117 protein-coding genes and 2 tRNA genes (2 of these 119 running past the window's edge) are annotated in these 113,445 nt (G+C 54.5%); 64 read left to right on the top strand and 55 right to left on the bottom strand.

Translation table 11 applies throughout. From position 1 onward, the window contains the following. A protein-coding gene (locus tag METAL_RS13125) for a tetratricopeptide repeat protein (protein WP_425357671.1) crosses the window boundary here: on the top strand, positions 1–1,802 show its 3' portion. It extends 3,235 nt beyond the left edge of the window; 1,802 of the gene's 5,037 nt are visible here — the last part of the coding sequence; its start codon lies beyond the left edge, outside the window; it ends in the stop codon at positions 1,800–1,802. A gap of 415 nt (positions 1,803–2,217) precedes the next feature. On the opposite strand, the gene METAL_RS13120 is transcribed toward METAL_RS13125, so the two are convergent. From METAL_RS13120 to rep, 6 genes are all read right to left on the bottom strand, one after another. Further along, positions 2,218–2,418, bottom strand: a complete 201-nt coding sequence (locus tag METAL_RS13120) for a type II toxin-antitoxin system HicA family toxin (RefSeq protein ID WP_245549531.1) — start codon at positions 2,416–2,418, stop codon at positions 2,218–2,220. A 159-nt stretch (positions 2,419–2,577) separates the two neighbouring features. Continuing rightward, complete coding sequence (locus METAL_RS13115) at positions 2,578–3,534, bottom strand: IS5 family transposase (protein WP_005369238.1); 957 nt, start codon at positions 3,532–3,534, stop codon at positions 2,578–2,580. Between the two features lie 107 nt (positions 3,535–3,641). Next, positions 3,642–3,956, bottom strand: coding sequence for a hypothetical protein (locus METAL_RS13110; protein WP_005373020.1), 315 nt, complete (start codon positions 3,954–3,956; stop codon positions 3,642–3,644). Between the two features lie 99 nt (positions 3,957–4,055). Then, positions 4,056–5,162 (bottom strand): ISAs1 family transposase, encoded by a 1,107-nt coding sequence (locus tag METAL_RS13105; protein ID WP_005373018.1) that lies wholly within the window; start codon positions 5,160–5,162, stop codon positions 4,056–4,058. Positions 5,163–5,601: 439 nt separating this feature from the next. Continuing rightward, a tRNA-Arg gene (locus tag METAL_RS13100) sits at positions 5,602–5,678 on the bottom strand. Positions 5,679–5,713: 35 nt separating this feature from the next. Next, positions 5,714–7,717, bottom strand: coding sequence for a DNA helicase Rep (rep, locus tag METAL_RS13095; protein WP_005373016.1), 2,004 nt, complete (start codon positions 7,715–7,717; stop codon positions 5,714–5,716). 419 nt (positions 7,718–8,136) lie between these two features. Here rep and METAL_RS13090 point away from each other — a divergent pair, with 419 nt between their 5' ends. The 11 genes from METAL_RS13090 to METAL_RS13040 all read left to right on the top strand — a co-directional run bounded on the left by METAL_RS13090 (position 8,137) and on the right by METAL_RS13040 (position 20,967). Then, positions 8,137–8,661, top strand: coding sequence for an ANTAR domain-containing response regulator (locus METAL_RS13090; protein ID WP_245549369.1), 525 nt, complete (start codon positions 8,137–8,139; stop codon positions 8,659–8,661). 24 nt (positions 8,662–8,685) lie between these two features. Continuing rightward, positions 8,686–9,609: a GAF domain-containing protein gene (locus tag METAL_RS13085; protein ID WP_005373013.1), complete on the top strand. Its 924-nt coding sequence runs from the start codon at positions 8,686–8,688 to the stop codon at positions 9,607–9,609. A gap of 380 nt (positions 9,610–9,989) precedes the next feature. Beyond that, positions 9,990–10,802: a formate/nitrite transporter family protein gene (locus METAL_RS13080; protein WP_005373012.1), complete on the top strand. Its 813-nt coding sequence runs from the start codon at positions 9,990–9,992 to the stop codon at positions 10,800–10,802. A gap of 73 nt (positions 10,803–10,875) precedes the next feature. Continuing rightward, complete coding sequence (locus METAL_RS13075) at positions 10,876–12,615, top strand: bifunctional protein-serine/threonine kinase/phosphatase (RefSeq protein ID WP_005373011.1); 1,740 nt, start codon at positions 10,876–10,878, stop codon at positions 12,613–12,615. Positions 12,616–12,633: 18 nt separating this feature from the next. Next, a complete protein-coding gene (locus tag METAL_RS21630; protein ID WP_005373010.1) occupies positions 12,634–12,936 on the top strand; it encodes a hypothetical protein in 303 nt (100 codons plus the stop codon). 187 nt (positions 12,937–13,123) lie between these two features. Continuing rightward, positions 13,124–14,524 (top strand): CmpA/NrtA family ABC transporter substrate-binding protein, encoded by a 1,401-nt coding sequence (locus METAL_RS13065; protein WP_005373009.1) that lies wholly within the window; start codon positions 13,124–13,126, stop codon positions 14,522–14,524. Positions 14,525–14,686: 162 nt separating this feature from the next. Continuing rightward, positions 14,687–15,700, top strand: coding sequence for an ABC transporter permease (locus METAL_RS13060; RefSeq protein ID WP_005373007.1), 1,014 nt, complete (start codon positions 14,687–14,689; stop codon positions 15,698–15,700). 12 nt (positions 15,701–15,712) lie between these two features. After that, positions 15,713–17,512, top strand: coding sequence for an ABC transporter ATP-binding protein (locus METAL_RS13055; protein WP_005373005.1), 1,800 nt, complete (start codon positions 15,713–15,715; stop codon positions 17,510–17,512). Positions 17,513–17,545: 33 nt separating this feature from the next. Then, positions 17,546–18,811, top strand: a complete 1,266-nt coding sequence (locus METAL_RS13050; protein ID WP_005373003.1) for an alginate export family protein — start codon at positions 17,546–17,548, stop codon at positions 18,809–18,811. 131 nt (positions 18,812–18,942) lie between these two features. Continuing rightward, the gene (gene mutM, locus METAL_RS13045; protein ID WP_005373002.1) at positions 18,943–19,758 is read left to right on the top strand and encodes a bifunctional DNA-formamidopyrimidine glycosylase/DNA-(apurinic or apyrimidinic site) lyase; all 816 of its coding nucleotides are present in this window, start codon (positions 18,943–18,945) and stop codon (positions 19,756–19,758) included. A 195-nt stretch (positions 19,759–19,953) separates the two neighbouring features. Next, entirely contained in the window at positions 19,954–20,967 is a 1,014-nt protein-coding gene (locus tag METAL_RS13040) for a L,D-transpeptidase family protein (RefSeq protein ID WP_005373000.1), read from the top strand. 40 nt (positions 20,968–21,007) lie between these two features. Here the strand turns inward: METAL_RS13040 and METAL_RS13035 are convergent, their stop codons facing one another. From METAL_RS13035 to METAL_RS13020, 4 genes are all read right to left on the bottom strand, one after another. Further along, positions 21,008–22,024, bottom strand: a complete 1,017-nt coding sequence (locus METAL_RS13035) for an NAD(P)H-dependent glycerol-3-phosphate dehydrogenase (RefSeq protein WP_005372999.1) — start codon at positions 22,022–22,024, stop codon at positions 21,008–21,010. A gap of 3 nt (positions 22,025–22,027) precedes the next feature. After that, complete coding sequence (gene secB, locus METAL_RS13030) at positions 22,028–22,498, bottom strand: protein-export chaperone SecB (protein WP_005372997.1); 471 nt, start codon at positions 22,496–22,498, stop codon at positions 22,028–22,030. Between the two features lie 161 nt (positions 22,499–22,659). Continuing rightward, the gene (locus tag METAL_RS13025; RefSeq protein ID WP_005372996.1) at positions 22,660–23,109 is read right to left on the bottom strand and encodes a rhodanese-like domain-containing protein; all 450 of its coding nucleotides are present in this window, start codon (positions 23,107–23,109) and stop codon (positions 22,660–22,662) included. A 45-nt stretch (positions 23,110–23,154) separates the two neighbouring features. Next, on the bottom strand, positions 23,155–23,469 hold the full coding sequence (locus tag METAL_RS13020; RefSeq protein ID WP_005372995.1) for an ArsR/SmtB family transcription factor: 315 nt from the start codon (positions 23,467–23,469) through the stop codon (positions 23,155–23,157). 282 nt (positions 23,470–23,751) lie between these two features. On the opposite strand from METAL_RS13020, the gene METAL_RS13015 reads away from it, so the two are divergent. The 3 genes from METAL_RS13015 (at position 23,752) to METAL_RS13005 (ending at position 26,831) form a co-directional block, all read left to right on the top strand. Then, positions 23,752–24,225: a hypothetical protein gene (locus tag METAL_RS13015; RefSeq protein ID WP_213069392.1), complete on the top strand. Its 474-nt coding sequence runs from the start codon at positions 23,752–23,754 to the stop codon at positions 24,223–24,225. A gap of 7 nt (positions 24,226–24,232) precedes the next feature. Then, positions 24,233–25,429, top strand: coding sequence for a murein hydrolase activator EnvC family protein (locus tag METAL_RS13010; protein ID WP_005372994.1), 1,197 nt, complete (start codon positions 24,233–24,235; stop codon positions 25,427–25,429). A gap of 70 nt (positions 25,430–25,499) precedes the next feature. Further along, positions 25,500–26,831, top strand: a complete 1,332-nt coding sequence (locus METAL_RS13005; protein ID WP_005372993.1) for a S41 family peptidase — start codon at positions 25,500–25,502, stop codon at positions 26,829–26,831. A 164-nt stretch (positions 26,832–26,995) separates the two neighbouring features. Here the strand turns inward: METAL_RS13005 and METAL_RS13000 are convergent, their stop codons facing one another. Together METAL_RS13000 and METAL_RS12995 are read right to left on the bottom strand one after the other, a co-directional pair. After that, on the bottom strand, positions 26,996–27,448 hold the full coding sequence (locus METAL_RS13000; RefSeq protein ID WP_005372992.1) for a DUF934 domain-containing protein: 453 nt from the start codon (positions 27,446–27,448) through the stop codon (positions 26,996–26,998). Beyond that, positions 27,435–29,087: a nitrite/sulfite reductase gene (locus tag METAL_RS12995; RefSeq protein WP_040578353.1), complete on the bottom strand. Its 1,653-nt coding sequence runs from the start codon at positions 29,085–29,087 to the stop codon at positions 27,435–27,437. The genes METAL_RS13000 and METAL_RS12995 overlap by 14 nt, the downstream gene beginning before the upstream one ends. A 212-nt stretch (positions 29,088–29,299) precedes the next feature. On the opposite strand from METAL_RS12995, the gene nhaD reads away from it, so the two are divergent. From nhaD to METAL_RS12960, 8 genes are all read left to right on the top strand, one after another. Beyond that, on the top strand, positions 29,300–30,607 hold the full coding sequence (nhaD, locus tag METAL_RS12990) for a sodium:proton antiporter NhaD (RefSeq protein WP_157203512.1): 1,308 nt from the start codon (positions 29,300–29,302) through the stop codon (positions 30,605–30,607). Between the two features lie 59 nt (positions 30,608–30,666). Continuing rightward, positions 30,667–32,019, top strand: a complete 1,353-nt coding sequence (locus tag METAL_RS12985; protein ID WP_005372989.1) for an AmpG family muropeptide MFS transporter — start codon at positions 30,667–30,669, stop codon at positions 32,017–32,019. 90 nt (positions 32,020–32,109) lie between these two features. Then, entirely contained in the window at positions 32,110–32,310 is a 201-nt protein-coding gene (rpmE, locus tag METAL_RS21015) for a 50S ribosomal protein L31 (protein ID WP_005372988.1), read from the top strand. Between the two features lie 959 nt (positions 32,311–33,269). After that, positions 33,270–34,331: a pilus assembly protein PilM gene (locus METAL_RS12980; RefSeq protein ID WP_005372987.1), complete on the top strand. Its 1,062-nt coding sequence runs from the start codon at positions 33,270–33,272 to the stop codon at positions 34,329–34,331. Then, the gene (locus tag METAL_RS12975; protein WP_005372986.1) at positions 34,331–34,894 is read left to right on the top strand and encodes a PilN domain-containing protein; all 564 of its coding nucleotides are present in this window, start codon (positions 34,331–34,333) and stop codon (positions 34,892–34,894) included. Before METAL_RS12980 ends, METAL_RS12975 begins: the two co-directional genes overlap by 1 nt. Then, positions 34,891–35,523, top strand: a complete 633-nt coding sequence (locus METAL_RS12970; protein WP_005372985.1) for a type IV pilus inner membrane component PilO — start codon at positions 34,891–34,893, stop codon at positions 35,521–35,523. Before METAL_RS12975 ends, METAL_RS12970 begins: the two co-directional genes overlap by 4 nt. Positions 35,524–35,564: 41 nt before the next feature. Beyond that, positions 35,565–36,080 carry a pilus assembly protein PilP gene (locus METAL_RS12965; protein WP_005372984.1) on the top strand — a complete coding sequence of 172 codons (516 nt, stop codon included), beginning with the start codon at positions 35,565–35,567 and terminating at the stop codon, positions 36,078–36,080. Positions 36,081–36,124: 44 nt separating this feature from the next. Beyond that, positions 36,125–36,454 carry an AMIN domain-containing protein gene (locus METAL_RS12960; RefSeq protein WP_245549368.1) on the top strand — a complete coding sequence of 110 codons (330 nt, stop codon included), beginning with the start codon at positions 36,125–36,127 and terminating at the stop codon, positions 36,452–36,454. Between the two features lie 140 nt (positions 36,455–36,594). On the opposite strand, the gene METAL_RS12955 is transcribed toward METAL_RS12960, so the two are convergent. Next, a complete protein-coding gene (locus tag METAL_RS12955; RefSeq protein ID WP_005369238.1) occupies positions 36,595–37,551 on the bottom strand; it encodes an IS5 family transposase in 957 nt (318 codons plus the stop codon). Between the two features lie 151 nt (positions 37,552–37,702). Here METAL_RS12955 and METAL_RS12950 point away from each other — a divergent pair, with 151 nt between their 5' ends. From METAL_RS12950 to rsfS, 10 genes are all read left to right on the top strand, one after another. Beyond that, the gene (locus METAL_RS12950; protein WP_245549367.1) at positions 37,703–39,601 is read left to right on the top strand and encodes a type IV pilus secretin PilQ; all 1,899 of its coding nucleotides are present in this window, start codon (positions 37,703–37,705) and stop codon (positions 39,599–39,601) included. 175 nt (positions 39,602–39,776) lie between these two features. After that, entirely contained in the window at positions 39,777–40,307 is a 531-nt protein-coding gene (aroK, locus tag METAL_RS12945; RefSeq protein WP_005372983.1) for a shikimate kinase AroK, read from the top strand. Then, complete coding sequence (gene aroB / locus METAL_RS12940; RefSeq protein ID WP_005372982.1) at positions 40,304–41,386, top strand: 3-dehydroquinate synthase; 1,083 nt, start codon at positions 40,304–40,306, stop codon at positions 41,384–41,386. Before aroK ends, aroB begins: the two co-directional genes overlap by 4 nt. Continuing rightward, positions 41,373–42,821, top strand: a complete 1,449-nt coding sequence (locus tag METAL_RS12935; protein ID WP_005372975.1) for an SPOR domain-containing protein — start codon at positions 41,373–41,375, stop codon at positions 42,819–42,821. The genes aroB and METAL_RS12935 overlap by 14 nt, the downstream gene beginning before the upstream one ends. Continuing rightward, the gene (gene hemE, locus METAL_RS12930) at positions 42,818–43,885 is read left to right on the top strand and encodes a uroporphyrinogen decarboxylase (RefSeq protein ID WP_005372974.1); all 1,068 of its coding nucleotides are present in this window, start codon (positions 42,818–42,820) and stop codon (positions 43,883–43,885) included. Before METAL_RS12935 ends, hemE begins: the two co-directional genes overlap by 4 nt. A gap of 30 nt (positions 43,886–43,915) precedes the next feature. Next, a complete protein-coding gene (locus tag METAL_RS12925) occupies positions 43,916–44,371 on the top strand; it encodes a DUF411 domain-containing protein (protein ID WP_005372969.1) in 456 nt (151 codons plus the stop codon). Between the two features lie 2 nt (positions 44,372–44,373). Further along, complete coding sequence (gene glk / locus METAL_RS12920) at positions 44,374–45,369, top strand: glucokinase (RefSeq protein ID WP_005372967.1); 996 nt, start codon at positions 44,374–44,376, stop codon at positions 45,367–45,369. A gap of 109 nt (positions 45,370–45,478) precedes the next feature. Continuing rightward, positions 45,479–46,717: a glutamate-5-semialdehyde dehydrogenase gene (locus METAL_RS12915; RefSeq protein WP_157203511.1), complete on the top strand. Its 1,239-nt coding sequence runs from the start codon at positions 45,479–45,481 to the stop codon at positions 46,715–46,717. Further along, positions 46,718–47,341, top strand: coding sequence for a nicotinate-nucleotide adenylyltransferase (gene nadD / locus METAL_RS12910; protein ID WP_005372964.1), 624 nt, complete (start codon positions 46,718–46,720; stop codon positions 47,339–47,341). Between the two features lie 29 nt (positions 47,342–47,370). Beyond that, entirely contained in the window at positions 47,371–47,721 is a 351-nt protein-coding gene (gene rsfS, locus METAL_RS12905) for a ribosome silencing factor (protein WP_005372962.1), read from the top strand. A gap of 50 nt (positions 47,722–47,771) precedes the next feature. On the opposite strand, the gene METAL_RS12900 is transcribed toward rsfS, so the two are convergent. Both METAL_RS12900 and METAL_RS12895 read right to left on the bottom strand, forming a co-directional pair. Beyond that, on the bottom strand, positions 47,772–48,281 hold the full coding sequence (locus tag METAL_RS12900; RefSeq protein WP_245549366.1) for an exosortase system-associated protein, TIGR04073 family: 510 nt from the start codon (positions 48,279–48,281) through the stop codon (positions 47,772–47,774). Between the two features lie 144 nt (positions 48,282–48,425). Then, the gene (locus tag METAL_RS12895; RefSeq protein ID WP_005372958.1) at positions 48,426–50,708 is read right to left on the bottom strand and encodes a Tex family protein; all 2,283 of its coding nucleotides are present in this window, start codon (positions 50,706–50,708) and stop codon (positions 48,426–48,428) included. Between the two features lie 333 nt (positions 50,709–51,041). Here METAL_RS12895 and METAL_RS12890 point away from each other — a divergent pair, with 333 nt between their 5' ends. From METAL_RS12890 to METAL_RS21620, 3 genes are all read left to right on the top strand, one after another. Continuing rightward, on the top strand, positions 51,042–54,125 hold the full coding sequence (locus tag METAL_RS12890) for a transglycosylase domain-containing protein (RefSeq protein WP_005372956.1): 3,084 nt from the start codon (positions 51,042–51,044) through the stop codon (positions 54,123–54,125). A gap of 83 nt (positions 54,126–54,208) precedes the next feature. Beyond that, positions 54,209–54,550, top strand: a complete 342-nt coding sequence (locus METAL_RS21625) for an alpha/beta fold hydrolase (RefSeq protein WP_245549365.1) — start codon at positions 54,209–54,211, stop codon at positions 54,548–54,550. Next, the gene (locus tag METAL_RS21620) at positions 54,547–54,990 is read left to right on the top strand and encodes an alpha/beta hydrolase (RefSeq protein WP_245549364.1); all 444 of its coding nucleotides are present in this window, start codon (positions 54,547–54,549) and stop codon (positions 54,988–54,990) included. Before METAL_RS21625 ends, METAL_RS21620 begins: the two co-directional genes overlap by 4 nt. Here METAL_RS21620 and METAL_RS12880 read toward each other — a convergent pair. Both METAL_RS12880 and METAL_RS12875 read right to left on the bottom strand, forming a co-directional pair. Continuing rightward, on the bottom strand, positions 54,984–56,042 hold the full coding sequence (locus METAL_RS12880; protein WP_005372952.1) for an NAD(P)-dependent alcohol dehydrogenase: 1,059 nt from the start codon (positions 56,040–56,042) through the stop codon (positions 54,984–54,986). The genes METAL_RS21620 and METAL_RS12880 overlap by 7 nt on opposite strands. 262 nt (positions 56,043–56,304) lie before the next feature. Beyond that, complete coding sequence (locus METAL_RS12875; protein WP_005372951.1) at positions 56,305–56,718, bottom strand: Dabb family protein; 414 nt, start codon at positions 56,716–56,718, stop codon at positions 56,305–56,307. Between the two features lie 150 nt (positions 56,719–56,868). On the opposite strand from METAL_RS12875, the gene METAL_RS12870 reads away from it, so the two are divergent. The 3 genes from METAL_RS12870 to METAL_RS21010 all read left to right on the top strand — a co-directional run bounded on the left by METAL_RS12870 (position 56,869) and on the right by METAL_RS21010 (position 59,167). Then, positions 56,869–58,332 carry a bifunctional ADP-dependent NAD(P)H-hydrate dehydratase/NAD(P)H-hydrate epimerase gene (locus tag METAL_RS12870; protein ID WP_005372943.1) on the top strand — a complete coding sequence of 488 codons (1,464 nt, stop codon included), beginning with the start codon at positions 56,869–56,871 and terminating at the stop codon, positions 58,330–58,332. Further along, on the top strand, positions 58,332–58,778 hold the full coding sequence (gene tsaE / locus METAL_RS12865; RefSeq protein ID WP_005372942.1) for a tRNA (adenosine(37)-N6)-threonylcarbamoyltransferase complex ATPase subunit type 1 TsaE: 447 nt from the start codon (positions 58,332–58,334) through the stop codon (positions 58,776–58,778). The genes METAL_RS12870 and tsaE overlap by 1 nt, the downstream gene beginning before the upstream one ends. 149 nt (positions 58,779–58,927) lie before the next feature. Beyond that, positions 58,928–59,167 (top strand): DUF6316 family protein, encoded by a 240-nt coding sequence (locus METAL_RS21010; protein WP_213069389.1) that lies wholly within the window; start codon positions 58,928–58,930, stop codon positions 59,165–59,167. 106 nt (positions 59,168–59,273) lie between these two features. Here the strand turns inward: METAL_RS21010 and METAL_RS12860 are convergent, their stop codons facing one another. From METAL_RS12860 to METAL_RS22175, 3 genes are all read right to left on the bottom strand, one after another. After that, complete coding sequence (locus METAL_RS12860) at positions 59,274–59,474, bottom strand: EAL domain-containing protein (protein ID WP_031429406.1); 201 nt, start codon at positions 59,472–59,474, stop codon at positions 59,274–59,276. Positions 59,475–59,513: 39 nt separating this feature from the next. After that, the gene (locus tag METAL_RS12855; RefSeq protein WP_245549530.1) at positions 59,514–59,687 is read right to left on the bottom strand and encodes a hypothetical protein; all 174 of its coding nucleotides are present in this window, start codon (positions 59,685–59,687) and stop codon (positions 59,514–59,516) included. Positions 59,688–59,801: 114 nt separating this feature from the next. Continuing rightward, a complete protein-coding gene (locus tag METAL_RS22175; RefSeq protein ID WP_425357670.1) occupies positions 59,802–59,936 on the bottom strand; it encodes a hypothetical protein in 135 nt (44 codons plus the stop codon). A gap of 1,217 nt (positions 59,937–61,153) precedes the next feature. On the opposite strand from METAL_RS22175, the gene METAL_RS12850 reads away from it, so the two are divergent. After that, entirely contained in the window at positions 61,154–62,731 is a 1,578-nt protein-coding gene (locus METAL_RS12850) for a GGDEF domain-containing protein (protein WP_005372940.1), read from the top strand. 296 nt (positions 62,732–63,027) lie between these two features. Further along, a complete protein-coding gene (locus tag METAL_RS21000; RefSeq protein WP_213069388.1) occupies positions 63,028–63,192 on the top strand; it encodes a hypothetical protein in 165 nt (54 codons plus the stop codon). Between the two features lie 9 nt (positions 63,193–63,201). Here METAL_RS21000 and METAL_RS12845 read toward each other — a convergent pair whose 3' ends face one another. Continuing rightward, complete coding sequence (locus METAL_RS12845; RefSeq protein ID WP_157203331.1) at positions 63,202–63,387, bottom strand: hypothetical protein; 186 nt, start codon at positions 63,385–63,387, stop codon at positions 63,202–63,204. A 35-nt stretch (positions 63,388–63,422) separates the two neighbouring features. Between METAL_RS12845 and METAL_RS12840 the strand changes: the two genes are divergently transcribed. The 4 genes from METAL_RS12840 (at position 63,423) to truD (ending at position 68,370) form a co-directional block, all read left to right on the top strand. Next, positions 63,423–63,653, top strand: a complete 231-nt coding sequence (locus METAL_RS12840; RefSeq protein ID WP_031429399.1) for a hypothetical protein — start codon at positions 63,423–63,425, stop codon at positions 63,651–63,653. A 491-nt stretch (positions 63,654–64,144) separates the two neighbouring features. Next, entirely contained in the window at positions 64,145–64,777 is a 633-nt protein-coding gene (locus METAL_RS12835) for a response regulator (RefSeq protein WP_005372938.1), read from the top strand. A 96-nt stretch (positions 64,778–64,873) separates the two neighbouring features. Beyond that, positions 64,874–67,183 carry a TonB-dependent receptor gene (locus METAL_RS12830; protein ID WP_005372937.1) on the top strand — a complete coding sequence of 770 codons (2,310 nt, stop codon included), beginning with the start codon at positions 64,874–64,876 and terminating at the stop codon, positions 67,181–67,183. 161 nt (positions 67,184–67,344) lie between these two features. Continuing rightward, positions 67,345–68,370: a tRNA pseudouridine(13) synthase TruD gene (truD, locus tag METAL_RS12825; RefSeq protein WP_005372936.1), complete on the top strand. Its 1,026-nt coding sequence runs from the start codon at positions 67,345–67,347 to the stop codon at positions 68,368–68,370. 206 nt (positions 68,371–68,576) lie between these two features. Here the strand turns inward: truD and METAL_RS12820 are convergent, their stop codons facing one another. Then, positions 68,577–69,146, bottom strand: coding sequence for a Smr/MutS family protein (locus tag METAL_RS12820; protein ID WP_005372935.1), 570 nt, complete (start codon positions 69,144–69,146; stop codon positions 68,577–68,579). Positions 69,147–69,222: 76 nt separating this feature from the next. On the opposite strand from METAL_RS12820, the gene surE reads away from it, so the two are divergent. Next, positions 69,223–69,981, top strand: a complete 759-nt coding sequence (gene surE, locus METAL_RS12815; protein ID WP_005372934.1) for a 5'/3'-nucleotidase SurE — start codon at positions 69,223–69,225, stop codon at positions 69,979–69,981. After that, on the top strand, positions 69,978–70,637 hold the full coding sequence (locus METAL_RS12810) for a protein-L-isoaspartate(D-aspartate) O-methyltransferase (RefSeq protein ID WP_005372930.1): 660 nt from the start codon (positions 69,978–69,980) through the stop codon (positions 70,635–70,637). The genes surE and METAL_RS12810 overlap by 4 nt, the downstream gene beginning before the upstream one ends. Before the next feature lie 38 nt (positions 70,638–70,675). Here the strand turns inward: METAL_RS12810 and METAL_RS12805 are convergent, their stop codons facing one another. Together METAL_RS12805 and METAL_RS12800 are read right to left on the bottom strand one after the other, a co-directional pair. Then, on the bottom strand, positions 70,676–71,020 hold the full coding sequence (locus METAL_RS12805; protein ID WP_425357657.1) for a YnfA family protein: 345 nt from the start codon (positions 71,018–71,020) through the stop codon (positions 70,676–70,678). A gap of 29 nt (positions 71,021–71,049) precedes the next feature. After that, complete coding sequence (locus METAL_RS12800) at positions 71,050–72,300, bottom strand: HlyC/CorC family transporter (RefSeq protein WP_005372927.1); 1,251 nt, start codon at positions 72,298–72,300, stop codon at positions 71,050–71,052. A 107-nt stretch (positions 72,301–72,407) separates the two neighbouring features. On the opposite strand from METAL_RS12800, the gene METAL_RS22170 reads away from it, so the two are divergent. The 6 genes from METAL_RS22170 to METAL_RS12765 all read left to right on the top strand — a co-directional run bounded on the left by METAL_RS22170 (position 72,408) and on the right by METAL_RS12765 (position 80,035). Continuing rightward, positions 72,408–73,174, top strand: a protein-coding gene (locus METAL_RS22170) for an IS5 family transposase (protein ID WP_157203341.1) whose coding sequence is annotated in 2 segments (ribosomal slippage) — positions 72,408–72,783 and positions 72,783–73,174 — 768 coding nt in all. Because the reading frame shifts where the segments join, the coding sequence is not laid out codon by codon here. A 167-nt stretch (positions 73,175–73,341) separates the two neighbouring features. Beyond that, on the top strand, positions 73,342–73,980 hold the full coding sequence (gene adk / locus METAL_RS12785) for an adenylate kinase (RefSeq protein ID WP_005372926.1): 639 nt from the start codon (positions 73,342–73,344) through the stop codon (positions 73,978–73,980). 57 nt (positions 73,981–74,037) lie between these two features. Beyond that, positions 74,038–75,459 (top strand): 3-isopropylmalate dehydratase large subunit, encoded by a 1,422-nt coding sequence (gene leuC, locus METAL_RS12780; protein WP_005372925.1) that lies wholly within the window; start codon positions 74,038–74,040, stop codon positions 75,457–75,459. Next, a complete protein-coding gene (leuD, locus tag METAL_RS12775) occupies positions 75,456–76,091 on the top strand; it encodes a 3-isopropylmalate dehydratase small subunit (protein WP_005372923.1) in 636 nt (211 codons plus the stop codon). Before leuC ends, leuD begins: the two co-directional genes overlap by 4 nt. Before the next feature lie 100 nt (positions 76,092–76,191). Then, on the top strand, positions 76,192–77,214 hold the full coding sequence (locus METAL_RS12770; protein WP_005372921.1) for an aspartate-semialdehyde dehydrogenase: 1,023 nt from the start codon (positions 76,192–76,194) through the stop codon (positions 77,212–77,214). 55 nt (positions 77,215–77,269) lie between these two features. Continuing rightward, positions 77,270–80,035, top strand: a complete 2,766-nt coding sequence (locus METAL_RS12765; protein ID WP_005372919.1) for a motility hub landmark protein FimV — start codon at positions 77,270–77,272, stop codon at positions 80,033–80,035. Between the two features lie 168 nt (positions 80,036–80,203). Here the strand turns inward: METAL_RS12765 and rnd are convergent, their stop codons facing one another. Genes rnd through METAL_RS12745 form a run of 4 tightly spaced genes read right to left on the bottom strand, consistent with a single transcriptional unit; the run spans position 80,204 to position 86,351 of the window. Then, complete coding sequence (gene rnd, locus METAL_RS12760) at positions 80,204–81,367, bottom strand: ribonuclease D (RefSeq protein WP_005372917.1); 1,164 nt, start codon at positions 81,365–81,367, stop codon at positions 80,204–80,206. A gap of 60 nt (positions 81,368–81,427) precedes the next feature. Then, positions 81,428–82,054 (bottom strand): DbpA RNA binding domain-containing protein, encoded by a 627-nt coding sequence (locus tag METAL_RS12755; protein WP_157203509.1) that lies wholly within the window; start codon positions 82,052–82,054, stop codon positions 81,428–81,430. Positions 82,055–82,101: 47 nt separating this feature from the next. After that, positions 82,102–83,388 carry a peptidylprolyl isomerase gene (locus METAL_RS12750; RefSeq protein ID WP_005372915.1) on the bottom strand — a complete coding sequence of 429 codons (1,287 nt, stop codon included), beginning with the start codon at positions 83,386–83,388 and terminating at the stop codon, positions 82,102–82,104. Positions 83,389–83,399: 11 nt separating this feature from the next. After that, a complete protein-coding gene (locus tag METAL_RS12745) occupies positions 83,400–86,351 on the bottom strand; it encodes an LPS-assembly protein LptD (RefSeq protein ID WP_031431959.1) in 2,952 nt (983 codons plus the stop codon). Between the two features lie 107 nt (positions 86,352–86,458). Between METAL_RS12745 and METAL_RS12740 the strand changes: the two genes are divergently transcribed. From METAL_RS12740 to METAL_RS12730, 3 genes are read left to right on the top strand one after another with little or no spacing between them, the layout of a single operon-like run. Next, positions 86,459–87,451, top strand: coding sequence for an aminoglycoside phosphotransferase family protein (locus METAL_RS12740; RefSeq protein ID WP_005372913.1), 993 nt, complete (start codon positions 86,459–86,461; stop codon positions 87,449–87,451). Then, a complete protein-coding gene (gene murU, locus METAL_RS12735; protein ID WP_005372912.1) occupies positions 87,448–88,128 on the top strand; it encodes an N-acetylmuramate alpha-1-phosphate uridylyltransferase MurU in 681 nt (226 codons plus the stop codon). Before METAL_RS12740 ends, murU begins: the two co-directional genes overlap by 4 nt. After that, a complete protein-coding gene (locus METAL_RS12730; RefSeq protein ID WP_005372911.1) occupies positions 88,125–88,334 on the top strand; it encodes a dodecin in 210 nt (69 codons plus the stop codon). Before murU ends, METAL_RS12730 begins: the two co-directional genes overlap by 4 nt. A gap of 67 nt (positions 88,335–88,401) precedes the next feature. On the opposite strand, the gene METAL_RS12725 is transcribed toward METAL_RS12730, so the two are convergent. Next, positions 88,402–89,451 carry a hypothetical protein gene (locus METAL_RS12725; RefSeq protein WP_005372910.1) on the bottom strand — a complete coding sequence of 350 codons (1,050 nt, stop codon included), beginning with the start codon at positions 89,449–89,451 and terminating at the stop codon, positions 88,402–88,404. 181 nt (positions 89,452–89,632) lie between these two features. Further along, positions 89,633–90,943 (bottom strand): 30S ribosomal protein S12 methylthiotransferase RimO, encoded by a 1,311-nt coding sequence (gene rimO / locus METAL_RS12720; protein WP_005372909.1) that lies wholly within the window; start codon positions 90,941–90,943, stop codon positions 89,633–89,635. A 241-nt stretch (positions 90,944–91,184) separates the two neighbouring features. Here rimO and METAL_RS12715 point away from each other — a divergent pair, with 241 nt between their 5' ends. After that, a complete protein-coding gene (locus tag METAL_RS12715; RefSeq protein ID WP_031431958.1) occupies positions 91,185–91,664 on the top strand; it encodes an SRPBCC family protein in 480 nt (159 codons plus the stop codon). Between the two features lie 114 nt (positions 91,665–91,778). Next, positions 91,779–91,855, top strand: a tRNA-Met gene (locus tag METAL_RS12710). A 386-nt stretch (positions 91,856–92,241) separates the two neighbouring features. Here METAL_RS12710 and METAL_RS12705 read toward each other — a convergent pair. The 9 genes from METAL_RS12705 to METAL_RS22165 form a co-directional block, all read right to left on the bottom strand. Further along, entirely contained in the window at positions 92,242–92,460 is a 219-nt protein-coding gene (locus tag METAL_RS12705; protein ID WP_031431957.1) for a hypothetical protein, read from the bottom strand. 1,330 nt (positions 92,461–93,790) lie between these two features. After that, the gene (locus METAL_RS12700; RefSeq protein WP_005372904.1) at positions 93,791–94,567 is read right to left on the bottom strand and encodes a hypothetical protein; all 777 of its coding nucleotides are present in this window, start codon (positions 94,565–94,567) and stop codon (positions 93,791–93,793) included. Between the two features lie 503 nt (positions 94,568–95,070). Next, positions 95,071–95,469: a hypothetical protein gene (locus METAL_RS12695; protein WP_005372902.1), complete on the bottom strand. Its 399-nt coding sequence runs from the start codon at positions 95,467–95,469 to the stop codon at positions 95,071–95,073. 151 nt (positions 95,470–95,620) lie between these two features. After that, positions 95,621–96,553, bottom strand: a complete 933-nt coding sequence (locus METAL_RS12690; protein WP_005372900.1) for an SDR family NAD(P)-dependent oxidoreductase — start codon at positions 96,551–96,553, stop codon at positions 95,621–95,623. A gap of 160 nt (positions 96,554–96,713) precedes the next feature. Beyond that, complete coding sequence (locus tag METAL_RS20990; protein WP_213069385.1) at positions 96,714–97,157, bottom strand: hypothetical protein; 444 nt, start codon at positions 97,155–97,157, stop codon at positions 96,714–96,716. A 167-nt stretch (positions 97,158–97,324) separates the two neighbouring features. Further along, positions 97,325–97,657 (bottom strand): hypothetical protein, encoded by a 333-nt coding sequence (locus tag METAL_RS20985; RefSeq protein WP_157203508.1) that lies wholly within the window; start codon positions 97,655–97,657, stop codon positions 97,325–97,327. Between the two features lie 117 nt (positions 97,658–97,774). After that, positions 97,775–98,329 (bottom strand): HEPN domain-containing protein, encoded by a 555-nt coding sequence (locus METAL_RS12685; protein ID WP_005372896.1) that lies wholly within the window; start codon positions 98,327–98,329, stop codon positions 97,775–97,777. A 564-nt stretch (positions 98,330–98,893) separates the two neighbouring features. Further along, entirely contained in the window at positions 98,894–99,226 is a 333-nt protein-coding gene (locus METAL_RS12680) for a BrnA antitoxin family protein (RefSeq protein WP_005372895.1), read from the bottom strand. Next, positions 99,189–99,461: a BrnT family toxin gene (locus tag METAL_RS22165; protein WP_005372894.1), complete on the bottom strand. Its 273-nt coding sequence runs from the start codon at positions 99,459–99,461 to the stop codon at positions 99,189–99,191. Before METAL_RS22165 ends, METAL_RS12680 begins: the two co-directional genes overlap by 38 nt. On the opposite strand from METAL_RS22165, the gene METAL_RS21615 reads away from it, so the two are divergent. Continuing rightward, positions 99,414–100,220: a Rha family transcriptional regulator gene (locus METAL_RS21615; RefSeq protein ID WP_084675407.1), complete on the top strand. Its 807-nt coding sequence runs from the start codon at positions 99,414–99,416 to the stop codon at positions 100,218–100,220. The genes METAL_RS22165 and METAL_RS21615 overlap by 48 nt on opposite strands. Positions 100,221–100,555: 335 nt before the next feature. On the opposite strand, the gene METAL_RS20015 is transcribed toward METAL_RS21615, so the two are convergent. From METAL_RS20015 to METAL_RS12620, 13 genes are all read right to left on the bottom strand, one after another. Then, on the bottom strand, positions 100,556–101,017 hold the full coding sequence (locus METAL_RS20015) for a hypothetical protein (RefSeq protein WP_005372893.1): 462 nt from the start codon (positions 101,015–101,017) through the stop codon (positions 100,556–100,558). A 90-nt stretch (positions 101,018–101,107) separates the two neighbouring features. Continuing rightward, positions 101,108–101,467, bottom strand: a complete 360-nt coding sequence (locus METAL_RS22160; RefSeq protein ID WP_005372892.1) for a cupin domain-containing protein — start codon at positions 101,465–101,467, stop codon at positions 101,108–101,110. Positions 101,468–101,533: 66 nt separating this feature from the next. Continuing rightward, the gene (tnpC, locus tag METAL_RS12655; protein WP_005371083.1) at positions 101,534–103,126 is read right to left on the bottom strand and encodes an IS66 family transposase; all 1,593 of its coding nucleotides are present in this window, start codon (positions 103,124–103,126) and stop codon (positions 101,534–101,536) included. A gap of 74 nt (positions 103,127–103,200) precedes the next feature. Beyond that, complete coding sequence (gene tnpB / locus METAL_RS12650) at positions 103,201–103,551, bottom strand: IS66 family insertion sequence element accessory protein TnpB (RefSeq protein ID WP_005371080.1); 351 nt, start codon at positions 103,549–103,551, stop codon at positions 103,201–103,203. Then, complete coding sequence (tnpA, locus tag METAL_RS20980) at positions 103,539–103,832, bottom strand: IS66 family insertion sequence element accessory protein TnpA (protein WP_005371078.1); 294 nt, start codon at positions 103,830–103,832, stop codon at positions 103,539–103,541. The genes tnpB (METAL_RS12650) and tnpA (METAL_RS20980) overlap by 13 nt, the downstream gene beginning before the upstream one ends. A 122-nt stretch (positions 103,833–103,954) precedes the next feature. Further along, complete coding sequence (locus METAL_RS12645; RefSeq protein ID WP_005372891.1) at positions 103,955–104,521, bottom strand: histidine phosphatase family protein; 567 nt, start codon at positions 104,519–104,521, stop codon at positions 103,955–103,957. Positions 104,522–104,603: 82 nt separating this feature from the next. Next, positions 104,604–104,993, bottom strand: a complete 390-nt coding sequence (locus METAL_RS22155; protein ID WP_005372890.1) for a VOC family protein — start codon at positions 104,991–104,993, stop codon at positions 104,604–104,606. Continuing rightward, positions 104,993–105,196, bottom strand: a complete 204-nt coding sequence (locus tag METAL_RS12635; RefSeq protein WP_005372889.1) for a tautomerase family protein — start codon at positions 105,194–105,196, stop codon at positions 104,993–104,995. Before METAL_RS12635 ends, METAL_RS22155 begins: the two co-directional genes overlap by 1 nt. A 213-nt stretch (positions 105,197–105,409) precedes the next feature. Beyond that, positions 105,410–105,877 (bottom strand): hypothetical protein, encoded by a 468-nt coding sequence (locus METAL_RS20975; RefSeq protein WP_213069386.1) that lies wholly within the window; start codon positions 105,875–105,877, stop codon positions 105,410–105,412. Between the two features lie 132 nt (positions 105,878–106,009). Next, positions 106,010–106,429: a GFA family protein gene (locus METAL_RS20970; protein ID WP_005372888.1), complete on the bottom strand. Its 420-nt coding sequence runs from the start codon at positions 106,427–106,429 to the stop codon at positions 106,010–106,012. Positions 106,430–106,544: 115 nt separating this feature from the next. Further along, positions 106,545–107,189 (bottom strand): FMN-binding negative transcriptional regulator, encoded by a 645-nt coding sequence (locus METAL_RS12630; protein WP_005372887.1) that lies wholly within the window; start codon positions 107,187–107,189, stop codon positions 106,545–106,547. A gap of 185 nt (positions 107,190–107,374) precedes the next feature. Continuing rightward, positions 107,375–108,121 (bottom strand): SAM-dependent methyltransferase, encoded by a 747-nt coding sequence (locus tag METAL_RS12625; protein WP_005372886.1) that lies wholly within the window; start codon positions 108,119–108,121, stop codon positions 107,375–107,377. A gap of 163 nt (positions 108,122–108,284) precedes the next feature. Continuing rightward, entirely contained in the window at positions 108,285–108,707 is a 423-nt protein-coding gene (locus METAL_RS12620) for an MAPEG family protein (RefSeq protein ID WP_005372885.1), read from the bottom strand. 468 nt (positions 108,708–109,175) lie between these two features. Between METAL_RS12620 and METAL_RS12615 the strand changes: the two genes are divergently transcribed. Next, positions 109,176–109,400 carry a hypothetical protein gene (locus METAL_RS12615; RefSeq protein WP_005372884.1) on the top strand — a complete coding sequence of 75 codons (225 nt, stop codon included), beginning with the start codon at positions 109,176–109,178 and terminating at the stop codon, positions 109,398–109,400. Beyond that, positions 109,390–110,112: a hypothetical protein gene (locus METAL_RS12610; RefSeq protein ID WP_005372883.1), complete on the top strand. Its 723-nt coding sequence runs from the start codon at positions 109,390–109,392 to the stop codon at positions 110,110–110,112. Before METAL_RS12615 ends, METAL_RS12610 begins: the two co-directional genes overlap by 11 nt. A gap of 15 nt (positions 110,113–110,127) precedes the next feature. Here the strand turns inward: METAL_RS12610 and METAL_RS20965 are convergent, their stop codons facing one another. From METAL_RS20965 to METAL_RS12605, 3 genes are all read right to left on the bottom strand, one after another. Further along, positions 110,128–110,571, bottom strand: coding sequence for a hypothetical protein (locus METAL_RS20965; RefSeq protein WP_213069385.1), 444 nt, complete (start codon positions 110,569–110,571; stop codon positions 110,128–110,130). 141 nt (positions 110,572–110,712) lie between these two features. After that, entirely contained in the window at positions 110,713–111,702 is a 990-nt protein-coding gene (locus METAL_RS20960) for a hypothetical protein (RefSeq protein WP_005372882.1), read from the bottom strand. Positions 111,703–111,781: 79 nt separating this feature from the next. Continuing rightward, a complete protein-coding gene (locus tag METAL_RS12605) occupies positions 111,782–112,270 on the bottom strand; it encodes a hypothetical protein (RefSeq protein ID WP_213069384.1) in 489 nt (162 codons plus the stop codon). Between the two features lie 148 nt (positions 112,271–112,418). On the opposite strand from METAL_RS12605, the gene tnpA (METAL_RS20955) reads away from it, so the two are divergent. The 3 genes from tnpA (METAL_RS20955) to tnpC (METAL_RS12595) all read left to right on the top strand — a co-directional run. Next, entirely contained in the window at positions 112,419–112,712 is a 294-nt protein-coding gene (gene tnpA, locus METAL_RS20955; RefSeq protein WP_005371078.1) for an IS66 family insertion sequence element accessory protein TnpA, read from the top strand. Further along, a complete protein-coding gene (gene tnpB / locus METAL_RS12600; RefSeq protein ID WP_005371080.1) occupies positions 112,700–113,050 on the top strand; it encodes an IS66 family insertion sequence element accessory protein TnpB in 351 nt (116 codons plus the stop codon). Before tnpA (METAL_RS20955) ends, tnpB (METAL_RS12600) begins: the two co-directional genes overlap by 13 nt. A 74-nt stretch (positions 113,051–113,124) precedes the next feature. Next, positions 113,125–113,445, top strand: partial view of an IS66 family transposase gene (tnpC, locus tag METAL_RS12595; RefSeq protein WP_005371083.1) — the 5' end (the start) only. It continues 1,272 nt past the right edge of the window; 321 of the gene's 1,593 nt are visible here — the first part of the coding sequence; its start codon is at positions 113,125–113,127; its stop codon lies off the right edge, out of view.

Here is a 113,445-nt window from a genome sequence, read left to right as displayed (position 1 = left end):
CAGATAAACAGTTATTCATAACACGGAAAGGAAGAAAGATTGCTTTAGAGTTTAAACCCAGAAGTGGAGTAGGCGATGCAATTCTCGTATCGAGCCAAACTATAAACGGTACAGATGTCAGAGTAAGCATGCTGGGGCCATTTGAACGTTTGGAACATCCTGAACAGATCCATCGTATTGAATGGTTAGAAGATATGGTTAGGGCGGAGCTTTTGGATAAAGAGCTTGCTGAGCATTATCGCCCAATGCTGAGCAGTGACGAATTCAGCACCACTGCCGCTGCCTTACGTCAACGTTGCGAACGGTGCAGCAGCTTTTTCTTCACTTTTGCCGGGTTAGTGCTCGAAATATCGGAACTTCCCGAGCACGATTGGGCTTGGATTTTGCCTATTTATAGCGAAATATTCGAATTCGAGTCTTCAATTGATCTCTCAAATGCTTCCAATATGGTTGAGTGGTTGTTTGGAACTTGCAGCGATATTTATGTAAGGAAGAAACATTTTGCCACTTTTGCTGCTTTGCCGTTTGGTCCTCCTTGGAATTTGGTTACAGTAATCGAACAGGCTTTATCTGAAAGCAGAATTTCGGTTGATAGTTTAATTCCGATAATTGGAGAGCTTGCCGATTCGAGTTCCAATCCTATTACTCTTCAAAACCTTCTGGCCGCCTGCCTTCAATTATTTAGTTCAGAGGCTTTGGTTATAGCGGAATCCTTAACCAAAACTTTGCTGGCATTGGAGCCCAATCCTAAAAAGAATGTGGAGTTCGATCTCTATATACAGCTTTTACATCTCGCATGGAATCATTTCCAGAACGAAGAAGAATTTAAGAAATACGATTATGAGCAACGCATGGTATGGTCATATGTCTATACTGATCGCATGATGGATAGCCTTAACAGGGAAAAATTGCAGAATCCTAATTATTTGGCTAGTGCTTCGAAAAATCTGGAAGTTATATTGGCAGCCATGCAAACCCGAAGAAATCCGTTTGAAAGTAATCTCGACGATACTGAAGATGCCACTTTACCATCGGCGGCTTCATGGTGGAGAACGGTAATCGGAGGAACATTAAGTATACTGGAGAGAAATACTGATGCCTTACAAGGTTTTCAACAAGCTGTTTTGGATTTAATACAACCATTGTTAGAAGCTTGCTTTAAGTTTGATCACGCCAAACTTCGGGGGCTCGAATTTCTTGAATTTGCCGATTACCTGAATAACTCGAAAAACAGTCCCATTAATAGCCAAGGCTGGACAATTGCGAAGAAGCTACAGACGCAGCTGAATCATGAACAACTTCTTTCTGCATCGCTTCCTATACAATTCTGGCTATCTATTGCCAAAGAGCTTGACGTCAATGTATTAGGAGGGTACTTCATGATTTTGGCACGCTTTCCCGTGCCAGAGGAATTGGTTGAATCATTAATCAATTTACTTAATGTTCTGATTGATGAAAACATACTCAATGAAAAAAATAAAAATTTATTTTTTGGAATAGCTGAAGTGCTTGGCCGATTAGGAGATGAAGAAGCTTTAAAATTGCGTGAGCGTCTTATGGATATTTCGATAAAGGGGCTTACTGATGACTCTACGCTTTGGTCGATAGTAGTGGAACTGGTAATCAAACTTAAACGTAACGAAAGCTATGAACAAAAAATCAATGCTTTTATTGCTATGGCAAAACGAATAGTTGAAATATTGCCAGAAGAAGCTTATGAGTGCGGTAGTTTTTATGGGTTTCTTCGGAATATTGAAGCTTATTTGCCCCCAAAGGTTTGGCCGGAACTATGGGCTTTATAGTCAAATCGCAAGAAGAAATAGAAGGCTATTATTTTGTACTGTTGTTGAAACAAAAATAGGTTACGCAAAGTACACTACCAACCAAAGCTAATGTTGGAAGTAGCTCATAAGAATAGAAAAGGCTTCTTGAAGAGGAGGCACTAGAGACTGGCGCACCCGAAAAGATTCGAACCTCTCACCTCAGCCTCCGGAGCGTGTCCAGGGGAGTTTTTCAACTTTTTCAAACACGCTGAAACCCCTTTGACTCAATAGTTTAATCAACTTGAAAGTGGCTCAACGTGTTTAAAAGCGTCCGGTTTTGTTTGGCGTGGCGTATTATTTGGTGTATTTTTTCAGACCTCAGCCTCTGACGGCTGTTTGTTTTTTCGGGCCGGTTTATGATCACCAGGCATAAAAAAGCCGGGTTGCCCCGGCTTCAAAGCTGCTGAAAAATACGGTAGAAATCTTTCTTTTTCAAGCCGGCTTGTTCAGCCATGCTTTTGATCAATGTTTGCGAAAAAGGGGCTTTCGGGCAATCCACGGTGACTTTATACAGCCTGCCGTTTTCCATCTTGACCCATTGCTCATGCGAGGTGCCTTTTGAAGGCCGGGCGACAAATCCGAGATAAGCGAGAATTTTCTTAAGGAAGCTCTGAATAAGTGGTTTTTATAAGCGACACCGTGCGACATCCGTGGCACCTCGCCGAAAATGGGCAAATCCTTCCCGGCAGCGCCCGCTATCGGGGTGATTTCACTCAGTGTTCTCGGTTTTCCAGGGCGAAGGACAAAGGTCTCCCTAGGTCGGCTGCAGCGCCTGCCGAACGTGATAAAGATTGCCCAGGGCAAACAGCAAGTAGAGTTGTTGGGCATTCTTGAACAGCCCCCGGTAACGCACTTTGGTATAGCCGAACTGGCGCTTGACGATCCGGAACGGATGTTCGACCATGGCGCGTAACGGCGCCAGCATGTGGTTGTGAAGGGCTTGCTCTACCGGCAACTCCTCACCCTTCCCCCGCTTGAACGGAAAGGCCCAAACCGGCTCACCTTCCAGGCGATCCGCCGCCAGATTCCGGTCCTTGCGGGTATAGGCCCGATCGCCCAGCACGACCCGTTCCTCGCCGTGCAGCAACGCCTCCGTCATGACCCCATCCGCCACCTTGGCGGTGGTCATCTCCACAGTATGCACTAACCCCGACTCGGCATCGACCCCAATGTGCGCCTTCATCCCAAAGTGGTAATTGTTCCCTTTCTTGGTCGAACTCATCTCGGCATCCCGTTTGCGCGCCCGGTTCTTGGTGGACGGCGGGGCAGCGATTAATGTCGCATCGACGATCGTGCCTTGCCGTAGCAACAGGCCTTTTTCGGCCAACAGCGCCGCCGTTTCATCAAATAGGGTTTGTGCCAACTGATGGCGTTCCAGCAGATGCCGGAACTTGAGGATCGTGGTTTCATCCGGCAGGGCGTCCTCGCCCGCATCGAGCCCGGCAAACTCGCGCAGCAGCGGCATGTCGTGCAATACTTCCTCCATCGCCGGATCGGAATAGCCGAACCACTGCTGCATCAGGTGAATGCGCAACATCGTCGCCAAGGGAAAGGGGCGGCGGCCTCGGCCCGCTGTCGGGTAGTGCGGCGCTATCCGGCTCGTCCACAAACTCCAAGGCACTACCTGCTCCATCTCTTGGAGAAATTGCTGCCGCCGAGTCTGTTTCGGTTTCTTCACAAACAGTGGGGCACTGAGTCCGAGTTGCTTCATGGCGGGCACCTATCGAAAATGGCAAGCTGCGGATATTTTATCCCAGGCGTAGGACTTATTCAGAGTTTCCTTAACGTCCTTGCACGTCAGCGGGGGATAATCGCCGCTCATGCCGGGCGTAAAGGCATCGTTTCATCAAAAATGCGCTGATGGGTATGGCACAGGGCGATTTTCAGCCGAATAAAATGAAATCTTAGCCAGGCGGACAGCGGGGCGCTTCTCGACAGTAATTGCGCGGCATACGCTTTGTCTTCGCCTGCCAGCGCATCATAGACATAATCGTTTATCATCGCTTCCAGCTTGGTTTTGACTTCTTCGAATGAGTCGCCTTGAGCGGCCAAATTGAAGTTGATGCATACAGCAACCCAGCAATTTTCTTCTTGCTCGGCATAGCATTTCAAAATCAGTTGTTTGGGGTCCATGGCTTGCTCGCGGTTTTAGTAATTTATTACTAGACCAGTATACCAGACCGGTATATAAAGACCGCGCAAAAAAGCCGGGTTGTCCCCAGGGCAATCGCGCTATGTCCGTTTTTTTCCGAAGATCAGTTCGGCACGGTAACGGTCGCTCAAACAAGCCCGTAGCTTTCGTCGGCGTAGGCTGTCTTTACTGGGTCCGTTGTTATTCAACAGATTCAACGCCGCGCGCCGGATTAACGCCAAGTTTTCCGGCGAATGATCTTTTCGGGCCCGGTTGTCGTCTTCCCTGAACTGCACATCCAATACCCAATGCTGCTGGTTTTCAATGGCCCAATGCTGGCGTACACTCTCGGCAAACCGTTCCAGATCGATGAATGAACACAGATAATACCGGGTTTCGACGGACGTTTTATCGCCGATAATGCGTGTCGATTCCACCCGGCCGACAGCGGCTAAGCCTTTCCATTCCGACTTCTGTTCGAGCCAGTCGATCTGTGCGCTTAAATGGCAGCGGCGAATTTCAATGCGCCCATGGTCTTTATCCACGGTTTCATGCATAGGCAGGTGTCCGGCCATCGCTTCGGTATCGAGCCAAAGCCTGACGTCGCCGCACAAATCCTTGTGATTGTCCTTCAGTGCCAGCAGGTAATCAGCTTGGGCATCAATAATCGTTTGGGCGATGCGCTTCTGACAGCCCATCGCGTCAATCGAGACCAGCGCACCGGTCATGTCCAGCATCGATAACAGATCGGGAATCGCCGTAATCTCGTTGGTTTTCTCGCCGACCGCCTGTTGCGTCAACACCCAGCGCGCTTTGGCCGCATACGCACTCAGCAAATGTACGGCCTTGTCGCCGACGCGACTGCCGCGCAACGTCTTGCCGTCCAAACAGATTTGTTCGCCCGACAGACTCGGCAACGCCGTATGAACCCAGCTTAAAAAGGCTTCCTGAAAGGCATTAGGATCAATCCTCCCCAACACATCGCTTAAGGTGTCGTGCGATGGAATACCGTTCGGTAACTCCAGAAACTCACGCAGCCACGCCTCTTTCTCTTCGGCGAATGCTTCCATGCCCACCCAGTCTTCTATGCCACTCAGCACGGCGCATAACACGATCATTAAAATATCGCTCAGCTTGTGCAACTTGTTTTTCGTCTCGCGGCGTGGATCTTTGAGGTCCTCGAAATACGGCATTGGATTGGGTGGCATCCTTGTTTTCTCTGCAAAGGGCTTATTTTATACGCTTGCTCATGTCAATAGGGAGATAGCGCGATTGCCCTGGGGTTGTCCCGGCTTTGATGGATTGGCGATCGATTCTTACATCTTCCCGTGTTCGGCGAACGAATGTACTGCGTTCTTGCCAATAATGAAGTGATCCAGCACGATAGTATGGGTGAGGTACGAAGCCCATCCTATGGGGCTGCCAAACCTACGCCCCTCTTTCACCGCCACCAGCCAAACCCTGGGCCAAATTCACTTCTTTTCGCCCACGCGATTTTTGCGAAAAGTTGATCTTGAAAAGGGAGGGTATGAGAGAAACGCCGGTTCGAATTGGCGATAAGAAGATAAAGAAGGGAAGGGGAACAGCCACTTTACAGCCATTCAATAATTTTTGCGCTGTAAGTTTTTTGATAGATAAGAAGATTTTTGGCGCGCCCGAGAGGATTCGAACCTCTGACCTCAGCCTCCGGAGGGCTGCGCTCTATCCAGCTGAGCTACGGGCGCTTTGAGCCGACTATTATAACCAAATTCTAAAATAATTACGACAACATTGTTTTCAGATGGGCGAGGCTGGCCCGGCCGCGCTCTTTGACCGTTTCGGGATCGAGCTGTTTTTTGTTGGCCCATTCGAGGTCGTCTGGGGGCAGCTCGCTCAGAAAACGGCTCGGTTCGCATTCCTCGACTTCGCCGTAGCGCTTGCGGTGCGTGCAATAGCTAAAGGTTAGCGTGCGCTGGGCGCGGGTGATGCCGACGTAGGCGAGGCGGCGTTCTTCCTCGATGTTGTCGGTGTCGATGCTGTTCTGGTGCGGCAGCAGGTTTTCTTCCATGCCGATCAGGAACACGTGCGGAAATTCGAGGCCCTTTGCCGCGTGCAAAGTCATCAGGCTGACCTGGTCACCGGCTTCTTCTTCGCGGTTGCGTTCGAGCATGTCCATCAACATGATCTTCGAGACGATGTCGGACAGCTTGGCGTTGCCCGATTCTTCCTTTTCGGCCATGCGCTTGAGCCAGTCGAGCAGTTCGTAGACGTTCTTCAGCTTGCGCTCGGCGGCGTCGCGGCTGCCGGTGTTTTCCTGCAGCCATTGCTTGTAGCCGATCTGGTCGATCATCTGTTCGAGCACCGCGAACTGGTCGCCGCGTTCGGCCCGGTCGGCGGTATCGACGATCCAGTCGCGGAAGCGTTCGAGGCGGTGGACGGCGTTGTCCTGAAGCTTCTGCTTCAGGCCGAATTCGCCGCTGGCCGCGAACAGGCTGATGTGACGCTCGTTCGCGTAGGCGCCGAGTTTTTCGAGCGTAGCGGGGCCGATTTCACGGCGTGGGGTGTTGATGATGCGCAGGTAGGCCGCGTCATCGTCCGGGTTCACCAGCAGGCGCAGGTAGGCCAGGATGTCCTTGATTTCGGTATAGGCGAAGAACGAGGTGCTGCCGCTGATGAAGTAGGGCACGTTGTTTTCGCGCAGGCACCGCTCGAACAACCGCGACTGGTGGTTGCCGCGGTACAGGATCGCATAGTCGCCGTACGAGCCGCCGGTCTTGAAGCGGTGGTGCACGATTTCGGAGACGACCTGCTGCGCTTCGGTGATCTCGTCCTTGTGGCTCAGTACGCGCAGCGGGTCGCCGTAGCCGAGCTGGCTCCACAGCCGTTTTTCGAATACGTGCGGATTGTTCGCGATCAGCCGGTTCGCGACTTTCAGGATGCGGCCGGTCGAGCGGTAGTTCTGTTCGAGTTTGATTACCTGCAGGCGCGGATAGTCCTTCTGCAATTGCGCCAGGTTTTCCGGCTGCGCGCCGCGCCAGGCGTAGATCGACTGATCGTCGTCGCCGACCACGGTGAAGCGGCCGAGATTGCCGGCGAGCTGGCGGACCAGTTCGTACTGGGTCGAGTTGGTGTCCTGGTATTCGTCGACCAGCAGGTAGCGGATCTTGTTCTGCCATTTCTCGCGGATCGCCGGATGCTGCTGGAACAGCAGCACCGGGATTAGGATCAGGTCGTCGAAATCGGCCGCGTTATAGGCTTTCAGGCTCTGGATGTAGTCCGCGTAGAGCAGGGCGGCGTGATGCTGTTCCTGGGTAGCGCGCGAAAGCGCCTGTTCGGGCGTCACGAACGCGTTTTTCCATTGGCCGATCTGCCAGGCATAGCGCTCGTACTGGTCCGGATCGAAGCTAAGGGAACTGTGCGCGATCAGGTTGCGCAGCAGGGTCTGTTTGTCCTGTTCGTCGAACAGCGTCAGGCCGGGCTTGTAGCCGAGGGTTTTGGCTTCGGCGCGCAGGATGTCGAGCCCGAGCGAATGGAAGGTCGAGACGCGCAGGCCGCGCAATTGATTGTCGTCGAGCAGGCGGGATACGCGATTTTTCATTTCGCGCGCGGCCTTGTTCGTAAAGGTGACCGCCGCGATATGGCGCGCGGGCGTGCCTTGTTTGACCAAGTAGGCGATCTTTTCGGTAATCACGCGGGTCTTGCCGCTGCCGGCGCCGGCCAGCACCAGCAGGGGGCGGTCGATGGCCTTGACGGCGGCTTGTTGCTCTGGGTTTAGCTTGTTCATGGATCGGTTGGTTGGTGGCATTTCCGTCCGCTCGCAAAGCCGGCAGCCTGCCGATGGGCGGGACGCCATTGTAGAGGTTCGGGCGCTCGGAAAAAAGTCCGGAAAGTAAAAAATCCGCCTTCACCTGCGGAACGGGGGCAGGCGGGCGAGGATCGGGAATTTAGTGGCGCTGAATAGGCTGAAAACGTTCTTTTTAGGTGAAACAATGCCATTACTGTGAGAATTCGCGTAATTGTAGGGTGGATGCGCTGCCGCTTATCCACCCTACGCATAGCTTCGCGGGCGAATTTTCTTATCATTCTTGAATGGCGTCGTTGGCGCGAATATTGCTGGCCTATTTTCTAAACTCTTCTTTAAGTTGCGCGTTCACCGCCATGCCGAATTTCTTGATAGTCGAATGCGGAGTCGATAATACTCCCTTGGAAAGTGCCCTGCTTGAGGGCGGCTCCGAAACGGTCTCGATTCAATATGGGCCGTCGTTCATTGCGCAGGTCAAGGAAATAAGGCCGGACGCGGTCATTTTCAATCTTGAATCGCCTTCCGAGGCGCTGCTGGCCGACCTGCTCGCGCTGAGCCGGCAGGCGCCGCTGCCGGTGATTATGTTTGCGGCCGACGGCAGCAATGCGACGATCCATAAAGCGATTCAGTCCGAGATCACGTCTTATGAGGTGAATGGTCTGGATGGGAATCGACTTCCCGGCATCATCCAAGTGGCCCTGGTCCGGTTCAAGCATCAACAGACGCTCAAACAGGCGCTGCAGGAAGCGAAAATCCAGCTCGAAGACAGGAAGCAGATCGACCGCGCCAAGGCGATTTTGATCAATACGCGAAACTTTACCGAGAACGAAGCCTACCACACCCTCCGAAAACTGGCGATGGACCGGAATATCACGCTGGGCCAGATGGCCCGGAACGTGATTGCGATGGCGGAATTGCTGAAATAGAACGCTGATTTTTATCGACCCGCCATGAAAACGTTTATCAAAGTGATCGAAATCTGGATTCCCGACAAAGAACGGACGCAGTTGGAGTTCGGCTCGGGGTTGTACGGCAGCCTGACCGATTTCAAGCGCATCAGCGAAAAGCAGCGTTTCGCTTACGACGAAGGGCTGCCGGGCAAAGCCTGGGCCGCGGGTCATCCGATCATGCTGAGCCGGTTTGAAGATTCCTATTTCAAGCGCACCGCCGCGGCGCAAAAAGCGGGTTTGACCTGCGGCATCGCCATGCCGATTTTCTCCGGCGATTTTTTGTTGGCTATCGTGGTGTTTCTCTGCGGGGACGATCGGGAGCAGGCCGGAGCGATCGAGGTTTGGTGCAACGACCCGGCTGTTCTGGAAACCCTTCAGTTGCTGGACGGTTATTATGGCTCCTTAGGGCAATTCGAAGCTGTATCCCGACAAATCCGGCTTGCCAAGGGGCAGGGCATACCGGGCATGGCCTGGCAGGCGGGGATGCCGGTTCTGGCCGAGGATATCGGCCTGGCGGCCGGGTTTCCCCGCGCGGAGGAAGCGCAAAAATCGGGCGTTGCCACCGGTCTGGGCATTCCGTTCATCCACGGCGAGGAGCAGGTTTATGCGATCACTTTTCTTTCGGCGAACGCGACGCCGATCGCCAAGCGCATCCAGATATGGGTTCCGGACCACGAGCGCGAACAGTTGGTCTGCCGGCAAAGCTACAGCAAAAACAGCAACAATCTGGCGGAAATCTTCGAAACGTTGACGGTCGACAAGGGCGCAGGCGCCTTGGGCCGGGTCTGGCTGACCGGCATGCCGTCGATCAGCGGCAATCAGGAAGACGCTTATAATGTCGAACTGGACGATCTCAGCAGCATGCTTGCGATTCCGGTGATCGAGCAAGGGCGGCTGAAGGCGATCGTGACGTTTCTGTTTTGAAGTTTTCCTGCCAGGGATATTCCGCGAGCCGAAAACCTTCGTTCTCATGCTTAGGCATAGGAACGGTTAGGCATGAATCCTCGACTTTCGCCGTCCGACAGCCGCTCGATTCGCCGAGCACGGCGCGCATTGGCGCCGGACCGGCTGGCCTTTTTCCCTCTTATCCGCTGCGGATTATTCAATCCGCCCCGCACCATTCGAACACTCGGCCTGCACTATATTGGTTCGGTTGCCAGCGCAATTATCTGAATTTGGCGATTAATTCCCGCCTCCCTCCGCTGTGGTGCGGTTTTTGCTTCGCGTTGGAACGCATGTTCCTGCATGCCTAAACCGGTTCTCGATTGAACTGCTCATAATCACTTTCGGATGTAGAGAAAATTATGTCTTATTTAGTCCCTTCGGAGTTTGTCGCAAAAATGGTGGATGCGGGTGAATCCAAAATTTTCATGTCGACTCGGGATACGGTCATACGAGCTTATATGGCCGGCGCCATCCTTGCATTGGCCGCCGTGTTCGCGGTTTCGATGACCGTCCAGACAGGCTCCGGGCTCATCGGCGCCCTGTTGTTTCCCGTCGGGTTTTCGATGCTGTATCTGTTGGGCTTCGATCTGTTGACCGGCGTTTTCGTATTGACGCCGCTGGCGCTGATCGATAAACGGCCGGGCGTCACGATCGGCGGCGTGTTAAGGAATTGGGGCCTGGTTTTTGTCGGCAATTTCATGGGAGCGTTTACGGTGGCGGTGATGATGTCGATCGTGTTCACGTTCGGATTTTCGACCGAACCCAATGAAGTGGGGCAAAAAATTGCCGGCATCGGCGAGGCGCGCACGCTCGGTTACGCGAAATACGGCGCGGCCGGCATGCTGACGCTGTTCATCCGAGGCATGCTGTGCAACTGGATGGTCTCGACCGGCGTAGTCGGGGCGATGATTTCCACGACGGTCAGCGGCAAGGTGATCGCGATGTGGATGCCGGTCATGCTGTTCTTTGCGATGACTTTCGAGCATTCCATCGTCAATATGTTCCTGTTTCCCTCCGGCCTGATCATGGGCGGAAAATTTTCGATCATGGATTATTTCATCTGGAATGAAATTCCGACCGTGCTCGGCAACCTGGTCGGCGGGCTGGCCTTTACCGGCCTGACTTTATATTCCACGCATATAAAAACGGCGCCCAAGCGTTCCATTGTCTGATTTGAGCACCACCTTAAAGCTTCGGCCGGTTTTCCCGGCCGAAGCACTTTCTTTATCCCTAAAAATATACTGAATGCCCGGTCAATTAAAAGTCGCCATAGGGCAATATTCCGACAAGGGCCGCAAGGCAATCAATCAGGATTTTCACGGCTCCCATATTCCGAAAGAACCTCAATTGCATTTTAAAGGAATTGCCGTTGCGCTGGCCGACGGGATCAGCAGCAGCGACGTGAGCCATATCGCCAGCGAAGCGGCCGTGACGGGATTCCTGGAGGATTATTATTGCACTTCGGAAGCCTGGTCCGTCCGAAAATCCGCGCAGCGGGTCCTGCAGGCGGCCAATTCGTGGCTGCATGCCCAGACCCGGCAAAGTCCGTACCGCTACGATAAGGACAGAGGATACGTCTGCACCTTGAGCGCGATGGTGATCAAGTCGACCACCGCGCATATTTTTCATGTGGGCGATTCGCGCATCTATCGATTGCGCGGCCATGCGTTGGAACAATTGACCCACGATCATCGGTATTGGGTTTCGCAGGACGAAAGTTATCTGGGCCGCGCGCTGGGAATCAATCCGCAGATCGAGATCGACTATCGCGCCCTGCAGGTCGAAGCCGGCGACGCTTTTTTATTTGCGACGGACGGCGTTTACGAATATGCCGGCCCCGGCTTCGTCGTCGATGCGTTCAAAACGCATGCAAACGATCCGGATGCGGCGGCGAAAGCGATCGTGGAGGAAGCTTACCGGCAAGGCAGTCCGGATAATCTGACCGCCTTGGTCGTCCGGGTCGAAGATCTGCCCGGCCAGGATGCCGACGCGCTTTACCGGCAGCTGACCGAGCTGCCTTTTCCTCCGCCGTTGGATGCCCGCATGGTTTTCGACGGCTACAAAATCGTCAGGGAAATCCACGCCAGCAGCCGCAGCCATGTTTATCTGGCGGTGGATAACGAAACCGGCGCGTCCGTCATACTGAAAACGCCGTCGATCGATCTTCGCGGCGACCCCGCTTACCTGGAAAGGTTTCTGACCGAAGAGTGGATCGCGCGGCGCATCAACAGCGCCTACGTGTTGAAACCCTGCGTCCGGACGCGGCAGCGCAACTCTCTCTATCTCGCGACCGAATTCGTCGACGGCAAGACATTGACGCAGTGGATGATCGACAACCCGAAACCGGACATGGAATCCGTGCGCGGCATCGTCGAACAGATCGCCAAAGGCCTGCGCGCTTTTCACCGGCTGGAAATGCTGCATCAGGATCTGCGGCCGGACAATATCATGGTCGACACGACCGGCACGGTCAGGATCATCGATTTCGGCTCGACGAAAGTGGCCGGTCTGATGGAGATCGCCACGCCGATTCAGCGCAACGAACTGCTCGGAACCGCGCAATATACCGCGCCGGAATATTTTCTGGGCGAAAGCGGGACGACCCGCTCGGACATTTTTTCGCTGGGCGTAATCACCTATCAGCTGTTGTCGGGGAAACTGCCTTACGGAACCGAAGTTTCCAGGGCCAGAACCCGCGCCGCGCAAAAGAAGTTAAGCTATCGCTCGGTGCTGGACGACGATCGCGAGATTCCGGCCTGGATCGACGATGTGCTCAGGAAAGCGGTGCATCCGAATCCGTATCGGCGCTACGAGGAGTTATCCGAATTTATCTACGATCTTCGCCACCCGAACCGGGCGTTTCTGAATAAAACCCGGCCGCCGCTGATCGAACGTCATCCGGTGGCTTTTTGGAAAAGCGTTGCTTTGATTCTGGCCATTACGGTTGTCGCCTTGTTGTTCAAGTTAACTTGTTGTTCAAGTTAAAAAGCGAGGACTCTAAAAATGAAAACCGTACCCCCACAAACACCGTCGTCAGGCAAAGCCGAATCGCTGCTGACCAAAGAGCAAATGACCGGCCCGATCATTACGGCGAAAGTGAAAAAACAGCTGACCTGGACCGAGATTGCGGAACAGGTCGGGGTCGATGAAGTCTGGCTGGCTTCGGCCTGCCTGGGCATGAGCGGCCTTAACTTGGTGCAATGCGGCAGGTTTTCTGCACGTTCATTGGGCAATCTCTCCGGTCCCGTGCGCCGGTTCATCCCTGCGAATGACTTGTTCAAGTATATGAAAAATAATAAAAAGTAAAGAAAAGAGGAGTCTTTTCGGTATTGGCATAAATAATGCCTTTATCCAAGTGAAGACTCTAACGGTGGGGTCAAAATTTTGTGCTTAAAGAAGAGCGATCTGATGGCGTCAACTTGCGGCATCGGCATTGCCGATGCTCCGACGGGAAGACGCTTTATGCCTTAAATTTTACCCCAAGACGAATTTTATGAAACAAGGAAAATTTACCTCGGCTCCATTGTCGGTTGCTCTTTCCAGGGCAGCGGCGGCGGCCGCATTACTATTCAGCACGTCGGCCGTTGCGGTAACGGAAAGCCTGGAGCAGGACTCTCTCAAGTTCGGCTTCATCAAACTGACCGATATGGCGCCGCTCGCGGTCGCGTTCGAAAAAGGCTTTTTCGAGGACGAGGGTTTGTCCGTGCAGTTGGAAGCGCAAGCCAACTGGAAAGTGCTGCTGGACCGCGTGATTAGCGGCGAGCTGGACGGCGCGCACATGTTGGCCGGCCAACCTCTGGGCGCAACGGTCGGTTTCGGTACGCATGCCGACGTGATCACCGCGTTCAGCATGGATTTGAACGGCAATGCGATCACGGTTTCGAACGAAATCTGGAAAAAAATGAAACCGAACATTCCGGAGAAAGGCGGAAAGCCCGCCCATCCGGTCAAGGCCGATGCGTTGAAGCCGGTGGTCGACGAATTTAAAAAAGCGGGCAAGCCGTTCAATATGGCGATGGTTTTCCCCGTTTCGACCCATAATTACGAGTTGCGTTACTGGCTGGCGGCCGGCGGTATCAAACCCGGTTATTATTCGCCTCCTCAGGATACTTCCGGCCAGATCGATGCCGACGCGCTGCTGTCGGTAACGCCGCCACCGCAAATGCCGGCAACGCTGGATGCGGGAACGATCGTCGGCTACTGCGTCGGCGAGCCGTGGAACCAGCAGGCGGTATTCAAGGGCATCGGCGTGCCGGTGATCAGCGATTACGAAATCTGGAAAAACAATCCGGAAAAAGTGTTCGGGGTGACCAAGGAATGGGCGGATAAGCATCCGAATACGCATCTGGCGGTCATCAAGGCGTTGATTCGCGCGGCGATATGGCTCGATGAAGAGAATAACAAGAATCGGAAGGAAGCGGTCGAAATGCTGTCGCAAAGCCAGTATGTCGGCGCCGATTTCGATGTGATCGCGAACAGCATGACCGGTACGTTCGAGTACGAAAAAGGCGATAAACGGCCTTTGCCCGACTTCAATGTGTTTTTCCGCTACCACGCCACTTATCCCTATTACAGCGATGCGATCTGGTATCTGACCCAAATGCGCCGCTGGGGACAAATCAACGAAGAAAAATCGGACGCCTGGTTCCTCGAAACGGCGAAAAAGGTTTACCGTCCCGATATCTATATGGCGGCAGCCAAGGCGTTGATCGCCGAAGGCAAAGCCAGGGCAGCGGATTTCCCGGGCGATGGCGAGACCGGCATCAAGCCGCCCAGCGCCGACTTTATCGACGGGATTACGTTCGATGCGGCTAAGCCGAACGAATACCTGACCAAATTCCCCATTGGTCTAAAAGGCAAGCAGAAGGTCGCCGGCGGCAAGATCGTCGAGTAATGGCCGGAAAGCTTGAAATTAAGGGTTCACCCTTCTTGTTCTAGATGTGCCTCTGATGTGTACAACGGATGTCGAGTGAGTGCAGGGACGCACATTTTTTTCGGCACGATTCCCTCAAGACACCATTTTTCGGGACCCCCCGGTAACGGGTGCGGGCAGAGTATGAATAACAAATTGATCAAATTTTTGAATATTACCGGTTTGACTTGGTTTATTCCGATGGTGAAAATCGCCTCGGGAGAAAATCCCGCGCAGCAACTCCGCCAGTTGTGGCTGATGATGGGTGTGCCGTTCATCGCCTTCCTGCTGTTTTTGGGACTATGGAGCTTTTCCGCAGCGCGCGTGAATACCAGTCTCGGTGCGATTCCGGGACCCGTTGCGGTCTGGCAGGAGGCCGGCGGGCTGATGGACGAGCATCATGCGCAGCGCGAGAAAGAACGCCAGTATTACCAACGCCAGGAAGCCCGGATCGAGCAGGCGCTGGCCGAGCATCCCGACCAGCCGCCTCCGAAAGCGCGTCCTTATAACGGCAAAGGCACTTATCTGGATCAGATCGGCACCAGTCTGGCGACCGTCTTCACCGGCTTCTTGCTGGCGACGCTGGTCGCGGTGCCGGTCGGTTTACTGTGCGGCATGAGCCCGACCATCAATACGGCGATCAATCCGCTGATCCAGATCTTCAAGCCGGTGTCGCCTTTAGCCTGGCTGCCGATCGTGACCCTAGTCGTTAGTGCGGTCTACGTCACTACCGACGATTCCTGGTTCGAAAAATCGTTTCTGACTTCCGCGATTACCGTAACCCTGTGTTCGCTGTGGCCGACGCTGATCAATACGGCGGTCGGCGTTTCCTCGATCGACAAGGATTTGGTCAATGTCGGCAAGGTGCTTCGCTTGAACTGGAGCACGCAGATCAAGAAGATCATCCTGCCTTCCGCGGTGCCCTACATTTTTACCGGCATGCGGCTGTCGTTGGGGGTGGGCTGGATGGTGCTGATCGCGGCCGAAATGCTGGCGCAGAATCCGGGGCTCGGTAAGTTCGTCTGGGACGAGTTTCAGAACGGCAGTTCCAACTCGCTGGGCCGGATCATGGTGGCGGTGTTTACGATCGGGATCATCGGTTTCATTCTCGACCGGATCATGCAGTCGCTGCAAAAAGTCTTTTCTTTCGGACGCTAAGGGGAGGCCGGCATGATTTCAGCCCAATTAAAGTCGAACAATGCCGACGTTTCGGATCGCCCGAAGGACAATGTGGTAGAGCTTCCTGCGAAAACCAGGGCTTCCGAACCGAAGGGTTCCAAAGAGGCAGCCGCCAAAACGCTGCTTGAATTGAAGGATGTCTGCAAGTCCTACGGCGAAGGGACGCAGAAGACTTCGATATTGAAGGACATCAATCTGACGATACGGGAGGGCGAATTCATCGCGATCGTCGGTTTTTCCGGCAGCGGCAAAACGACGCTGGTGTCGATCATCGCCGGCCTGTGCGGCGTCGACGGCGGCGACGTGTTGAAGCAGGGCCAGCCGATCACCGAACCCGGGCCGGACCGCGGCGTGGTGTTTCAAAACTATTCTTTGATGCCGTGGTTGACCGTTTATGAAAACGTCGCCTTGGCGGTCGATCAGATTTTTAGGGATTGGACGCCTGCCCAGCGCCAGGCGCACACCGAGAAATATGTACGGATGGTGAACCTTGGCGCCGCGATGGACAAAATGCCGGCCGAACTTTCGGGCGGCATGCGCCAGCGGGTCAATGTCGCACGGGCGCTGGCCGCGAATCCGGACATCCTGCTGCTTGATGAGCCCCTTAGCGCGCTCGATGCGCTGACCCGCGGCAATCTGCAGGACGAAATCCTGCAGATCTGGGAGCAGGACAAGAAAACGGTGGTCCTGATCACCAATGATGTCGATGAGGCGATCTATATGGCTGACCGGGTCATTCCGCTGAATCCGGGACCGGATGCCACGTTCGGCCCCGCGTTCAAGATCGACATCGAACGGCCGCGCGACCGGACCGCGCTGAACCATAACGAAGCATTCAAGCGCCTGCGCGCCGACATCACCCGTTATCTGATGCAGGTCGGCCTTGAAAAAAACCGGCAGGACAATGCGGACCGCGTGGTGTTGCCGAATGTCCGCCCGAACACCGGCAACGACTGGAAAACGGACACGTCGGCTCTGAAACCTTCGCAGGACGATCTGGGCCGGCCGCGCTATCTGGAGTTCTCGCAAGTCTCGAAAATCTACCCCACGCCGGACGGCAACAGCACCGTCAAGGTGGTCGACGGCTTCGACATGAAGCTGAAGAAAGGCGAATTTATTTCGATCATCGGCCACTCCGGCTGCGGCAAATCGACCGTGCTGTCGATGACCGCCGGCCTGAACGAGATTTCGGAAGGCGGCATCGTGCTGGATAACCGGGAGATCGATAGCGCCGGTCCCGACCGCGGGGTGGTGTTTCAGGCACCCAGCCTGTTTCCCTGGCTGACGGCATTCGAGAACGTGACTTTGGGCGTCGATAAAGTCTATCCGCATGCGACCCAGGCGGAGCGCGACGATATCGTCGAATACTACCTGACGCGCGTGGGCCTTGGCGATTCGCTGCATAAAAAAGCCGCCGACATGTCGAACGGCATGCGCCAGCGGGTCGGCATCGCCAGGGCGTTTGCGCTGTCGCCCAAATTGCTGCTGCTGGACGAGCCTTTCGGGATGCTGGACTCTTTAACGCGCTGGGAATTGCAGGAAGTGTTGATGGAGGTGTGGGAGCGGACGCATGTGACCGCGATTATTGTGACGCACGATGTCGACGAGGCAATCTTGCTGGCCGACCGGGTCGTGATGATGACCAACGGTCCGCACGCCAAAATCGGCAAGATTCAGGACATCGATCTGCCGAGGCCGCGCAGCCGCAAGGCGCTCCTGGCGCATCCCGATTACTACCGATACCGGGAAAGCCTGCTGACCTTCCTCGCCGAATGTGATCACACTCACTAACGCCACGCCAATCACAGAATTTAAGGAATCGCCATGACACATTACACCTCCAAGTTTACCTTTCTGTCGCTATCCTTGCTGAGCAGTGCGGCGATGGCCGACGTGACGCAGGAAATCGAGGATGCGCTGAATTTTTACCATTACGGCAACAACGGAGCGATCAAAGCCGACATCAATTACCGGTGGGAGAACGTCGATCAGGACAAGGGCACGGCCAAAACCGCGAATGCAAATACTGCCCGGTTCCGGTTGGGCGCCCAATCGCCTAAGTTTTACGGCTTTCAGGGCTATGCCGAATTCGAGGGGCTTTGGGCAATGCAGGAGGACTACAACAGCACCCGGAACAAAAACACGACCTATTCCACGATCGCCGATCCCGAGAAAACCGAGCTGAACCAGTTATGGATCAGTTATTCGGGCATTCCGGATACGATTATCAAAGGCGGCCGGCAGCGCATCAAACTGGACGACGACCGCTATATCGGCAACGTCGGCTGGCGGCAACTCGAAACTACCTACGATGCGATCCTGCTGACGCACGCCAACCAGCAGATTTTCGGACTGACGATCAACGCCGGTTATATCGGCAACGTGCAGACCTTTACTTCGACAACGGAAAATATCGAAGCGCCGATCCTCAACATCAACTACAAGGTCGGCGATTACGGCAACCTGGTGGCTTACGGTTACTGGCTGGACTACCAGGATGTGAATCCGGGGCCGGCGGCGGGCAGAAACCTGTTCCTGGAAAAATCCAATCAGACCTACGGTATCCGTTTCAACGGTTCGTCGCCGAAACTCTTCGATACGATCAATCTGCTTTATACGGCCGAATGGGCCGACCAGAAGGATTACGGCCACGGCACGACCAAGTACGAAGCCGACCGTTTCAATTTCATGGGCGGCGTCAAGGCTTTCAACGTCAGCGTGATGGGGGCCTGGGAGCAGTTGAACGGCTACGGGGTCAACAAAACCTTCGATACGCCGCTCGGCACGAACCATGCATTTCAAGGCTGGGCCGATCTGTTCCTGACCACGCCGGCGAACGGGATCCGCGATCTGTTCGGCACGGTGATGGTCGAATTTCCGCGCTACCAAACCACCGTAACCGGCGTCTATCATGATTTCAGCGACGACACCGGGCAAATGGCTTACGGTAAGGAATGGGATTTCCAAGTCGTCAAGAAATTCGGCAAGCATTATTCGGTGCTGGCCAAATACGCCAACTTTAACGCGGATACCGGTTTTGCGGCGACCGATACGCAAAAAATCTGGTTTCAAGCGAACGTCAGTTTCTAAAACTTAAAAATCGGCGGCATCCGGCCGGCCCTTCCGCGGAAGGGTCGGCCGCCGAAAGGGCAGGCATCGATTTTATGTTACACTGGGCCGTTTCAGTAACATGTAATCCAACCGATTCTTCCGAAGAACTGATGCCCGAACTCCCCGAAGTCGAAACCACCCGCCGCGGCATTGCGCCAGCCATTCAAGGCCGTTTTATCCGGCAAGTCATCGTGCGGCAGCCGAGGCTGCGCTGGCCCGTGCCCGAGTCGCTCTCCGAAACGGTAACGGGGCAAATCATCCAATCGGTTGAACGGCGCGCCAAATATCTTCTCCTGCGCACGGAGCGGGGGACTTTGATCATGCATCTCGGCATGTCGGGCAGTTTGAGAGTTCTGACGGAGGGACAGCCTCACGGCAAGCACGATCATGTCGATTTGATTTTTAGTGACCGGACGTTACTCCGGTTCAACGACCCCCGCCGTTTCGGCGCCGTATTGTGGACCGCCGGGCCGGTTGCCGATCATCCGTTGTTGAAAGACTTGGGCCCGGAGCCGTTGACGGGCGATTTCGACGGAGCGCACCTCCATGCGTTGGCGCAAAACCGCAAGATTCCCGTCAAGTCCTTCATTATGGACAGCCATATCGTGGTCGGCGTCGGCAATATTTACGCGAACGAAGCGCTGTTCAGGGCCGGCATTCTACCGACTCGGCACGCCGGCAAGATTTCGCTCGCGCGCTACCGGCGTCTTGCCGAGTGCATAACTCTCGTGTTAGAAAATGCGATCCAGCAAGGCGGTACGACCCTGCGCGATTTTGTGAATGAGGCCGGCAGGCCCGGTTATTTCAAGCAGCAGCTTCAGGTTTACGGCCGCGCGGGTCTGTCTTGTCCGCTGTGCGGCGAGTCTTTGACCGAAATTCGCGTGTCGGGACGCTCGACCGTTTTCTGCAAACAGTGCCAGCGATAGTTTGAACCGTACGGCTCCGGCTGTCTGACAGTTTTCATCAATGTGATACAATACCATCGAATTGTGAACCTTCTCTCGGGATTTCCCTGCTAAAATCTGATAGCCTAGGATATCCTGAACTATTTATTTTTCTGTAAGCTCTCATTTTTTAAGTCATAAAATCCGCGAATTTTTTACTATCCCCGAATCAAAGTGATGAAAATCCGAACGCTTGATATTGTATTGCCTCTCTGCTTGCTGACGGCCGGTCCGGCGTTCGCAACCACTTATGACCTACCGCCCAATGGCGATTCGGTCGTCATGGAGTACGCCCAGTCGACCGCCTTTACCAAGGCGGAAGAAGACGAAACGCTATTGGACGTGGCGCGGCAGTATCGACTGGGGCAAACGGAAATCGTGCGCCTGAACCAGAAAGTCGATCGCTGGCATGTCAAAAAAGGCGAACCGGTGCGCCTGGCCAACCGGCGTATTCTGCCGGATACGCCGCATGAGGGCATTACGCTGAACCTGTCCGAATACCGGATGTATTATTACCCGCCCGGAGGAAAGCAGGTGATGTCGTTCGCGCACGGCATCGGCCGGCAGGACTGGAAGACGCCGCTCGGAAAAACGAAAGTCATCAAAAAAGTGAAGGATCCCAGCTGGCATCCGCCCGAGTCGATCCGGCGCGAGCATGCGGCAATGGGAGACCCGCTGCCTGAAGTCGTGCCGCCCGGGCCGCACAATCCTCTGGGGGCTTATGCGCTGTATTTGAATCTGCCCGGCGACTATCGGATTCACGGCACCGATATCGACAAGATTTACGGAATCGGGATGCAGATTACGCACGGCTGCGTCCGGATGTATCCGGAAGACATCGAGGCGTTATACCAGCATGCGCCGGTCGGCACGTCCGTCTATATCGTGAAGCAGCCGATCAAGGTCGGCTGGCTCGACAATACCCTCTATATCGAGGCTCATCCCGATCTGGAAGGCGAGGAGATGAGCCAGGACGAACGCTATGCGCTCGCGCTCGATCTGATCCGGAAGGCAACGCACGAGGAAATGCCGGATTTCGATCAGAAAATATTGAATCAGGTTTTGCACGACCTCGACGGTGAGCCGGCCGCAATCTATGAAAGGCTGCCGTCGCTGGAGCGGGAACAGCCCCAAGGAATCACCCGAGAGGCCAGCGGCGCTGCTTCCCCCGGTTACTACAGAGGGTCTTGACTCTCCGAAGCGCCGGCTGTTACGCCGGCCGGCGCTTCAATCATTCCTGGAGCACACCCGACTCGCACTTGAGTTCCCGTGAGAGCAGGTTTTGTACTGCAGCGGCCGGGGACAAGTTTTCATACAGCACTTTAAACACCTGCTCGGTAATCGGCATTTCGATCGAATGTTTTCGGGCAAGTAGGTAAGTTTCTTTCGCCGCGAACACGCCTTCGATTTCCTGGCCGATCTCCCGGACCGCAGCTTCCAAGGCTTGGCCCCGTCCGAGCGCGATGCCCAGGCGGCGGTTCCTGGACTGGTTGTCGGTACAGGTCAGCACCAGATCGCCAAGTCCCGCAAGTCCCATGAAGGTTTCCTGGTGGCCGCGAAGGCGAAGGCCGAGCCGGATAATCTCGGTCAAGCCCCGGGTAATCAGTGCCGCCCGGGTATTCGCGCCGAAGCCCAGTCCGTCCGCGATGCCGGCCGCGATTGCCATCACGTTCTTCACCGCGCCTCCGACTTCGACGCCGATGATGTCGGTGCTGGTATAAGTCCGGAAACGACTGCTGTGGAAAAATTGCGCCAGCCGGCTCGAAAATTCGATCTGCGGCGAGGCGACCGTAATCGCGGTCGGTAATTCGGCCGCGACTTCCTGCGCAAAGGTCGGTCCGGACAGTGCCGCAACCGGCGTCCGCTCGGAAAACAGGGAGATCACCAGTTCGTGCAGCAACGAGCCGTCATCCGGATTGAAGCCTTTGGTGGCCCAGGCGATTTGGAGCGTGTCCGGCGCAAACGATTTCAATCGCTCCAGCGTCGTTTTAAAAGCGTGGCTCGGCACCGCGATCAACAGCAGATCGGTAAAGCGGCAGACTTCCCGAAGGTCGGCGGTCACTGCCAAGTTTGCCGGAAAAGCGGCGCCGGGCAAGTAGTGCTTGTTTTCTCGGTCGGCCGAAAGCGCCCCGATATGATCCGGATGATGCCCCCAGAGCAGGACGTCGCAGCCGGTTCGCGCCGCCTGGATCGCCAACGCGGTTCCCCAGGAGCCGGCGCCCAGGATGCCGATTCTTCTTGGGGTCATCGCTCAGTTCAGGTTTTCCTTCGCAGGTGCTTGATTTTGTGCGTTTTGCAAATGTTGGGCGTACAATGCATCGAAATTCACCGGCGCCAGTAACAGTTGCGGAAAGCCGCCTTTGGCGACCAGGTCGGACACCGCTTCGCGGGCATAAGGAAATAGAATGTTCGGACAGAAACTGCCGACCATCGGCCCGAGTTCCTGGTCGGCGAAGCCTGCCATCGTAAAGATGCCAGCTTGGTTCACTTCGACAAGATAAGCCGTGGAGCTCGCGACTTTGACCGTGATCGTTACGGTCAGCACGATCTCGTACAGGTTTTTATCGATCGTTTCGGCGCGGGTGCTCAGGTTGAAATCGACAACCGGCTCCCACTTTTCCATGAAGATTTTCGGCGAGTTCGGCGTTTCGAAAGAGAGGTCTTTGGTATAGATTTTTTGAATTGCGAATTGTTTTTCGACGTTTTGTTGTTCTTCTGCCATGATAGCCTTTCAGTTAAAGAGTGAATGTTTTCGGATCATCCGTCATTCGAATGACCGCAAGGTTACAAAAAAACCCATTTAAAAAAGCGGGTTACAGGTCATGCCTGTAATCCGCTTTTTTATGGGGTTGGGTAAGCCGATCGACGGCCGGGGCGGTAAGGTCAGGCGTTCGCTTTTTGCTTGCGGCGGCTGGCGACCGGCAGTTTGTAGTCTTCCGTCCAGGCATCCATCCCGCCGGTAATCACGAATATCTGTTCGAAGCCGGCTTTGGCCAATTTCTTGGCGGCGGTCAGGGAACGGGTGCCGTTCTGGCAAACGACCAGCAGCGGGGCTTTTTTGTCGCTGGCAAGTTTGGGCAGTTGCTCGTCCAGCTTGCTGAGCGGCGCATTGATTGCGTTTTCGATATGGCTGTCCGAGAAATCGGGCGCCTCGCGCACGTCGAGGATTTCGATGCCGCCTTCGTTCATCTTCGCAACGGCGAGCATCGGCGTGATGTGATTGAATTTTTTGAATGCCACATCAAAAAATTCCTGAATCAATAAATAAGTGACGACCGCCAGCGCGAGCGAATAAACGTAGTGGTTGAAAATGAATTCGAAAAGACGTTGCATGGATTGGTTGGTTGAAACGGATGAAGATTAAGGAATTAAATCACATCAAAGCCGCGAACAAAAGACATCGCGCATCATATTGATCAACTGCAGCATTCGGTTGTCGTCGATGTAGTAATAGACCCGGTTCGCTTCTTTTTTGGATCCCAGAATGTTTTTTTCGCGGAGGATGGCGAGATGTTGGGAAATGTTGCTTTGCGAGGTGCCCACCTGTTCGACGATGTCCTGCACACTGACCGAATTGGTGCCCAAAACGCACAATATCTTTAGCCGTAAAGGATGCGACATCGCCTTGATACACCGCGCGGCCCGGTTGATGTCGTTGTCATCGTATATCGTGGGTTTATTGAGGGTGTCCATAAATTCGACCTTCAGAACGGTTTTTTGTTATTGTTTTTAGAAATAAAGCAGCCGCAATGAATTATTTTTACACAAGAATTGCCGCGTGTATTAATATAGTGGGCAGTAAGTAGCCCTGTCTTGCGTATACCTACGTACGAAAGCCTAGTAAACGGCACTATGATACATTAGTTTTATCTCTAGGGGGTAGGAGAATTGAAACAATAATTCATGGGTGAAGAGTAAGGGTTCGAAGGCGGCGCGGCTGTTGATTTTGTGTTTGTGACTGGAGAAATTGTAAAGATGTCGGACCGGCCAAAGCCCTCAGTTTTGTTGATTCTCGATGGAGGCGGGTACGCGCCGGAGAAAGAATGCAATGCTATCGTGGAGCAGACCGAATACCGTGAAGCGTTCGAGCACTCGGTTGCATACCTGCCGGCTCATATTGAGAACGGATTGGGCAAAGTGTTGTCCAACTTCAATATGAAACAGCCCAGTCTGGGCGAGACCGAAAAATATGCCCATGTCACTTACTTCCTGAACGGCGGCAAGATGCGGCTAATCGCCGATCACGGCAACATCCATCCGACATATGATGAAGAAACCGGGCGGCCCCGTGCTGTCCATATGAGGAATCAGGTGCCTCAGGCGCCTGTTTGCGGCGAAGAACCGCGAATGGCGGGTCGCACATCCTGCCCGGCACTGACCATGCCGGATGTTTTAAGGATTCCGCCGTTCGCCGGAAGGACGGACGGATCGCTGCTGGCCGCCCATTAAGCGAGCTATGCGGACAAGGATCGTAACCTGCATCGTGCTGGGGTTGCTGGCGCGGGAATGCGGTGCCGAAGAGATCATGCTTGAGAACGACCTGGGCGTGGTCCAGTCCGGTATCGCGTCGGTCAAGAAAAAAATACGGGAAATGCTGCTCAGGAAGGAGGCGATAACCGATCAGCTGGCCGATATCGAGCAACGCTATGGCGAAAGCGCGGCCGCATTGAAAAGGCTTCAGGATCAGATCGCGCAGAATCGCCGCCAGATGAAGCTGATCCATCAGGACATTGCGCTGCAGAAAGATGAGATTGCGTTGCATCACAAAGCGCTGGCGGCGCAGTTGCGCGCCGATTTTGTGATGGGGCGGTCCGGGAAATTGAAGCTGATCCTGAACCACCAGGATCTCGCGAAGGCGAGCAGAATGGTGGTTTATCACGATTATTTGCGCAGGCAGCGCCTGAAGAAACTGGCTGTCGTGCAAAAGTCGGTTTCCGGGCTTGCCGAGCTGGAAAGCCGGCAGCGGGAGGAAGCGTTGCAGATGGAACACGATGTGGAGCAACACCGTATTAAACAAAGCGCGCTTGAACTGTTGCGGAATGAGAGGAGCAAATTGCTCACCGAGGTCGAGCAGGATTATCTGTCCGGCGAGCAACAGCTGGCGAGGTTGAAAGAAAGCGAAGACGAGTTGAAGACGCTGATCGTCGAACAAGTCAAGTGGCAAAGTCAGGCCGTGGAGGCTCAGGAGCCGCAAACTGCGGCAGCTAACGGGCAGATGCAGAACCCGGACGAGTCTGCGTCCGGCGCAGTCCGGAAGCCGGCCGGAGTTCCTGTCGATTTCGAGCGGCTCAAGGGGCATTTGCCTTGGCCGATTTCGGGGCAGTCGGTTGCCGAAGGAATGCAGAGCCTTTGGGACGGCATCCTGATCGCTGCCACGGAAGGGGCGGAGGTTCGTGCGGTGACCCGAGGCAAGGTTGTCTATTCGCAGTGGCTGACGGGTTATGGTCTGCTGATGATCCTCGATCACGGCAACGGCTTCATGACGCTTTACGGTTTCAATCAGAGTCTCTATAAGCGGGTCGATGACTGGGTTGAGGCGGGAGAGGTGATTGCCGGCGCGGGCCAAAGCGGTGGGCGCTCGCAGTCGGGTTTGTATTTTGGCATCCGCAAGAACGGCAAGCCGGTTGATCCGTTGGCATGGTATCCGGGTTAGCGATGCAGAATCGGTTGGCCATCATGGAATAACATAGTTTAGGAATCGAGTATTTGGGGTAGCAAGAGGCATGCAGAAAAACAAGACATTTTTTATTTTGTCCCTGGGGGTCATGTTGGGCGTGTTCATCAGCATCGGCGGCAGTGTTCTTGCCGAGCTGAACAAGCCAGCCGCGGAAAGCGAGTCGGAGGCTCTGCCCTTCGAGGAACTCAGGACGTTCACCGAAATTTTCGGGCGCATCAAGCGCGATTACGTAGAGCCCGTATCGGACAAAAAGCTCCTGGAAGATGCGGTGCGCGGTATGTTGAGCGGCCTGGACCCGCATTCCGCCTATCTGGTGCCCGAAGAATATCAGGAGTTGAAAGAAGGCACTACCGGCCAGTTTGGCGGTTTGGGCATCGAAGTCACGATGGAGAACGGTTTTATCAAGGTTGTTTCGCCGATCGACGATACGCCGGCGCAACGGGCCGGTCTGAAAACCGGGGATCTGATCATCCGGCTGGACGACAAGCCGGTCAAGGGGATGAGCCTGGTCGAGGCCGTCAAGACGATGCGCGGCGAACCGGGCAGCAAAATCGATCTGACGGTAGTTCGGGAAGGCGAAGAAGCCCCCCTGAAGTTCACCTTGACCCGCGACGTTATCAAAGTCAAAAGCGTGAAGAGCAAATTGCTCGAGAAGGGTTACGGCTATGTGCGGATCAGCAGCTTTCAATCCGGCACCGGCGAAAGCCTGCTGGAAAGCCTGGCGCAGTTGAAAAAAGAAAATGCGGGAGCGATGAAGGGCCTGGTGCTCGATCTTCGGAACAATCCCGGCGGCGTACTGAATGCCGCGGTCGAAGTCAGCGATGCATTTTTGAAAAGCGGTTTGATTGTTTACACAAAAGGCCGGATCGAAAATTCGGAAATGCGTTTCACCGCGGCGGGAGACGATTTATTGAACGGTGCGCCGATGGTGGTGTTGATCAATGCCGGCTCCGCATCGGCTTCCGAAATTGTTGCCGGAGCCCTGCAGGATCAGAAGCGCGCGATAATCATGGGCGAAAAATCGTTCGGCAAAGGTTCCGTGCAGACGATTTTGCCGACCAGCAGCGGCGCGGCGGTCAAATTGACGACGGCGCGTTACTATACCCCTTCGGGCAGATCGATCCAGGCGGAAGGCATCGAACCTGATATTGCGCTCGCTTCGGTCAAGCTGGCGTCGCTCGAAAAGCCGGAGTTTGTGCCGGTCAAGGAAGCCGATTTGTCGCACCATCTGGAAAACGGCAAGAAAAAAGGGGAAAAAACCGAAACGCCTAAAACACCGGATGAGAAGGCGAAGGCGGAAGAATCACTGGAAATCAACGATTATCCGATATTCGAGGCGTTATCTTTATTGAAAGGTTTGGCGATCATGAAGCATTGACTCCGGCCGAATCGCAGTGCTCCGCGGTAGGCATTTTGTAATACCGTGGGGCGGCAGGGATCAGCGGAATTACTTTGATCGCTTCATCACGGATTTTCAGTCACACATAAAAAAGCCTTGTCCTGGCGATGCCGGACAAGGCTTTTTGTTTTGGTGCCGATGGATTAATGGATCGAAGGCTGGTATTTGACCGAAAAATCGTTCAGATTCGCAAGAATGGTATTCAGGTGCTCCGTTTTTGCGGGTTGAAACGCATTCACGCCAACGCGGGATAGATAAAAAGTCTGGTCCGTCAAATAGTGACCGGCCGCCCGGATTTCGCCTTGGTAATGGTAGCGGCCCCGCAGCAGCCAGGCCTGCGAAAATAGGCGTCCGTCCGCGAACTCGGCAAAGTCAAGTTCGATCAGATCAATATGCTTCAGATCGCCGGCAAGGTCCGAAACGCTGTCGCTCGCCCGGATGCGCACGCCAACTTTGCCCGGACGGGCGAGCAGGGCTTCCCGGTCGTTTTTCCATCTCGCCAGCGAGACGGAGATGTCGCCGCCGGCCAACGGGGCATCGTCGGCAAGCGGCGTAAAAGTGTCGTCGATAATGACTTTGTCTTTAATGATCTGCATAGACTCGTTCTTTGAAAGGGGTGATGCCAACACGTTTTACCATGTCCAAAAATGATTCTTCTTGCTGCCGCTGGTTGACATACACCTCCAGGATCGTGGTGATCGCTTGGGTGACTTCGTCGCGGGCCACCGCAGGCCCCAAGCGTTCGCCGATGGCGGCTTCGTTCTCGGAAGAACCGCCGAGGGTGATCTGATACCATTCGGCGCCTTTCTTGTCGACGCCGAGGATGCCGATGTGGCCGACGCTTTGATGCGCGCAGCCGTTCATGCAGCCCGACATGTTGATCTTGACGTCGCCGATGTCGTGTACGTAGTCCATGTCTTCGAGCGCTTCGTTGATCTCTTTGGCGACCCCGATCGATCCGGCATTCGCCAGCGAGCAGAAATCCAGGCCGGGGCAGCAGATGATGTCGGTCACCGTGCCGATATTCGGTGTGGCCAAGTTGAGTTCGCTCAATGTCTGCCACAGAGCGAACAGGTTGGTCTGTCTGACGTCGGCCAGAATCAAATTTTGCCGGTGTGTACTGCGGATTTCGCCGAAGCTGTAGCGGTCGGCCAGATCGGCGACCGCATCTAGTTGTGTATCGGTCATGTCGCCGGGCGGCGAATCCGGGGCTTTCAGCGAAATGAACGCGGCGCGGTAACCCGGCACGCGGTGCTCGGCGGTATTGTATCGGTACCAGGTGGCGAATGCAGGATGGGCCGCTAAATGCGCAGACAGGCTTTCATCCTGCGCCGCTTCCGTATCATAAGCCGGAGGTGTGAAATGTGCTTTGATCGCCGCTATCCGTTCATCGCCAAGTTCCATGCCGTCCCTGATTTGCAGCCATTCTGCTTCGACCATCCCGGTAAATTTTTCCAAACCGGTTTCTTTGGCCAGGATCTTGATGCGCGCTTTGTATTTGTTATCCCGGCGTCCGAACAAGTTGTAAATCCGCAAAATCGCTTCCAGGTACGAAAGCAGGTGTTTCTTTTCCAGGAACGGGCGGATTACCTGGCCGATGATCGGCGTACGACCGAGGCCGCCGCCGACCAGGATTCGGAAACCGGTTTCTCCGGCCTCGTTCTTGACCAGATGGACGCCGATGTCGTGCAATTGCGTGGCGGCGCGGTCGTGGCGGGCGCCGCTGACCGCGATCTTGAACTTGCGCGGCAGATAATCGAATTCGGGATGCAGCGTGGTCCATTGGCGAATGATTTCGCAGTATGGGCGCGGGTCTTCGATTTCGTCGACCGCGACCCCGGCCAAATGGTCGGAGGTGGTGTTGCGCATGCAGTTGCCGCTGGTCTGGATCGAATGCATCTGTACGCTGGCCAGTTCGTCGAGGATGTCGGGCACGCGTTCGAGTTCCGGCCAGTTGAATTGGACGTTTTGCCGGGTCGTAAAGTGACAGTAGCCTTTGTCGTATTCGCGGGCGATATGCGCCAGCTTGCGCAACTGCCTGGAGTTCAGCAGGCCATAGGGTACGGCGATCCGGAGCATCGGGGCATGGGTCTGGATATACAGACCGTTGCGCAACCGCAAGGCCCGGAATTGATCCTCGCTCAGTTCGCCTTTCAGGAAATCCTCGGTCTGCCGCCGGTACTGCGCGGCTCTTTCTTCGACAAGGGTTTGGTCTTGTTCGTTGTACTGATACATAGATGGTTTATCGTTGCTCGTTAAGCGCATAATAGCAACCGCTAATCATATACGCTGCGTCATAAAATGACAAAAGTTATTCCGAAGTGATAGTATATCCGGTTGAAGACCGCTTTAATCATTTAATTTTTCGATATAAAAATCATCAATAGGGGGAGTTTGTGAGGTTTCTTTTTGTTTTGTTGATGACGCTGCTGGTGCCGGAGTTCGCAATGGCCGGCGGTATTGAAAGTCTTGGGCTGACCGGGACCGAGCGCGGGATCTATTGCGTACTGATCTTTATGATCGCGTACGGCTTTGTGATGGCGGAAGAATTTACGCATCTGCGTAAATCGAAACCGGTGATTTTGGCGGCTGCGATCATTTGGTCGCATGCGGCCATCCTGGCTTCGCAGGCCGGTATTTCGGTCGAGGCGATGCATGAAGCGTTCGAATACAACTTGAAAGAATATGCCGAGTTGATGTTGTTCCTGCTGGTCGCGATGACTTATATCAACGCGATGGCCGAGCGCAACGTGTTCGAAGCGCTGCGTTCCTGGCTGGTCAGACGGCAGTTCGGTTACCGCAAGCTGTTCCTGATCACCGGCGTTATCACTTTCTTCCTGTCTTCGGTGGCCGATAATTTGACCGCGGCGCTGCTGGTGGGGGCCGTAGTCATGGCAGTCGGTGCGGACAATCCCAAATTCGTCAGCATCGGATTCGTCAATCTGGTTGTCGCCGCTAATGCGGGCGGCGCCTTCTGTCCGTTCGGCGATATTACCACGCTGATGGTCTGGCAGGCCGGCTACGCCGAGTTCTTCGACTTCTTCAAATTGTTCATTCCGTCGGCGGTCAACTACGGCGTTCCCGCCGCAGTGATGTATTTTGCGGTACCGGACGAGCAGCCCAATGCTTCCGAAGAGGAAGCGGTGGTACTGAAACCGGGCGCGATCCAGATCTGCGTAATGTTTTTGTTGACCATTGCGACCGCGGTCAGCTTCAAGCAGATTTTGCATCTGCCGCCGTTCATGGGCATGATGGCCGGCCTGTCGATTCTGATGCTTTACGGTTACCATCTGAAAACCAAATATACTGTGGAAGGCGACGAGGCATTCGATATCTTCAACAAAGTGCGCCATGCCGAATGGGATACGCTGCTGTTTTTCTTCGGCGTCGTGTTTGCGGTAGGCGGCCTGGGCTATATCGGTTACCTGGAGCTGCTGTCGGGCGCCATGTATGACGGTCTGGGTCAAACGACCGCAAATATTCTGGTCGGTTTGATTTCGGCTGTTGTCGACAACATTCCGGTGATGTTCGCGGTGTTGAATATGAATCTGGATATGAGCCTCTATCAATGGCTGCTGGTTACCCTGACAGCCGGCGTCGGCGGTTCGCTGCTGTCGGTCGGTTCTGCGGCGGGCGTCGCGCTGATGGGCCAGTCCAATCATAAATACACGTTCTTCAGTCATCTGAAATGGACGCCGGCGATTGCTGCCGGTTATGTCGGCAGTATCGTCATGCATTATCTGTTGAATGCCTAGTTACTTTCTGTTTCCGCGCCGCGTTTTCCGTGCGGCGCGCCTGTTTCAGGTAAAGCCCGATGGCTGCCGATAAAAGCTGGAAAACGGCTTTCGCGATCTATTTGCAACCGCGCGTTGTCAGTATGGTCTTTCTCGGTTTTTCCGCGGGTTTGCCTTTCCTGCTGGTGTTTTCCACCTTATCGGCCTGGCTTCGGGATGAAGGAATCGAGCGCACCGTCATCGGTTTCTTCAGTTGGGTCGGCGTGATCTATTCGATCAAGGTTTTTTGGGCGCCGGTGATCGACCGGTTGCCGATACCTCTGCTGACCCGCCTTCTGGGCAAGCGGCGGAGCTGGATGCTGCTTGCGCAAATAGGGATCGCTCTAGGGCTGTCCGGAATGGCGAGTCTGGATTCTCATACGCAATTGCGGCTCTGTGCGCTGCTTGCGGTGGGCGTGGCGTTTTGTTCGGCGACCCAGGATGTGGTGATCGATGCGTTCCGGATCGAAACGGCCGATGCGCGTTACCAGGGTGCGATGGCGGCGGCTTATGTGCTGGGTTACCGTATCGCTCTGCTGATGGCCGGGGCGGGCGCGTTTTATATCGCCGAGTATTCGAGCTGGAATTCGGCCTATTCGGTGATGGCGGCCACCATGTCGGTCGGAATATTCACGACGCTGACGTTGCGCGAACCCGAGCATCGGCGGGTCGAGTCGGCGCGCAAGGTCGAAAGCCGGCTGGAATCCGCGTTGGGCGTTTCCGGGCGCGCTTCTTTTGGGCAAAGAATGGCTGCCGGTTTCACCGATGCGGTATTGAGTCCTTTCGTCGAGTTTTTCAGCCGCAACGGCCGAACCGGACTCATCATTCTGTTGCTGGTCGCGGTTTATAAGATGAGCGACATCACGATGGGCGTGATGGCCAATCCGTTCTATCTCGATCTGGGTTTCAGCAAAAAAGACATTGCCGAAATCAGCAAGGTTTTCGGTTTTTTCATGACGATCGCAGGCGCCGCCTTGGGCGGCGCGTTAGTGGTCAGGTACGGCGTCATGAGGCCGTTGCTGCTGGGCTCCGTGATGGTGGTGGCGACCAATTTGCTGTTTGCGGTGCTGGCGTTGAGCGAGCCCAGCAAACTTCTGCTGGCGGCGGTGATCAGCGCGGATAATTTGAGCGGCGGGCTCGCCACTTCGGTTTTTATCGCCTATCTTTCCGGTTTGACCAGCACCGCTTATACTGCCACCCAATACGCCTTGTTCAGTTCCCTGATGACGCTGCCTGCGCAGTTCTTGGGCGGGTTTGCCGGGCTGGTCGTCGACCATTACGGCTATTACATCTTTTTCATTTACGCTTCCGCGGTAGGATTGCCGGCGATCTCGCTGGTTTTACTCCTGATCGGCCGTGAGCGGCGCGCCAAGATGCTTGCGCAAAGGCCGTAAAGCAAAATCTGGTTGATAAAACAGAATGGAAGCCTTATCATAGGAGGCTTTTTAAACGGTATGTGGCCCTCACGGGTAATGTGAAGCGTTATGAAACCAGAAATTCATCCAAATTATAAACAAATTACAGTGACTTGCGGCTGCGGCAATACTTTTGTAACAGGGTCGGTTCTTTCCAAAGACCTGTTGATCGAAGTGTGTTCCTCATGCCATCCCTTCTACACCGGCAAGCAACGCGTCGTCGATACAGCAGGCCGAGTCGACAAGTTCCGTAGAAAATACGGCAAATAAGTTCGGGCGGGCGGTTTGTGCAATTGACGCAATAAAGAAATTGCCGGGGTCTCTGAACTCCGCTCGGCGCCTATTTGGCCGAGCCGCCATCGCTCTCTTCGCAGGTTGATCCCGGCCTGCTGCATTTTAGCCGGCCGTATCCGCAGAAAAAACCGTCGCCAAGCGCGGATAAGGTTTCTTCCGGCCCGTTCCGGAAACATCTTCTCTTTCTCTCCCATTTTTTTTCGTCAAATGGCGCGGGCGTGCGTGCGGGGACGCTCAGGCGTTCTCGGCCGGGCGGCGTAAGTCTTCCTGAAGTTCGATCAAGACTCTGCCGTTCGATATGCTCGAAAAGTCCGATCCAAGAAACTCTTCCTTACTCCCAATCTGCCAGGGACCGGACGAATGCTCTCGCTACAGGCCTATTTACCTTAAAGCCGCTATCGAAGTCGATACGGGTTTTTCCACGCGATCCGATTGAGGCTGCGGTACTCGGTGGCCTGTTCTTGATTTTCCATCATTCAGGCTTTGGCCGGTTCAGCTGTAGCTGCGAAAATACGGTATCAGGAGTTGAAGTATGGATGATAGCTACAGCAGCCGTACGGTTTTCCAGATTGAACATCATCGTGCGCTCCCCCGCTCCCGATCTATCGAAGGCTTCGATTCGTCCCCTGTCGCTCGTTTTTTCGGAAGAATAAAAATTCGCTTAAACTATTATTCTGTTTTATTAAGTATGTGATGCATCTGCCAGAAAAATAAGCTAATCTACATAAAAATATCAGCATTTCCGGAGCTGTGAAGCGTTCGGTCCAGGTGCGCGATAAATTGTATTTTCCCCGGCCAATTTAAAAATCGCTACTATACTTCGTTAGGCCGCTTCAGGTTGAGGGCTGGTCATTTCCTCACGGTTGTTAGTATCTGTAAATACAGGCACTTCGAGATATGAATGGTGTTAATGTTCAAATTTTTTGGGATCTATCATGAGCTTGTTCGATCAGAAGCAGAATGCGGTTCTTGGCATTGATATCAGTACGGCATCGATCAAATTGCTGGAACTGAGCAAGTCCGGATCGCGCTATCGGGTTGAGAGTTATGCTGTGACCCCTTTGCCCAAAGATGCAGTAATCGATAAGAATATTACGAACGTCGATATTATTTCCGGTGCGGTCAAAGCCGCACTCAAACAGTCCGGCACCAAGCTGAGGCAGGCGGCCGTAGCGGTCTCGGGTTCTTCGGTGATGACCAAAATCATTACGATGCCGGCCTCTCTGTCCGATGAGGAAATGGAAGAGCAGATCCTGATGGAAGCCGACCAGTATGTTCCGTACTCGCTGGATGAGGTCAATTTCGATTTTGAAATACAAAGGATTAACGAACATAACCCGGAAATGGTGGATGTTTTGCTGGTGGCCTCGAGGAAAGAGAATGTCAATGATCGGGCTACGGCTTTGCAGAAGGCGGGAGTGAAAGCGAAGATCGTCGATGTTGAAGCGTTCGCGATGGAAAATGCGTTTATTTTACTTGCCGATCAGTTTGAGGATTCGGTAAAAGGTAAAACGGTCGCGATTGCCGATATCGGCGCCTCGGTCGTGGCGCTGAACGTCCTCCATGACGGGCGTACGGTTTACACCCGCGAACAAGGTTTTGGCGGCAAGCAGTTGACCGAAGAAATTCAACGCCGTTACGGGCTTTCTTATGAAGAAGCAGGAGTGGCGAAAAGGCAGGGAGGATTGCCCGACAATTATATTGTCGATGTGTTGGAGCCTTTCAAAAAGGCGATGGTACAGCAAATCGCGAGGTCCCTGCAGTTTTTCGTCTCATCCAGCGCCAATCGCGGCATCGATAGCCTCATTCTGGCCGGAGGGTGTGCTTCGATCGCCGGCGTGGACAAATTAGTGGAGCAAAGCCTGGGCGTGCCGGCGTATATTGCCAATCCGTTTGTGAATATGTCGTTATCGAATCGAGTCAGGCCGCAAGGTTTGAGTAACGATGCCCCGGCGATGATGATCGCTTGTGGTTTGGCTTTGAGGAGTTTTGACTGATGGCGAAAATTAATTTACTCCCGTGGCGCGAGGAACTGCGCAAGCAAAAACTAAAAGATTTTATTGCGGCGATAGGCGCGTCGGTGTTGCTGACCATCGGTCTGCTGGTGGCCGTGCATATTTACATCGAAGGGCTGAAAGAATATCAGAGCCAGCGGAACCGGCTTCTGGAGACGGAGATCCGGCTTTTGGATGTGCAAATCGCGAAGATTCGCGACATCGAGGAAACCAAGAAAAAATTGTTGGCCAAGATCAATGTGATCCAGAAGCTGCAGGAAAGCAGGCCCGAGGTTGTGCATCTTTTTGATGAAATCCCCAAAGTTACTCCGGACGGCATCTATCTGACCCAGTTGACGCAAGCCGGTTCTGCGCTGACTTTCGAGGGCAAAACCCAATCCAATGCCCGTGTCTCGGCGTTCATGCGGGCGATCGAAGCCTCCAAATGGATGAATTCTCCCAAAGTCGTTGTGATCCAGTCTCCGGATAAAAAAGAAGAGGAGCATGAGAGCGATTTTACGATGATCGCTAACCAGGGCGCCAAAAGTGCGGAGAAACCGTTATGAACCTTTCCGAAATCAATTGGGACTTCGAAGCCTCGGGAACTTGGCCACCGCCTATCAAAGCCGGCTTTATTCTGATCTTGTGCCTTTTGGTCATGGGCGGCGGCTATTATTACGATACGATGGATCAACTGGATCAGCTTGATAGTCTGGAGTTAAAGGAAAACGAGCTGAAGGCAACCTTTGCGAGCAAACAGAAGAAAGCGGTCAATCTTCCCGAATATGTGAAACAGCTGGAGCAAATCCAGGACGCTCTCGGAGAAATGATCAAGCAAATGCCTACCGAGGAAGAAGTTGCCAGCCTGCTGGTCGATATTTCGCAGACCGGCTTGGCGAGCGGCCTGGAGTTTCGTTTGTTCAAGCCTGCCCCGCCGGTCAGGAAAGAGTTTTATTCCGAATTGCCGATCGATATTCAAGTCGTCGGCCATTACGATGAACTGGGGTTGTTCGTCAGCGGTCTGGCCTCGCTGCCAAGAATCGTGACAGTCCATAATGTGGCGATTTTACCTATGGAGAAATCCAGCGCGCAATTAATGGTCATGGATGCGGTCATCAAAACTTATAAGGAAGACACCGATACACAGTCCGCCGACACTACCGACAAGAAGAAACGAAAGGGGGCTAAAAAATGAAATCCCATAGGCTACCTTTATTGGCGCACAGGCGTGCGTGGATGCCTGTCTGCTGCTTGTTCGGCGCCGCATTGCTTTCGGGTTGTGCCAGCGAAGATTTATCCGATTTGCAAGCCTTTATCGCGGCCGAAAAAGCCAAGCCGAAAGGCTCGATCGAGCCGCTGCCGGAAATCAAAGTGGTAGAGCCCTTTATTTTCAATCCCGAGGGCCTTCGCGATCCGTTTATCCCGCTGGAACAAGCGGTCGGGCAGGCAGATGCGGTGGCGGTAGCCGGTTCCGGCATCAGGCCCGACCTGTCGCGTCCTAAGGAGGAATTGGAGGCCTTTTCGCTCGACAGTTTGAGAATGGTCGGCACGGTTAGCATGAAGGTCGGCTTATGGGGACTGATCAAGGCCGGCGATAGCACGGTTTATCGCGTCAGAGTCGGGAATCATATGGGCAAGAATTACGGAAAAATCATTCGTATTCTCGGCGATAGAATAGAAGTGATGGAATTGATTTCCGATAAGCCGGGAGTATGGCGCGAACAGCAAGCCTCATTGGCTTTGACAGAATGATTTTCGAGGACAAAAAGATGATTAATCAACAAAATGGCCTTTTGATGAGAATAATAAGGACCTTTGGTGCCGGCCTGGTTTTATTTATCGCGCAGAACGTACCCATAAAAGCCGCCGAACTGGCAATTACTCGGGTGGACGTAGCGACGCAGGCAAGAGACAAACTGCAGATCCAGTTGGAAATGAACGGCCCGGCAGTCGCCCCGAGAGTATTCAAAACCGATAATCCTGCCCGGATTGCGCTGGATTTTTCGGGCGTCAAGAACGGTCTGCCGAAAAAAACCTATCCGATCAACCAGGGTGTGGTCAACAGCCTGTATGTCGCGGAAGCGGCCGACCGGGTGCGTGTCGTGCTGAATTTAAGGAAGCTCTGAATAAGTGGTTTTTATAAGCGACACCGTGCGACATCCGTGGCACCTCGCCGAAAATGGGCAAATCCTTCCCGGCAGCGCCCGCTATCGGGGTGATTTCACTCAGTGTTCTCGGTTTTCCAGGGCGAAGGACAAAGGTCTCCCTAGGTCGGCTGCAGCGCCTGCCGAACGTGATAAAGATTGCCCAGGGCAAACAGCAAGTAGAGTTGTTGGGCATTCTTGAACAGCCCCCGGTAACGCACTTTGGTATAGCCGAACTGGCGCTTGACGATCCGGAACGGATGTTCGACCATGGCGCGTAACGGCGCCAGCATGTGGTTGTGAAGGGCTTGCTCTACCGGCAACTCCTCACCCTTCCCCCGCTTGAACGGAAAGGCCCAAACCGGCTCACCTTCCAGGCGATCCGCCGCCAGATTCCGGTCCTTGCGGGTATAGGCCCGATCGCCCAGCACGACCCGTTCCTCGCCGTGCAGCAACGCCTCCGTCATGACCCCATCCGCCACCTTGGCGGTGGTCATCTCCACAGTATGCACTAACCCCGACTCGGCATCGACCCCAATGTGCGCCTTCATCCCAAAGTGGTAATTGTTCCCTTTCTTGGTCGAACTCATCTCGGCATCCCGTTTGCGCGCCCGGTTCTTGGTGGACGGCGGGGCAGCGATTAATGTCGCATCGACGATCGTGCCTTGCCGTAGCAACAGGCCTTTTTCGGCCAACAGCGCCGCCGTTTCATCAAATAGGGTTTGTGCCAACTGATGGCGTTCCAGCAGATGCCGGAACTTGAGGATCGTGGTTTCATCCGGCAGGGCGTCCTCGCCCGCATCGAGCCCGGCAAACTCGCGCAGCAGCGGCATGTCGTGCAATACTTCCTCCATCGCCGGATCGGAATAGCCGAACCACTGCTGCATCAGGTGAATGCGCAACATCGTCGCCAAGGGAAAGGGGCGGCGGCCTCGGCCCGCTGTCGGGTAGTGCGGCGCTATCCGGCTCGTCCACAAACTCCAAGGCACTACCTGCTCCATCTCTTGGAGAAATTGCTGCCGCCGAGTCTGTTTCGGTTTCTTCACAAACAGTGGGGCACTGAGTCCGAGTTGCTTCATGGCGGGCACCTATCGAAAATGGCAAGCTGCGGATATTTTATCCCAGGCGTAGGACTTATTCAGAGTTTCCTTAACGGAATCCGCTCCATTCGATACCAAAACGGACGGGCGGAGAGTCTTGCTGACGCTGACCAATGCAAAATCCGTTCCCGTGGCATCTTCCGTGAGTCCGCTGCCGGCTACGCCAAGCGCTGCCATTACCAGCCAATTGATTCCCCAGCAGTCGATTACCGGCTTCGATTTCAAACGGGGGGATAAGGGCGAAGGGCGAATTCTGGTTTCGTTGGCGAATCCCAATACGGTGGTGAACACGCGGGAAGAAAGCGGTAATGTGGTGATAAGTTTCATGAATACGCAGTTGCCGGGCCGTTTGAGTAAGCGTATGGATGTGTCCGAGTTTGCGACGCCGGTCAAGTATATCGATGCCGCTTCGACGGCCAAGGAAACGACGGTCACCGTGGTGCCGCAAAGTCCGTTATACGATTATTCGTTATTTCAGTCCGAAGGCTTGTTGACAGTCGAGTTTCGCCCGTTGACGCCTGCCGAAAAAGAGGCGATCCAGAGCCAGCGCGACAAATACACCGGCGATAGATTGTCGCTGAATTTTCAGGATATCGATATCCGCAGTGTGATCGCGGTATTGTCCGAATTTACCGGCCAGAATGTGGTGGCTGGCGACGATGTGACGGGGACGGTAACGGTAAAACTGGACGATGTCCCGTGGGATGAAGCGCTGGACTTCATCATGATGACCAAAGGATTGGAAAAATACGAAACCGGTAACGTGACGCTGGTCGCTCCGGTCGGCAAAATCAAGGATTACAAGGAAAAACAGCGAGAGAAAGAGGTCGTCATCGAGCAGCTCGATCCGTTGGTGACCGAGTATCTGAAGATCAACTATGCCAAGGCGGAAAATTTCAAAAATCTGCTCTATGGAGAAGATAGCGGAGGGAATACGGTGTGCGGACTTGCAAAAGGCTCGAATACCATCTCGAAAGCTTTGACGAGTGCCTCGGCCGCTTCCAGTGTCGCTAGCCAGGCTCAGAATCAGAAAACACAACAGCAAATGGCGAGCAGAGGCGGCATGTCTCCGGGACCGGGAATGACGTCGGAAGGGGGTTATGGACAAAACCCAAGCGAGAAACTGAATATGTTGACGGAACGCGGCACCGTCATGGTCGATTCGCGAACCAATACGCTGATCGTCAGAGAAACGGCCAAGCGGCTGGATGAAATTAAAAAACTGATCCGTAAGCTGGATATTCCGGTCAGACAGGTGATGATCGAGTCCCGGGTGGTGATCGCGTCTAGCGTATTTGCCCGCGAGTTGGGCGTCAGATTCGGCGTGGCCAAAATGGCGCAGGTCGGTTCGGGCAAAAATTTTGCGCTCGGCGGGGCCGGAACCCATGCTTACAGTAATGCACAACCCGATGCAGACGGTAACATCGGGGAAATACAGGATACGATTGTCGATCTCGCAACGGAATCCAATCCTTACGGCGCTTTGGGCATGACCCTGGCGAGGGGGGCCGATTATGTGCTGAATCTCGAATTATCGGCATTGCAGGATCAAAACAAGGCGCAGATTCTGTCCAATCCGCGGGTTATGACCACGGACCGCTGTCAGGCAACGATTACTTCGGGCCAGTCGATCCCTTACGAAACCCAAAGCGGCAATGGCGGCACCAACGTACAATTCATCGACGCCTTGCTTTCGCTCGACGTTACGCCTCAGATTACGCCGAGCGGCAGTATCAATATGGATCTGGTCATTACGCGCGACGAACCGACGACCGAATTGGTTTTGGGCCGCCCGAAAATAGATATCAATTCCGTTAAAACCAACGTGCTGGTAAACGATGGGGAAACGATCGTTTTAGGCGGCATCTATAGAGGCGAGACGGCCAACGAATTGAATAAGGTGCCTTTTTTCGCGGATTTGCCCGGCATCGGCTTTTTGTTCAAGAGAACTGTCAATTCGGAGGATAAACGCGAACTTCTGGTGTTTGTCACGCCAAAAATCGTCAAGGATATATTGGCCAATAATTAGCGGCTTTCAGAATCAGGTAGAAAAGGGGCGTGAAGTCCCCTTTTTTATTTTCAGGCCGTTTTCCTTGAAGATCAGGCTTGCGAACAAATTTTGTTCCGACAATTGATCTTGTTTAAAAGAAACAGGCATAATGGCGTATTTTTAACCGGTAGAACGGGCACCGCAGCGATACGCCATGCGATCTGAAAATATCTATTTAATCGGCCTGATGGGCGCGGGCAAAACCACGATCGGACGGCAATTGGCAAAAACGCTGAAATTGCCTTTCTACGACAGCGACAAGGCGATCGAGGAAGCGACCGGCGTCAATATTCCGACCATTTTCGAATTCGAAGGCGAGGCGGGGTTTCGGGACCGCGAGCAGAAAATGATCAGGCATCTTACCCAGATGCACGGGATTGTCCTGGCAACCGGCGGCGGCGCCATTCTGCGCGAAGAAAACCGGCATTTGCTTAAAGAAAACGGTTTCGTCGTTTATCTGAAATGTTCGGTTGGCCGGATACTCGAACGGACCCGTAAAGACACGCAGCGCCCTCTGTTGAGAACCGATAATCCCCGTGCCCGTCTGGAAAGCCTTTATGCCGAACGCGAACCCCTTTACCTTGCCTGCGCTGACTTTAAAGTCGATACCGGTGTGATGCAAAGCAGGGCCGTCGTCAATCGCATTCTAGAGCACTACAGAAAACTCAATTCCAATTCAGAATGATACATCTCCATGTCGAACTGGGTAACCGGAGTTATCCTATTTATATCGGCTCGCAGCTTTTGAGCCGGCCGGACTTGTATGCGGCGCACATCAAGTCCAAACAAGTCCTGATCGTGACCAATGAAACGGTGGCGCCGCTTTATCTCGATCGGGTAAGGCAAAACTTAACCTCTTATCAGGTTGAAACGGTGGTTTTGCCTGACGGCGAGCAGTATAAAACGCTGGAAATGTTGAACCGCGTTTTCGATGCTCTGCTGTCAGCCAGATTCAGTCGCAACGCAACCTTGATCGCGCTCGGCGGCGGCGTGATCGGCGACATGGGCGGCTTCGCCGCAGCCTGTTATCAACGCGGGATCGCATTTCTGCAAATTCCGACTACCTTATTGGCGCAGGTCGATTCTTCGGTCGGCGGCAAAACCGGGGTGAACCACCCGCTCGGTAAAAATATGATCGGCGCGTTTTATCAGCCGCAATGCGTATTGGCGGATACCGACGCGCTGGATACGCTGGATGACCGTCAACTGGCGGCGGGTCTTGCCGAGGTGATCAAATACGGGCTGATCCGGGATGCCGATTTTTTTGTCTGGCTTGAGCACAATATCGAGGCGCTTTGCGCGCGCGATAAAAATACATTGGCCTATGCGATCGAGCGTTCGTGCCGGAACAAGGCCGAGATTGTCGCCGAGGACGAAACTGAAAGCGGCGTCAGGGCCACGTTGAATTTGGGGCATACGTTCGGCCATGCGATCGAAACCGGTACGGGGTACGGCGCCTATCTGCACGGCGAGGCGGTGGCGATCGGCATTTGTCAGGCGGCCGATCTGTCGATGCGCAAAGGCTGGCTGACCGGGCAGGACGTGCAAAGGATCGCCGCTTTGCTTCTCCGCGCGGGTTTGCCCGTGATTCCTCCTGCCGGACTCGATGCCGAACGCTTTCTTGAACTGATGGCGGTCGATAAAAAGAATCTGGACGGTCGAATCCGCCTGATCCTGCTGGAGAAAATCGGCAGAACCACGCTGCCGGTTTATGTGGACCGTACCCTGCTGGAATCGACATTGAACGGCTATGGTCGAAATTGATAGTGAGACCTATCAAGTCAAATCAATGCGGGGAGACGATCGGGCGGCTCCTCCCCGCTTTCTGATTACACAGGGGAGGAGTCAAAATCTCGAATTGCTTCGGCATTTGATTGCGAATACCCGGCAGGCCGTCGTGCTGTGCGGGCCGGAAGGCGTCGGCAAAACCGGCTTGCTGGAGGTTTTGCAGCAGCGTCTGCAGGATGAATTGCGCTGGTGCTCGGTGAAAGGGCATGGCGGCCTGACTTTCGAGGAGATTCAAGAACGCACAGGGCCTTTGCTAAGGCATCAGCGGGCCGAATCGGCAATCAAAAAGGACTCGCCGGCTTTTTCCAGCGCTGCCGTTCTGGCTGTCGATGATGCCGGCGACATCTCGCCGGGCCTGGTCGGCCGATTGATCCAATATGCCGAAACGCATCCGGAGTTGCGTTTGCTTTTCGTTCTGACGCACGATCAGTGGCATATCAAGCATTATACCGATCCTGCGATCGAGAACTGCTATCTGGTGGAAGCCAAGCCTTTTCTTCAAAAGGAATGCCGTGATTTCATCCAGCACATTGCCTCACTCACGAACTCGCTACGGATCGGAAAAGAAGGGGCGGACGATATCACCGAGGCGGTTTACCGGGACTCGCACGGCATTCCAGCCAGAATGCTCACCCATTTTCCGGAACTGAACAAGCCCAAAGAAAGCATGGATCCTTTGACCGTTCTGGTTATTGCCGTCGTGTGCCTGGTGTCGCTCGCGCTTTCTACCCAATGGTTCACGGCCTCAAGACCAATCGGCGAAAAGAAGGGGGCCACGGCTCAAACTGGCGGGCGAGCGGCGCATTTCGATTTCGAACGGCCTGTTGTCAGTCTGCCCGTCGGCAATTTACTGAAATATGCTGCAAGTTCCGATTCGGCAGAGCCTCGGAAAATCGATCCGCCCGCGAATGATCGAAAAGCCGGCCAGATTGCCGGAGATTCCGGGCCGGAACCGACGGCGGCTTTTGAGGCGGATGGTCCTTCGGGAACAGCGAAACGGCAGGACGTCCTCTCCGAAAATGCGCAGGACGCGATTCCGGAGCCGGCTGTTCGTGTGCCTGTCGGGGATGGCGGCGTCTGGCTGGCTGCGCAGCCCGAGAACGACTATTCGCTGCAGCTGACGGTGTTATCGAAAGCCTCCTCCATGCGGGCTACCGTCGCCCGCCATGCCGGATTGCAGCCGGACTTGCGCATTGTGCGCTTTTTATCGAAAGGAAAAGAAAAATTCGTGCTGCTGTACGGCCGTTTTGCGGATGCCGAATCGGCAAAAAATGCCAAAAGCGCGTTGCCGGCCGAGTTCAGAGCCGCCATCGCCCGGAAATTCGGCGCGATTCGGAAAGATTTTCCATCCGCCAAACCCTCAACTCAGCGGGTGCGACAATCCATTAATCCAGGAATGCATAGCGAATGACAGAACTAAAGAACGATAGCTTTCTCAGAGCCTTGTTAAGGCAGCCCGTCGAACGGACGCCGGTGTGGATGATGCGCCAGGCGGGCCGGTATTTGCCCGAATACCGCAAGGTCAGGGAAGAGGCGGGCAGTTTCATCAAATTATGCACGAATCCCGAGCTGGCCTGCGAAGTGACGCTGCAGCCGCTTCGGCGTTTTGCGTTCGATGCGGCGATTCTGTTTTCGGACATTCTCACGGTGCCCGATGCGATGGGACTGGGGTTGAGTTTTTCCGAAGGGGAGGGACCGCAGTTCGCCAGACCGGTCGCTTCGGCCGCCGATATTCATCGGCTCGGCATTCCGGACCCGGAAACCGACCTGCGCTATGTGATGGACGCGGTACGCCTGATCCGGCGCGAATTGAACGGACGCGTGCCGTTGATCGGTTTCTCCGGCAGCCCTTGGACATTGGCAACCTATATGGTCGAAGGGGGCGGCAGCAAGACATTCCGCAAAGTCAAAGCCTTGATGTACGATGAGCCGGCCTTGATGCATCGGCTGCTCGAAAAACTGGCGGAGGCGGTTGCCGCCTATCTGAATGCGCAGATTGCCGCCGGTGCGCAGGCGGTGATGGTGTTCGATACCTGGGGCGGCATGCTGACGACCGAAGATTATCAGGCGTTTTCGCTTCATTACGCGAGCCGCGTGGCCGAATTATTGAAAACCGATGCAGAAGGCCGGAAGGTTCCGAAGATTCTGTTCACCAAAGGCGGCGGGCTCTGGCTCGAAGCGATGACCGAAGCGGGCTTCGATGCGCTCGGACTGGACTGGCAGACCGATATCGGCCGCGCGCGCGCGTGCGTCGGCGACAAAGTGGCCCTGCAGGGCAATATGGATCCGGTTGCGCTGTACGCCAAGCCGGAGGTGATTACCGAAAAAGTCAGAACGATCCTGGAACAATACGGTTCCGGGCCGGGTCATGTATTCAATCTCGGCCACGGGATTCTGCCGGACATCGATCCGGAGCATGTCGGAGCGATGGTCGATGCGGTGCATCGTTTCAGCCCGGCTTATCATCAGTCATAAAATCCGATTTCACACCAGTGAGGTGATTACATGAGAGCAATTCAGATCGTTTTGGGGATTTTTATCGCGGCGTTTTCGTTTGCCGCCGCCTATGCGGAAGATAAACCGGTCGAGGTGACCGTTTACCGCAGTCCGACCTGCGGCTGTTGCGGAAAATGGATCGACCATTTGAAGCAAAACCACTTCAGCGTCAAAGACAACATTACCGACGACATGGAGGCGATCAAGGCCCGCTACGGAGTACCGAAGGAGATGGCCTCGTGTCATACCGCCATTGTCGACGGTTATGTGGTCGAAGGGCACGTACCGGCCGCCGATATCATGAAATTGCTGAAAACCAAACCCAAGTTGACCGGCCTTGCCGTTCCGGGGATGGTCACCGGCAGTCCGGGCATGGAGATGGGCGGGCGCGTCGATCCCTATGACGTCGTGAGTTTCGACAAGGAAAAACATTTCGAAGTCTTCAACCACTATTCCGGCAAATAACCATGATACTGGCTGGCGATGTCGGCGGTACCAAGACGATTCTGGCGCTTTTCGAGTCGGAAGGAAAAGGCTGGCGCTGCGTCAAAAAAATACGCTATGCGAGCCTGGATCATTCCACTTTTACCGGCCTGTTGCAGCATTTTTTAGCGGATTGCGACGGACGGACGATCGGTTCGGCGTGCCTGGGCGTGGCCGGCCCGATCGTCGATGGCGACTGTGTAGCGACCAATCTGCCCTGGGTTCTGCTCCGGCGTGAAATCGGCGCCCTGGCCGGGACGCCGAACGTACGGCTGTTGAACGATCTCGAAGCGACCGCCTGGGGCATCCTGGACTTGCCGGCAGCGGATTTCGTGACGCTAAATGCGGGCGGCGATGCGCCGCCGCACGGCAATCGTGCGGTGCTTGCGGCGGGCACGGGGCTCGGCGAAGCGATCATCGCCTGGAACGGAGAAGCCTATCAGGTACTGGCCAGCGAAGGCGGACATACCGATTTTGCGCCCGGAAGCGAGCAGGAAATCGCCTTGCTGCGGTATCTGTGGGAAAACTATCCCGGCCATGTCAGCTATGAAAGATTGCTGTCCGGCGAAGGGCTGGTCAATATCTACCAGTTCTTGAAGAAAACCGGTCATGCTCCGGTTCAATCCGGGTTCGAGGAGCGGATGACCGAATCCGATCCTGCGGCCGTGATCGGCGAAGCCGGCGTGGCCGGCACCGATCAACTGAGCGCCGCAGCCTTGTCGCTGTTCTGCCGGATTTACGGCGCCGAGGCGGGCAATCTGGCGCTCAAGTGCCTGCCCTATGCGGGCATTTATCTTGCCGGCGGAATTGCGCCCAAGATCCTGCCGCTGTTGACCCGCGGCGATTTCATGGAAGGCTATCTGGAAAAAGGCCGTTACCGTACCGCCTTGAAGCAGATTCCGGTCAAAGTCTGCATCAACCAGGAAATCGGCCTGTTAGGCGCATTGAGTTTCGCCGCTCGGGCGTCTGTAGGCTCCTGAGCATACTCTTCCCATTTTTAATATTGTTGCCCGGATCGGGGAACCGAATATAATGGCCGGTTTATTCGGAAAAAATCAGTAGGCATCGGTTTTGAATATCAAAGAATACATGCAGAGCCTTGGGATCAAGGCCAGGCAAGCCGGAATGGAAATCAGCCGCGCCGAGACGGGCCGGAAGAATCTGGCGTTATCGAAAATCGCCGAGGCGCTCGGCAGCCGCCGCGATCTGTTGACTGCGGAAAACGCCAAGGATCTCGACGCCGGCCGGGCGAACGGCCTGGACGCCGCGTCGCTGGATCGGCTGACGCTGTCGCCGAAGGCAATTCAGACGATGATCGACGGTTTACGGCAGGTGGCGGCATTGCCGGATCCGGTCGGTGAAATCACCGGCCTGAACTACCGCCCTAGCGGCATTCAGGTCGGGCAGATGCGCGTGCCGCTCGGGGTAATCGGAATCATTTACGAGTCGCGCCCGAACGTGACCGTCGATGCGGCCGCCTTGTGCCTGAAAGCGGGCAATGCCTGTATCCTGCGCGGCGGTTCGGAGTCGATTCATTCGAACCGCGCGATTGCTGGCTGCATCGCCGAAGGGTTGGAGGCGGCCGGCTTGCCGCGCGAAGCGGTTCAGGTCGTGGAAACGACGGACCGCGAAGCGGTCGGCGAGCTGATTACGATGGACTGTTATGTCGATGTGATCGTGCCGCGCGGCGGCAAAAGCCTGATCGAACGGATTTCAAACCAGGCGACGATCCCGGTGATCAAGCATCTGGACGGAATTTGCCATGTCTATATCGACGATTCGGCCGATATCGACAAGGCGGTCAGGATTTCGGTCAATGCGAAAACCCACCGTTACGGCGTCTGCAACGCGATGGAAACGCTGTTGGTTGCGGAAGCGATTGCAGGCCGGGTCTTGCCTGTGCTGGCCGAGCAGTACCGGGAAAAAGGCGTGGAATTGCGCGGCTGCCCGAAAACAGGTTCGCTGGTTCCGTTCGCTCGACGTGCGACCGAAGAGGACTGGGGCGCCGAATACCTGGCACCGATCCTGTCGATCAAGGTCGTGGCCGGCATCGACGAGGCGATTGCCCATATCAACCGCTACGGCTCCCAGCATACCGACGCGATCGTCACCGAAAATTACACCTTGGCGCGGCAGTTTTTGCGCGAAGTCGATTCGAGTTCGGTAATGGTGAACGCCTCGACCCGTTTTGCGGACGGTTTCGAGTACGGCCTGGGCGCCGAAATCGGGATCAGCACCGACAAGCTACATGCGCGAGGGCCGGTTGGTCTGGCGGGTTTGACGACTCTGAAATTCATCGTGCTTGGCGACGGCCATATCCGTCAATAAATGATCGGCATTTTCGGAGGCACCTTCGATCCGGTGCACTACGGCCATTTGCGCGCCGTTATCGAGGTCGGCGAAATCTTCGGCCTGGAACAAGTGCGATTGATTCCGAACAAGACGCCGCCGCACCGGCTCGAACCTTCCGCTTCCGCGTCGATGCGGCTTGAAATGCTGCAACTTGCAGCCTGTACATTGTCCAATGTGGTGATCGATACCCGCGAACTGGACAGGGAAGGGCCGTCCTACATGGTCGATACGCTAAGCTCGCTGCGGGGCGATTTTCCGGAGCGGCCGCTCCTGCTGTTTGTCGGGAGCGATGCCTTCAACGGGCTGACGACCTGGCACCGTTGGCGCGAATTGTTCGACCATGCGCATATCGTCGTAATGACCCGGCCCGGTAGCTCGGCGCGACCGGAGAACGATTTTTGGGACGTCCTGCAGGTCTTCGAAGCCGGGGACTTGGCCCGGTACAAAGCCGGCAAGCTGTTTTTTCAGCCGATCACCCAACTGGACATCTCGGCCAGCGCGATACGGAAAATGATCGCCGAAAAACGCGACCCCCGTTTTTTATTGCCCGATGCCGTATTAGACTATATTCATAGTCATCATCTTTATCAAAACGCCTGATCCCCGGATCGGCGAATTTAGGAAAACGAATGCAAGCAGAAGAAATATTGAATGTCGTCCGGACCGTGCTGGACGATAAGAAAGGCAAATACATCACTACGCTCGACGTCCGCGGCAAGACCAGCTTTACCGATTACATGGTGCTGGTAACCGGGACTTCCGACCGTCATTTGAAGGCGTTGTGCGATTATGTGGTCGAAAAACTCGCGGAGTCCGGCGTCAAGCCGCTCGGTATCGAGGGCGATTTGGGTTCGGACTGGGTTCTGCTCGATCTGGGCGATGTGATCGTGCATGCGATGACCGCGCAGTCGCGCGAGTTTTACCAGCTCGAAAAACTCTGGTCGGTGGATCAGCCCAAAGAAGCCGGGAAGGCGGTTTAAGGTTTCCGCTCCCTGACTGCATAGATGCAGGCAGGGAGGAAAGCGGCGCGTTATTTCATCATCTCTTTGTTGAAAATCGCATCGATCTTGCGGTTGGTGTCGGCCGGATATTGAACCGGGGGCACGGATTCGGGAGCCGGCGCGGTGGCCGGAACAGGCGGGGCGGCCTGTGGAACGGGCGGAAGCGTGGTGTCCTGCGTTCTTCTTGGCGGTTCGTGCAGCCGCATCACGTCGCCGTAATTGGTATCGACATCGAAATCCTCCCAGATATACAGCGGATAGATCATCGGTTTGGTGGCGAGCGGCAGAGTGATCAAATCCGCGATGCCGACGCCCATCCGTCCGGCGGTATGAATCATCCCTTTCGCCAGGCCACCGGTAAAACCGTAGATGATATTGCTTTGGTTGGTGGTGTTGATCACGTTCTTGGGCATTTCGAGCCAACCGGTCGCCAGGTTCGCGAAACTGCTCACCGCCTTCTCGCCGATGCGTTCGCCGTAACTCTGCGGCTTGGTCGGGATTTTGGGCGAAGGCGCATCGATATCCCACGCCTGAGCCATCGGATCCGCCTTCGTAGGAGGCGCGTAGCCGATTGCTAGGCAAACGACTGACAGGGATGCAAAAGAACGTAAAAAAGTCATCATATCTGGTCCTGCTGCTAGGTATTAATCGATATCCAGCAAGTATAGCAGAGCATTTTTTCTTTACTTCTTTAATGCGTTCGCCAGCGCATTCGCCATGGCGCCCCGTATCGGCGGCGCGGGCGGAGCGGATTTTCCCTGAGATTTGCGGGTGGCGGTTTCGCGTTTCGGCGTACGGCTGACTTCCGCATCCGACTTCATCGACAGAGCGATCCGTTGGCGTTCCACATCCACTTCGACCACCTTGACTTCGACGATGTCGCCGGCCTTTACGACTTCGCGCGGATCCTTGACGAAATTGTCCGCGAGATGAGAAATGTGCACCAAACCGTCCTGATGCACGCCGATATCGACAAAAGCGCCGAAATTGGCGACGTTGGTTACCACGCCGTTCAAGCGCATGCCGGGTTCGAGATCGGTGATCTTTTCGACCCCGGCCTTGAACTGCACGCTTTTGAATTCGGGACGCGGATCGCGTCCGGGTTTTTCGAGTTCGCGCACAATGTCGGTCACGGTCGGCACGCCGAACCGGTCGTCGGTGTAGCGAGCCGGGTCGAGACGTCTTAGAATTTGCGACTGGCCGATCAGATCGCGGATCGATTTGCCTGTGTCCTTAATGATCGCTTCGACGACCGGATAGGCTTCCGGGTGCACCGCGGAGGCATCGAGCGGGTTGTCGCCGTTCGTGATGCGCAGGAAGCCGGCCGCCTGCTCGTAGGCCTTCTCGCCGAGGCGGGGCACTTTTTTCAACTGCGCGCGGTTCGCGAACGGCCCGTGCTCGTCCCGGTAGGCGACGATGTTTTCGCTGACGCTTTGCGACAGGCCGGAAACCTGCTTCAGCAGCGGGGCGGAGGCGGTGTTCACGTCGACGCCGACCGCGTTCACGCAGTCCTCGACGACCGCATCCAGGCCGCGCGCCAGCTGTACCTGGTTCACGTCGTGCTGGTATTGGCCGACGCCGATCGATTTCGGCTCGATCTTGACCAGTTCGGCCAGCGGGTCCTGCAAGCGCCGCGCGATCGAAACCGCGCCGCGCAGGGAAACGTCGAGGCCGGGGAATTCTTTCGCGGCCAGCTCGGAGGCCGAGTAAACCGACGCCCCCGCTTCGGAGACGACGATCTTGCTGAATCTCAGTTCCGGGTGCTGTTTCTGCAGGTCGGCGACCAACTGGTCGGTTTCGCGCGAGCCGGTGCCGTTGCCGATGCTGACCAGTTGCACCTGATGTTTTGCGACCAATCGGGCGAGGGTCGCGATCGATTCATGCCAGGCATTCCGCGGCGGGTGAGGGTAGATCGTGTCGGTGGCGAGCAGTTTGCCGGTCGCGTCGACGACCGCGACCTTGACGCCGGTGCGGATGCCGGGGTCCAGGCCCATCGTGGCTTTATGGCCGGCCGGCGCGGCCAGCAGCAGATCGCGCAGGTTGCTCGAAAATACCCGGATCGCCTCCTGTTCGGCGGCTTCCCGGACCCGCATTTTCAAGTCCAGGTCGATGCGGGTGAACAGTTTGATTTTCCAGGCGAGACGTGCCGTTTCGGCCAGCCAGGCATCGGCCGGTTTGTCGGTGCCGGTTACGCCGAGCCGCCGGGCGGTAAACTGCGCGCAGAGATCGTGTTCCTGCTGTTCCTCCTGGGCCGGCTTCAGGGTCAGCGTCAGCAAATCCTCGTTGCGTCCGCGCAACAACGCCAACGCCCGATGCGAGGGGGTTTTGTTGATCGCCTCCTGATAATCGAAGTAATCGCGGAATTTGCTCGCCTCCCGCTCTTTGCCGGGCGTCACGGTCGCATGCAGGATGCCTTTTCCCCAGGTTCGCTCGCGCAGTTCGGCCAGCAGCTCGGCATCTTCCGACAGGCGTTCCATGAGGATCTGGCGGGCGCCTTCCAGCGCGGCGGCATGGTCCGCAACGCCTTTTTCGGGATCGATGAAGCCGGCGGCAAATTGTTCGGGGATCAGGCTGCGATCGGCCAAGAGGGCATCGGCTAGCGGTTCGAGCCCCGCTTCGCGCGCAATTTGGGCTTTCGTGCGGCGGCGGGGCTTGTAGGGCAGGTACAAGTCTTCGAGCAGGGTTTTGGTATCAGCTTCGTTGATGGCCAGTTCCAGTTCCGGCGTCAGTTTGTCCTGGCCGCGAATGCTGTCGAGAATCGTCGCGCGCCGGTCGTTCAGTTCGCGCAAATAGAATAAACGCTCTTCGAGGGTTCGAAGCTGCGTGTCGTCGAGGCCGCCGGTGGCTTCCTTGCGGTAGCGGGCGATGAACGGCACGGTCGCGCCCTCATCGAGCAGGGCCACGGCGGCATTGACTTGGCGGATATTGACGGCGAGTTCTTCGGCGATGCGTTGATTAACGTCCATTTCGAATGCTGTTTGGTTGAAAGCGGCAGATTTTATCAGTAAGCGCGGGCCAGCGGTTGAGGAAATTTTTCTGAAACCGCATTTGGGGCTTCGGGCTCTCGGATAGCGTAAGTGTTGTTCATTTGCAACAGCCAGGCGTTCCTAATTCGGCATTGAGATTTTAATTTGCTATAATTCCGTCGTAAACAGAGCGAGCAGCCAGCCGCGTTAGGAAGACCGAAACATTCCGAACCTATAGCTCCGCTGCTTGTCCAATTTGCAAAAATGCAGGAAGCCTTGGATGGTTGTCGAACATTACGACGCTTCAGATCAATAATAACCAGAGGTGACATCGTGCCTTGGGCGCGACCGGCGATGCAGAACAAAAGACGAATTTTACCCAAAATAGTGCTGTTAGGCCTATTGGCAGGTTTGCTGATAGTCGGTATTGCCGTCGTTAAATTTGTACGCGAAGAAGTCGAAACTTCGCGGTATCAGGCGCACTATCTCTCCAATATCGGCAAGCGGATCAGCTTCAAACTTGAAAAAGGCCCGAGCGCGTCGATACGGTATCCCGAATACGGACCTTACGATCAGCGCATGGGCTATACCTTATTGCCCGAAGCGGTCGAGCGGATGACCCAGGCCGGTTTTTCGGTATCCGCCCAGGCGGTTTCCTCGCCGATGCTGACTCAATTGATCGACGATGGCTTCTTTGCGATCTATCACGAAAAGACCCAGGCCGGCCTCAAGATCTACGATCAGACCCACCAGCTGATATTCGGTAATACTTACCCCAATCACGGCTATCCCAATTTCGAGTCGATACCGCCGCTGGTACTTTATACGTTGCTGTTCATCGAAAACCGCGAGTTGCTGAATGAAGCGAAGGTGACTTTGAATCCGGCCGTCGAATGGGACCGCCTGGGTTATGCCAGCCTGCAGATGGTCGCCAACAAGCTGGGCGTAAACAAGAATGTGCCCGGTGGCAGCACCTTGGCGACCCAGATCGAAAAATACCGGCATTCCCCCAATGGTTACACCAATTCCGTCATCGACAAATTCCGTCAGATGGGCTCGGCCTCGATCCGCGCCTATCTGTGGGGGGCCGATACCCGCGAGATGCGCCGCCAGATCGCGCTGGCCTACCTCAATTCGATGCCGCTGTCGGCCGCGCCGAAAGTCGGCGAAGTGCATGGACTGGGCGATGGTCTGGCGGCTTGGTTCGGCGCCGATTTCGACGAGGTGAACAACCTGCTGCGTGCGGCCATGCAAAATTCCGGGGAAAGCGTTACCGACCGGCAGGCGGTCGCTTTCCGCCAGGTGCTTTGCATTCTTCTGTCGCAAAGACGGCCTTCCTATTTTCTGGGGACGGGATTTAACGCCCTGCAGACGCTGGCGAACAGCTATCTTCGGCTGATGGCCGATGCCGGCATGATTTCCGCGGCGCTGCGCGACCGGGCCTTGAAGGCCGAGACGCTCAAGCCGCTGCCGGCGGATTCGCTGCCTACGCAATTCGTACCGGAAAAAAAGACGCAAGCCGTATTGCGTACCCGGCTGGCGCAAGCGTTGAATGTCAAAACGATTTACGACCTCGATCGGCTGGATTTAACCGCCAGAACCACGATCGATTACAATACCCAGCAAGCGGTGGCGACCGCCCTGCGCAAGCTCGGCAATCCCGAAGAAGCGCGCGCGGCCGGCGCTTTCGGCGAGCGGCGGCTGAATGGAAACGTCGATCTGTCACGCGTCGTCTACAGTTTGATGTTGTTCGAAAAAACGCCGAAAGGCAACTTTTTGCGGGTGCAGACCGATAACCTGGACCAGCCGCTCGACATCAACGAGGGAATTCGCCTGGATTTGGGCTCTACTTCCAAACTGCGCACGATGGTGCTTTACCTGCAGTTGGTCGCGGAGCTTTATCGGCAGTACCACGGCCAGCCGGTAGAAGAACTGAATAAAGTGGCGCTGCATCCCCGGGATTATCTGAGCGCCTGGGTCATTACCCAATTGAAGGGGCAGCCCGGAATCGACCTGCAGACGCTATTGGATCAGGCGCTGGATCGTAAATATTCGGCCAGTTCGGGAGAATATTTCTTTACCGGCGGCGGGCTTCATCACTTCAATAATTTCCAGAAGAGCGACGACTATCAGATCATGTCGGTGCGGAATGCGCTCCGTGATTCGGTCAATTTGGTGTTCATTCGCCTGATGCGCGACATCGTTTACCATTATCAATACAGGCCCGATGGCGTGGCTCGCTGGCTCGACGATCCGGAAAGCCCGAAGCGCCAGGAATATCTCGAACGGTTCGCCGACCGGGAAGCACAGGTTTACCTTGGCCGTTTTTTCGCCAAGATGCAGGGAAAAAGCGAAGCCGAACGTCTCGGCATGCTCGCCAAGCGGGTATGGCTGAAGTCCTCGCGGCTGACGATGCTGTATCGGGCGATTTATCCCGATCATGACGTGGAGCAGCTGAACAGATTCTTGCGCAACTATCTTCCGAAACAGATCCTGGACAAGGAAGACATCTACGCCCTTTACGATAAATATTCGGCGGATAAATTCGATCTGCAGGATCAGGGCTACATTACCAAGATTCATCCGCTCGAATTATGGCTGGCCGGTTATTTGGCCGAACACCCGCAGGCTACCCGCGAGGAAGTGATTGCGGCCAGCGCCAAGCAGCGCCTGGAAGTCTACCGCTGGCTGTTGAAGAGCAAAAGGAAGAAAGCCGGGCAGCAGCACCGCATCATGAGCATGCTCGAAGCGGAGGCCTTCCAGAAAATTCATGCCGCCTGGAAGCAGGTCGGTTATCCGTTCGGCAGGCTGACCCCGTCCTATGCGACCTCGATCGGCGCCTCGGGCGATCGGCCGGCGGCGCTGGCCGAGCTGGTCGGCGTCATCTTGAACGACGGGGTCAGAATGCCCACTGTCCGCTTCGAAAATCTGCACTTCGCGGAAGGAACGCCTTACGAGACGGTTTTGGATAAATCGCCGAACGGAGGAAAGCGCGTATTCCCGGCCGAGGTGGCCCGGGCGGCCAGAAGCGCAATGATCGGGGTCGTCGAAGGCGGCACGGCCGCTCGCCTGAAAGGGGTCTATACGGACAATCAGGGCCGGGTGATCCCGATAGGCGGAAAAACCGGAACAGGCGACCACCGTAAGGAAATGTTCAATGCCCGCGGCCAAATGATCGGCTCGCAATTCATCAGCCGTGCGGCTGTGTTTACCTTTTTCATGGGCGACCGGTTTTTCGGCGTGATAACCGCCTATGTCGCAGGCAAAGACGCCGGAAACTATCAGTTCACCAGCTCGCTGCCGGTGCAGATCGTCCGCTTTTTGAAGCCGACGTTGACGCCTTTGTTGAATCGGCCGGTGGACGGCGGCGGAAACGCTCTCCCCGAGCCGAAAATGGCGATGGTTGCGGGGCAATAAATTGTGCGGCGGGCCGGGCGGACTGCAAGTCAGGAAGTCTGTCCGCAATTCCCGACGGTGGCCCTATGAACCGTTCCCGCCTTATGTCCTTGTTGCTGATCTATTTGCTGATCCTGATGATGGCGTTTCTGTTGCAGCGCAAGATGATGTACTTCCCGTCCCGCTTTACCGAGGTGCAGCAGGACCAATTAATGAAGGAACTGAACCTGCGATCCTGGCCATCGGTGGGCGAAAGGCGGGCGATCACCTGCCGGATTCCGGTCGAAAATCCGAAGGGTACGGTGCTGGTTTTTCACGGCAATGCCGGCGCGGCGCTGCACCGGGCATATTATATCGAGGCCCTGCAGCGTTTGGGTTATCGGGTTCTGTCGCCGAATATCCGGGATACGGCGCACGGGAGGGCGCGCCTTCCGAAGCGGCATTGATCGAAGACGGCATTGCGACGGCGAAACAGATCCTGCAAGCGTACAAGGAGCCTTTGTTCCTGTGCGGCGAGTCGCTCGGCAGCGGGGTTGCGGCGGGGATAGCCGCATCGCGCCAAGTGCCGATTCGGGGATTGTTGCTGATTACGCCGTTCGATACGATGGCGAATGTTGCGCAGCGTCACTATTGGTTTTTGCTCGCGCGTTGGCTGGTCAGGGATAAATTCGACAATGTCGCGAGATTGCGCGATTTCAACGGCCCCATTGCAGTAGTCCTGGCCGGGCGTGACGAAGTGATTCCGAACCGGAACACGCTCGCCTTGTTCGAGGCGCTGCCCGCGAAGAAAAAACTCTGGCGTTTCGAAAATGCCGGCCACAACAGCCTGCCCTTCGAACCCTGGCGCCCTTGGTGGCAGGACGCGATGCAGTTTATCGCTCAGTGACCGGGCAATTGCCTTAAACTCGCCATGTCGATCACGAAACGGTAGCGCACGTCGCTTTTTAGCGTGCGCTCATATGCCTCGTTGATGTTCTGTATCGGAATCATCTCCACATCGGCCGTAACGCCATGCTCTCCGCAAAAATCCAGCATTTCCTGCGTTTCGCGAATCCCGCCGATCATGGAGCCGGCCAGGCGCCGGCGCCCCGTGACCAGCGGCCAGGCGGCCAATGGGGTAGGGTCGGGCAGGCCGACCAGCACCATGGTGCCGTCGAGGCCGAGCAGGTTCAAGTAAGCATTGTAGTCATGCGTTGCCGAGACCGTATCGAGAATGAAACTGAAACGGCCGGCGTTCCGGGTAAAGGCTTCCGCCTCGCTCGTTACGATGAAATCGTCCGCGCCGAGTTTGAGCGCATCGTCGCGTTTGCCCGGCGAATGGCTCAAAACGGTCACATGTGCGCCGAATGCCTTGCCGAGCTTGACTCCCATATGCCCGAGGCCGCCGAGTCCGACGATGGCGATCTTGTCGCCGGGACGAACACCGAAACGGCGCAGCGGCGAATAGGTGGTAATGCCCGCGCAGAGCAGCGGTGCGGCGCGTTCCGGCGGAATGCCTTCGGGGATGCCGACGACATACGCTTCGTCGATGGTGATTTGCGTCGAATAACCGCCGTAGGTCGGCGTTTGGCCGTCCTGTTCCCGCGAATTGTAAGTAAAGCTCGCGCCGCGCCGGCAATACTGCTCTTCGCCTGCTTCGCAGGCTTCGCATTGCCTGCACGAATCGACAAAACAGCCGATGCCGACCGTATCGCCGATCTTCCAGCGGCTGACCTCACTGCCGGTTTGCGCCACGACCCCGATAATCTCATGACCCGGCACCATCGGAAAAATCGCTCCTCCCCACTCGTCGCGCGCCTGGTGAATGTCGGAATGGCAGACGCCGCAGTACAGAATATCGATCAATACGTCATGCGCGCCGGGTTCTCGGCGATCGATCGTGAACGGAGCCAGGGGGGATGTAGGAGTGGCGGCGGCGTAGGCGGGTGTTTTGATCATGGCAATTTCCTATCAATGGTTTATGCGGATTCTAAAATTCGACAGGTGCAGGGATCGGATATATCCCAGGTTGGGGAAAGTGCGTTTTCTTTATCGCATAGAAGGTGCGCACAGGAACGCCAAAGGCTTCTCGGCAATTTTCGGGATTGGGTTGAGCAAAGTGTAGGGTACGCTGTGCGTACCTTTTGGAGTGCTTCCGGCAAATCGGACACCTGAAAAGGTACGCACAGCGTACCCTACACACGGAATTCAAAACCCGCCGTCAATCCGCGAAATCGTAGACCTTGTAATGGCTGACCAACGGTTTCAAGACTTCCTGAATCACCGTCTGGTGTTCCGGATGCTTCGAATAATTTTCCAGCGCTTCCTTGCTTTCGAACGTGGCGGAAACCGCGACGTCGAAACTGTCGTCGACCGATGGGCTCGGATGTTCGCGCTTGATGCCTGCGACAGGCCCGATGTCGTAACTCACTACGCCCGGCAGTTTCGACAGCCGCTTACTGCCCTCGATATATTTCCGCCGTGCTTCCGGATCGCCATGCTGTTTCAGCCAGATGATCACGAGATGATGCACCTTGCCGTCGATGTCGGTCGACGGCCGCTCGGCATGCGCGGCATTGCCGAGGCCGAGGGCGGCTAAAAGAATGACCAGGCGTTTGAAATGGACTGTTTTCATGAACTAACCTCCTGTAATTAATAAAGAGTGTGAAGGGTTGCAAGTGTACCAGAAATTATACGGTTCTATTGGAATCAGTCGGGGTGAGATTGCCAATAAAACCGGCTATGATAATAACCCGTAAAAGTGATCTTGAGGATATTCGACGGGATGCAAAAATTGCCAGAAATACTGTACCGCGCCGCCCAAGTCAGAGAACTTGACCGGATCGCAATCGAAGAATTCAACATTCCCGGCTGCGCGCTGATGCGCAGGGCAGGCGGAGCCGTATTCGAATGCCTGACCGGAAAATGGCCAACAGTGCGGTCGCTGGCGGTATTTTGCGGCAGCGGCAATAATGCGGGAGACGGTTATGTGGCCGCGCGTCTGGCAAGAGAAGCCGGATTGGACGCACTGGCGGTTTGTGTCGGTGATCCCGAAAAGCTGAAAGGCGATGCGCTGACGGCTTATCGGGATTATGTTCAGGCGGGAGGTTCGGTAAAGACATTTGAAACGGAGCATGCGATCGAGGCCGATCTCGTGGTCGATGCGTTGCTCGGCACGGGCCTGGACCGGTCGGTAACCGGGCTTTACGCGGAGGCGATTGCGGCAATCAACCGGTCCGGTTTGCCTGTCGTGGCGGTCGATATTCCTTCCGGCCTGAATGCGGATACCGGCAATCCGCTGGGCTGCGCCGTGAAGGCAGACTGCACGGCGACTTTTATTGGACTGAAACAGGGCCTCTTTACCGGCCAGGCGGCCGAATACGCGGGTGAGATTGTTTATGACGGGCTGGCGGTGCCGGACGCTGTTTTTGATCGAGTAAACCCCGACGTTTTCCTCGTCGGCCAAAAACCGCTGATGCCGCGCCACCGCTGCGCGCACAAAGGCAATATGGGGCATGTGCTGGTTGTCGGCGGCGACCTGGGTTTTTCGGGCGCGGCGCGGATGGCCGGCGAGGCGGCGTTGCGGGTCGGCGCCGGCCTGGTCAGCATCGCGACGCGGAGCGAGCATGCCGGCTTGATGAATTTGAACCGGCCGGAGCTGATGTGCCGCGGCGTCGAAAGCGAGGCGGATTTGCTCCCATTGCTGGATAAGGCCAATGTCGTGGCGCTGGGGCCGGGGCTAGGGCAGAAAGAGTGGGGCAGAACCCTGTTCGGCGCCGTGCTGCGGTCCGAAAAACCGATGGTAGTCGATGCGGACGGCTTGAATCTGTTGGCTTCCGCTCCGATGGGCAAATCCTGTTGGATATTGACCCCGCATCCCGGCGAAGCCGGGCGCTTGCTGCATAGTTCCGCGCAATCCGTCGAGCGGGACAGGTTCTCTGCGGTGTCGGCGATCCGGGCGGCTTATGGCGGCATCGCGGTATTGAAAGGCGCGGGCACCCTGATTGCGAGCGACTCGCGGATCGCGGTGTCGACGACCGGCAATCCGGGTATGGCCTCGGGCGGAATGGGGGATGTACTGTCCGGCGTGATCGCGGGATTGATCGCGCAGGGCCTTGATGTGCAGGAAGCGGCGGAGCAAGGCGTGTTCCTGCACGGACGCGCCGCCGATCTGGCGGCCGCGAGAGACGGCGAACGCGGCTTATTGGCGACCGATTTATTGCCTTTTTTGAAACAGTTGGTGAATTGATGCAGCGTTATTTGCAATCGGCGGAAGCCACCGAACAGTTCGGCGCGGCGTTATGGCGCCTGTTGCCGCCGAAATGCCTGGTGTTTCTGCACGGCGACCTGGGGGCGGGAAAGACGACGCTGGTGCGCGGCTTTCTGCAGGCGGCGGGTCATGCCGGCGCGGTAAAGAGCCCGACTTACACGCTGGTCGAAGAGTACCGGATCGGCGATCGGAAAATCTATCATTTCGATTTATACCGCCTGGCCGATCCGGAGGAACTGGAATGGATCGGGATTCGCGATTACCTGGACGAGGAATCCGTCTGCATCGTCGAGTGGCCCGAGATGGGAGAGGGTATGCTGCCTGCGGCAGATGTATCGATCCGTTTGAGTGTGCAGGATGCGGACAGGTTAATCGATATGGAAGTTTTTTCGGACGAGTTAAAGCTTCTTTGTACCCGTCTATAATGCCGGACCGCCCTATCAAATCAACAATGCGATTGGCAGAGAGGCTTTTTAGTCCGCAACGGCGATCAAATCCGTAAAAGTTCGGATGCTTCTACTGGGTTTTGCTATTATTAAGCCGATATCGTCTTTATTTAGGCAATGGGATCAACGTGTTTCGAGCAGAAAGAATTTACAGCCAGAGTAATCCTAAAACGGGAACGACGGAATGGTTTTTTTCCGCGCGGGAAGGCAATTTCGGACCTTTTGACAGTAAAGAAAGAGCGACCAAAGAGCTTCGAGCCTTTGTTGGTCTTTGTATCAAAAACGGCGACGACGGCGGACGCGGCAAAAAGTCTACGAAATTAAGTCTTGAGCCGGTGCGCGACTTTGTTTTCAAGCGACGGGAGTAAAAAAGAATTTATCGTGGCGGTTCGTTTTGTCAATACGTTTTTTCGTTTCGGCGATTGCCTAATTGCCACAGGAATAATTCAGCGGGTAACAGTCTTCGACGCCATCTTATCCGATAGTCAATAAGTTCTTCATCAGCAGTTCTTCAAAATCTTTCGAGGAAAGCGGTTTTGAGTAGAGGTAGTCCTGTACAAAATCGCATTCCGCCGCAACGAGCAGGTCGCGTTGCTCTTTGGTTTCCACTCCCTCTGCTATGACTTTTAACCCCAGTTTATGGGCCATTACAATGATGGCTTCCGAAATGGCCATTTCCGACGAGCCGTTTCGAAGATTTCTGATAACGGAGATCTACGATGGGTTGATAGAACAGCAAAACTGCTTTTTGTCCAGCGCACGCCGCAGGTCGGATGGCAGCTTAAGCCTTGCCTGCGCCTTTTCCTGCATTTCGTTGGTAAAGTAACTGAAGCGATTGCGTCCCCCATTCTTGGGGACATACATGGCTTGATCGGCGTTTTTGAGCACTTCGTCCGAAGTTTTCGCATCGTTGGGGTACAACGTTATGCCGATGCTTCCCTAATCTCATCAACAACTACAATCTTCGTATTATACCTGATAAGGAGTCGCCTTGTGACGACACTATGTAGGAAGCATCGATAATGATGCGTTCGAACAGTTCTTCAAAACCGCCTGAATATAGGGCTGGTTCAGCCTGTAAAGCTCCTCGCCGAGGACTTCGCGAATATGCTTGCCCCGCAATTGTTCCGGAGGAATCCCAAACCCTTCCTGGTAGGCCTGATTGCCGAATGTATTGGTCAGATCGCGGTTTCAGTACCCAATGATGGCCGGCATGTGATTAAGCACCGATTGAAGAATCATTTGTCCCTCTAAAAGTGGCGATGTGCATCCCGATCGGGGCATTTTCCGGGACTTACTGAATAACGATCGAGCTTTGCTTCCGCTAAATTTCGCAAGTATTAATTTCCAGACGATAACCGATACCACTATGTCGTTCAGAGTAAAAATACTTAAACCTATCCAGTCCAGCGAATCATTGACAAATTGTTGTTCATCAAGCTAACGCCATAAAATGACGAACAGGCCGGACAGCAGGGCGGCTAAAAGCCCTCTCCGCAATCCGCTGATTAAAACTGCGGGAAAAAAAGTAACATAAGTAAGGCGTGTAACCCCAGGTCACTTGACAGTTTCGTACGCAAAAATGCAGAGAATGCCACTAACAGGAATGAAATGACGAGCGACGAAACCCCAGGAAACTTAATTTGATTCTTTAACACTAACCGCACGCTTACAGGGGTTTCTTTAAATACCAAGGGGAAAAACATTCATTTATCGGACAACTTATCGATATGAAACACGTTGAAAACCGTCAAATTAAAATTCATGCGGTTAAGGAAGCTCCAACAAAAAATAAACCGGGATTCTCTCATTCAATAACGGCAAAAAATAATTATCGAATGAACAGGATGCTGTGTTTTCCGGAAGCGTCGCTCCGGTTCTGTGTTGGAAGGGCTTTATCCTCGAACTGAATTGCCAACCGGGGCCGTCAATCACAGGGAGCTAAACCGCTGCTATAATATAATTCTAAGTATACGCATTTTTCTTACAATGCGTAGGGTTTTGATGTGCGATAATTGGCTTGTTACAGACGATTTTTGCGGTTCCAAAGAATTGGAGAACAATCAAGCGGCTATTCTTTATGTTGGTCTTTTATAACCCATAAAACAATTGTTCACCCCGAATCTGTAAAAGATTTACGGTGAGCCTGGCAGTCAAGACGCTGATGCGGTTCTGATTGCCGAAAAAATTTCAGCAGCTGTGTTATCTGGCGTTACCAATAAGGGTTTAAAAAACTTTTCGTCAGCTCTAGTTCAAGCAGGCTTGAATCAGCGGAGTTATTGAAAAATGAAATGTTAATACGGATTTCGAATCGGGTACGGTAGGCATTTTATCAACGGCAGAAAGAGGACTAAATGAAGTTCTTCACAAGATCGGCAGACAAAAATAGTGACGTCGGAACGGATAAATGGAAAAACAAATATCTGGATCTGCTGGATGCGCATGAACGACTGGAAAAAGCTTATAAAGAAGAACATGAAACACTAATCAAAATTATCATTCGCCTTTCCATTGTGAGTTCCGAAGTTGACGCCCAACTCGAACCCTACCTGCAGCGTATCCGCGATCATTTAAAGAACGGCATAGACAATCGTCAACTTAAGGAGGATCTTGAAAGCCTTACAAAAATTATCTATCAGCTTAAAGATTTGTCCTCGAAAGGATCGATAAAGGCTGCTGATACGAACCTTTTGTTCGAGTTTTTATTGCAGCGTTATACCTCGAGCAGGCAGCAAAAAGAATTAACTCAACTGAAAGAAAGCGGTCAGCCTTTAGCGGAGCCTCGGCGATTATTTGCGGCTATTGCCAGGATTATCGAGAGCGATCCAGTGGATGCAGGAATTTCCCGGCAACACGGTGAAAATGAGTCTTCAGTTCGGCATTCTATCGATACTTCTTTTGTCAGTGCGCAATTACTGAAACTCCTGGAAAAAATAAAGGTTCCGGAAGCATTCGAACAAAAGGTGCAAAACGTAAAACAACAATTAAACGCTGGGGCAACATCTCATTCGCTCGAATCGATACTGGATAGCATTATTTCGCTTTTGATCGAAATCAATACCGACAATCAACCGAAGAAAGAGGAGATCGATAAATTCCTGGCGCAAATAACCGAACAACTTGCGGCGCTGAGTTCGGCTATTACCGATTCTAATAAGACATTCAAGAATGTGGGTTTAAATAGAAGCAAATTCGACCAGTCGGTTTCCGAGCAAATGAGCGATCTGCAATACCGATCACTGCAGGCGACTCAGCTGGAGTCTTTACAAAAAGCCATTTCTTCCCATATCGATAAAATTACCCGGGAAATTCAGGAAAATAAAAAAAAGGAAGCGATCGAACTCGAAAAGTTTCAACTTCACATGGAAAGGCTGAATCAAAAAATCCAAGCGATGGAAATGGAAACCGGTGAACTCAAATCCAAGCTAGTCGTTGCTAATTCACGAGCGTTTAGCGATGCTTTAACAGGGCTGCCGAATCGTTTAGCTTATGACAATCGTTTAAAGTACGAAATAGCCCATTGGCAACGTTATCACACGCCGCTGTGTCTGCTGATATGGGATATCGATTTTTTCAAAAAAATCAATGACAATTTCGGGCATCAATTAGGGGATGCCGTGTTGAAGCATGTGGGCCGGCTGTTTTCGGAAAATATCCGTAAAACGGATTTTGTGGCCCGGCTTGGAGGAGAAGAATTTGTCGTGTTGATGCCGAATACCAGGCAACTCTCGGCTTTTCAAAAGGCAGAAAATTTACGCGATATTATCGAAAAACATCAGCTGAATCTAAACGGTACGGTCCATTGCATTACCGTTTCTTGCGGAATTGCCCAGTTGATGAAAGGCGATACTTATGAACTGATTTTTGAGCGGGCTGATCGGGCCTTGTATCAAGCGAAAAAACGCGGGCGAAACCGTTGCTGTATGGGCTAGAGCATTTTCATATCGCGTGTAGGGAAGTCCTCACCTTCTGAAAGGTGCCATGCCGTTAAGTCCAGGCAGGGATTGCCGAGATCCAGATGACAGGGAGGTATGAAAGCCAACCCTCCTGGGTTTCTGGATTCGGCAACCGCTCCATGCGTTGCTACCGATGCCAGCGCTTCTTCAGGGTCCAGTTGTTTTAGAAGGACAACTCGCATTTCCTTCCTTGGCTATCGGGGGGAAATCCTTAAATTCTATATATTTGTTGTTAAGTGCTTATCGGTTAAAGTTTTATTTGGGGGCTTGGCTTGGGCTTGGCGGCGGCGTTTGCGGCCGGGGCGGAAAGCGGTTGGGTGACGGTGGCGAAATACAACGGCGCCATCCAGTGCGAGAGCGCAGGCATCGGCCTCAGGGCCATGAAAATGGAACTGGCGCAGGCGAAAACCCCGGTCGGACAGACGCTGCGGTACTGACGGACAGTTTTACACGGCGGTCTGCGGCGCCGAAACCGGCCGCCCGAATTCGTACGACATCCTGGCCAAAAACCTGAGCGATACGGCCGGCCGGGGCTTCCAGTCTCTCGACGGGTGGCCGGATGCGCAGGAAGCACCGTACGAGCGCGAGGTGCCGTTCGAAGGCAAGGCGGCCGAAATCCATATTGGCGGCATCGGGCCCGCCATGGACGAAGGGGGCTTTCCGCAGGGTGAGAAAAACGATCGGTAAGGCGGTTGCTGACGATGTGATTTTCCTGTTCGTCGTCTTCGGCTACGCCATCGAGGGCGGGTTTTCGGTTTGTGTGGAAGAAAGCGATTTCGCTCCACCCAACGCCTTCCGGGATTTCATCAGGAAACTGCGCACGATCCAGGCCGATCCGAATACCACGGCTTATTCGGTCACGGCGGTCGAAAATTGCACGGCGGATTTGCCCGAGTAATTGCTTTGCCGACTAGAGCATTTTTGCTTTGGGTATATGGCCTTCGTAAGGAAAGCACGTCATTCAGGGATTACCGGACGACTGCCCCGTAGGGTACGCCGTGCGTACCCTCCATGTCGAAAGGTACGCACAGCGTACCCTACGGGGCTGGACTTAACGGCTGGGCACCTTTCAGAAGGTGAGGACCGCTCTGCACGCGATATGAAAATGCGCTAGCCGGCGGCGGCTTGCTTGCCGCCGGCTCTCTTTCCATCCTGGGTGGATGGCTTATTGACGAATCCGCTTGGCGCATCTTCCAGAATTGCGAATATCCCGGATTTCCGTTGCAGAGTCGTCCGCTTTCCTTGCGCTCCTTTGACAGCAGGCGTTTGCCGTGTCATTAATTATCGTTATTTACGGATACGCGCATCGAGAACGGCGATATGGGCTCTGCTTGCGGCGGCCGGCGTGCTGTTTTTGCGGGTATTCAACATGTTTGGAATATAAGGGTGATGAAAATCAGAGTCTTGCTGGTCGATGACCATGCGGTGGTGCGCGCCGGTTTTCGGCTGCTCTTGGCGTCGGTCGAGGCGATCGAAGTCGTGGCCGAAGCGTCGCGTTGCGAGGAAGCCTGCAAACTGTACGACGACTTTCGGCCGGATGTCGTGGTGATGGATTTATCGATGCCGGGGATCGGGGGGCTGGAAGGCATCCGCCGGATTACCGCGCGCGATCCCGAAGCGAAGATTCTGGTGTTCAGCATCCATGACGAGAAAGTCTATGTCGAGCGGGCGCTCGCGGCGGGCGCGAAAGGCTATATTACGAAGAGCAGCGCGCCGGAAATGCTGATTACGGCCGTGCAGGCCATTGCCGGCGGCGAAGATTATATCGAAGCCGGATTGAAAGCCTCGGATGCGTTCCGGGCCGGACAGCCGGATTATCAGGCATTGCTGGCGGCGCTTTCACCGAAGGAGTTCGACGTGTTCCGCCTGCTCGCCAAGGGACTGACCACGCACGAAGCGGCCGACGAGCTGTGCCTGGGCGTCAAGACCGTGGCGAATTACAGCACGCAGATCAAAGCCAAGCTGAAAGTCAATACGGTTGCCGAACTGGCGCGGCTGGCGATCGATTTGAAAATCCTCTGAATCAAGGGTTCGGGAAATTTTCCTTTTTGTGGCTGACGGATGGTAGCGGAAAAATGATTTGGCTAAGATGGCCGGCATTTTATCCAGGGAAGAAACATGAACCGACTCGTCTCTATCTCCTTATGTTATCTGGCCGTGTTGTCGTCTGTACTGGCCGAGGAGGAACAGTCACAAGATCTCGACGTGGTCGAAGTGATCGATGTGGCGCCGCTGTCCGGCAGCGGCATCGACGCCAAGAAAGTAGCGGCGAACATCCAGACCGCAAATGCCGAACAGATGGAAAAGGCCCAAAGCATTTCCCTGGCCGAGTACATGAACCGTCACCTCGGCAGCGTGCATGTGAACGAGGCGCAAAATAATCCCCTGCAGCCCGATATTTATTACCGCGGCTTCGTCGCTTCGCCATTGCTGGGGTTGCCGCAGGGCCTGTCGACCTACGTGAACGGGGTCCGCTTCAACGAACCGTTCGGCGATACGGTCAACTGGGACCTGATTCCGCGCGGCGCGATCGACACAATGGACCTGTATCCGGGCTCCAATCCGCTGTATGGATTGAACAGCCTGGGCGGGGCGATTTCGCTGAAAACCAAGACCGGTTTTACCGCGCCGAAACACCAGTTCGAGGCGTACGGCGGTTCCTGGGACCGGCATTCGGAAGAGTTGACCAGCGGCTGGAACAACGGCACCTTCGGCTATTTCATCGACCTGCACCATTTCGACGAACAGGGCTGGCGCAATTTTTCGCCGACCGAGGCCAATCAGGTTTTCGGTACGCTGAGCTGGCGTAATGACCGGGCCAATCTCGATTTGACCCTGGGCGCGAACGACAACGACATGCGCGGCAACGGCGCGGTGCCGGTTCAACTGCAGCAGATCGACCGGAACGCGGTGTTCACCCATCCCGACCAGACCATTACCCGGATGTTTTTCTCCGAACTGGCCGGCAGCTATGCTTTGACCGACAAGATCGAGCTGAGCGCCAACGCCTATTACCGGCAGAACCGGATCCGAACCTTCAACGGCGATGACAGCGACTTTGACGAATGCGCGTTCGATGATGCGTTTTTGTGCAACGGGGACGGCCAAATCGCCCAAGATGTTTTGGGCAATCAAATTGCGGCCAGCGATAGTGTAGAGGGTGCGACTCAGAATACCAGCGAGACCTACAACCGTAGTCGCGGCGGCACTCTGCAGGCGATGTTCGACCACGATTGGTTCGGGCATAAAAACAATCTGCTCGTAGGCGGCAGCTACGATTACGCGGACGTGCACTTCGGTTCGGATACCGAGCTGGCGCAACTGACGCCCGATCGGGGCACGATCGGCAGCGGCATATTGGTGGAAGAAGCCAGGGTGCGCCTGAATACGGTCACCGAAACCTACGGCTTTTATCTGAGCGACAGTTTTTCGATCACCGACAAACTGACCGCGACGCTGGCGGGCCGCTATAACCATGTCAGCATCACGATGAAGAATCAATACATCGGCGCGGATGGCGAGGACAAGCTGAGCGGCAAGCATAGCTACGAGCGTTTCAATCCGTCCGCCGGCCTGACTTATCAGATTTTCGATCATCTGGGCGTGTACGGCAGCTACGGTGAATCGTCCCGGGTGCCGACGCCAATGGAGCTCAGCTGCGCCGATCCGAACGATCCGTGCCGCTTGCCGAATGCGTTCGTGTCCGATCCGCCGCTCGACCAAGTGGTCGCGAAGACGTGGGAAGGCGGTTTCCGCGGCGATTTCAACAAGCTGATCGGCAAGGGAGATACCCAATGGAACCTCGGCTATTTCAATACGACGAATCATGACGACATCATTTTCCATCGCAGCGGCGGCAGCATCAGCCAGGGGTTTTTCAGCAATGTGGGGCAGACCCGCCGCTACGGCGTCGAAGCGGGCGTGAATTCGTTTATTCCGGCTTTGTTTAGCTCGATCGATGACTGGAGTTTTGCGGCGAACTATACCTACCTGAATGCGCGTTACCTGGACAGCTTCATCATTCAGAATCCGCTGAACAACGACGTGGCGGCGCAGGTCCGGCGCGGCGACAAGATACCGGGCATACCGGAGCATATTTTCAAAGCATCGGTCGGCGTCGAGCTCTGGCGGCGCCTGTCGCTAGCCATCGACGGCCTGTACAGCAGCGACCAGTTTTTCCGTGGCGACGAGGCCAATCTGACAGGCCAACTGCAGGGCTACTGGCTATTCAACGCACGGGCCGAATACAAGTTCAACAAGCACTTCGCGTTGTTCGGCAAGCTCGACAACATTTTCGACAACCACTACAACTCGTTCGGGACTTTCGGGCAGGCGGACGAAGTGCTGGGCGATGCGTTCAACAATCCCCGCTTCGTATCGCCGGGCGCGCCCAGGGCAGGGTGGGTCGGTGTGCGGATCACTTTTTAAAGTGACAAAAATAACGCAGCATTCTTTGGGGAATGCTGCGTAAAGTCATTCATCCTAGCGCAAGCTTACCGGAAAGACCGGAGAACCTGCCGGATAGACCGTTTCGGATCGGCTACCTTTGTATACTTGGCGGAATGCGTGGTAAATTACGCCGATTTGAAATGTCTCCTTTTATCCTTCCTGCTTGGCCTTTTGCATACGGCGGCCCTTCGGGCTGGGGCACCATCCGTGCTTTTCCCGAAGACTTCATCGTCCAAGAAGTGCTGGCGTTCGAGCCGTCCGGAACGGGCGAGCATGCTTTCCTGCAGATTCGCAAGATCGGCGAGAATACCGACTATGTGGCACGGCAACTGGCCCGTTTTGCGGATGTCAGGCAGCGCGACATCGGCTTTGCGGGGCTCAAGGACCGCCACGCGGTCACCACCCAATGGTTCAGCGTCTGGCTGCCGGGCAAAGCCGATCCGGACTGGGCCGCGTTCGCCTCGGCTTCGATTGAAGTGCTGCAGGCGACCCGCCATGCACGCAAATTGCAGCGCGGCGCTTTATCCTGCAACCGTTTCGGTTTGACCGTCAGGGAGTGGCGGGGCGATCGGGATAAAGCCGAAGCGCAGCTGGATGCGCTCCAGGTTTCGGGTATCCCCAACTATTTCGGCGAGCAGCGTTTCGGACATCGGGGGCGCAATGTCGAACAGGCGCTGGCCCTGTTCCAGGGGAAGAAGGCCGGCCGCGAGCAGCGCAGCCTTTATTTGTCGGCGGCGCGTTCGTTCCTGTTCAATCAGGTGCTGGCGGGCCGCGTCGAGCAACGGACCTGGAATCGCCCGCTGCCGGGCGAAATCTGCATGCTGGACAAGTCGCACAGCCGTTTCAAAGCCGATACCCTGGATCAGGCGATAGCGGGACGCGTCGAGGCGGGAGAAATTCATCCGACCGGCGTCCTTTGGGGGCGAGGCGACAGCGGGGTCACGGAGGCGGTAGCGGCGCTCGAAGCCGAAGTGATCGGGCGCTTTCCCGAACTGGCGGAGGGGCTCCAGGACAGCGGCGTCGAAATCGAACGGCGGGCGCTGCGGGTCAACGTGCCGGATTTGGCATGGGAGTTCTTGGATGACCGGCTGCAGTTACGCTTTTCGCTGCCCGCCGGCAGTTATGCGACGGCGCTGCTGCGCGAGGTGATCGATTGGAATGATTGAGCCGTTGCATCGGTAAGCCGTTCTTCCTTTTATATTTTCTCACCTCTGTTTACATGGTTTTACGACGGGAGCGTAGCGGTGGGAAATTCCGTAGGGTACGCTGTGCGTACCATTTCACCCCCGATGGTACGCACAGCGTACCCTACAATGGAATATAGAATGTTTGGTGCGCTTCACTGCGTTCAGCACACCCTACGGGATCTCTCTTAAAATAGCAGCTCGTCTCTTTTGGCGAATTTTTCGGACAACCTGAGCAGGACCAGCACTGCGCCCGCTCCGCCATCCCGTGGTTTCGCCGAACAGAAGGCCAGCACATCCCGGTGCTGGCGCAGCCAGAGATTCAGGCTGTTTTTCAGAACCGGCAGATTGTCGGGCGAACGGTAGCCCTTGCCGTGAATGATCAGTACGCAACGGCAGCCATCGATCACCGCGCGTTGCAGGAATATCAAGAGCTGACGCTTCGCTTCCTCGCTGGTCAGGCCGTGCAGGTCGATTTCGGCGTCCAGCCCGAACTGGCCCTTGCGCATTTTGGCGGGCACGCTTTTCTGTACTCCCGGCGCAAGATAGCTGAGCCGGTCTTCGATGCTGACCGGATCCAGGTCGTAATCCTGTTGTTCGGCAAGGCGGCTTTCGGCTTCGGCGGGTCGATGTTTCGGGTACGGCTTCGGTTTTTCGCCGCTATCCAGCCGTACTTTGTCGTCCTTGATCGCACGCACCTGGCCGATGGCGAGATGGAACAGTCCGCTGTCTTCGGAATCGGGGATTTTTTTTGTCACGAAAGCTGATTTTATGGGGCATTGTTGCTAATATCTCGAGATTTTATAGTGGATTCCGCTTTTGGGCTAACCATAAATGCATATTTTGTTGAGTAACGACGACGGTTATCTGGCCGAAGGACTCGTCGCGCTGGCCGGCGCCTTGCGTCCCTATGCCGATATCTCGGTCGTGGCGCCCGATCGCAATCGCAGCGCGGCCAGCAATTCGCTGACCCTGGAAATGCCGCTCCGCGCGCACGTGGCCGACAACGGCTTCATCAAGGTCGACGGCACGCCGACCGATTGCGTGCACTTGGCCATCACGGGGCTCCTGGAGCCGGAACCGGACATGGTGTTCGCGGGAATCAACCACGGCGCGAATCTGGGCGACGATGTCCTGTATTCGGGCACGGTCGCCGCAGCCACCGAAGGGCGCTTTCTGGGCTTGCCGGCGGTGGCGATTTCGCTGGCCTGCAACGAAGAGCCGCAGCATTTCGAAACGGCGGCCGAGGTGGCGGTGGTGCTGTTGAAGCGCCTCGTCGACAGGCCGTTGCCGCGCGATACTCTGCTGAACGTGAACGTGCCGGACGTCGCGCCCGAAGATATTCAGGGCTACCGGGCGACCCGGCTGGGCCAGCGCCACAAGTCGGAACCGGTCATTAAACAGCGGGATCCGCGCGGACGGTCGATTTATTGGATAGGCCCGCCCGGCGCGGAGCAGGACGCGGGGCCGGGGACCGATTTTCACGCCGTCAGCATGGGATTTGTCTCGATCACGCCGCTGCAATTGGATTTGACTTGGTACGATAGAATCAATATGGTCAGAAACTGGCTTTCCGGGGAGGTTTGCGCATGAATTCCACCTTGCTAGGCATCGGCATGACTTCGCGGCGGACCCGTGAACGGATGGCCAAGCGCCTGCTCGAACAGGGCATCCGCAACAATAAAGTGCTGGATGTGATGAGCCGGACGCCGCGGCATATTTTTGTGGACGAAGCGTTGTCGAGCCGAGCTTATGAGGATACGGCGCTGCCGATCGGTTTCAACCAGACCATTTCGCAGCCTTATACCGTCGCCAAGATGACCGAATTGCTGCTCGAATTCGGGCGTCCCGGCAAGGTGCTGGAAATCGGGACCGGCTGCGGCTACCAGACCGCGATTCTGGCGCAGCTGGTCGATCATGTGTACACGGTCGAACGGATTCTGCCGCTGCATAAGAAGGCCAAGGACCACTTATGGAGCCTGAGGCTGAAAAATATCAGCTATCTGCACAGCGACGGCGGCTGGGGCTGGCCGGAGCACGCGCCGTATGACGGGATTCTGGTGGCGGCGGCGCCTTCCGAAATTCCCGAAATGCTGCTCGAACAAATGGCGGTCGGCGGCGTGATGATCATCCCGATCGGGCGCGGCGACAGACAGGAACTGCAGCGGGTGTTCAGGACCGAGAACGGCTATGAGATTGAAGAACTGGAACCGGTGACCTTCGTGCCGTTTCTGGCCGGCCGGGAGTGAAACCGGTTTTGCGCTTCGTCGTGGCGCCGCTTTATTTGTTACCCATGTTTTGGCGCAAACAGGATGACTGCCATGCCGCATAAGGCTATCAATGAACCAGTCAGGTCCCACACCGAAGGTTTGATTCCATCGACCACCCATAACCACATGACCGCGACAAAAATATAGATGCCGCCGTAGGCGGCATATACCCGGCCGGCCGCAGTCGGGTGCAACGACAGCAGCCAGGCAAACAGGGCGAGGCTGATCGCTGCCGGAACCAGCAACCACGGCGACTTGTTTTCCTTGAGCCAGAGATAAGGCAAATAGCAACCCAGGATCTCGGACAGGGCGGTGACAAAAAACAGGGCGACAGTCTTGATCTCAAACATATCGATGCTCAAACCGGTTTGGGTAAGGATGCGGTCGCTTTTTACCGTTCGATTAAGAATTTGACCAGCTTGACCGCGTTCTGGTCGCTTTGAATGATTTCCAGCGGATAGCCGTGCAATTTGATGCTGGTACCTTCTTCGGGGATTGTTTCCATGAATTCGATGATTAGGCCGTTCAACGTTTTAGGGCCTTCGGTCGGCAGTTCCCATTGCATCAGCCGGTTCAGTTCCCGGATCGTGATGCCGGCATCGACCAGATAGCTGCCGTCGGCCTGTTTCTTGACGGTCATTTCGTCGGTGACCAGTTCGCCGACGATTTCCTGCAGCAAGTCGTCGAGGGTTACAAGCCCCTGCACGTCGCCGTACTCGTCGACCACCAGGCCGATTCGTAGCTTTTCCATCTTAAAGTGCTGAATCTGGTTGTGGATCGGCGTGCTGTCCGGAATGAAGGCCGGTTTGATCAACGCATTCATCAGCATCTGTTTGTCGAAATTCTCCTGATTGATTTTTACCAGCACATTGCGCAGGTGTAAGAATCCGACGACCCGGTCGATGCTTTTCTTATATACCGGCAAGCGCGTATGCGGGCTGTTCCTGATCTGGTTGACGATGTCTTCGATCGGCAGCTCCAGGTCGATTCCGTAGATTTCGTTGCGCGGCGTCATGATGTCTTCGACCGTCGCCGATTCGAGATCGAGAATGCCCAGCAGCATTTTCTGGTAGCGCGAGGGAATCAGGCTTTCCGCTTCGGTGACGATGCTGCGCAGTTCTTCCTTGTTCAGGGTTTCGTGGCTGTTCTTGCTGACCTGGACGCCGACCATCCGAAGCAGCAGGTTCGCGGTCAGGTTGATGCTCAATACCAGCGGGTAAGCGGCTTTCAGGAGCGGGACGTAGATCCAGGCGGCCGGAAACGCCAGCGCTTCGGGCTTTACCGCGGCCAGGGTTTTCGGCGTCACTTCGGAAAAGATCAACACCACGATCGTCAGCAGAATCGCCGCAATCGTAATGACCGATTCGTCTTCGCCATAGAGCCGGATCGCAATCACCGTGGCGATCGAGGAGGCGGCGATATTCACGAAGACATTCCCGAGCAGGATCAGGCTGATCAAACGGTCGGGGCGCTGCAGCAGTCGGTGGGCCTTGGTGGCGCCTTTATGCTTCAATTTGACCAGATGCTTCAGCCGATACCGGTTCAGCATCATCAATGCGGTCTCGGAGCCGGAAAAAAATGAGGATAAGACGAGCATCAGGGCCAGCAAGGCCCAAAGTAAACCGAGAGGTAAGTCGTTCAAGTAAGAGAATCTCTTTTATTTGGGAAGTGATTAGATAGTGTCGTCACAAGATAAGTCTTTGTCAGGTATAATACGGAGATTGTCGTTGCTGATGAGATTAAAGAGCCATGTCCCAACCTGCCCACCGCCGCCATGACATTTCCGATACGGTTTGGAGCTTACTGGAACCCCATCTGCCCGGCCGTGCCGGGGCCTGGGGCGGAAAAGCGCGAGACAACCGCTTGTTTATCAATGCGGTCTTCTGGATTTTGCGTACCGGTGCGCCATGGCGCGACCTGCCACCTGACTATGGCGATTGGAAGAACACCCATCGCCGGTTTTGCCGTTGGCGAGATCACGGCGTCTGGGAAGCCCTGTTGGAACAGTTGGTCACCGAACCCGACTATGAATGGTTGATGATTGATGCCAGCCACATCAAAGTCCATCCGCATGCGACCGGCGCGCAAGGCGGCAATCAGGGCATGGCGGTCACAAAAGGGGGCTCAACAGTAAGATACATCTGGCCGTGGATGCGCATGGTATGCCGGTCAGAATCCTTATTACAGCAGGTACCACAGCAGATTGTTCGCAGGCTTCAGCCTTGATCGAAGGCGTGGATGCTCAGTACTTATTGGCGGACAAAGGCTACGATAGCGATGCTATCGTAGCCCAAGCCGAAGCAAATCAGATGACGGTGGTCATTCCGCCACGCCGCAATCGAAAACAACCCCGCGACTACGATCGCGACCTGTACAAACTGCGGCATTTAGTAGAAAACGCGTTCTTGCACCTCAAGCGCTGGCGAGGTATTGCCACACGCTATGCCAAGAACACCGCATCGTTCCTGGCCGCTGTGCAGATCCGGTGCATCGCCCTGTGGACAGCTATCTTATGACGACACTATCTAGTCTCTACGAATTGAGAAATTTTTGTCAAGACATCCTTCAAATAAAGCCGACAAATTTTACAACAGTTTAAAACTGAACTGTTATAGAATATGCGGTCAAGCTTCTTAATTTGAAAGCATTTTTTAACGACGCAAAAAAGATCGGGAGTTATTTCATGCGCATTATTCTTTTAGGGAGTCCGGGGTCCGGCAAGGGAACTCAGGCTCAATTCATCACTCAAAAATACGGCATTCCCCAGATTTCGACGGGCGATATGCTGCGTGCCGCGGTCAGAGCGGGAACGCCTTTGGGGATTGAAGCCAAAAAAGTGATGGATGCGGGCGGCTTGGTGTCGGACGACATCATCCTGGGACTGATCAAGGAGCGCATCGCCCAGGATGACTGCAACACGGGTTTCCTGCTGGACGGGTTTCCGCGCACGATCGCACAGGCCGAAGGTTTGAAGGCAATGGGCATCGACGTTACCCATGTTGTCGAAATCGCCGTCGACGACGAGGAAATCGTCAAGCGGATGGCCGGCCGGCGCGTGCATCCTGCCTCGGGACGCAGCTACCATGTGATTTTCAATCCGCCGAAAGTCGATCATGTCGATGACGTGACCGGCGAGCCGCTGATCCAGCGCGACGACGATAAGGAAGAGACGGTCCGCAAGCGTCTCCAGGTTTATCACGAACAGACCAAGCCGCTGGTCGGGTATTATTCCGCCGAGGGTCAAACCGCCAAATTCACCACGATTGCCGGCATCGGCGATGTCGGAGAAATTACCGCCAAACTGTTTGCCGTCCTCGATTGAAGTTCATCGTTATTATTCATTCCGCCGTACCCATCGGCCCAACTACACACAAGAGCTATGCCGGGTAAAACTTTATATGACAAATTATGGGAAGATCATGTCGTCCATACCGAGGAAGACGGGTCTTCATTGATTTATATCGACCGCCAGCTGGTGCATGAAGTCACCTCGCCGCAGGCTTTCGAAGGCCTGCGCCTGACCGGCCGCAAGCCGTGGCGCACCGACCGAAACCTGGCGGTCGCCGATCACAACGTGCCGACCACCGACCGCGACAAGGGCATTGCCGATCCGGTTTCCCGTTTGCAGGTCGAAACCCTCGAAAAGAACTGCGCCGAATTCGGTATCACCGAGTTCGACATGGCCGACATACGCCAGGGTATCGTGCACGTGATCGGTCCGGAGCAGGGCGCGACCTTGCCGGGCATGACCATCGTCTGCGGCGATTCGCATACTTCCACGCACGGCGCGTCCGGCGCGTTGGCGTTCGGGATCGGCACGTCCGAGGTCGAGCACGTGATGGCGACCCAGTGCCTGGTGCAGAAAAAAGCCAAAAACATGCTGATCCGAGTCAACGGCAAGACCGGACCGGGCGTGACCGCGAAAGACATCGTGCTGGCGATCATCGGCAAGATCGGCACCGCCGGCGGCAACGGCTATACGCTCGAATTCGCCGGCGAGGCGATTCGCGCCTTGTCGATGGAAGGCCGCATGACTGTCTGCAACATGGCGATCGAGGCCGGCGCACGCGCGGGCCTGATCGGCGTCGACGAGGTGACGATCGATTATTACCGCGACCGTCCTTATGCGCCGAAAGGCAACGACTGGTACATGGCGGAACGGTTGTGGCAGAACCTGCATTCGGATCCCGATGCGAAATTCGACAAGGTCGTCGACCTCGACGCCGCCTCGATCCGGCCGCAGGTGACTTGGGGCACTTCCCCGGAGCTGGTGGTTTCGGTCGACGACAAAGTGCCGAATCCCGAGCTCGAAGCGGATGCGGTCAAGAAGCAAAGCATGATCCAGGCGCTGAAGTACATGGATCTGGAGCCGGGACAGGCGATTACCGACATCAAGCTCGACAAGATTTTCATAGGTTCGTGCACCAATTCCCGGATCGAGGACTTGCGTGCGGCGGCCGCGGTGGCGAAAGGTAAAAAAGTGGCATCGAGCATCAAGCTGGCGATGGTCGTTCCGGGCTCCGGCCTGGTCAAACAACAGGCCGAAGCGGAGGGCCTGGACAAGGTTTTCACCGAGGCCGGTTTCGAATGGCGCGATCCGGGCTGTTCGATGTGTCTGGCGATGAATGCGGACCGGCTGGAGCCGGGTGAACGCTGCGCGTCGACTTCGAACCGCAATTTCGAAGGCCGCCAGGGTTACGGCGGCCGTACCCATCTGGTCAGTCCTGAGATGGCGGCTGCTGCTGCGATCGAGGGCCATTTTGTCGATGTGAGCACTTGGGAAAAAGAGGCACGCCAATGAGAGCATTTACACAAATAACAGGATTGGTTGCGCCGATCGACCGGGCGAATATCGATACCGATGCGATCATCCCGAAACAATTCCTGAAATCGATCCGCCGTTCCGGCTTCGGTCCTTACCTGTTCGACGAATGGCGTTATCTCGACCGCGGCGAACCGGATATGGACTGCTCGACGCGGCCGTTGAACGAGCATTTCATTCTGAACCGGTCGGAATACCAAGGCGCGGAAATCCTTTTGACCCGCGAAAATTTCGGCTGCGGCTCGTCGCGCGAGCATGCGCCGTGGGCGCTGGAAGATTTCGGCTTCCGTGCGATCATCGCGCCCAGTTTTGCGGACATTTTTTACAATAACTGCTTCAAGAACGGTCTACTGCCGATCGCGCTGCCGGCCGCCGAAGTGGACAGCCTGTTCCAGGAACTGGTTCCCGGCTATCGCCTGACGATCGACCTGGCCGCGCAAACGATCACCACGCCGGCCGGACGGGCGATTCGCTTCGATGTCGACGAGACGCGCAAATACCGTTTGCTGAACGGGCTCGACGATATCGCGTTGTCGCTGCAGCATGCGGACAAGATCCGGGAATATGAGGCCAAACGCGCCAAGCGCGCGCCGTGGCTGTTCACGAACTGATCCGGAAGTTCTTTCCTGCGGCGGATGGGGCGGGGCTTTATCCGCCGCCGTTTGTTTTTCAGAATGAGCCGTGCTTCGGCTGTTTTCCAAGGGTTGTTCAATGTCAAAAGTTTATAACGTGGCAGTGGTTGGCGCGACCGGTGCGGTCGGCGAAGCGATGCTGTCGATTCTCGAAGAGCGCAATTTTCCGGTCGGCGAGGTGTATGCGCTGGCCAGCAGCAAATCCGTCGGCAAGCGGATTCCGTTCAAGGGCGGTACGTTGAAAGTCGAGGATCTGGCGACGTTCGATTTTTCGAAGGCGCAGATCGGCCTGTTTTCGGCCGGCGGCTCGGTCTCCGCCGAATATGCACCCAAAGCCGCGGCGGCCGGCTGCATTGTCGTCGACAATACTTCGCATTTCCGCTATGAAGACGATATTCCGCTGGTGGTCCCGGAAGTGAATCCGGACAAGATCGCCGACTATAAAAACCGCGGGATTATCGCGAATCCGAATTGTTCCACAATTCAAATGTTAGTCGCTTTGAAGCCGATTTACGATGCGGCCGGTATCGATCGGATCAATGTCTGTACTTATCAGGCCGTATCCGGCACAGGTAAAAAGGGCATCGACGAGGTGGCGACCCAGACTGCAAGACTGTTGAACGGCCAACCGATCGAAAGCAAAGTTTATCCGAAACAGATCGCCTTCAATGTATTGCCGCAGATCGACGTATTTCTGGACAACGGCTATACCAAAGAAGAAATGAAGATGGTTTGGGAAACCCAGAAAATCCTCGGCGACGCTTCCGTCAAGGTCAATGCGACCGCGGTCCGGGTGCCGGTTTTTTACGGGCATTCCGAAGCGGTCCATATCGAGACCCGGCAAAAGATCAGCATCGAAAGAGTTAGAGATTTACTCGAACATGCGCCTGGCGTAAAGGTGGTGGATGAACGAAAGAACGGCGGCTGGCCGACTGCAGTGACCGAGTCTTCGGGTCATGATGAAGTCTTTGTCGGCCGGATTCGCGAAGATATCTCCCATCCGCTGGGGCTTGACTTGTGGGTGGTGGGCGACAACGTCCGTAAGGGCGCGGCTTTGAACAGCGTCCAAATCGCCGAGGTGCTGGTAAAAAATTACATCTAGTCTAAGCTTTAACAGAGTGTTTCAACTGTTCGCGGCGTAGACCGAGGTAAGCATTGTGAAAGAGAGTAACGTCAGCAATTTGACCAGGACTTTAGCGGTATTGTCGTTATTGGCCCCGGCCAGCGCCTATCCTCTGGGCATAGGGGAAATAAAATTGCATTCGGCCCTCAATCAAAATCTGGATGCCGAGATTTCCTTGATGCTGTCGGCGGGCGAGCGGATTTCCGATGTCAAGGTCAGCCTTGCGCCTCCCGACAAATTCGACGAACGCGGCGTACCTTGGTCTTATTTCCTCTCGAACATCAGTTTTGAACCGGCAGTCCGGCCCGACGGCTCGGCGGTGATCAAGGTCAGATCACGCGAAGCGTTGAAAGAACCGATTCTGGACTTACTGTTGCAGGTTACCTGGCCGAAAGGAACTTCTTATCGCCAGTTCTCGCTGATGGTCGACCCGCCGGCCGCCTATGTGCAGCCTGTCGTTCCCGTTACGCGGGTTCCCGAAACGATCACGAGCGGCGCGCCCATCAGTCCCGCTCCAACCACCGCCGCAGCGCCTTCCTACGTTACGGAACCGCGTTCCGTGGTTCCGGATTCCGCCGCGATGGCGCCGGACCCGGTGCGCCAGGCGCCTAAAGACGACATCGTCAAAGGCGTCTACGGACCGACCCGGCAGAACGATACGCTGTGGGCCATTGCCGAGAAAGCGGGCAGGCCGTACAAGGTTTCGGTCGAGCAAATGATGGTCGCGATCTACCAGGCCAATCCGAAGGCATTCTATAAAGACAACGTGAATGCCTTGCTGGCGAAGGTCAAGCTTAAAATTCCGGAGCGCGAAGCGGTTGTCAAGTTGTCTCACCAGGAAGCGCTGGCCGAATACAATCGCCAGCGGGAGGCCTGGAAGAACCGGTCGCAACCCGCGTCCTCCGAGGTGGCGGAAGCGGTTCAGGAAAAGGAAGCGCCTGCCGAAAAACCGATCGATAACCAGTTGACTTTGGCGGCGCCTGCCGAAGCGACCGTTGCGGAGAAAGCGGTCATTACTCCGGGCCAGGAGCAGAATGCGGCCAAGTCCGAAGCGGATAAGGCAGCGGCGGGAACTGCCAGCGACAAGGCAAACGAGGAAATGCAGGAAAGAATGGTCGCGCTGGAACAGCAGCTGGCAAAAATGCAGGCCATATTAGCGATCAAGGAACAGCAGTTAGCCGCGTTGCAGGACCAGGTACAAAAGGCCGCTAAAGCCTCGGCCGCGCCAGCCCAGCCGTTGCCGGCAGAACAGGCGGCAGCACCCGCAGTACCCGTCCAGCCAGCCCAACCGGCGCCGCCGGTAACAGCCGCTGCGCAGCCGAACCTCGCCGACGAACAGCCGGTGAAGCCGACAACGCCGGCGATGGCTCAGGAACAGCCGCCGCATCCACCGGAACCCGCTGCCGTTAAAAAGCCGGTTTCCCGTCCCGCTCCGGCGCCTGAACCGGTGGAAGAGCCTCTGCCGTTGGATCTGATAGGGATTGGCGCTGGCGCTATTACGGCGCTGCTGGGACTTTTCTGGTGGCGGCGCCGTAAAATGGCAAGCGAAGCCTCGCTCAACACCGAAAGCATGTTCTCGCCTTCGATCATTTATAAAGCACCTGAGAGCGACTCCACTTTTTCTGTGCCGGCATTGAATGAGAGTACCGCCTACGATGTCGATCCGGTCGGCGAGAGTTCTTTTCTGAGCGAATTCACACCGAGCGATTTCGATGCTTTCGATAGCGATCAAGGCGAGATCGATCCTATTTCCGAGGCCGACGTTTATCTGGCCTATGGGCGTTATCAACAGGCCGAAGAGCTGATGCGCAATGCGGTTACGAACTATCCCGATCGCGATGAATGCAAACTGAAGTTGCTGGAAATTTATTACGCTGCTGAAAATAAGCCGGGTTTCGAAGCGTTTGCAAAAGAACTATCCGCGGCCGGTAAGGATCGGGACAGTGTTTTCTGGGGAAAAGCGGCCGAAATGGGGCGTGAAATTTGCCCTGATTCGGCCTTGTTTGCTTTGCAGTCGGCTCCGGCCGCCTCCAATGCAGGCGCTTCCGTTGCCGGTCAGACGGAGGCGGTCAGCCTTGCCAAGCAGGAGGTGCCTGGGCAAGACGATTTCGACATGCCGTTCGACGCTGATTTCGAACCGGCAGCGTTCGATACCTCTGCATTCGATGCGTCCTTTACGAAAAATAGCGAATCGCCGCAAGCTTCCGCTTCTGTTGTCGACCGGGATTTTGCGGATTTCGACCTCGAAGATTTTTCCTTCGGCGAAACGGCGGAGCAGGATGAACCGCGGAATAATGAAAGCATCGACTTCGATCTGGATAAACTGCCTGATCTTGCAGGCGAGCCGGAGGTTCAGGAAAACCGAGCCGATTCGGCGGATCTGCAATTCTCTCCGGGGGCTGACGAAGCGTTTGATTTCGAGCCTCTCGATTTCGATAGGGGATTCAGCGCCGCCGAAAAAAATAAGCAAGACGATGAAATACTCACTGTCGACGACCAGTTCAGTCTGGCGAAAGAAGCCGACGATGACAGGCCGGAAATCGCCTTGGGCGACGATTTCAATTTCGATTTCGATTTCTCTACGCTCGGGGATGACGAGGCGGGAGATGATCTGATTGAAATAACCGGCGTAGCCGATCTGACCGATATGGACGAACTGGAAACCAAACTGGATCTGGCCAGAGCCTACCGTGATATGGGAGACAATGAGTCGGCCCGGGATATTGTGTCGGAAGTGTTGGAAAAAGGCAGCGCCGAACAAAAAAAATTGGCGCAAGTCCTGCTTAATGAGTTGATGTAAACGTCTGTTATTCGTACCATCCCTGAAAAAAGAGGGGTTGGCTCTTTCCGGGATAAGCCGCCGGTCCTTCATTTTCCCGGAATGCCGATGGTGCTGCGGTTTTTAGAACGTGTACCGCGAGCTGTCCTTCGACATTTTGTGGTGCCCGGCCTTCGTGATGCGAAGCGCTTATCTGGCGATAATTTCCAATTTATCCTCTTTAATCCCCAGCAGCAGTTCGCCTCTCAATATGCCGAGCAGTTCCTTGCCGGCCATGCCGTAGCGCCATCCGTGCAGCAGTTGGCACTCGCCTTCGTCATTGTTGAAAAGCAAGGATTCCAAATCTTTCCGGGTGGCGAGAATATTCGGATTCAAGGCGTTTTCTTCGGCCCGGATCCGGACGATCGCCGTCAAGAGGTCGACAATGGCTTCCTGCTGCTGGGTTTTTTTCAGCGGGCGCCCGTCTTCATGCAGAGGGATCGGGGGGCGGTTTTTGGCCTCGCCGATGATTCTGCATAAAGCCGCGCCGTAGCGGCTGACCGTGCGTTCGTTGATGCCGCGGATTTTTGCCAGATCGGCTGCCGTTTCCGGCTGCAGTTTGGCGATGTCGAACAGCAGCTCGTCACGGAGCAGCCAGCCTTTGGGGCGGTTTTCGTTTTGGGCGGTGCTTTCGCGCCATTCGGCCAGCGCCTGAATGATCGAGAGCTGTTTGCCGGTCAGTTTGTTTTTGCCCTTGATTCTCCGCCAGGCATGTTCCGGCAGCACTTCATAAAGGGCCGGATTGGAAAGCTCGGCAAAGTCCGGCTGCAGCCAATCGAGCCGGCCCAAAGCGCTCAGTTTGTCGCGCATGAGCTGATAAATCCGGCACAGATAGATGACATCATCCGCCGCATACTGGATTTCCTCTTCGGTCAGCGGGCGCTTGCTCCAGTCGGCGCGCGTATGCGCCTTGTTCAGGTTGACATTCAATAGATGCGAAACCAGCATCGCATAGCCGGGATTGTCCTGATAACCCAGCAGCGGCGCCGCGACTTGCGTATCGAAGATCGGCGAGGGCAGCTTGCCGGTCAATTGATAAAATATCTCCAGATCCTGGCGGCTGGAATGCAGTACCTTGACGATGCCGGGGTTGTACAGGGCTTCGAATAATTCATCGAGCCGGGGAAGCGCGATCGGATCGACGCATGCCACCCAGTCGGGCGTGGCGATCTGCAGCAGGCAGAATTTTGGGTAATAAGTCTTTTCGCGCAGAAACTCCGTATCGATGGCAATCCAGGGAGTCGAATGGATGCGGGTGCAAAGCTCGGCAAGTTGTGCGGGGGCGTCAATATACTCAATGGTCGTTGTTTTCACGTTTCGAACCTTAAATGGAGGCGATCAATCGGATAATATCTAAATAAACACGCAACGGGTTCAGTTTTTACCTGGGAAGCCGGCCGCTTCAGGCTGTTGTCGGGCAATCGGCTGGCGATTGCGCCCGTAACGAGGCTTGCCGTGTTTTTTCGCACGCCGATTTTTTACCCGCCGAATGCCCAGTTTTTGATGGTTGATTTCGACCGTTTTCAGATGCTGAAAAATGTCCGGCGGCATTTCATCGGGCAGTTCGATCAGCGTATGGAAATCCTGAATGTCGACATGGGTAATATTGTTCTTATCGACCCCCGACTCTTCAACCAGCATTTTCTTGAGCTCTTCCACTGTAATCTGATGCTGGCGCCCAACATCAAGCCGATAGCGCACCATTTTCAGATGCTGGGGAATAGGTTGTTGCCGCAAGGGCTGAGTCCGCTGGGGCTGGAGCGCATCACCGGCCTTATCCGGAAGGCTTGCCGGGGATTGCAGCAGAAACAGCAGGGCAGCGGCGCAATCCAGAAGATCGACTCCGCTGCCGGCTTCGCAGAGCCTCTTCAGATGGGCGCGCTGAGCTTCGAGATCTTCGAGAGCGATAATCTGCTGTAATTGTCTGTCCAATCCTGCGGGCAGGCCGGTTTTTGGGGTATCGTTCATCCTGGAATAGTCGCGGTCGCGTGAAAGGTGCAAGTCGTTATCGGCATGATCATGGCGGCCAACACGGTGTCTGCTCTCGGCTAGAGCCTGTCCTCGTAGATTTCGACATAGGCTTCATCTCGAATTCGGCGAATCCAGAGCTCGGTTTCTTCTTCGATTTTCCGTTTGCGTATCGCTTCGCGAGCCAGATTTTTCTGGTGCTCTTCGCTATTGTCTTTCGTTTCGCGATCCAGCACCTGAATCAGATGCCAGCCGAATTGGGTTTGAACGGGGTCGCTGATTTCTTTGACAGCAAGCCGGTTCATGGCTTCCTCGAACTCCTTGACCAAATCACCGGGATTGACTTTGCCCAAAGAGCCGCCTTTCAGGGCAGAGCCTTTATCGTCCGAATGCGCACGCGCGAGCGCGGCGAAATCGTCGCCATCGGTAATGCGGGTCTTTAGCGCCAAGAGGCGTTTTTTCGCTTCGTTATCGTCAATCAATTCGTTGGTCTTGATCAGGATATGCCGGACTTCGGTTTTGGTGACCGTATGATTGTCGGTTCCCTTCGAGTCGATCAGCTTGATGATATGAAAGCCGCTCGGGCTGCGTATCGGCTCGGAAACCTCGCCGATGGCCATTTTTTGCGCGGTATCCGCAAAAAGGGTCGGAATCTCGTTCAAATTGCGCCAGCCGAGATCGCCGCCGGATAACGCATTGTCGTCGTCCGAATTGCTGACCGCGGTATGGGTAAAATCCTGGCCCCGGCGCAACTTCGCGACGAGGTCGGAAGCCTTGCTTTGGGCGGTTTGGATTTCGGAAGCGGATGCGCCTTCTTTCACTGCGATCAGAATATGTCCCAAACGGTATTGCACCGACTCAGTGCCGATTTTGCCCTGGGTGTCGAGGTAGTGCTCGATTTCCCGGTCGGTAACCTTGATCCGCGCGCCGATTTCGCGAGCGCGCAACTGATTGATCATGATTTCGTTGCGCACATTGTCCAGGAAGCTTTTATAGGCCATGCCCTGGCTGATCAGTTCGTTCCGGAACTCGTCGGGGCTCATGTTGTTGTTGCGCGCGATTTCGGTGACCGAGCTGTTCAGCATTTCGTCGCTGACCGTAATGCCGGCTTTTTCGGCCAGCTGCCTCTGAAGTTTGTCGATGATCAATTTTTCCAGCACCTGGTGGCGCAAGGTCGACGCAGACGGCATCGCGACATTCGACGAACGCATCCGCTCTGCGATGATATAGGATTCTTTTTCCAGTTCGCGTTCCAATACGACGTCATCCTCGACGATCGCGACGATCGTGTCGAGCATTTCGGCGCGGGCTGTGCCGGTTACCGTCAGAAGGTGGAGCAGAAAAAACGCAATAAAAAACTGTTTCATCACGGCTGCGATTATTGGGTCGGCTTTTGATAGCCGAAAATACTTTGTTCAAAGAATTGGTCGAGGCTTTCCCCTAGGCCGGTCAATCCCTTGAGTTCTACCTGGAAAAAAAGACCCGATTGACTGGTGCCTTCGGCGAGCTGTTGAACCGAGCTGTTGACCGTATTGATGTTATTGGTGTAACGGCGGCCGATCAGACGAAAACGCCAGCAGCAGTTTTCCTTCTCGACGCCCAAAAAAGTTTCCTGCGTTTTATTATAAAGCCAGGAATATTGCCAGCGGCCGACGGCATACCAATCATTGAACAACGGCCAGCGAAAACTGATGTCGCTCTGCACCAGGTCCGTACTGTGCAGTACGTTTGGGTCCGTCAGCGGATTATAGGAAGGCGTGCCGGAAGGGAGCGCTGCATTGTAGGCCTGTACGGAAGGTCCCCAAATGGAGCTGTTCGCAAGCAAGGTGCGTTCTACCAGATCGGTTCGCCGATAATGGAAGCCAAGGTTCAGAATTTTCTCGGCTTTGTTCATAAAATGCAAAATCGCCTTGCCTCTGACGATGTCATTGTTCTCCGGGTTCCACTGAATGCCCGTTTCTCCGGACCAATGATCCGAGAACTGGCTGCTGAGTTCGGCGATCAGCGGCGACACGCGGTCCGTTTCGACCGGCATTTGAAACCCTTGTTCCGGAATTGTCACGAAATCGGGCAAGTTCCGGATTCTGAGCGGTGCGGTGACTTCGCGGTCCCGGAAGTAAATGATTTGGCCGATATTCAATTTCATTTTTTCCAGGCCGGTTTCTGAATCGATCAACCGGGTTGTCAGCGCCATCGTAATTTGATTCGCGTCCTGTATCCGATCGGTACCGCTGAAGCGGTTCTCCCTGAATAGATTGCTGAACCATATATCGTAGAGCGATGTATCGAATAAAGGAATGTCGTTTTGATCTTTTTTCGGAATATATAAATAAAAAAGCCGGGGTTCAAGCGTATGCTTCATGGACGAGTCGGCCTTGCCCAGTTCCCTCTCGAAGGTTAACCCGCTGTCTAAGGAAAAGATCGGTAAAGTGCGGGTAACCGTGTTTGACCAACTCGCAGGCACGACATTGGGCGGGGGAACAAAGCTTTTTTCAGTAAGTTGATAATCGGTATGCTGTACCGAAACCTTGGGCGTCAAAAAACCCCATTCGGCTTGCAGCGGCGCGCTGATCGACGGCTTGACATTGACGCGCTGAGCGTTGACCAGATCATCATGGTTGAAGTTTACATATTCGCTGTCCAGGTTGGCAGTCAGCGGCATGAAGTCGAAGGTATGGTCAAGGTTCAGATCGATCTCGGGCAGACGCCGATAGGGGCGATTGTAACCGGTCAAGGTTTTGTCGATTGTCTGATAGTTCTCGACGCGGCCCACCAGAGAGACGCCTATGCCCGGATTGCGGTAACCCAGATCGGCGATGCTTCTGATATGGCTGAAATTGGGGAAGCTGAGCGCGTTGCCGAGCTCGCCGAAATATTCTTTGTCCGAAACATAATTCAAGTCCATGTTCGAACTGACATACGGGCCGAAATGGCTGGTGTTCTTGAGCGATCCGAGAAAACGCGAGGTGTCGCGAAGTTTGTCGTTGGGTAAAAATTCCAGTCCCAGTTTGCTGTTCGAGTAGGGGGTCAGAAGCCTGAAATCGCCCGCCAGCATGATGCCGCGCTTCGTGAAATAGCGGGGCCTGAGAGTCGCATCATAATTAGGCGCGATATTCCAGTAATAAGGGGCGGAGAAGTGAAAGCCGCTGAGCTGTGTACTGCCGAAAGTGGGCGCAAGAAAACCCGATAAACGTCTGTTGTCGACAGGAAACGACAGGTAAGGTGAATAGAAAACCGGCGTTCCCTTGAATTCGAGCCAGGCATTCTTGACGGCGCCCTTGCCGGTTGCGTCGTTCAATTTCAGGTCGGAAGCATGCAGTACCCAGTCCGTATTTCCGGGCGGGCAAGTCGTATAGGCGACATCTTTATAGCGCGACAGTACCTTGCTTTCCCGGTACGCCGCCGAGGCGCGGCCTCTGAGCGGCGCGGACGGATTGATGAACTCTACGTTTCTCAATGTCGCCTGGTCCTGGGCCAGTTTCAGGCTGGCGGAATTGCTGTAAATCGATAGATTGTCCTCGCTGTAGTATACCTCGCCTTGCAGATCGAGCGTTTGCGATACGGTGTCGTATTGTGCGGTGTTCGAAAACGAATGCTGGTCGGCGCGAGTAATTTCGACGTTGCCCCGGTAACTGCTGATTTCGTTTTCGAAGACTTCGCCGTAATCGGCATTGACATCCAGCGGCGATACGTCGCGTAAAGGGCTGCGCGGCGTAAATACCGGCGCCGCACCCGGCTCGATGCTGCAATGAGCCCAAGGGTCGTATTTCAGGTTTGATCTCAGGTTGGCAAAAATCTGCTCCTGTTTGGCGTCGAACGCAGGATCCAACATGCTGAATCCGGTGGCTTCGGTACTCACGACATGCGGCTGCCCCTTCGGATCGGGTCCGGTCAGGTTACAATTCCAGTCTTGGCCGCCTTCGGCGGTTTTACAATGCCAGCCGGCCTGCCGGGTATCTTCCTGCTGCAGGTTTTTCTTGACGGGGACGGCCTTGCGCACCGTCGACTTGACCGGAATCTTTTTTTCGGCGATTGCTTTAGGCTGAGATTCGGCTTCGGCGACCGTTTCATGAACAGGAGCCGGGGCCGGGGCCGGTTCGCTGACCGCAGTTTCTTTTACCTCGGGTTGGGCGGCGGGCGTCGTTGACACTGGGGGTTGTTGCGCTAACGGTTCGTCTTTCTCTTCCGGAATGGCGGCGGGAGAGGCTTTTTCGCCGGTACAAACCCATTCCTTGCTGTTTTTGTCCTGATGGCAATTCCAGACGGCATCCTCCGCAAAACCCGTAGTCGGCAGGAATGCGAAAAAAAACAGGATAAAGCAAAAATGCATGCGGTGTCGGGAGATGGGTAGCGGGACGGTTTGCAAATAGACTAAAATGCCGAATGCCATTTTACCTTAATTTATCTGACCATAATAAACTAATCTAATCGGCCCTCATGATTGAAGATTTGCGAATCATGGCCCTGCTCGACTGGCTCCGGCATGATCTTTTGATGACGATAGCCAGTTGCGAACCGGCCTCCAGCGATGCCAGCTTCCGGCGCTACTTCAGGGTCGAAGGGCCGGAAGGCCGGTTCGTCGTGATGGATGCGCCGCCCGAGAGGGAAAACGTGGCGGCATTCATCAAAGTCAACCGTCTGCTCAAAGGGGCCGGTGTCCATGTGCCGGAAATCTTCGCACAAAATCCGGAAGACGGTTTTCTGCTGCTCGAAGATTTCGGGAGCCACGATTTTCTGAGCCGGGTAAGCCCGGAGAGCGCCGAATGGCTGTACCGGGAGGCGCTGGACGCTCTGTTCCGGCTGCAGACGGGAACGTCGATTTCGGCCTGCGGCCTGCCGGTTTACGATCACGCGCTGCTGGCCCGCGAGCTGGGCATCTTCGACGAGTGGTTTCTGGGGCGGTGGCTCGATGTCGAGATGCCGGCGAAAGTGCGCGAATCTCTGCACGAAAAGCTGATCGCCTCGGCGCTGGAGCAGCCGCGCATCTGCGTGCACCGCGATTACCATTCGCGCAATCTGATGATACTGGAGGCGGATTCGCCCGGCGTACTGGACTTTCAGGATGCGGTAGTCGGGCCGGTCACTTACGATCTGGTGTCGCTGCTCAGGGATTGCTATGTCGCCTGGCCCGAGCGACGGGTCGATGACTGGATGAGCGGCTACTACCGGCGCTTGCTCGGCGCCCGGCTGATCGATTGCAGCCTTGAGCGGTTCCGGCGCTGGTTCGACTGGATGGGCATGCAGCGCCATTTGAAAGCGATCGGTATCTTTGCGCGCTTGAATCTGCGCGACGGCAAGCCGGGCTATTTGAAAGACATCCCGCGGACGCTGAATTATGTATTGGCGCAGGCCGATGCTTATCCGGAATTTGCCGAATTCGGCGATTTTTTGCGGACGCAGGTTTTGCCCTTGCAGGAGACGGCCGCATGAAGGCGATGATTTTGGCCGCGGGCCGGGGCGAGCGCATGCGCCCCCTGACCGACCGCACGCCGAAGCCGCTCTTGAAGGTGGCCGGAAAAGCGCTGATCGAACATACGCTCGGCCGATTGGTCGAGGCCGGATTTACCGAGATCGTGATCAATCACGCGCATCTCGGAGAACAGATCGAAGCGGCGCTCGGCGACGGGGAGCGCTACGGCGCAAGCATCCGTTATTCTCCCGAAGGCGAGCAGGCGCTCGAAACCGCCGGCGGCATCGTCAATGCATTGCCGCTGCTGGGGAATGAACCGTTCCTGGTTGTGAACGGCGACATCGCGACCGATTTTCCGTTCGACATGCTGCATGCCGTGCCGGTCGATCTGGCGCATTTGGTTCTGGTCGACAACCCCGCGCATCATCCCAGGGGCGACTTCGGCCTGGACGGGCAGGGCAGGGTTGTGGAAGACGGCGAGGAACCGTTTACTTTCAGCGGAATCGGCATTTATCATCCCGCTTTGTTCGAGCATGTGCCGCCGGGCGCCAGCAAGCTCGGTCCGCTGTTGCGCCGGGCGATTTCCCGGCAGCGGGTGTCGGGGCGGAAATATGGCGGGTTCTGGATGGATGTCGGAACTCCCGAGCGGCTACAGACTCTCGATAGTTATTATTTTCAAACAGGAGTATTCCCATGAGCGACCATGTCTATAAAAAAATCGAATTGACCGGTTCATCGACGGCCGGCCTGCAGGAGGCGATCGAGAACGCGATTGCCCGCGCTTCGCAAACGATCCAGAACATGCGCTGGTTCGAAGTGGTCGAAACGCGCGGGCATATCGAAAACGGCAAAATCGCGCACTGGCAGGTTACGATCAAAGTCGGTTTTTCGCTGATCGAGTAAGCCGCGAAAGACCTGCCAGGTTTTTAAAACCTGGCAGATTTCTCCTGTATGGCGACAAGCCGGGCGTTCACTTGCCGAACGCGATATAACGCCGGTACGGCGAATCCTGCTTCCAGGTGAACGATTCGGTGTAATAGTGCATCAGTCCGAAATAACCGAGTAAACCCAAAGTAACGGCTTTGCGAATCTCGACGCCGAACCAGTGCTCGGTGATCAGGTTGACCAGCTGGTCGCCGTAGGCCTGCAGCGCGAAGGCAAGCCCGAACGAGAGGGCGGGCAGGACGAGGAAACAATGCACATGCCAGCTTTTGGCCTGACGGTAGAGCCAGTTCTGCGGCTGTTTATGGTGGCGATTGTAGTCGTGGGTCACATAAAAGAAGTAAGCGGTCGTATCATGTACCAGTCGGGGGCCGAGAATTGCCAGGAAATAATATTGCTGGACGAACAGATAATAGCTGTTCAGTACCAGTAAAGTGTTCGACCACAAAAACCATTTGCCGAAGGCGGATGCGGCAAAGCGTTGGCTATACCAGGTGACGAGAGCGAGCAGCACGCACAGATTGCCGGCGGCCAGCTTGATCCATTCGACCTGATCCGGCGTCAGTCGTGCATTCAAAAAAATACCGATATAAATCAGAAGGCCCGCCGTGACGCTCAAGCCGAGCAGGAGATTGAAGTGCGGCGAAGGCAGCCTGCACACTCCGCGCGCCAGCCCGTGCTGCTGCTTCAGTACATGCAGCACCGTCCAGGCCGCGACACCGGCGTAAAGCGCGTAGTAAGGCAGGTAGAGGCTGCCGATGCCGAAAACGACCGCTAGCGCGAGCGTCATCCGGAAGAGGCGGGGCTTGTAAAGTTTGAAATAATCACCGTGGCTGCATAATAAAATCGCGCTGGCGAGGATATGCGGCGTGCCGAATAAAATCTGATACAGCAGGAAATGCCCGGTATTGCTGGGCAGATTTTCTTTCAGAAAATTATGCCAGAACCAGCCGTCGAATAACTGGAGCAATACGCAGAGTGGAATGATCAGATAAAGTGCCAGGATTAGCCGGAAGGACACGGCCATCCGGATCGATGGTGAATAATTTTGTGAAGAAGAAACGGCTTGAGCAGACATGGATCGGTCCCCGCATAAAGTTTATTGATTGAATTCCTTAATTAAGCTACAGCATTAAATTCTCTCGAATGCATCGTGGACGGCAGGCGGCAACCGGCCGATCCTCCATGAGAGGAAAGGAGAGTCTGCCGTCTCTGCGCTTTTTCGAGTACTGAGTCCGCCTGGCGTCAGGCGGATTACTTCATATCAGCCGGCCCCATAAATCGTAATCGTCCGCTTCTTCCAGTTCGACCTGCACCAAATCGCCGACCTTGAGATGCGTGGCGCCGTCGATATAGACTTGGCCGTCGATTTCCGGTGCGTCCGTCTTGCTGCGGGCGACCGCGCCTTCTTCGACCACTTCCTCGACCAGCACGGTTTCCACCCGTCCGATCCGCCGTTGCAGGCGGGCGGCGCTGATCTCCGCTTGATGCGCCATGAATCGCGCCAGGCGTTCTTCCTTGACCGCTTCCGGCACCGCGTTCGGCAAATCGTTTGCGGCTGCGCCCTTGACCGGCGAATAAGCGAAGCAGCCGATCCGGTCGAGCTGGGCGTCGGTCAAGAATTGCAGCAGTTCCTCGAATTCTTCCTCGGTTTCGCCCGGAAAGCCGACGATAAACGTGCTGCGTAGAGTAATGTCCGGGCAGATTTCGCGCCAGGCCCTGATCCGTTCCAGATTGTTCTGGCTGGCTGCCGGGCGCTTCATCAGTTTCAGGATCCGGCTGTTCGCATGCTGGAACGGAATGTCCAGGTAGGGCAGGATTTTGCCTTCGGCCATCAGCGGGATCACTTCATCGACATGCGGATAGGGATAGACATAATGCATCCGTATCCAGATGCCCAGTTCGCCGAGCGCTTCGGCCAGTTCGTAGAAACGGGTGCGCACCTGCCGGCCTTTCCAGTCGAACGGCCGGTATTTCAAATCCAGTCCGTAGGCGCTGGTATCCTGCGAGACGATCAGCAATTCCTTTACGCCCGCCAGGGCTAGGCGTTCGGCTTCGCGCAACACCTCGTCGACCGGTCGGCTGACCAGGTCGCCGCGCATCGACGGGATGATGCAGAAGGTGCAGCGATGATTGCAGCCTTCCGAAATCTTCAGATAGGCATAGTGCCGGGGCGTCAGTTTGATGCCTTGCGGCGGCACTAGGCTGGTAAACGGATCGTGCGGTGGCGGCAAATGCTCGTGCACCGAGGCGATCACTTCTTCCAGCGCATGCGTGCCGGTCACTTTCAAAACTTCGGGGTGTCTGGCGCGAATTTCGCCTTCCCGGGCGCCGAGGCAGCCGGTCACGATCACCCGGCCGTTTTGCGCGATCGCTTCGCCGATGCTGTCCAGCGATTCCTCGACTGCGGCATCGATAAAGCCGCAGGTATTGACGACGACTAGGTCGGCGTCTTTATAAGTGGGCGAAATGGTATAGCCTTCGGATCGCAGCTTGGTCAGAATCCGCTCGCTGTCGACCAGCGCTTTCGGACAGCCCAGGCTGATAAATCCAATATTCGGAGCAGTCATTCTTTTCTCGTGAGTATAAAAACCTGCGTAGTTTATATGAGTGTGGACGGGATTAAAAATTGAAAAGTTTGTTTTTTATAAATTTTTTGTAAAAAATAAATACACGCTTCGACATGCGGCGCATGACTCCCTTTCTCAGTATTATATGCTTGCAATAGCGTATCGGCGTTTGGGGCGCAGGAATTTTCGGAAAGTTATAATCGTCCAACTTACAAAAAATTTGGAGCTGATAAGCGTGCGAATGTCCGATTTTTCGCTCACGACGCGCTGGTTGATTCCCGCCCCGGTCGAAAGGGTGTGGGCGCCTCTGGTTGCAACCGAGAATTGGCCGGGCTGGTGGGATTATGTGGCGATGGTGGACGAGACGGCGCCGGGTAATTCATTGGGTATCGACAATGTCAGGCGGTATCTCTGGCGGACCTGTTTGCCTTACGATCTGGCGTTCGAATTGCGGGTCACTCAACTGCATCCTTACCGTGCGATCACTGTCGAAGTCACCGGCGACCTGATCGGCATCGGCGATTGCTCGCTGACCTATCGGGAGAACGAGGCGGCGACCGAGCTGATCTTTATCTGGAACGTCTCGCTCGCCAAATCATGGATGAAGCTGTTGGCGGGAGTCGCCAGGCCGGTATTTGTATGGAATCATCGGCGTGTGATGAAAAACGGGGAAGCGGGCCTGATCCGCCATTTAACTGGGCGTTCGGAATTATCTTTATGAACTATCGGCAAGCACTGCGGCTCTTAAGTTTTAAGCTTTAAATAAATATCGAGCTGAAAGTGCAAACTTTTACTTGCAATATTTTCAAATATCCTTATAATACACAGGATCAATCGCGGGGTGGAGCAGCTTGGTAGCTCGTCGGGCTCATAACCCGAAGGTCGTCGGTTCAAATCCGGCCCCCGCTACCAAATAAATCAAGGACTTGTGAGAAACACAAGTCCTTTTTTTATGCTTGGTGGTTTTGTGTAACCTTCATGTAACTGTAACGCGGTGCAAAATGACGTGTTGCGGTATAAGGACTTTCTACGCCCGGCGCGTTCTTTGCATCGAAATCCATTCGGAGCACGACATTATGCGTAGTTGGTGCCTTGTAAAAAAATGTGCCTAGTATGGTGTGAATATCAACCTCACTTGGGATTAGTACTCGCATCCTGATTGCATCCCTACACGCGACTAACGCGCTTTCTTTTGTCTATGGCTTTTTCTCCTGAGTTATAGCTGTAGGGTTTTTTCGCGATAGCAAAACGCCAACACTCTTTAAAGCTATGGCGGATTGCCTAGCGGCGAATCCGCCTTACGGGTTCTCCTTCTCCCGTCTTTCGCGCCACTCAGCCTGTCGCTGCCTTTCGATCTCGTATTCCTCTCGAAGGCTTTTCGCAACGAACGGATCCGGCTCGGATACATACTCAATCACTACTGGGCGGTACCGGAGCAGCAGTGATGCATGCTCCTCCGCAAGATAGCGAACCAGTGCATCCATCGTGTCGATCTTATATATCCAGTCATCGCTCATGTACGGAAGGACGTCAGTACATGAGGAATGCCATGTTCTATGCGGCCCCGCGCTGTGCCACCTACCATATGCCCAACATACAAGGATCTGCGCGCAGGAGAACTTTGGCCAGTTATCTGGGTATCGCCTACGTTTATTCTCGAGGCGGGAGAAAAGGGAAGCCGCAAACAGTATTGCGGCTGTGGTTTCAATGTCGTCCTTGCTCTCCCACAGGTAGTCAAGCGTATCAAGCTCACCCTGCCTCGTATAATAACTTGGCGGATGTATCGGCCCTGATGTTCCGGGCCATCGATCAAAATGTCTCTGACAATCCTGGTGCAAGCTCCGTATGGAGTCTGTAGGCCACCAAGATAGTGCAGAAGGTCTCTCGGTGGGACTTGCAGGATCGTGTACTTGGATTGACAAGAACAACGGATCAACGACAATGCTGAAATCGTTTAGGCGGTCAGTCCAAGCGCGGAAAACTCGCTCCCAGCTCCAATGCTTCGAGAACTCCTCGATTTCTCGCTGGCGTTGTTGTTCCCACGATTCAGTAATTCGCTTCAAGGTTCCTCCAATGATTCTGTACTTCCTGCCGGTATCATGTGAAATCTAACGTAGAGCTAAGCCGATCGCTGGAGCGTAGCGGAAGCGGTCGGCTTGAGCACCTTGTGTATGCCCAGCATGGGCATGAACTTATGAGGTGTAAGTCTCATAGGCGCTAACCTAAAATATAAAATATTGAAAATAAAAGGAATTTCACTTTAAAGTTTTACTTTGATTTGCCGCTCAAAGAGCTTCAACATATTGAAAATTAATGACTTTTATTGGAATAGGTCAATTTTTAAGTTAGCGCCTATGGGCGCAAGTCCCCTGCCGGAGAATTCGAAATTAATCCTGTTAGTGATTATAACGACTAGCCGAAGACAAAGGCAAGACCGCGAGGTCTTGTCTGAAGGAAGTCGGAGAGCTGTAGGGCGGTAGGGCGTTTTCGCGATAGCAAAACGCCAACATGCTTCAAAGCTATGGCGGATTGTTTATCGGCGAATCCGCCTTACCGGGTTAGATTGTCGCAATAGCGAAGCAAGATTGCCACCTGACGTCGGGCAACGATGAAGCTGTTGCCCGACCTACCCGGCTGCGTGTGGTGCCGCTTTTCCATACGTTTGACATGCGTAATTAAACAGACGTGCAACTTCATTGGGTTCAAGAGCGCTGAACCAAACGTCTTGAAAGCCCTCTGATGGGTAGCTCGCAAAGATTGAATCGAGATGTGCCACTGACGTACCTGTGTGATGTCTAACGTAAATCTCAGCGGCGGAGCGTAAGCGGAGTCTGCTGGAGCGTTGGGTTAGGCTCTGACGATCTCTGCCAGTTTCGCCTTTACTTCATCAAGTATGACTTTGTAGTCGATTACGTTGGGTGACGTGAGCATGGCTGGAACCCGCAAGTGCATTACAGCCTTGCTGCCGTTGCGGTACGGGAACGTCTCCAGCGTGAATAGAACTTCCTTAGTTCGGTATGGAAGGACGAACTGCTGGGTGAATATCTTCCCGGTAACGGGATCCTTCTCTCCCTTCTGGAACGGGCGAGTTTTCAATATGCGCATGAAGTTCGCATGGGTGGATTCGGAATTGAATTCCGAGTTAACCTCAAATCGATAGTAGAGCTGCGTACTGAGGAGATTCTCTGTGAGATCGGCTTCATCGAATTTCGGAACTGGGAACGGGAGAATTACCCCCTGTTGATAGGTCGAATATTCAACGGGCCGAATGACGGCTTTGTATCCACTATCCGTCTTCTCGACGGCGAAATCGACTTGATAGCGCTTTCCAGAGCCGGCGATGCCACTTTCGGTCTCAGTCCGGCGTTCGATAGCAAGGGAGTTATTGCCGATTCGCTTTGCGAATAGCTTGTCGCGTCTGCCGGTTGAGTAGTACGAGAAATCAGAGAACGACAGATCCTCGATCATGCCCGTCTGCCGAATCAGTCCATCATCAGACGGAACGAAATACGTGATTGGTTGCATTGACACCGGCGTAGCGGGGTTACTCGGAGAGGTGGCGACGCAGCCGCCCAGAGCGCTAAGCGCGCCAAGGAATGCGAGAGTGCGGATTGATTGATTCAATTGGGGATTCTCCTTTGTTGAGTGTGAGTGGGTAATGAAGAGCCTAACGCAAAGGTAAGGGGCGCGCCGTGGACAAGCCTTAAACGAAGCCGCCGAACCCGATTCAAACACAAACCTTCAAAACCGCCTTAGGGCGGCGCGTCCCTTTGACCGCTGTGTTAGACCGATTGTAAAACAGACCTGAGGCGAAGCCAAGGAAAAAACGAAGGCCTGCGCAAGCAGAAAGTCCTTGTTATCTGGAAAGCCCCGCTACGGCTTGCGTCGCGCCATTGTTAAAGCTAATGGCCTAAAAGTGGCTTGTGCATGGGGGACCCGCCGAGACCTTAAAGACGCCGGCGTGACGCAAACGGATCAGGCCGAACGGACCTGAATCCACGTAGAAAACAGGATGACCTTTCCGTTCCCGGAAGGAGAAACTCAAGTCCTTTGATTTTGCCGACGTCTAACGTAAAGCTAAGCCGACCGCTGGAGCGTAGCGGAAGCGGGTCGGCTTGAGCGCTATGTTAGGCGGGAACGTTGGGCCAAAACGATAACGTGAGCAAAACCAAGCCAAACCAAAAGCCGATTTCATAGGTTTCGGTAATAGGTTGAATTTTCTTAACCGCCCCATAGACATGCACAATAACCATGAGAATCCAACATGCCAGCAAGAACTGAAAATAGAACACCTGTACGGCGGTATTCATTGCGGCCAATACGCCAAATGTACCCACTACAAATGCCACGCAACCCAAGCAGCGGCCATAATAAACAGCCAAGTCGGTTTGCTCTGGGATATCCCAGCGAAGGGTTTTTGCCCACTGAATTGGCCAAATAGCCATAGGAACACCAAAAATCACCAACGTTGAGGTACCTATGACGAAAAGAAACTGACTTGAATAGCTTCCCCAAATTCCAATCATTGTATTTCTCCTATGTTTTACGAGCCTAACGTAAAGCTAACCGGGCGCAGCCTGGGAAGCTGAAAAACAAAACCGCATTATAACCGCGCTCCGGTTGAGCGTTGGGTTAGGCCGAATCTGATTGCAAGACCTGACCCCATTTTTTCCCTGGCTACTTAATAAAACTATGAAGGGCTTCGTAGGCATTGTCTTGAAAAACGATGTTCTTTAAATCGGGGAAGATTTGCCCTTGCTCGACCATTGCACCCGTAACTTTTCCATCTTTGCTGGCATAGAAATCACCGCTTGCCAAGTCCTGATTTCCCAGCACTTCGACATATCTTGCAGCGCCTTTTTGTAAACTATGAATCATTCCAATTAAAGGCATTACAATAGGAGCAAAAATGTATTTAAACAAAAACTTTGTCAAGAGCGGCAAATTATCATACCCTGCTGTACCACTTGTATTACCAGGACTTACGCTAATGAATTTTATCTGAGGGTATTTCCGAGCATTGGCCGATGCCCATAAGGTACCGATATATTTAATATATCCATACCCATAGGATTCGCTCCCATCCAACTTTGGTTCAGAAAATGAACCATTAAGAACAGAAATAAATTCAGAGACGGAGTTGGTCTTGAGACTCGGCCTCTTCATGATACCTTTAATTCCCCTTGCCCCTTCGGAGCTAACATATAGAACCTCATTGTTTAGCTTGCCTACTTTAATTAGTTCGTCAACCAAGACCACATGACCCAATAAATTGGTGGCGGCAATATTAGTCATGCCTGAAGGCGTTAATGCTCCTGGATGCTTCCCACCTTGACCTCCAGCATTTAATATCAACGCATCAACTGGGTTTTTAAGTTCTCTGACAGCATTTCTCACGGAGTCTGGGTTCAGGACGTCCAATACGATAACTTCAAAAATGGACTTGTTCGTCAGGGCTTCTAATTCTTTTTTTGCTTGTTCAGCTTTTTGATCGTTTCTGCAACCAAGATATATTTTTTCTGTTTCAGTGGTCAGAGCCAATTGTTTTGCAGCTTCTTTACCTAAGCCGACATTTGCTCCAGTTATTAAAATACTTTTGTTTTTTTTCATATCCTCTCGCTCCTGTACCTACAACTTATTGGATTGCGCGATCTATTTTATTTCACTCAACTTCTGCATAGCCCAACCCCGAAGGTGTCCGCCTAACGTAGAGCTAAGCCGACCGCTGGAGCGTAGCGGAAGCGGGTCGGCTTGAGTGGCATGTTAGGCATTATGGATAGTAGCGTGCCGTGGCGCACAAGCGTACGCCAATACTCCGAGAACTCGTGAGCACTGTTGCTTTGATAATAGTTGGATTATTTAAAGTAACGCTAAATCTGTCCGGTGCGCCTAGAGCATTCCATTGGCAAGACCCATCATTGTCTCTAGCGCACTGTACAGAAGGGCTGCCACTGAATACCCAGCGTTCATTGGGTGTTGTGACTTCTAAGTTTGATGGTTTAAAACACCATTTACGATCCGCGATACAACTGCATCCTTCACCGCATGATACGTTGTGCAATTCAGTAGTGGTTACAGTAGCACCGCAAATTAGTTTTTCCTCGGTATAAGGCCCCTTGTAATCAAGTTGAGAGGATACGGCAGGAGTTTCTACGCCATTAGCAACGACGCTAAAAAGAACAGTTGCAAGAGAAACGGCAGTTATTTTATTCATGGTTTGTCTCCGAGTTGTGTTTTTTCTAGCCGGGTACGAAGCAATGGGTTGCCTAACGTGGAGGTAAGGGGCGCGCCGCTGAAGGAAGCCGAGCGAAGCCGCCGAACCCGATTAAAAAGTAAACCTTCAAAATCGTCAACGGGCGGCGCGTCCCTTTGACCGCCTTGTTAGGCATAGGCTCGCACCAAAAGATAGCCAGCCAGCGGAATAAACGCAAAAAACACAACGATACCGAGACAGCCTGAACCGGAGCCGGCGTTGCGGCGAGAAAACTGAGGCGGCCTAGATTGAAGCCACTTGGCATGGCACGCTGGGCAGAAAAATTTGGTTTTGTTGTTACGCCATGCCTCGATGGTGCGTTCGGTATGACGTGAAACTACACCGCAACGTGCGCACTTAAAGCTTTTCTCCTTGGGTTGACGCTTTGGTAGGAGCTTGCTCACAAAGGACAAGACAATGACGCCAGCAATAATAACTCCGAAGATAGCTTCCGATGACATTTAGCTCCCCACGCCTAACGCTGAGTTAACCGGCGCGTTACAGCGGGCTTTGCGGAGGCGAAAATAGCGAAGCCGCTGGAGCAAAGCCCGCTGTAACGTGTCCGGTTGAACGACGTGTTAGATTTTCGCGGCCAGAAAACTATCGGTAGTACTGGCAATTTGAGTGATGAAGTGGATGTGCTTGCGTAGATCATCACGAGTCACCGCGTGTTGTTTTGGCTGGGCCTCACCGTTCGTTGGACGCAGAGAGCGGTGTGCAATGTCTCCCCGCTTTTTGACTAACCGGTTCAGCTCCGCTTTGGCCTTGGCTGGGTCGCAATTGTTCCAGTTCCATGCATCTGAAACGTCGAGTGAGAGATACTTCTGGAATATCTGGCGAACCCTGTCAGTGCTTGGACTGTGGAATGACTTGAGGTCAATTTCTAGCGAATTGAGGTAGAAATTTTGGATGGGATCATCTGCATTGCCTTTGGCGCAGATTGCATTCACCGCCTCGAAAATTCGATCTTCAAAGTAGGTTTCAAGGGCAGCGAGAGCCATCACTAGACTGGCGCGCTTCAGGACTTCAATGTCCGGCGGTGGCGGCTTGGTGTTGAGGGCATCAAAGTGCTTCAGGAGATCAGTGGAGTCCTGAATCGCGTGCTTGAATGTTTCGAGCGCTTGTGAGTTCATCCGCAAAATCTAACGCAAAGGTAAGGGGCGCGCCGTGGACAAGCCTTAAACGAAGCCGCCGAACCCGATTCAAACACAAACCTGCAAAACCGCCCGCGGACGGCGCGTCCCTTTGACCGCCGGGTTAGACCGATTGTAAGACAACCCCAGGGCGAAGCCAAGGAAAAAACGAATGCCTGCGCAAGCAGAAAGTCCTTGTTATCTGGAAAGCCCCGCTACGGCTTGCGTCGCGCCATTGTTAAAGCTAATGGCCTAAAAGTGGCTTGTGCATGGGGGACCCGCCGAGACCTTAAAGACGCCGGCGTGACGCAAACGGATCAGGCCGAACGGATAAGAAATGCCGTGGTAAGCGGGACGACCTTTCCGTTCCCGGAAGGAGCAACTCAAGTCCTTTGATTTTGCCGCCGTCTAACCAAGTCCTTTGATTTTGCCGCCGTCTAACGCAGAGCTAACCGGGCGCGGCCCGGAAGCTGAATAAACAAAACCGCATTATAACCGCGCTCCGGTTGAGCGCACTGTTAGGCTTGGAAACAACATGATATTGACAGCGACGACACAACAGAATTACGTCGCGTGCTCGCGCAGCCACTCTTTCAGCGCCTCGTTCATGCGCGTTTGCCAGCCGCGTCCAGTGGCGCGGAACGCGGCCAACACGTCGGCGTCGAAGCGAATTGCCACTTGTTCCTTGGTGGGGCGTTTGTTGGCGCCGCGTTTGCGTCGCGTGGTTTCCGCGTGCAATTCGCCGGCGTTATGGCACACAAACGCAGCCGCCCAATCATCGGGCACGGTTGCCGGGCTGTCGCTGTCGTGGGTAATGTCCGCGTCCGTCTGTGCCGATACCGCGTCCCAGTCGGTCAGATTAACGGTTTCTGGCTTGCCAGTAGATACGTTCTTCATGCTTTTCTGCCTTTCTGATGGAGATGATATGGTCGTCATCGCCGCGTGGCGTATGGACGATAAAAACCACCACGCCATTCCAAACGCCCAAGGTTTGAAAGCGCAGTTCGCCGTAGGCGGTGCGCCGGTCTTCGCGGGTCAAGGTAAAACCATCGAAAATCGCTTCGCAACCCACAAAATCAATTTGATGGTTTTGCAGGTTGGCAAGGCGTTTGGTTTCGTCGTAAGTGATCATAAATCAAATTGTATATACAAATTTATAGAAAGTCAATTAATTTATATCTACAATTTGCTGGCTGTTGACATTATCGCCCATCGGGCTTATGCTTCTCCCGCTGCCCCACATTGGGCAGGCGGGTTTGGTCGCCCGTGCAGCAAAGGCGCAAAAGCTATGCGCCGCAAGTCGTGTGGCTTTTTTATTGCCTCTCGTTTTATGGCGGGTGGCGTATGGGGAAGCCGTAAGGCTTGCCGGACCCTTTGCCCGGTCGACCAACCCTGTACGTCATCCGCCGCCCGTTGCTTGGTCGCTCCGTGCGGTGGTTTAACCGCAGCAAAGGAGTTAACCATGAACACCAAAGACGTGCCCGTCGCGCAATCCAATACCGAAGTTTCCGGCCATATCGTCGTTATCGACGGCCAACCGACCACAACCACCCAAGACATTGCCGACGTTTACGGCAAGCAACATGCGAAAGTGCTTGCAGTCGTTCGCCAGCGCATGGGAGAAGTACCCGATGAGTGGCGTCTCGCCAATTTCGGCGAGACGGTCATTGAACGGCCAAACCCTAGCGGCGGCGCGCCTATAAAATCCCCGGTCATCCGCATGACCAAGAAAGGCTTTCATTTTGTCGTCGGGAAATTCACCAGCATGAAAGCCGTGCAACATCAAATCGCCTTCGCCGATGAATTCGAGCGCATGGAAAGCCAACTGCAAGGCAAGGCCACAGAGGGAACTAAACCGCTTCTGCCCACTGACCAGTTCATCCAGAAGTAGAATACGCCATCGAACGCCGCGCCCACACGCTGAGCCTGCGCCAATACGACAAAATTAAGGAACAACTGCGCGAAGCGATACGGAAATGGGGTAAAGACCTCGAAGGCCAAAAGCTGGTGGAGTTCGTCCAGCATATCGACCTGCCCGATAGCCAACTGGTCATCGTCCACCGCGATACTTTATGGCAGTTGACATCATGCCTTGCCTATCTTGATATAGCGCAAAAGAAAGCCTTAAGCTCAATTAATGTACTTGAGAACGAAACAGGAATGCCGTGGTACGGACGAGATTAACAACCGGCCCCGCTGCTTCGGTGGCGGGGCCTAACGTTTGAATTAACCGGCCTGCGCGGCTTTTTGCGCAGGTCCGGTTGAATGATTGGTTAGCGCATAGGGTGCCAACCACTGCAAGAAATCCTTGGGCGGCGACGGATACGACCACGCGCCTGTGCCGCTCTTCCATACATCAGGGTTCTTGCCGAGGGTCTTGTTCTCCAATGCCCAAGTGAGTGCGGCATCGTGCGGGTAGAGATACCAGACATCGTGATGGCGGAAGCAGACCCAAATATCTTTGCCTTGGTATTTTTGATCGAGAGTAAGGCGCCCCTTCAATTGGACTTTCAAGAACTGCTGACCGCTGATGTGATTTGCAATGAAATCGGCACCCTGCCAATCATCGCTAAGGCGAATCGTTGAAAAACCAAAATCAGCTAGCACGCCAGAGACCTTCTGGAAATTGAAGGTTTCCTGCTGTCGTGCATTGAGCGACTTATAGTCGATCGGTGTCAGTTGGAGCATAGGCGTGCTCATGGGAAGCGCTAACGCCGTTCATAACCGGCGGCCACGCAGTGGGCGTCCGGCGCCGCAGGCGCGTAGTTGATGACTTGGTTATGCATTAACTCGATCCCCATGACTCGGAGGCGTTGAGATCAATACAAATACCAGATCCTGCTCCTGGTCATTACTCAGCCTATGAACGGTACCGGCGGGAATATGAAGGCCCTCGTGAACTCCTAACCGATGAGGAATTCCGCCTACTTCTATCGTCGCCAAACCGCTCAAGATGAAAAAGAATTGTTCCGCTCGTTCATGGTAGTGCCGCAACTCAGCTGCACCCGGCGGAACCCTCTCTTGAATGACGCTCAAATTGGCTGCCTTGACCAGATGCCATCCATCGCACCGCTCGCCCCAAGTGTAGTGCTCGGCATTATTGCTAGAGATCGCTGGCACACTACTCTCCTGATGCATAACGTAGAGCTAAGCCGACCGTAAGCGAGCAGCCGTACCACATAGCCAGTCTGTCGGCACTCTGGTTTAGTCTATTGAGCGGAGAGGCAGTAATTCGTCGATACGACTGTTAGGCCAGGTAGGCAGTTTTTCGAGGGTATCTTTTAGCCAGGCCGAAGGATCGAGGCCGTTGAGCTTGGCAGTGCCGAGCAGCGTTTGGATCACGGCCGCTCGTTTTCCGGCACGTTCTGATCCTGCAAAGAGCCAGTTCTTTTTACCCAAAGCGATCGGTCGGATACTGTTTTCAATCGGGTTGTTATCAATCGGCAGATCACCGGTTTCGGCATAACGGCTGAGAGCGATCCAACGTTTCAAGCTGTAATCAATCGCTTTGGCCGTGGCGCTGTTGGGCGCGGTTTGAATGCGGGTGCGTTGCAGCCAGTCGTGTAGATCGGCCAGTGCCGGCAGGCTTTTCTGGGCGCGCAAGGCTTGACGCTCAGCGGGCGTTAGGTCACGACCTTCGGCTTCGATCGCATAGAGCACCGCGATCCGGTTCAAGGCTTCTTGGGCGATCGGGCTCTGACTGGCCTGTAACAGGTCGAAGAACTTCCGGCGCGCATGCGCCCAACACGCCAGTTCGATGCACGGTTCGATCAGGCGTTGATCCTCGGGATGCGCACGGGCCGCCGCAAACAGGGCTTTATAGCCGGCATAGTCGTCGACCACGAGGTGGCCTTGCCAATCGCCTAGAAACTGCCCGGCATGCCGGCCGCTGCGGCCGGCTTGATAGTCGAAGACGAGGATCTTGGGGCCCGGCTGCAGGTCGTTGCTGCGGTAGGCCCACAAATAGGCCTTTTTCGTTTTGCCGTTGCCGGGATCCAGCTGGGGGACCGGCGTCTCATCCGCATGTAAACTATCGCGTTGCAACAGCTGCCAGGCCAAACGGTCGGACAAAGGCTGCAAGGCGACGCCGAGACGTCCGACCCAGTCGGCCAGGGTGGAACGGGATAAGGTCACGCCGTCGCGGGCGGCGATTTGTTCCAAGCGGTAGAGCGGCAAATGATCCTGGAATTTGCTGATCATCACCCAGCTCAACAAGCCAACCGCGGCCAGACCGCCATCGATCACCGCCGGCGGAATCGGCGCCGCCGTGACGGTCTCGCAGCTCCGGCAGGCGTACTGCGGACGGATATGGCGATGGACGAAGAACTTGGCCGGCTCGACATCCAGTTGCTCGGTCACATCTTCGCCGATCTTGACCAACTCCCGGCCGCAGTGCCCGCAAGTGCAGGATTCCGGTTCGTGCCGGTGTTCGATGCGGGGCAAGTGAGACGGTAACGGTTGCCGGCCGGCGCGCAGGCGTTTGGGGCGAACCACCGTTGCACAAAGGCTGGCATCTTGCAGTTGCTCAACTTCGGCTTCAATCGCCGAAATATCCGTGTTCCAGGTTTCCTCGAACACATCCCGCTGCAAGGGGGCCAAGGCTTCGCTCTTGGGGCTGAAACGAATGCGTTTGTAATAGGCCAACTCGTGCGTCAGCGCGGCGATTTTAATGTCTTTGCTCTGAATGGCTTTGGCATCCCGCTCAGCCTGTTCAATCAGCGCTTGAAGCAGCGCCGCCACTTCGGTTTTAGCCGAAGGTTCCAAGTGCAACTGATCGAGTTTGGCGAGGGGGTTCATGGCTGTCATTATACCGCAGAAACCCCCTGAATGCCTTGATTTTGCTGGGTTGCAGCAGCTTTTAAAGCCGCACTTTACACCCGCCATGCTGCTGATGGCTCTGCCGAGAGACGTTGCCAATCGACACCGGCGGCCAACCACTGCCACTGGGCCGGACTGAGCGCAAAGACCGGATCAGAGGCCTTGGGCCAAACAAAACTGCCGCGATGCAAACGGCGCTGGCACAGCCACACGCCATTGCCGTCCCACAGCAACAGACGCAAGCGGTTGCCGGCCCGGTTGCGGAAGATGAAGGCCGACCCGGCACCCGGCGAATGCCCCAGGCTGTGCTGGACGATCGCGGTTAAGCCATCCAGGCCGCGCCGCATGTCAACCGGCGCCACCGCCACCCAGATCTGCGCCGGACTCGCGATCAAGCCAGGCATCGTAACAGTTCCGCTACCCAACTCGCCGGTGTTGAAGCCGGCAATTCCAGGCGATGGCCTTGGCGACACTGCAACACCAGACGCTCGATGGAGGGGGCGGCGTTTTCAACGCGGACCGGGATTAAGGCCAAGGGTGAGGCGCCTCGACCCTTGCGGTAATCCGATAGCCGTGCGGCAAAGGTACGACTGTTAAGGCTGTGTTGCCGGCAATAAACAGACTGCTTTAAACCACTGCTTTGCCAGGCTTCGATATGATCGAGCCATCGTTTCGATAATGCCATGATTCATCCTCACCAAAAATAATAAGGATGAACTGTCCGGTATTGCTTGAACAGATGGGACGGCTAGACGCTTACAGCCGACCGCTGGAGCGTAGCGGAAGCGGGTCGGCTTGAGCGCCATGTTATGCATTGATGTACTCATATACGCCAAACTCCCAATATCTCTTGCCCGGATTTAGTGGCCCTCGCCACCCGCTGGACAATAACTCGTTTGCAAGAAAACGGTTAATCATGCCATGACCAACAAAAGTTACTGAGCCATGCTCATGGGCAAAATCTTTAAGCTTTTCGGCGGCGCCGGTTGCCCTAAGTTTGCCGGATTTTAAGGACTCGCTATTGCGGGAAAAACCCGCAAACCAAAGCAGCCTGAACAGTGTGGCCCAGATGGTTGGCGAGAGCTTTGGAAAATTCCAGTCTACATAAGGCAAACCCATTTCCCTAAATATGGGGTCTATGTAATTAACCGTCGTAACTCCCAACGCTTTTGCTGACTCAATCGATCTTGGTAGATCGCTACATACAACGGTAGAGCAATCAGAAACAACCTCACATACTTCTTTGGGTGGCAGGTTTTCTTTTTTTATTCCCGCAGAGTTATAGAATTTAATCCATTGCTGGAATTCGCTGGCTTTCACGTTCCTCCAAAACGGAAGATCAGGCTCGCCATGTCTAACAAGAATAATTTTCACAGGCTTCTCCATTTGAAGCATAACGTTTGAGCTCAGGCCGCGGCCCGTCAGGGCCGTCGCGCCTGCAGCGAATGGTTAGCGGTCACGGCGCCCAAACAAATTCCACCCTGACACCGCTCGGCTCATAGACCATGCAATGCTTCGCGGGGCCTCCGCGAAGCAGTTCTGGAGCGAACTCAACGACTACGCCCGGATAGTGGGCCACACGGTCAAACACAGCCACTAATGCGGCCTCGTCTGGAACCCTGATCGCTACGTGATGTAGCCCTACCTGACCCCTTCGGTCGAAAGGCCGGCTGCCGGGAGATGTCTGCCACAGGGTGACAAACGCCGATCCGTTGCTAACGAACTTCGCAGGATAGTCTGGCATCTCCCGAACCACCGACCATCCCAGGCAATCGGTGAAGAAGCGCGTCGTCGCTTCGAGGTTTGAGACTGCGAGGCCAAGGTGGTGTATTCCTAGCGTATCCATCACTGCCCCCTGCTTCGCCTGATGGTGACCTGCTCCCCACCAATACCCCAGTTATCGGTCTCAACCTCGTCAATGACTACAACGGTCGTGGCGGGGTTCTTTCCAAGAACCCTCTGAAGAAGATCCGTCACACCAGCAATGAGCTCCGCTTTCTGGTCAGCTGAAGCACCTTCCTTGGTGATTTTTATATTTACGTATGGCATTAGATCTCTCCTGACGGCTAACGTTACGGTAAGGGGCGCGCCGCTTAATGATCTTAAACGAAGCCGCCGAACCTTGATAAAAAATAGAACTTCAAAACCGCCAATGGGCGGCGCGTCCCTTTGACCGATTTGTTAGGCCGAATCATACACCCAACGTTAAGCTGTCGCCGTAACAACCTTTATGTTGTTTTGCAAAACCTGCCCCATTTTTTGTTATGAAATGGTGGTTCCGCCGCATTTTGAGCAATACCATGAACGCTGCCATGCATTAAGATTTACGCGGTAATTCTGGATGGATTTATTGCCGCCCAAAAACTTTCTCCACGCAAATGCCCCGCCAAACATTAAGCCGAACATAACTACCACGAAAACGATAAGACCAAGCCAGAAACTACCCCACGATACGCCGGCGCTTAGGCCAAAATACCCACCAATAATCATTCCGGGAAAGGCGGCCAGATACACCACGAAAGATTCAGGGTCAGAGGGTGGGGAGCAACGCTTAGCAAGCTCCGTTTTCAAGGTGCGGGTTCCTTTGACTTTTTGCTTTCCAAACGGAGAAAAAGGTTTCGTATTCCACACGGGCTTGGATGAGGCTGAAATACTTTCAACTGATGTGCCTTCATCGCAAACAACGCTGAAGCGTTTGATATTTTCCGAGCCGCAATGTTTGCAGAGCATATTTGTTCTCCTTCGCAGTCACACTGCCTAACGCCATGCTCAGCTGCCATTTGACGCGGTGCTTTTTTTGGGGATAATAGCGAAGCGACCCCAAAAAAAGTACCGCGGCAAATGGTCAGCCGGAGCTATTTGTTAGGCATTTTTCTTAAATCCCTGAGTATCTGACTTTGGCCAGTTTTCAGGAAAATTAACCCATTTATGTTTTGATCTATTCCATGCAGCCGCTACAGGCTCGGGGAAATTTGGATCTTCAAAGCACCCTACGGCCACCCCAACTGCATTTGGCATAAATTCAGCTTCCCAATGCACAGTAGTACCACAATTAGAGCAAAATGAACGATTGAGTTTTCTTCCTTCGTTGCTTGTGTCAACGAACAACTTGGGATCACCAACTTTTGATACTATTTGATCGTTTCCAAAATACGCTCCTACTCCAAAAACGGAGCCTGTTCGCTTTTGGCAATTTAAACAACTGCACGCAACCACCATTTTCGGATCGCCAGCAAGCTCTATATGTATTTCACCGCACGAACACTTTGCTTTTCTATTCATTGTTGCCTCTTACATAGAATTTCTTGACGTAACATTTAATGCCTAACGTTCGCCATAACCGGCGAGCAAAAACGGCGCCATGCGCCGCTTTTGCGAGTCCACGTTGATGGCGTTGTTAGCGAGCATTTTTTGTTCCGGACTCTACCAAAGCGACCATTGCTTCTGACTCTGGAAGGCCACTTGCCCTTAGACCTGAGATTACGCTCGCTTGATTTTGTGTCGGTTGGTTCTGGCTGACTTTCCATTTACCAAGCAATTTAGTGATAACCATTTCTACCCCAACTATCGCCGCCATGATTTTTTCGATGTAATCTGGTGGTGCGTCGGAGACTGCCCACCGTTCAGGGAACGATGCTTCATTATGGTCGGTAAGAGCGTTGAGTTGGGCCCGCAACCACGACGCATTGTCTACGATGCGAAGAACGCCATACGCATGCACGACCGCATAATTCCAAGTAGGTACAACCTTTCCCGTTTCTTTCTTCGTGGTGTACCACGAAGGAGTGATGTAGGAGTCTGGACCGTGGAAGATAGCTAACGCTTCAATGCCTTCGGCAATTTCGCCCAATAGTGGATTCGCTCGGGCAATATGGCCCTGGAGCGTACCGCTGGGTGCCGGTGACTCCGACAAATACAGTGGGATGTGATTTGCGTTTAGCCCATCAGAAGAATGTGTAATCAGCGTAGCTAACGGATACGCGTGGATAAGCTCATGCATAACCTCGACTCTCGATTCTTCAAATTGCTTGGGGATATACATGGATCTTTTGCTCGCTAACGTCTGAATTCACCGGCCTGCGCGGCTTTTCGCGCAGGTCCGGTGGAATGATGGGTTAGGCTGATAGCCCAAAGCGCGAAAGTCGGCGCTGGCGAAACGGCGATCAAGCATTTGTTTTCCTTTCTGTGCTGCGCAAAAGTTGGATACGGCGACCAAGATGCCAATGCTCACTGCGGCATCAGCGCGAACACACCCCAGCCCAAGTATTCACGCGTGTAAGTGGCGTAACGTTCGGGTTCGGAGGTCAGTTGGGCGCGAACCTCTTTCGCTAACTCGTCGTCGGGATTGGCTTCAAGCCATCGGCGCATGGTGAGCCATTTGGCCGCCTCGTATCTATCCCAGCCGTCTTGGTCAGCCAGAACCATTTCAACGACGTCGTAGCCAAGGCGGCCAAAAGACGCGAGAAGTTCTGGAAGCATGAGAAAGTCGGAGATTGTGTTGGCAAGACACCCCTTGGCGACATCTTCCGTTAGCGGTAACTGCCGCCAGTAAGGCTCGCCGATGAGGATGATCCCACCGGTGCGTAGGCTGCGCGTCAGAAGGTCGATCGTGCCGGCGACGCCCCCGCCGATCCAAGTGGCGCCGACACAGGCTGCCACGTCGGCCTTCTCGTCAGAGACGTAGCCTGTCGCATCGCCATGGATGAAGCTGACTTGATCGGCGACGCCAAGTTCTTCGGCACGGCGTTTTGCTTGCTCGGTGAACAACTGGCTCATGTCGATGCCAGTGCCGACGATGCCGTGATCGCGTGCCCAAGTACACAGCATCTCCCCCGAACCGCTGCCGAGGTCGAGCATTCGGCACCCCGATTCCAGACGCAGCGCCGCGCCAAGAGTGGCGAATTTTTCGGGCGTAATCGGGTTGTGGATGCGGTGAGCACTCTCAGTGATGTTGAATATCCGTGGGATGTCCATTGTGGTAAACCTTCTTACGGGTGGAATAGATTCGGTCAGAGCCTAACGTAGAGCTAAGGGGCGCGTCTTCACGGAAGACAAGCAAAGCCACCGAAGCCGGAAAAAATACAAACCTCCAAAACCGCCACGAAAAGGCGCGTCCCGCTTGAGCGCCATGTTAGGCTCAAGCGCTTACTACTTGCACTAATAGACGTACCCAAATGCAAGAAAGAACTAAGGTGCCGACCAAAAAAGCCAGCCTTCTCAGCTTTAAGATATTATTGGTTGTATGAATGTAAGCGTGAACATAACGAGCACCAACAAAAGCCCATGCAAAGGTAATATATAAGCCATCGACCTTATGACCAGCATACAGAACTAAGCACACGACATAAAACAAAACGGGTAATTCAAATAGATTCGTATAGTGGTTGCTGACTTTGGCTAGATAGTCAGGTAACTTTGCCCCTTTATTCAACAGGAAATACCCAGGATTGAGGTTATCTTCTTTCACTGCTTTAAAACGGAGCTTCAACATCCAAAGTCCAACACCCAATGTAAGCAGGAACATTGCAAACAACGGTATAAGTATCAAATCTTGGTTCATCGTTTTAAATTTCCGGTATACTGCCTAACGCAAAGGTAAGGGGCGCGCCGTGGACAAGCCTTAAACGAAGCCGCCGAACCCGATTCAAACACAAACCTGCAAAACCGCCCGCGGACGGCGCGTCCCTTTGACCGCCGGGTTAGACCGATTGTAAGACAACCCCAGGGCGAAGCCAAGGAAAAAACGAATGCCTGCGCAAGCAGAAAGTCCTTGTTATCTGGAAAGCCCCGCTACGGCTTGCGTCGCGCCATTGTTAAAGCTAATGGCCTAAAAGTGGCTTGTGCATGGGGGACCCGCCGAGACCTTAAAGACGCCGGCGTGACGCAAACGGATCAGGCCGAACGGATAAGAAATGCCGTGGTAAGCGGGACGACCTTTCCGTTCCCGGAAGGAGCAACTCAAGTCCTTTGATTTTGCCGCCGTCTAACGTAGAGCTAACCGGGCGCGGCCCAGGAGACTGAAAAATGAATGAACTTTGCTTCCGCGCTCCGGTTGAGCGCCGAGTTAGGCTGTGAGGATGTAAAAATGAAACGAACGATTAACCAGTGGACGAACTGCAATCCGGCAGAAATGGTAAAAATGAGCGAAGCGGCGATTATGTACGCGCTCCAGGACGCGCGCGCTGACATCATGATGCTGCCTAACGCAGAGCTAACCGGACCGCAACAGCGCGAGGAAAACTATGAAAATTGAACAAAACTCGCCCGCTGTTGCGGGTCCGGTTGAGCGCCGGGTTAGGTGTGCTGCGCTATATGTGGAAACTGACGGTGTTTATTTCGGAGTGCCTGGCGTTGAGCCGTGGGACGAGCGGCTAGACGCCAGGCGCTACAGCGGGCCGCTGCCGGTGGTGGCGCATCCGCCCTGCCAGCGATGGGGCCGGTATTCGCACGGTGCGCCGAACAAGCCGAACCAGTACCGCATGGGCGAAGACGGAGGATGCTTTGCCGCGGCGCTTACGGCAGTGCGTAATTACGGAGGTGTGTTGGAGCACCCGGCGCACAGCAAAGCTTGGCGTTGGCACGGACTCGCCACGCCGCCGGGCTTCGGCGGATGGGTGAAGGCGGACGAGTTCGGAGGATGGACGTGCCACGTTGAGCAAGGGCATTACGGCCACATGAGCCGCAAGGCGACCTGGCTCTATGCGGTGGGAACCGCCCTGCCGGCGCTTATTTGGGGTCCGAGCGAACAGAGGTTACACCCGATTGCATTGGAGCGCTATGGATACGAAAAGGCTCGGCGGATTGGAATGATGGCGATGGTTGGCGGAAAGGACAAGACAAAGATTCGTAACGCGACTCCGCCCGAGTTCAGAGACTTGCTACTGCGAATTGCGGCCAGCGCTCACCAGACACCTAACGTAGAGCTAAGCCGACCGCTGGAGCGTAGCGGAAGCGGGTCGGCTTGAGTGGCATGTTAGGCATTATGGATAGTAGCGTGCCGTGGCGCACAAGCGTACGCCAATACTCCGAGAACTCGTGAGCACTGTTGCTTTGATAATAGTTGGATTATTTAAAGTAACGCTAAATCTGTCCGGTGCGCCTAGAGCATTCCATTGGCAAGACCCATCATTGTCTCTAGCGCACTGTACAGAAGGGCTGCCACTGAATACCCAGCGTTCATTGGGTGTTGTGACTTCTAAGTTTGATGGTTTAAAACACCATTTACGATCCGCGATACAACTGCATCCTTCACCGCATGATACGTTGTGCAATTCAGTAGTGGTTACAGTAGCACCGCAAATTAGTTTTTCCTCGGTATAAGGCCCCTTGTAATCAAGTTGAGAGGATACGGCAGGAGTTTCTACGCCATTAGCAACGACGCTAAAAAGAACAGTTGCAAGAGAAACGGCAGTTATTTTATTCATGGTTTGTCTCCGAGTTGTGTTTTTTCTAGCCGGGTACGAAGCAATGGGTTGCCTAACGTTAAGCTAAGGGGCGGGCGCGATAGCGACCGTCCCGCTTGAGCGCAATGTTAGGTATCTTTCGCACAATGTTTACCTTTAGCTTTATGATGACTTAGTGACAGAATAATCTTTGATTATCACACCCGAATTGCTATTACCCACAATTGTCGCATTAACCCACACGTTCTTTCCAAGTAATCTTCTAATATGTCCGCGTCTTAAATGAACTCTTGGTGAAGCATGTGTTCTGCCTGACGTTTTGCTTGATATACTTTCATTTGGAAGCGTTAATATTTTGTATTCAAAAAAAGGCAATTTTCCTTTTGCTAATCGTTTTTTATTGAGTGCTTTGGCTGGTTGTACCGTTTCTGTTACTACGTTTTTGCAAGATAGAATTTCAAGGAGCCCCAAAATAGCTCTGCTTTCATCATGTGTATCTTGTGCTGTAACAGCCATAATATAATCGGTGCCTTCAACGCTTTGAAGTTCTCTTACATATTCAGGCATTAGAACTATTGGATGTTCTTCCAAAGGTACTTGCTGCATTCCCTTGGGCAAGGTATTACCATAAATTTTCTTAGTTTGGTCTTCTAGATCTGGCCGGGGATCAATTTTTCGTGATGGAATAACGACACCTAAAGGGGGAATTGTCCATTGTTGCTGCCCATCTAAATAAAAAACTGGAATGATTGCAATTGAACCATCAAGGGTTAAAAGATCAAATTTTTCTTTTGGTAGCATCCATGAAAACTCTTCGAAATTATCCGTATTGATTTCTATTGCAAGTGCTATTCTTTTTGAGCTCGCCATAACCTCTTCACCACGTTTAGATAGTGGTTGGTGTTCTAATCTAGCATTACGAACAATTTGGAATTCAGCCGCAATAACAGGATAAGGCAAGCGAAAAATAGCAGGTAAAGCACGAAAACCATCTTCAAAAAGGTCTCCATTATCGGGCAACTGGAATTTAACTGCTTGCTCCAATAAAGATGCTACTTTAGAAAAACTCTGCGAATCTATTCTTGCTCCATACGATTTTGCTTTCAGCAACAAGTCGTCAATTGCTTTAGATGAATAATTTAATTGATTCAACTAGCTCTCCATTTTTAGTGATGCCTAACGCTGGACATAACCGGCGACTGCGAAGCAGGCGTCCGGGTTGCTGGACTTGTTAGGTGCGTTGTTCATATACCTGACCGTTGACTTGCTCGCTTAAGATTCTCCGCCGATACAGAACCATGGCAACAAAGATTACGCAAGCAATGCCAACCGCTGCCGGGAACAACACCGTGGTTAAAGAATGATGCTCCAAGGCCAGAATTACCAAAAGGTTGCGGACGGCTGCTAAGGAGTAAAACCCCATACGTTCATGGTGAGGCCGGACGTACGCAGACCGAAACGTGGGTCCAAAACCAGCGAGATCAGCGCCTGTAAGGATGATCACCGCCCACAAAGGATTGGATGTGAAGTACCAGCACGGTAAAGCCGCCAGCGCGACCGCCAGAAATACCCAATCAGACTTTGTGATGCTCCGATCAATACGTTTTACGTAGGCGAGGACGGCCACAAAAGCGGTGATGACTCCAGACACGCCAATGGCCCAAGCACCTGTGCCGCCGCCGCCCGCGAGCTGGGCAAGGAAAACCACGAAGGTGCCCAAGGCCCAAATAAACCAGGAGAACACATGCGGTTTGGTTCGACCCTGCAGGATTGACCGGATATACGGTACGAAGGTAAGCGTCTAGCCGTCCCATCTGTTCAAGCAATACCGGACAGTTCATCCTTATTATTTTTGGTGAGGATGAATCATGGCATTATCGAAACGATGGCTCGATCATATCGAAGCCTGGCAAAGCAGTGGTTTAAAGCAGTCTGTTTATTGCCGGCAACACAGCCTTAACAGTCGTACCTTTGCCGCACGGCTATCGGATTACCGCAAGGGTCGAGGCGCCTCACCCTTGGCCTTAATCCCGGTCCGCGTTGAAAACGCCGCCCCCTCCATCGAGCGTCTGGTGTTGCAGTGTCGCCAAGGCCATCGCCTGGAATTGCCGGCTTCAACACCGGCGAGTTGGGTAGCGGAACTGTTACGATGCCTGGCTTGATCGCGAGTCCGGCGCAGATCTGGGTGGCGGTGGCGCCGGTTGACATGCGGCGCGGCCTGGATGGCTTAACCGCGATCGTCCAGCACAGCCTGGGGCATTCGCCGGGTGCCGGGTCGGCCTTCATCTTCCGCAACCGGGCCGGCAACCGCTTGCGTCTGTTGCTGTGGGACGGCAATGGCGTGTGGCTGTGCCAGCGCCGTTTGCATCGCGGCAGTTTTGTTTGGCCCAAGGCCTCTGATCCGGTCTTTGCGCTCAGTCCGGCCCAGTGGCAGTGGTTGGCCGCCGGTGTCGATTGGCAACGTCTCTCGGCAGAGCCATCAGCAGCATGGCGGGTGTAAAGTGCGGCTTTAAAAGCTGCTGCAACCCAGCAAAATCAAGGCATTCAGGGGGTTTCTGCGGTATAATGACAGCCATGAACCCCCTCGCCAAACTCGATCAGTTGCACTTGGAACCTTCGGCTAAAACCGAAGTGGCGGCGCTGCTTCAAGCGCTGATTGAACAGGCTGAGCGGGATGCCAAAGCCATTCAGAGCAAAGACATTAAAATCGCCGCGCTGACGCACGAGTTGGCCTATTACAAACGCATTCGTTTCAGCCCCAAGAGCGAAGCCTTGGCCCCCTTGCAGCGGGATGTGTTCGAGGAAACCTGGAACACGGATATTTCGGCGATTGAAGCCGAAGTTGAGCAACTGCAAGATGCCAGCCTTTGTGCAACGGTGGTTCGCCCCAAACGC

This window comes from Methylomicrobium album BG8 (genome assembly GCF_000214275.2).
Taxonomy (GTDB): Bacteria; Pseudomonadota; Gammaproteobacteria; order Methylococcales; family Methylomonadaceae; genus Methylomicrobium; species Methylomicrobium agile.
The sequence above is the reverse complement of the archived record's forward strand: the minus strand, read 5'-3'. Positions and strand labels throughout refer to the sequence as shown.

What these genes read in the sequence shown, in the direction of transcription:
- METAL_RS12835 (WP_005372938.1), top strand. Translation starts at nt 64,145, where the DNA reads ATGAAAATCAGAGTCTTGCTGGTCGATGACCATGCGGTGGTGCGCGCC.
- METAL_RS12970 (WP_005372985.1), top strand. Translation starts at nt 34,891, where the DNA reads ATGAACCTTTCCGAAATCAATTGGGACTTCGAAGCCTCGGGAACTTGG.
- METAL_RS12810 (WP_005372930.1), top strand. Translation starts at nt 69,978, where the DNA reads ATGAATTCCACCTTGCTAGGCATCGGCATGACTTCGCGGCGGACCCGT.
- METAL_RS13105 (WP_005373018.1), bottom strand. Translation starts at nt 5,162, where the DNA reads ATGCCACCCAATCCAATGCCGTATTTCGAGGACCTCAAAGATCCACGC.
- METAL_RS13005 (WP_005372993.1), top strand. Translation starts at nt 25,500, where the DNA reads ATGCAGAAAAACAAGACATTTTTTATTTTGTCCCTGGGGGTCATGTTG.
- METAL_RS12830 (WP_005372937.1), top strand. Translation starts at nt 64,874, where the DNA reads ATGAACCGACTCGTCTCTATCTCCTTATGTTATCTGGCCGTGTTGTCG.
- METAL_RS22155 (WP_005372890.1), bottom strand. Translation starts at nt 104,993, where the DNA reads ATGGATACGCTAGGAATACACCACCTTGGCCTCGCAGTCTCAAACCTC.
- METAL_RS21630 (WP_005373010.1), top strand. Translation starts at nt 12,634, where the DNA reads ATGAAAACCGTACCCCCACAAACACCGTCGTCAGGCAAAGCCGAATCG.
- METAL_RS12995 (WP_040578353.1), bottom strand. Translation starts at nt 29,087, where the DNA reads ATGTATCAGTACAACGAACAAGACCAAACCCTTGTCGAAGAAAGAGCC.
- METAL_RS12975 (WP_005372986.1), top strand. Translation starts at nt 34,331, where the DNA reads ATGGCGAAAATTAATTTACTCCCGTGGCGCGAGGAACTGCGCAAGCAA.
- METAL_RS13065 (WP_005373009.1), top strand. Translation starts at nt 13,124, where the DNA reads ATGAAACAAGGAAAATTTACCTCGGCTCCATTGTCGGTTGCTCTTTCC.
- METAL_RS13075 (WP_005373011.1), top strand. Translation starts at nt 10,876, where the DNA reads ATGCCCGGTCAATTAAAAGTCGCCATAGGGCAATATTCCGACAAGGGC.
- METAL_RS12750 (WP_005372915.1), bottom strand. Translation starts at nt 83,388, where the DNA reads ATGAAACAGTTTTTTATTGCGTTTTTTCTGCTCCACCTTCTGACGGTA.
- hemE (WP_005372974.1), top strand. Translation starts at nt 42,818, where the DNA reads ATGACAGAACTAAAGAACGATAGCTTTCTCAGAGCCTTGTTAAGGCAG.
- METAL_RS12860 (WP_031429406.1), bottom strand. Translation starts at nt 59,474, where the DNA reads ATGGCCATTTCGGAAGCCATCATTGTAATGGCCCATAAACTGGGGTTA.
- METAL_RS20965 (WP_213069385.1), bottom strand. Translation starts at nt 110,571, where the DNA reads ATGAATAAAATAACTGCCGTTTCTCTTGCAACTGTTCTTTTTAGCGTC.
- METAL_RS12740 (WP_005372913.1), top strand. Translation starts at nt 86,459, where the DNA reads ATGATTGAAGATTTGCGAATCATGGCCCTGCTCGACTGGCTCCGGCAT.
- METAL_RS12730 (WP_005372911.1), top strand. Translation starts at nt 88,125, where the DNA reads ATGAGCGACCATGTCTATAAAAAAATCGAATTGACCGGTTCATCGACG.
- leuD (WP_005372923.1), top strand. Translation starts at nt 75,456, where the DNA reads ATGAGAGCATTTACACAAATAACAGGATTGGTTGCGCCGATCGACCGG.
- METAL_RS12925 (WP_005372969.1), top strand. Translation starts at nt 43,916, where the DNA reads ATGAGAGCAATTCAGATCGTTTTGGGGATTTTTATCGCGGCGTTTTCG.
- METAL_RS12875 (WP_005372951.1), bottom strand. Translation starts at nt 56,718, where the DNA reads ATGAAAACAGTCCATTTCAAACGCCTGGTCATTCTTTTAGCCGCCCTC.
- METAL_RS12615 (WP_005372884.1), top strand. Translation starts at nt 109,176, where the DNA reads ATGAACTTTGCTTCCGCGCTCCGGTTGAGCGCCGAGTTAGGCTGTGAG.
- METAL_RS13060 (WP_005373007.1), top strand. Translation starts at nt 14,687, where the DNA reads ATGAATAACAAATTGATCAAATTTTTGAATATTACCGGTTTGACTTGG.
- rep (WP_005373016.1), bottom strand. Translation starts at nt 7,717, where the DNA reads ATGAACAAGCTAAACCCAGAGCAACAAGCCGCCGTCAAGGCCATCGAC.
- truD (WP_005372936.1), top strand. Translation starts at nt 67,345, where the DNA reads ATGTCTCCTTTTATCCTTCCTGCTTGGCCTTTTGCATACGGCGGCCCT.
- METAL_RS12705 (WP_031431957.1), bottom strand. Translation starts at nt 92,460, where the DNA reads ATGAGCGATGACTGGATATATAAGATCGACACGATGGATGCACTGGTT.
- METAL_RS12685 (WP_005372896.1), bottom strand. Translation starts at nt 98,329, where the DNA reads ATGAACTCACAAGCGCTCGAAACATTCAAGCACGCGATTCAGGACTCC.
- METAL_RS12960 (WP_245549368.1), top strand. Translation starts at nt 36,125, where the DNA reads ATGAGAATAATAAGGACCTTTGGTGCCGGCCTGGTTTTATTTATCGCG.
- METAL_RS13050 (WP_005373003.1), top strand. Translation starts at nt 17,546, where the DNA reads ATGACACATTACACCTCCAAGTTTACCTTTCTGTCGCTATCCTTGCTG.
- METAL_RS20985 (WP_157203508.1), bottom strand. Translation starts at nt 97,657, where the DNA reads ATGTCATCGGAAGCTATCTTCGGAGTTATTATTGCTGGCGTCATTGTC.
- METAL_RS12935 (WP_005372975.1), top strand. Translation starts at nt 41,373, where the DNA reads ATGGTCGAAATTGATAGTGAGACCTATCAAGTCAAATCAATGCGGGGA.
- METAL_RS12915 (WP_157203511.1), top strand. Translation starts at nt 45,479, where the DNA reads ATGCAGAGCCTTGGGATCAAGGCCAGGCAAGCCGGAATGGAAATCAGC.
- nadD (WP_005372964.1), top strand. Translation starts at nt 46,718, where the DNA reads ATGATCGGCATTTTCGGAGGCACCTTCGATCCGGTGCACTACGGCCAT.
- METAL_RS12980 (WP_005372987.1), top strand. Translation starts at nt 33,270, where the DNA reads ATGAGCTTGTTCGATCAGAAGCAGAATGCGGTTCTTGGCATTGATATC.
- METAL_RS20975 (WP_213069386.1), bottom strand. Translation starts at nt 105,877, where the DNA reads ATGCTCTGCAAACATTGCGGCTCGGAAAATATCAAACGCTTCAGCGTT.
- murU (WP_005372912.1), top strand. Translation starts at nt 87,448, where the DNA reads ATGAAGGCGATGATTTTGGCCGCGGGCCGGGGCGAGCGCATGCGCCCC.
- METAL_RS22165 (WP_005372894.1), bottom strand. Translation starts at nt 99,461, where the DNA reads ATGATCACTTACGACGAAACCAAACGCCTTGCCAACCTGCAAAACCAT.
- METAL_RS12695 (WP_005372902.1), bottom strand. Translation starts at nt 95,469, where the DNA reads ATGATTGGAATTTGGGGAAGCTATTCAAGTCAGTTTCTTTTCGTCATA.
- METAL_RS13055 (WP_005373005.1), top strand. Translation starts at nt 15,713, where the DNA reads ATGATTTCAGCCCAATTAAAGTCGAACAATGCCGACGTTTCGGATCGC.
- METAL_RS12965 (WP_005372984.1), top strand. Translation starts at nt 35,565, where the DNA reads ATGCCTGTCTGCTGCTTGTTCGGCGCCGCATTGCTTTCGGGTTGTGCC.
- METAL_RS20990 (WP_213069385.1), bottom strand. Translation starts at nt 97,157, where the DNA reads ATGAATAAAATAACTGCCGTTTCTCTTGCAACTGTTCTTTTTAGCGTC.
- METAL_RS20015 (WP_005372893.1), bottom strand. Translation starts at nt 101,017, where the DNA reads ATGCTCCAACTGACACCGATCGACTATAAGTCGCTCAATGCACGACAG.
- METAL_RS13025 (WP_005372996.1), bottom strand. Translation starts at nt 23,109, where the DNA reads ATGCAACGTCTTTTCGAATTCATTTTCAACCACTACGTTTATTCGCTC.
- METAL_RS13115 (WP_005369238.1), bottom strand. Translation starts at nt 3,534, where the DNA reads ATGAAGCAACTCGGACTCAGTGCCCCACTGTTTGTGAAGAAACCGAAA.
- METAL_RS12715 (WP_031431958.1), top strand. Translation starts at nt 91,185, where the DNA reads ATGTCCGATTTTTCGCTCACGACGCGCTGGTTGATTCCCGCCCCGGTC.
- METAL_RS12630 (WP_005372887.1), bottom strand. Translation starts at nt 107,189, where the DNA reads ATGTATATCCCCAAGCAATTTGAAGAATCGAGAGTCGAGGTTATGCAT.
- METAL_RS12635 (WP_005372889.1), bottom strand. Translation starts at nt 105,196, where the DNA reads ATGCCATACGTAAATATAAAAATCACCAAGGAAGGTGCTTCAGCTGAC.
- METAL_RS12770 (WP_005372921.1), top strand. Translation starts at nt 76,192, where the DNA reads ATGTCAAAAGTTTATAACGTGGCAGTGGTTGGCGCGACCGGTGCGGTC.
- aroB (WP_005372982.1), top strand. Translation starts at nt 40,304, where the DNA reads ATGATACATCTCCATGTCGAACTGGGTAACCGGAGTTATCCTATTTAT.
- METAL_RS20970 (WP_005372888.1), bottom strand. Translation starts at nt 106,429, where the DNA reads ATGAATAGAAAAGCAAAGTGTTCGTGCGGTGAAATACATATAGAGCTT.
- glk (WP_005372967.1), top strand. Translation starts at nt 44,374, where the DNA reads ATGATACTGGCTGGCGATGTCGGCGGTACCAAGACGATTCTGGCGCTT.
- METAL_RS13000 (WP_005372992.1), bottom strand. Translation starts at nt 27,448, where the DNA reads ATGCAGATCATTAAAGACAAAGTCATTATCGACGACACTTTTACGCCG.
- METAL_RS12845 (WP_157203331.1), bottom strand. Translation starts at nt 63,387, where the DNA reads ATGCCGCCAATATGGATTTCGGCCGCCTTGCCTTCGAACGGCACCTCG.
- tnpA (WP_005371078.1), top strand. Translation starts at nt 112,419, where the DNA reads ATGGCATTATCGAAACGATGGCTCGATCATATCGAAGCCTGGCAAAGC.
- METAL_RS13110 (WP_005373020.1), bottom strand. Translation starts at nt 3,956, where the DNA reads ATGGACCCCAAACAACTGATTTTGAAATGCTATGCCGAGCAAGAAGAA.
- tnpC (WP_005371083.1), bottom strand. Translation starts at nt 103,126, where the DNA reads ATGAACCCCCTCGCCAAACTCGATCAGTTGCACTTGGAACCTTCGGCT.
- METAL_RS12895 (WP_005372958.1), bottom strand. Translation starts at nt 50,708, where the DNA reads ATGGACGTTAATCAACGCATCGCCGAAGAACTCGCCGTCAATATCCGC.
- adk (WP_005372926.1), top strand. Translation starts at nt 73,342, where the DNA reads ATGCGCATTATTCTTTTAGGGAGTCCGGGGTCCGGCAAGGGAACTCAG.
- METAL_RS13085 (WP_005373013.1), top strand. Translation starts at nt 8,686, where the DNA reads ATGAAAACGTTTATCAAAGTGATCGAAATCTGGATTCCCGACAAAGAA.
- METAL_RS12870 (WP_005372943.1), top strand. Translation starts at nt 56,869, where the DNA reads ATGCAAAAATTGCCAGAAATACTGTACCGCGCCGCCCAAGTCAGAGAA.
- METAL_RS12745 (WP_031431959.1), bottom strand. Translation starts at nt 86,351, where the DNA reads ATGCATTTTTGCTTTATCCTGTTTTTTTTCGCATTCCTGCCGACTACG.
- aroK (WP_005372983.1), top strand. Translation starts at nt 39,777, where the DNA reads ATGCGATCTGAAAATATCTATTTAATCGGCCTGATGGGCGCGGGCAAA.
- METAL_RS12850 (WP_005372940.1), top strand. Translation starts at nt 61,154, where the DNA reads ATGAAGTTCTTCACAAGATCGGCAGACAAAAATAGTGACGTCGGAACG.
- rsfS (WP_005372962.1), top strand. Translation starts at nt 47,371, where the DNA reads ATGCAAGCAGAAGAAATATTGAATGTCGTCCGGACCGTGCTGGACGAT.
- METAL_RS12900 (WP_245549366.1), bottom strand. Translation starts at nt 48,281, where the DNA reads ATGGCTCAGGCGTGGGATATCGATGCGCCTTCGCCCAAAATCCCGACC.
- METAL_RS13080 (WP_005373012.1), top strand. Translation starts at nt 9,990, where the DNA reads ATGTCTTATTTAGTCCCTTCGGAGTTTGTCGCAAAAATGGTGGATGCG.
- METAL_RS12610 (WP_005372883.1), top strand. Translation starts at nt 109,390, where the DNA reads ATGAAAATTGAACAAAACTCGCCCGCTGTTGCGGGTCCGGTTGAGCGC.
- secB (WP_005372997.1), bottom strand. Translation starts at nt 22,498, where the DNA reads ATGGCAGAAGAACAACAAAACGTCGAAAAACAATTCGCAATTCAAAAA.
- METAL_RS13035 (WP_005372999.1), bottom strand. Translation starts at nt 22,024, where the DNA reads ATGACCCCAAGAAGAATCGGCATCCTGGGCGCCGGCTCCTGGGGAACC.
- leuC (WP_005372925.1), top strand. Translation starts at nt 74,038, where the DNA reads ATGCCGGGTAAAACTTTATATGACAAATTATGGGAAGATCATGTCGTC.
- METAL_RS12680 (WP_005372895.1), bottom strand. Translation starts at nt 99,226, where the DNA reads ATGAAGAACGTATCTACTGGCAAGCCAGAAACCGTTAATCTGACCGAC.
- METAL_RS12725 (WP_005372910.1), bottom strand. Translation starts at nt 89,451, where the DNA reads ATGTCTGCTCAAGCCGTTTCTTCTTCACAAAATTATTCACCATCGATC.
- METAL_RS13010 (WP_005372994.1), top strand. Translation starts at nt 24,233, where the DNA reads ATGCGGACAAGGATCGTAACCTGCATCGTGCTGGGGTTGCTGGCGCGG.
- tsaE (WP_005372942.1), top strand. Translation starts at nt 58,332, where the DNA reads ATGCAGCGTTATTTGCAATCGGCGGAAGCCACCGAACAGTTCGGCGCG.
- METAL_RS12620 (WP_005372885.1), bottom strand. Translation starts at nt 108,707, where the DNA reads ATGAACCAAGATTTGATACTTATACCGTTGTTTGCAATGTTCCTGCTT.
- METAL_RS12955 (WP_005369238.1), bottom strand. Translation starts at nt 37,551, where the DNA reads ATGAAGCAACTCGGACTCAGTGCCCCACTGTTTGTGAAGAAACCGAAA.
- METAL_RS13020 (WP_005372995.1), bottom strand. Translation starts at nt 23,469, where the DNA reads ATGGACACCCTCAATAAACCCACGATATACGATGACAACGACATCAAC.
- rimO (WP_005372909.1), bottom strand. Translation starts at nt 90,943, where the DNA reads ATGACTGCTCCGAATATTGGATTTATCAGCCTGGGCTGTCCGAAAGCG.
- tnpB (WP_005371080.1), bottom strand. Translation starts at nt 103,551, where the DNA reads ATGCCTGGCTTGATCGCGAGTCCGGCGCAGATCTGGGTGGCGGTGGCG.
- METAL_RS12690 (WP_005372900.1), bottom strand. Translation starts at nt 96,553, where the DNA reads ATGAAAAAAAACAAAAGTATTTTAATAACTGGAGCAAATGTCGGCTTA.
- mutM (WP_005373002.1), top strand. Translation starts at nt 18,943, where the DNA reads ATGCCCGAACTCCCCGAAGTCGAAACCACCCGCCGCGGCATTGCGCCA.
- tnpA (WP_005371078.1), bottom strand. Translation starts at nt 103,832, where the DNA reads ATGGCATTATCGAAACGATGGCTCGATCATATCGAAGCCTGGCAAAGC.
- tnpB (WP_005371080.1), top strand. Translation starts at nt 112,700, where the DNA reads ATGCCTGGCTTGATCGCGAGTCCGGCGCAGATCTGGGTGGCGGTGGCG.
- METAL_RS13015 (WP_213069392.1), top strand. Translation starts at nt 23,752, where the DNA reads ATGTCGGACCGGCCAAAGCCCTCAGTTTTGTTGATTCTCGATGGAGGC.
- METAL_RS22160 (WP_005372892.1), bottom strand. Translation starts at nt 101,467, where the DNA reads ATGCATCAGGAGAGTAGTGTGCCAGCGATCTCTAGCAATAATGCCGAG.
- METAL_RS12880 (WP_005372952.1), bottom strand. Translation starts at nt 56,042, where the DNA reads ATGATCAAAACACCCGCCTACGCCGCCGCCACTCCTACATCCCCCCTG.
- rpmE (WP_005372988.1), top strand. Translation starts at nt 32,110, where the DNA reads ATGAAACCAGAAATTCATCCAAATTATAAACAAATTACAGTGACTTGC.
- METAL_RS12625 (WP_005372886.1), bottom strand. Translation starts at nt 108,121, where the DNA reads ATGGACATCCCACGGATATTCAACATCACTGAGAGTGCTCACCGCATC.
- METAL_RS21615 (WP_084675407.1), top strand. Translation starts at nt 99,414, where the DNA reads ATGGTTTTGCAGGTTGGCAAGGCGTTTGGTTTCGTCGTAAGTGATCAT.
- surE (WP_005372934.1), top strand. Translation starts at nt 69,223, where the DNA reads ATGCATATTTTGTTGAGTAACGACGACGGTTATCTGGCCGAAGGACTC.
- nhaD (WP_157203512.1), top strand. Translation starts at nt 29,300, where the DNA reads ATGGCCGGCGGTATTGAAAGTCTTGGGCTGACCGGGACCGAGCGCGGG.
- METAL_RS13040 (WP_005373000.1), top strand. Translation starts at nt 19,954, where the DNA reads ATGAAAATCCGAACGCTTGATATTGTATTGCCTCTCTGCTTGCTGACG.
- METAL_RS12985 (WP_005372989.1), top strand. Translation starts at nt 30,667, where the DNA reads ATGGCTGCCGATAAAAGCTGGAAAACGGCTTTCGCGATCTATTTGCAA.
- METAL_RS21625 (WP_245549365.1), top strand. Translation starts at nt 54,209, where the DNA reads ATGTCCTTGTTGCTGATCTATTTGCTGATCCTGATGATGGCGTTTCTG.